The following is a 115,343-nucleotide window of genomic DNA, read 5'->3' on the forward strand; positions in this document are numbered from 1 at the left end:
CCTCATCTGCACATGCCCGCCCATGTCAGAATACGAAGAAGCCGCAGAGTAATACACAAACAAAAACCCGCCGGACTACCGGCGGGTTTTTTGATCTCGTACAGATCAGAGCTTTATGCGGAACGCTGCAAAGCCATCTGCACCTTCTCCCGCATCTTCGATGACAACGCCTTTAACATCATTCATGTAATCCCGCGCTTTTGGCCCGGTTTCAAACAATACGGTCGTGTCGGTGAGCGGCGCAAATGACCAGTTGGCATCTGCTTTAGGATCAATTGTACCCTGCTCGACAATATAGCGGACGATGACATCCCGGTTGGTGTCCGGAGCCTCAAAAACAACTGTGTCACCCTTTGCGCCGGGGAAAGAGCCCCCGCCCGATGCTCGGTAGTTATTGGTGGCGATAATGAACTCCATGTCATCCGTGACCGGTGCACCATTAAAGGCAAGGTTCACGATCCGGGCTGCATCTGGATTAAGTTCTTCGCCTTTTGGACCAAAGCGGGACGGCTGTGAAAGGTCGATCTGATAGGTCACACCGTCCATCACATCGAAATTATATGATGGGAATTCCGGGTTCAGCAGGATCGCGTCTTCAGAACCTACCTCAACCTGATTGAACATGCCCGCCGAACGTTCAAGCCAGCCTCGAACCTGCGCCCCGTTTACCCGTACGGCACGAACTGTGTTTGGGTAAAGATAAAGATCGGCCACGTTCTTGATCGCAACGTCACCGACGGGAACATCAGTGTAGTATTCCGGGCCGCCACGGCCGCCAGCCTTGAATGGCGCCGCTGCCGAAAGGATTGGCAGACCCTCGTGCTCGGTGCCTTTCATCATCTCTTCGACATACCATTTCTGCGCGATCGAAACGATCTGCACAGACGGATCATCGGCAACCAATGCGAAATAGCTGTGCAATGGGGCCGAAGTCTTACCCACAGCGCGGCGGACGTAGGCCAGCGTTTCGTCGTGATCTTTCGCCACCGAGTCGAGAACCTTTTGATCATCTCCGACCAGCGCAGTTATTGACCGATCTTCGTTGCGTTTGGAGATCGGCCGTGCCTCGGAAGTGGTGGTGACCACACGCCAGACGTTACCATCTCGTTCCAGCAACAGATCAAGCAGGCCAAGATGCGATCCCCAGAATCCACCCATGACGGCGGGCTTACCCATCAAAGTTCCGGTTTCCACGTCAATACCGGGACGGTCCGCAAATGTTGGAGATGGGAAGACCAAATGGTTGTGCCCGGTGACCAAGGCATCGATACCGTCAACACCGGCAAGAACGACCGAGGCATTCTCCATTCCTTCCGAATGATCGGCCTCACCTATACCTGAATGCGAAAGTGCTATGATCAGATCACAGCCTTGCTCTTTCATCTCGGGTACGTAAGCCTGCGCTGTCTCGACGATATCGCGGGCTTCGACATTGCCTTCAAGGTGTTTACGATCCCAATTCATGACCTGCGGCGGAGTGAAACCGATGACGCCGATCTTGATCGGATGTTTGGAGCCGTCCCCCATTTCAATCTCGCGATCAAGAATGGCATAGGGCTTCACCAGAGTTTCGTCATCGCGCGGGCTGGCCCCTTTTTTCTTGGCAATATTGGCCAGAACCACTGGGAAGTCGGCCCCGGCAAGCGCTTTATCAAGAAACTCCAGACCATAGTTGAACTCGTGGTTGCCCAAGGTGGCGGCATCATAGCCGACCGTGTTGAATGCAGTGATAATCGGGTGGCTGTCACCCGCCTTCATTCCACGCTCATAGGCTATATAGTCACCCATCGGATTGCCCTGCAGAAAGTCGCCATTGTCAACAAGAAGCGAGTTAGTCGCCTCTGATCGGATGCCGTTGATAATAGATGCCGTGCGTGACAGGCCCACGGTGTCCCGTGGTTTATCTGCATAGTAATCATAAGGGAAAACATGCACATGGATGTCTGTTGTTTCCATGATCCTTAGATGAGCCTGATTGTTGGCAGCAGACGCAGAGAACGGATGCAGAGTAATCGCAGCTGCACTGGCTGTCGTTGTGGCAAGAAACTTACGGCGAGAGAGCTTACTGCTGGAAAAGGGCATATCACACCTTTCTGGAAATATGTTCGAAACGCTTTGTAGATGGCGATTGTAACAAAGATGAATAAAGATCACCTAAGCCGATCAAGCATCGAACTATGGTTAATATTGACGATACTGTGCCGACAAACCCTAAGAGCGTAAAGCTCATCAAGGTCTCAATTTGGAATTTATTTTGTGGCATTAGCCAGACCAAAACTGATGAAGCGCAGGCAGGTATCCGGCAAATCGACGAACACCCCAGAATTACAAGTGCTTAGCGATCAGCGCATAATCGATTTGACGCGAAACGGGTTCAAGCTTTCGCTGAACTGTTCAATAAACTCCAATGTTATCAAAGATGGCTGTTTCAATATGGGGCGTACTAAAGAAAGTGTATGAGGTAACACCGGTACGAATGGCCTGTAGCACAGTCCAAGATGGGCATATTGAACCGCATCAAGTTCGCTCACTACTGAGACACCCGCACCTCTTAAGGCGAGTTCACAGGCAGCTGTAAATTGCCTGACCTCAATGTGAGAGTTCAGTGAGATATTTGCGCTTTGAAACGCTTTCGAAAGGCGCGCAAAAAAGTCGCTATCACGGCGGGTGTGAATGACTTTCTCGTTCTCAAGCTCTTTGGGTGTAACTTCGGAAACGCTTTCCAGCTCGTGACCGCTTGGAAATACACAAACCGTGCGTAAGTGCACATCTGTATTTTGCACGGCCGGGTGGCTGATAAAACTGTCGGTGATCCCAAAATCATATTGTTCACCGATCATCCATTCAAGAATGCGCTCGGGCCGATCCGGCTCGATTGTCATGGTGACGCCTGGGCGGTCTTTCAGAAATTCGGCGACAACTTGTGGCAGGTGGCTGGTTGCAAATCCGGGCAGGCAAGCAACGCGAATATGTCCCGCCTTTCGTTGCGTGATATCCTGGCTGACGTCGGTGATCTGCTTCATCAGCTCCAGAACACGCTCTACGCTGGGCTGCAAATACCGAACTTCCTGCGTCGGCACTAACCGCCCCTCGCGGCGATCAAAAAGCTGAAACCCAAGTGACTTCTCCAGATCAGATATTAATCGGCTCACAGCTGGCTGACTGACCCCAAGATCAGTGGCTGCAGAAGTGATCGATCCATTGGTCGTCACTGCCATAAGGGCTTCAAGCTGTCTGATTCTCAGGGTTTGTCGCATGTTTGAACCAGTATTTCCCAGTTTTTCGTTCACGAATATAATGCCGTATTATTTTTTTTATCAATACTAAGGTCTTGAATTATATTTCTGTAACGCTAACGTCGTGAAATCGTCATGTGTGCCGTTTACCCGTAGCGGTCGGTATTCAACGAAGCATCGAACCTGATGCATGGGAGGAATCATGAAAAAGAGATTTTTCGGCGCTCTCGCCGTAGCAACTGCCTTGTCCCCTGTAGCGGCAATGGCTCAAACCGAAGTCCAGTTCTGGCACGCCTTTACCGGCCGTCTTGGTGATCTGGTGAAAGCCCAGGTTGAAGAATTCAACGCGAGCCAGGACGAGTTTGTCGTGGTTGAAAGCCACAAAGGTAATTACTCGGAAACGCTGAATGCAGGTATCGCCGCGTTCCGCGCTGGCGAACAGCCCCACATTCTGATGGTATTCGAAGTTGGCACCGCAACAATGATGTCCGCTGAAGGCGCCATCAAACCAGTCTATGAAGTGATGGCCGAAAGTGGCGCGTCATTTGATCCCGACGCGTATATCGGCGCTGTAAAAGGGTATTATACCACTACCGATGGCGACATGTTGTCATTGCCCTTCAACTCTTCCACACCCGTTCTTTGGGTCAATCGCGATGCGATGGAGGCAGCAGGAGTCGATCCTGATACCGATCTTTCCACTTGGGAAAAAGTTGGCGAGGTTCTTGATCAATTAAAGGCAGGCGGTGAAGAATGTCCGCTTGTCACTGCTTGGCAAAGCTGGGTTCACTTGGAAAACATGTCAGCCTATCACGATGTACCATTTGCATCGAAAGATAATGGTTTCGCCGGTCTGGACACCGAATTGATGCTGAATGGCCCGGTGCAAGTGGCCCACCTAAGCGCAATGGGTGATTGGGCCAAGGACGGTAAATTCATCTACACCGGTCGAAGAAACGAAGGTGGAGCCAACTTCCGGGCCGGAGAATGCGCCTTGTTCACAGAAAGCTCGGCGGGCTACGCGGGCATCAGCTCGGAAGCTGAGTTCGATTTTGACGTACGGCCCCTACCCTATTGGGAAGGTGTCACAGCCGAACCTCAGAACACCATTATCGGTGGTGCCTCCCTGTGGGTGATGGAAGGGCACGACCCCGAAGCCTACAAAGGAGTTGGAGAGTTCCTGAGCTTCCTGTCATCGTCAGATGTACAGGCCAATTGGCACCAGAATACCGGCTATCTTCCGATTACTGCTGAAGCGGGAGATGCAACCCGCGCGGCAGGATTCTATGAAGACAATCCCGGCACAGATATCGCGGTTATCCAGATGACTGCGAAAGAACCAACCGCAAACTCAAAAGGTCTGCGTTTGGGGTCATTCGACCAGATTCGCGGAATCATTGACGAAGAGCTCGAGGCCATCTGGTCTGGTGACAAAACGGCTCAGGAAGCGATGGACAGCGCCAAGGAACGTGGCGACGCGTTGTTGCGCCGGTTTGAATCAGCCAATCAATAAAAATGATATCATGCGGGCCTTTAACGGCCCGCATTTCTTTTTTGGTGGGACACTAAATTGGAAAAACGCGTCACCTTTCGGGGCTGGTTGCTGCCTCTGCTTCTGATCGCACCTCAGGTGATCGTCTCTGCCATATTTTTCTTCTATCCAGCGGCGCAGGCAATCTGGCAGTCGCTGTTTATTCCTGACCCGTTTGGGCTGTCATCTCAATTCGTCGGGCTCGGTAACTTTGAATTCCTTCTCAGCGACAAATTCTATCGTGCATCCTTCTTAACAACGGCGATCTTCTCGACGCTTGTCACCTTGTGCTCGATGATTCCGGCACTTTTTCTTGCAGTCATTGCCGACAGGTTGATCAAAGGCTCGGGTGTTTACCGTACCTTGTTGATCTGGCCCTACGCAGTCGCACCTGCTGTTGCTGGTGTGCTTTGGCTTTTCATGTTCAACACACGCGTCGGAGTTGTTTCCTGGTATCTTGGCCAACTCGGCTATGATTGGAACCACGTTCTGAATGACGCCGAAGCAATGGGGCTGGTCGTTGTCGCATCCGCGTGGGGGCGCATCAGTTATAACTTTTTGTTTTTCTTTGCGGCGCTGCAATCCGTGCCAAAGTCTGTCATCGAGGCAGCCGCAATCGATGGAGCGCATTTCTGGCGCCGGTTCTTCACAATTGTTTTGCCACTGCTGTCGCCTACGGCCTTCTTTTTGCTGGTGGTCAACGTCGTCTATGCGTTTTTCGAGACATTCGGTGTTATCCACACAATCACCGGAGGTGGTCCGCAACAAGCCACAACGATCCTGGTCTACAAGGTGTTTTCCGATGGGTTCGTCGGGCAAGATCTTGGGTCTTCGTCGGCACAATCCGTCATCCTGTTGATCGTGGTTGGTTTGCTAACGGTGATCCAGTTCAAATACGTCGAAAAAAGGGTGCATTACTGATGGCGGCCCAGCAACACGGAATGGTCGAGAAACGAGGCGCGGGTATCTGGCTAACCCACGCCTTTATGGTCCTGGGCGTCCTGATCATATTCTTTCCGATCTGGCTGGCTTTTGTTGCCTCAACAGTATCCCAGCCTGAAATCGTCTCGCCCCCTATGCCGATCTGGCCGGGTGATCAATTTTGGGAGAACTACCGAGCAGCCCTTTTTGCCGGAGTAAACGTGCCTGTCGCTACCATGCTGTTCAACAGTCTGGTGATGGCAATCGGTATTGCCGTTGGCAAGATTGTGATCTCACTTCTGTCGGCCTTTGCAATCGTCTACTTCCGCTTCCCGGGACGAACGACCTTCTTCTGGCTGATCTTTCTGACACTGATGTTACCTGTCGAAGTGCGGATTGTTCCAACATTCGAAGTTGTGGCCGGTTTTGGCATGCTAAACAGCTATTACGGGCTGATTTTCCCATTGATCGCCTCAGCCACTGCCACTTTCCTGTTCCGGCAGTTCTTTCTGACAATCCCGGATGAACTTGCTGAAGCGGCACGGGTAGATGGTGCGCGGCCGATGCGATTTTTCGTCGACATTGTAGTGCCGATGAGCAGAACCAACATCGCGGCCTTGTTCGTAATCCTCTTCATCTATGGCTGGAACCAATACTTATGGCCGTTGCTCATCACCACGGATCCCGAGATGAATACCATTGTGATGGGCATCAAACAGATGTTCCCATCCGGCGATGATGTGGCCGAATGGCCCGTCATCATGGCAACTTCGATACTGGCCATGATCCCGCCGGTTATTGTGGTGGTATCGATGCAAAAACTGTTTGTTCGCGGCCTTGTCGATAGCGAGAAGTAAGAAATGGCAACTGTAACCCTAGAAAACGTCAAAAAGAGCTTTGGCCCCACAGACGTCATTCATGGTATCGACATTGATATCGCAGACGGAGAATTCATCGTTATCGTCGGGCCTTCAGGATGCGGCAAATCCACGCTTTTGCGCATGGTGGCAGGTCTTGAAACCGTGACTTCGGGTGAAATCCGCATCGGAGACGAGCGGGCAAATGACAAAGAACCGATGGATCGGGATATCGCGATGGTATTCCAAAACTATGCGCTATACCCGCATATGTCTGTACGCCAGAACATGGGATATGGACTAAAAATTGCCGGGTTACCTAAGGCGGAGATCGATCAAAAGGTGACCGAAGCAGCAAAGCTGTTGCAATTGGAACCTTTGCTAGACCGAAAGCCCAGACAGTTGTCGGGCGGGCAGCGGCAGCGGGTTGCAATGGGGCGCGCCATCGTTCGTGAACCAGCCGTGTTCCTTTTTGATGAACCGCTTTCGAACCTTGATGCGAAACTACGCGTTCAAATGCGCCTAGAGATCCGCGAGCTTCAGGAAAAGCTGGGGATTACGTCCCTGTATGTCACACATGATCAGGTCGAAGCCATGACGATGGCAGACAGAATGATCGTAATGAACGGCGGGATCGCCGAGCAAATTGGTACACCTCTGGACGTCTATGAATCCCCAAAAACCCTGTTTGCGGCTCAATTCATCGGCAGTCCCGCGATGAATATCTTTGACGCGCGGCGTGTAGGTGGAGTGATCAAAATTGAAGACGTGGAAATTGGTCCATCTCAAGGCCCAGATACCTCGGTAAAACTGGGAATCCGGCCAGAACACCTGTCAATGGATGAAAATGGCCCGCTGGAAGCCGCAATTCAGATGGCTGAACCTTTGGGCGCAAATACGCTGCTACACGGTCGCCTGACAGGCAGCCATAATGTGATCACAGCAAGCCTCCCCGGCGTACACCCAATCGAAGGGCGGCATCCTGCGGTAAAGTTCTCGGTCGCCCCCGAGCAAATGCACCTGTTTGATCCGGATACCGGTAAGCGACTTGAGGATTGATGGCCCTCTGGGCGGTTTTATGGTCGTTGATCACTCAATATGTCGGTGCACAAAGCACCCCTAACCCAGATATCGAAGCGCAAGCTTGCGTGTTGTATCAATGAATCTCTGATTTCGGAGTTCAGAGCCTTCTTCCGACAGTTTGTCGACTACCCAACCCACGTAGGTCGCCGCACGCAGCAATAAAAAGAGATCAAGCGCGCTGTCATCCAGGGGTCGTTCAGACCGGTAACCCTCGAGCAAAGCCTCTTGCAATTCAGGATAGTCTGGCTCCTGCAAATTCTTGAGTAATGTCGTAGCCAGATCAAACAGGCGAAACCCAAAGCCACTGTCGTCAAAATCAATGAGTTGAAGACGATCTCCATCAACCAGAATGTTTTCGCGCACCAAATCCGCATGGATCAGACCGTAGTCCAACGTATCTTCCAGTTGGGTCAATTCGGTCGCCATCTTTCCGCGCAAAGCCTCAAACAATACGCGGTCCTCGGCAGACAAAGTCGGGTTTTCCCAGAATCTGCCCCACAACGGGTTACTCCCCAGCAGACCATTCCGATCCCAGGAACATCTGTCAAAATCGTCAGGCAACACCCACCTGTCCGAAACGTGATGCAACCGTGCCATTTCACGCCCGATGCCTAGGAATAGTGAGGTTCGGTCTTTTGTCTCCAGCGGCTGACCCGTTGCGCCCATTGGCGCACCGTTCAGCCAGGACAAAACGTCAATTTGGACCCCATCAGCGATATGCAGAAAATCTCCTGACGCCGAGGCAATCGGTGCTGGCACATGTAAACCGCCGCGCGATACCGCATCCATCCACTGAAGTTCCGATCGCAATTCCTCATTGGTACGATACCCCGCTCGATGCAATCGCAGCACATAAGAGGAACCATTGATATCGACGCGGAAGACCTGATTTTCGCGGGCCGCGATCAAATGGTAAGATGCACCCTGCATCCCCCACAGCTCCAACGCCTGATTAACTGCCAAATTCATGCGTTTAGCGGAGTTTTGGCCAGAACTTCATCCAGCGTATCAAACAAAAGATCTGCGTTCTCGATCGAGAACGGCATCGGTGGACGTATCTTCAGTGTGTTCTTGTGACGCCCCAGCTTTGAGTGAATGACGCCCCGTTCCCGCATGCCATTGATTACTCGATCTGTGAATGCACTGGCGGGTTGCTTCGTTTCCCGATCCAGTACCATCTCGGCGCCGAAAATCAGACCTGAACCGCGTACATCACCAATGAACTCATGCTTTTTCGCTAATCGAGTTATCCTCATACGAGCGTGCGCGCCGACTTTTTTGGCGTTTTCAAGCAGGTGCTTGTCCTCGATTTCTTCCAATACGGCAATGGCTGCAGCGCAAGAGACCGGGTTGCCCCCGAACGTATTGAAATAGCGATAACCTTTTCTGAATGTTCCCAGGATTTCCGAGTTGGTGACAACCCCTCCGATCGGATGGCCATTCCCCATCGGTTTACCCAATGTCATGACATCCGGCACCACGCCCATCTTCTGATGCGCCCACATATGCGTGCCTGTACGACCAAACCCGGATTGAACTTCGTCGCAAATCAGCAGTCCACCCGCCTTACACACAACCTCGGCAGTAGGCTTCAGCCAACCGTCCGGATTATCCGGGAAACCTTCGTTCAGAAAATACGGGCAGACAACCAATGCGGCAAACCCGATACCTGATTTTTCAAGCTCGGCAATCTGCTCAGCTACAGATTCTGCAAATCTCATCCCCTCGGGATCAGGGTTGCGATAGCTGTCTGGCGCAGCGACAAAACGAAAAAATTGACCAAGGCCAAATCCAACCGTCGGAACGTTTGATTTGCTAAGCTGGCTGACGAGTGAGGTATTGCCATGATAAGTCGCATCCGTTGCGATGATTCCACGCTTGCCGGTCATACTTTCGGCCATTCGCAGGGCAATATCGTTGGCCTCGGAACCAGTGCAGGTCAGAATGGCGGTATCCAGATGGTCATCCACGGTGCTGGTCAGCTTTTCGACATAGTCGAGAATGCCGTCATGAAGATATCGCGTATGAGTGTTCAGCGTGCTGGCCTGACGACAAATCGCATCGACCACGCGCGGGTTGCAATGCCCAACATGTGGCACATTGTTGTAGCAATCCAGATACTTGCGCCCGTCGGCGTCCCACAGCCAAACACCCTCGCCCTTCACGATGTGAACTGGGTTGTCATAAAATGTAGAGACATTCGGACCCAGCAGTCGGGCGCGATCTGCGATCAACTCAGCGTTCGATCTGGTCAATTGTTACCCTCCAGATGAGGTTACACTTTGCGCACAACGCCCTCAGCGACCCATTCGTCGAACTGTGCGAGAACGGCATCCGCAAAGGCCTGATCATTGATGTGCGCGTCAATCTCGGTTGTATTTACGACCGCAGGCATGACATTACGTGCCTCGTCAATAAGGGCGGCAAGACCCTCGGGATCGTGGGCCTCCTGACCCTCGCGATCCCATTCCTCAACTCCACCAACCGGTAGGAAGAAATGGGTCGGACCAGTGGCCTGTTCTAGACGTTTTGCCATCTCCCGGATTCCGTTGCGACGTTCATCCGCGTTGAACACAGCACTCTTTATCAGGCGGTTATGCTCGTGGAACGGGCGGTCGGAAAACTGCGGGGGGATGTCTTGCCAACCCGCAAAATCCAGCAAGTCCAGCGCGCCCGGAGCAACCATTTGCGGAATTCCGGCCCGGCCCGCATTGGTCAGGCGATCTTCGCCTGATGAGACCAGCGAGCCCGCCAACATATTGGCAAATTCCTGCATGCAGAAATCCATCACGCACGCAAAGGCGCCTTCTCCCGCGAGCTTTTCGAACGCCATACCCCCCATCCCAGTCGAATGAAAAACGGCCACATCAAAACCGCGGGCTTCCAGCTCCGGTTTCAGGATCTTCATGTAGCGCAAACAGCTTGAACCCAGTGACGTCATACCCACCACCGGGCGTTCGGACTTTGGTGGCTCAACAGCACGCGCTGCACCAAGTACAGCCCCCGCAGCCTGCGAAAGAGAGGAACGACAGATCGCGTTCATCCCGTACAGGCCTCCGGCCCACAAGATCATCTGGATGTCTGGTGCTAAGCGATGTGGTGGGATCAATGGGGAAAAGCTGACGGTCGACACAATGTATTTAGGCACTCCCATGGGGATCGCTTGCGCACAATCGAGCGCCAAATCGGTTCCCATTGTGCCACCGGTTGCCAACATGGCATCAAAGCGCCCTTTGGACAGGGCGTCGCGAACGACTTTGGCGGCCCCTTCTGACATAACGCGAAAAGCCTTGTTTTCATCGCCCAACGCGATCACGTCTTCGATGGTCATATCGCATGCTGCAGCAACATCATGTTTGGAAATGTCCGTGGGTTGGGACGGGTCGCCCAATACGGAAACATCCATCGTCAGAACATTTCCCCCCTGCGCTACGATGCATTCCTCTAGATACCGCATCTCTGGGTCTTTGGTGTCGTAGGTCCCGATCAACAAAATGGTTTTGTCACCCATGGGGGCTCTCCTTTGAAGTTCCGGGATCAGAGTTGAATCCACGCTGTTTTCAAATCGCTGTATTTCTCCAGCGCATGAAGGGATTTGTCGTGGCCATTGCCGGATTGCTTCACCCCACCCAAGGGAACAGTGAGATCCGAACCGCCATATGTGTTGATATGCACCACACCCGAGCGGATGCCTGCCACCATCCGGTGCGCACGGCTGAGGTTAGATGTCCAGACGCCAGCGGACAGTCCATATTCTGTACTGTTGGCCAGTTGAATCGCCTCTTCCTCTGTTTCAAACGGGGTCACGGCCAGAACTGGGCCGAACACCTCGTTTCGAAACAGAGTGTCTGTCGAGCGGACTCCCGTCATAACGGTCGGGGCCATATAGTAACCACCAGTGTCCTTTAGAATTTGGTCACCACCAAGTTGTAGTTCAGCACCTTCCACCTGCGCCTTTTTGACAAATTCAAGGTTCGCATCCAATTCGGACAGGGAGTGCACCGCTCCAATGTGGTTGTTCAGGTCTAGAGGATCCCCGACCTGCATCGCTTCGGTGTTCTCGACTAACTCTGCGACAAAACCGTCATGAATATCTGCCTGAACAAGCAAACGTGACGCCGCAACGCAAATCTGACCTGAGTTCCGGAATATCCCCGCGGCCGACACTTTCGCCGCCTGCGCAAGATCAGTTGCATCATTGAATACGATGTTCGGGGATTTTCCACCAAGTTCAAGGTAGCAACGTTTGAGGTTTGAACGCGCCGAATACTCAAGCAGCTTACGCCCCGTTGCGCCCGAACCCGTAAATACAAGAATGTCCACATCCATCGACAGCGCCAGGGTCTCGCCCACGACCTGACCCGAACCTGTGACGACGTTGAAAACGCCATCTGGAATACCCGCCTCGACCGCCAGTTCAGCCAGTTTCAACAGCGTCAAAGATGCGCTTTCCGCAGGCTTCAGAACTACCGAATTCCCCGCCGCCAAGGCCGGGGCCAGCTTCCACGCTCCGATCATCATCGGCATGTTCCAAGGCACAATCGCCCCGACGACACCGACCGGCGCATGGTGGATCAGCCCAAGGACATTTCCGGCAGTGGGTGCGATCTGGCCATAGACCTTGTCTATTGCCTCGGCGTAGTAACGGAAAGTTCCAGCCGCAGACATGGGTTCGGCCTTCATGGCCATCGTTATTTCGGTGCCATTGTCACGCACTCCCAGAACCGCAAGCTCCAGCGCATGTTTCTCGATCAGATCGGCAAGCTTCAGAAGGATTTTCTTACGCTCAGATGGTGCGCGCCGTGCCCAACGACCATCTTCAAAAGCCGCCCGCGCGGAAGCGATGGCCGCATCCATATCAAAAGGTGTACCCTCGGCAATCTGCGTCAGAACCTGACCATCTATCGGCGACAGAACGTCGCGTGTTCTGCCTTCATTCGAAGGGACAGAACTCCCATTGATAAAATGGTTTCGGGGCGTCAACACCTTGCCGCGAAGAGCGTCGATTTCTGACTGGATCATTAAAGGATTACCCTTGTTGGTTTGGGTGGTCGGCATCAACAGGCTCAGCCGTAGGCTCGGGCCGCAACTTGTTTCTGAACTCGAAATACAGAGTGCGGAAATGAAGGATCAGGATCAGCAGTATCAGGCCAAACAAGATCGCTGCGATTGGCCGGTCGACAAAGTCGAGTGGGGTTTTCACCCGCGCCATGGCGCTACGAAGTTTCACCTCCATGATACCACCAAGAACCATTCCAAGAATGATTGGCACAATCGGCAAATCCAACCGTTTCAGAATAAGGCCAAAGACACCAAAACCCGCCGCAAGCGCACAATCTGTTATCGAGTTCCTCAGCGAATAAACACCAACAAAAGACAACACCAATATCACGATCCCCAGAAAGCGAGTTGGTATCTGGATAATCTTGAGAAGCAGGTTTGTCGAAAACAGCAGGAACACCAGAACGATAACATTCAACAAGATCAACGCCATATACAGCGCCATCACAAAGTCCATCTGAGATTCAAACAGCTGAGGGCCAGGAATGACGTTGTGGACATAAAACACCGACAGCATCATCGCCGTCAGCGCTTCACCCGGAATGCCCAACGCAAGCAGCGGGATCATCGCAGCACCCGGCACTGCGTTATTGGCCGCCTCGGATGCCACCAGTCCCTCGGGTGATCCATTGCCAAACTTATCGGGATCATTCGAGGATTTCTGAGCATAGGTGTATGACAAAAACTGCGAGGTGAATTCGCCAGTGCCTGGCACCATACCCATGAGAACACCAATGCTTGAAGACACCGTCGCGACGCGCTTGACGCCCAAAAGCTCTTTCAGGCCCGCAAAAATGCTGCCGCTGACATGCGCTTTACCGGGTGCATGGTTCTTTTCCAGAAGCAACAGCAACGCCTGACTGATCGCAAACAGGCCTAAAACCACAACGATCAAGTCGATACCTGAAGCAAGCCAACTTTGGTCAAATGTGAACCGACGCGTGTACTTGACCGGTTCCAAACCCACAGTGTTCAGAAAAATACCAAAGGCGGCCAGCATTCCCGCAGCAAATATTTGTCCGCGGTGGGCAAGCACCACCAAAATAGTTCCCAGCAAAGCGGCTAGAAAAATTTCGCGGCTACCGAAATGCGGTGCAATCAAAGCCAGCACCGGCGACAGGATCATCAGACAGATGATCGAGAAGACCCCACCAAAGAACGAGGCCGAGTATGCCAGTGAGAGCGCCCGGTGCCCCTGCCCGCGTCTAGTCATGGGGTAACCGTCATAAGTCGTCAGCGCGTTCACGGCCGTGCCTGGCGTGTTGATCAAAATCGCCGGGATTGCGCCGCCATACATGGACGACCCGTATATTCCGAGCAGCAATGTCAGACCGACAATCGGCTCAAAAGCAAATGTTGCTGGCAATAGAATTGCGATTGCAACGGGCGCACCAACTCCGGGAAGAGCACCTATTATGACCCCGCCGATTGACCCGATCAGCAGCGCAATAATTACCTGCCATTGCGCCAGGATCGAAAGACCAGAAAATAGAGTTTCCATTTCGAACCTCAGAGATATGTCAGCGCAAAGGCGCGAACGCTGTCGGGCAGATATTCATAAACAGCACCAGCAGGGATTTTGACCTGTAGGAAGGCTCGGAATACGACAGTGACAAAAACGCCGAACAAAGCCGCGATGCAGACTGTTCTCGCGTCCCGAAACCCAGTTCGTAACGCCAGAAAAACAGCAAACAAAACGGTCGACGGCAGGTATCCCAAAATGGGAACCAGCATCACGTAAACCAAAAAATATGCGACATATTCAAACGATCGCAGCCAGAACCCGACTTCTGTCCAGCGACCAAGAAGACGGGGGGACATGGCTGAGCTCAGCCAGTGAAGGAACCCAAAGATGACCATCGCCCAGAGCGAGATCATTGGCCAGAGGTTGGGCTGGGCAAACCATTTGGTCCGCTTTACGGCTTTGGTCTGCTCGCCCAATTGCGTCAGAAGAAAAACCGAAAAGCCAAGGAAGAGCACTGCGAATACAACATCACCAGGTCGGCGATACCGTTTGAACATGTCCTGTAAGGTCTTCGCGATCATCTAAACCTCTCCCCTGATTGAAAAAGGCCCGGCAGATTTGATGCTGCCGGGCCAGTCTCATGTTATTCGCCCAGAATCTCTTCGATTTTGGCGAACGAGGCTTTGTCTTGTTCGATCTGTGCGTTGGAGGTATCTGGATCCTGCCAGTAGATCAGCGCACCCGTTTCCTCGGCAAGCTGCTTGGCCTTATCGGAACTCAGGGCCTTTTGCGCGGCTGCGGTGATCTTTTCACGTGCATCGGCTGGAGTGTCTTTGTGCACGAATAGACCGTTCCAAAGTGCCAAAGGCAGATCAGGGTTAAGTTCAACAACGGTTGGCGTGTCAGGAACCAGCGATATCCGCTCTCCTCCGATGCTGGCCAGGACGTTCACCTGATCCAAGCAGGGAAGTATGAGTTGAAGCGTGGTGTTGATCACATCCACGTCGCCCGAAGCCAATGTGTTGCAGTCCAGTGCGTCGAAAGCGGCTTCGCTCGCGAAATCAAACCCGCTGCTGACAGCAGCTGCAAATGTTACCTGTGTGGGTGGCAGCACAGAGCCGAAATGCCCCAATGCAACGTCGTTTTCCTTACCGTGCTCTACCAATTCCGCCCAAGTCGAAAAGGGCGCATCCTTGCTGGATGCGATCACAAATGGGTAGGTCAGGAAAATGCCAATCGGGTCAAAGGGATTGGGGTTCAGCTCGGGAATACCAATGTCAGGGCCGATCACCGGTACACCTATGACGAAAGAGCCCACTGTATATCCATCCGCCGGAGCTGTAGCCACTTCAACCGCGCCGGGAAACGGGCCTCCGCCACCGCCGGGCTTGTTAACCACTGCTGCGGGAACACCGTACATCGCCTGAAATTCGTCGGCGATGAGGCGGGTAAGCACATCCTCAAGGTCACCCGGTGGCCATGGCACAACAAAAGAAACGGGTTTTTCAGGATATTCAGCCAAAACAGCGCTGGCACTTAGGGCCATTGCTGCGGCAGTAGCCATGAATTTTTTCATTACGTCCTCCCAAGCGGTTCATATTTTGAAACACAGTATCAATTTTTTTATTGCTGTGTTAAGCTTTATTGTTGCTGTGTTAAGCTCTTTCTGTCAAGATAATTGTGAAACAAAGGACTGGATCATGGGGACTGCACTGAAAGTACTGAAACTTTTGGATAGCTTTTCTCTGCAACAACCTGAGCTTGGGTTGTCGCAGATTGCTCGGATGAATCAGATCAACAAGGCGACTGCACTGCGGTATCTGACGAATCTGGCGGACTACGGCATGGTCGAACAGGACCCACAATCCAAACTGTATTCGATCGGAACCGCCCCCCTTCGTTTGGCCAATCTACGAGAGGCCGCCAAACCACGGCTGACAGCGGCCCGAAAAATTATGAAGGCGCAGGTGCTGAAAGTGCATGAAACGATGCACATGTCACTTTTGAAATCCGATCTACTGCAAACCACTTTGGTTGAAGAAACACAGGCTCATTCCGTTCGCATAAGTATCGGCGCCTCTGAAATTTTGCCTTTGCATGCGACCGCCTCGGGCATCGTTTCACTGGCGTTTGGCCCCAGAAATCTATTGCAACACGTACTGGATGGGTCGCTACCAATCTATTCCGAACACACCCTGACAAACCCCGATCGCCTGATGGATCTGGTCAATGAAACACGGCAGAAAGGGTGGTGCGAAAGTGTGAGCGGCTATGAAACAGGCGTACACGGGTTCGCCGCACCGATCTTCGGCGAGGAACAAACCGCGATTGGAGCCATCGCCTGCGTCATTCCGCAGCCTCGGGTCACATCGGACCTGCGGAGTGCCGTGCTCGACGCACTGAGCATTGCCTCAAAGGAGATCACATCAGTCTATGGCGGACAGTTTCCTGCCACCTACCGCCTGAATCAGTTGCAGACCAGTTGATACCGACACGACGACAGAGAGAGCCATGAAAGACTCAAACTTCCTGAAAGAAAACAACGCGCGATATTTCTGGCATCCGATGGCCCATCCGGCGGACAGTCAAAAAAACCCTCCCACTATTCTAAGTGGCGGTGAAGGGGTCAGCATCGTGGATGTTGATGGCCACCGGGCACTGGATGCAGTCGGTGGTCTGTGGAACGTGAATCTGGGCTATTCCTGCGAACCAGTAAAGCAGGCGATTGCGGACCAGTTGAACGCCCTACCCTACTATTCCACGTTTCGTGGGACCAGCAACGACAAGGCAATCGAACTATCCTATGAGCTTGCGCAGTTCTTTGAACCTGATGGCCTGACACGCTCGTTTTTCACGTCGGGCGGTTCGGACTCGGTAGAGATCGCCCTGAAAATGGCCCGCCAATACCACAAAATTCGCGGTGAGGCCGGCCGCACCAAGTTCATCAGTCTGAAGCAGGGTTATCACGGCACGCACTTTGCAGCTGCGTCGGTCAATGGTAATCAAAAGTTTCGCGCAGCCTACGAGCCCATGTTGCCGGGATGTTTTCACGTCCCCGCGCCTTGGACCTATCGCAACCCGTTTGATGAGACCGATCCAGAACGGCTAGCGCAGCTTTGCGTAAAAGCGTTAGAAGCCGAAATCGCATTTCAGGGTGCGAATACCGTTGCGGCGTTCATTATGGAACCCGTTCTCGGCGCAGGGGGAGTGATCCCACCACATCACAGCTTCATGCCCATGGTGCGCGAGGTTTGCTCAAAACACGGGATTTTGTTGATTTCGGACGAGATCATCACCGCCTTTGGTCGAACAGGCAGCGAAAGCGGTGCGCGGCATTGGGGCGTGAAACCAGACATCATGACCACGGCTAAGGCGATTACCAATGGCTATTTTCCCTTCGGTGCAGCGTTGATTTCTGGCGAAGTGGCCGAGGTGTTTGAAACCGACACCACTGGTCTGGCATCGGTTGATCAGGGGTATACATATTCGGGCCATCCAGTCGGCGCAGCGGCAGCACTTGCCGCACTGTCCGAAATTAACCGCCTTCGGGTCTGGGAAAACGCCGCCGCCCGCGGAGACGAACTCTTTTCCGGATTGCAAAAGCTGACTGAAAAATATGACGTCATCGGTGACGTGCGTGGGGGTGAGGGCCTCATGTGTGCGCTGGAATTGGTCTCAGACCGCGAAACAAAGGCACCGATCGCGAAACACTTGCCTCTGCAGGTACAAAAAACAGCCTATGAAGACGGTGTAATGGTTCGTGTGTCCGGCAATAACATCATCCTGTCACCACCTCTGGTGATCACTTCGGAAGATGTGGCCAAAATCCTCTCGGCGCTTGATACCGGACTGGCCAGTCTCTGACTTGTCTACTGACCTCGTTTTTTCCCAGGACGGGGTCAAACTTTAACCTCTTGCAGCTCCTCGAGAAGATCCAGAAGTTGATCTAGCTTTTCACGCCCCAGCTGCGCTTCGATATTGTTCGATATTGCAAGCGATGTGGCGAGATTGTTCTCTAATATCATTCGACCCGCGTCGGTGATCTGCACCATAGTCCGGCGCTTGTCCTCGTTGTCTTGACGGCGCGTAATCTGCCCGTCTGTCTCCATCGTCCGTAGAATTCGGGTCACACTGGGTAAAAGCAGGCAAGCCTCATGTGCAATAGTGCTTTGCTCCACCTCTCCCAACTCATCCAGTACGCGCAGAATTCGCCATTTCTGTTCAGTCAGGCGAATACCCTGCAGCATATCCCGGATGGGTGCCATAACAGTTTCACGCGCGCGCAAAAGCGCAATTGGAAGAGATCGGGCGGTACTTTTGGTATGAGACTGAGTATTCATATGACCTTCTTAATCGCCAATTCTTGGTTTGCAAAGTTTAACAAGGCAAGTTCCTGCGACCGTGCCCGTTATTGTAGATTTATCTGTAACTAGCGCCCGCCGCTTCGGAGAATTTCCAGCAAGCCCTTTCAAGCGAAATGTTCCAACTGCGGCCAGTTAAGGCCACGATTTGGACACTATTATGGCTATTATCTTTTATTGTTGATGTTACGATCCGCTATTGGGAGCTATCTGAACCATGGTGCCAGCCGAAAACTCGGTCGCTATCGTTATGCCTTGCCTGAACGAGGCGGCAACGATTTCTTCCTGTGTAATCAGAGCGCAACAAGCCTTGCAGATACTCGCTGAGCGATACCAGATATCAGGCGAAGTAATCGTTGCAGACAATGGCAGCACGGACGGCAGTCAAGCCCTAGCTGAAAAGGCCGGTGCCCGGGTCGTAAACATTCAAGAACGCGGTTATGGCGCTGCCCTTATTGGTGGTTTTGCCGCAAGCGACGCCACTTATCTGGTGATGGGCGACAGCGATTGTTCCTATGATTTCGTCGAAGCGGTTCCGATGATCGAAAAGTTAATGAATGGTGCCGAATTATGCATGGGCAACCGGTTTCGTGGCGAAATCAAGCCAGGCGCAATGCCCTGGAAGAACCGTTATATCGGCAACCCGGCCTTGTCGGGCATTCTTAGAATTTTGTTTCGCACTGGTATCGGTGACGCCCATTGTGGCATCCGCGCCATCCGGCGAGAGGCATTGGAGCGGCTCAACCTATCTTCAACCGGCATGGAGTTTGCTTCCGAAATGCTGCTGAAATCTGTGCTGCGGAAGCTGAATATAGCCGAGGTTCCTGTAACCTTGTCCCCTGACGGACGCGGTAGGGCACCACATTTGAATCCGTGGAGAGATGGGCTTCGGCACCTGATATACATGTTCTTGCTCAGCCCAACCTGGCTGTTTCTGGTGCCTGCACTGGTCCTGTTCCTCGCAGGATTTGCAATCACCGTTCTACTGCAACTTAGCGGAGATCAGGAAATGGCGCTGATCGGTGGCTTCAGGATCGGCGATCACTGGGCCGTCGCGGCGAGTGCAGCCATGGTCCTGGCCTTTCAGACGGTGGTGCTGTGGCTGGCGGCACTGATGTGCAGCTATCGGGATGGGCTACGACTGCCAACAGAACGCGCTCGGGTCTTGTTGGGATATTCGCGCTTGCAATATTGGATTCTGGCCGGGCTTGTCCTGACATTTGGCGGCTTGATCTGGGCAGCCACTATCACCTCTGGCTGGATTGCCTCGGACTTTGCGGCATTGAACGAGATGCGCACTTTGATCGCTGCGTTCACGATGATTGTTATTGGGGTGCAAACGTTTTTTTCCGGGTTCTTGCTGTCTATGATTGCGGGCAATCGCTCGCGTCATTCAGCGGTTCTACCCGAACGAGGGAATGTCTCTGCCAATCCCGATCTAATGGCGTTGAACCAACCAACATGATTTTCGGTTGATCTGCCTATTCCATTGGATCTGATGGTTACTGCCAACGCGCGGCATCCGATCGCAGCGTATCAGCCTCACACCGTTACAAGCTGCCCACGTCGGAGTTCGAGGGTCTCGGGCGCCAACGAGAGGCGGAACGCAGGGGCATGACTAACCAATAGAATTGCCTGAGGTAATCCCTGCAAAATTTCCAGAAGCTGTGCTTCATTCTTGGCATCAAGCGCGTTGGTCGGCTCGTCCAATAGTAACGCCTCAGGCTCCATCGCGAGTACGGTAGCAAGCGTCACCAACCGTTTTTCACCACCTGATAATTTATGCGTGATACGGTCACGCAGATGCATCAGATCCAGATCGCTCAGCACTTTGTCAACGGTGGCAAGCGCGTCGGTCGTGCTGCGCCCAAGATTGAGCGGGCCAAAAGCAATATCTTCTGCCACGGTCGGGCAAAACAACTGGTCGTCAGGGTCTTGGAACACCAGTCCTATGCGGCGGCGAACCTCGTGAAAGTCGGCCTCGACACACCTATCCTTACCAAAGATGTTCACGCGCCCAGAAGAGGGCGCTTGAAGGCCAAGGACAATGCGAAAAAGTGTGGATTTTCCTGATCCATTTGGACCTGCAATCGACAACCGTTGACCGGGCTCAAGCCGCAGCGCAACCCCGTCCAGAATCGGGGCCTGACCCGGGTAAGAAAAGCAAATGTCTTCGAGATTAAGGATCGTCATTGAAAATCCAGAATAAGAAGGCTGACACAAATCGCACACATCATCGTGGCAAACCAATAATCCCGTCGGGTCAGGTTAAATTCCTGCAACAACAGAAGCCGGCCCGAAAACCCTCGGCACTTCATCGCATCCAGAATGCGCTCGGAACGTTCAATGGCGCGGATCAGCATCATACCGACCAGATAACCAAAGCTGCGATAGGTGTGCCAGTTGGTTCCCGGCCGGAAACCTCTGACCTTCATCGCGCCGCGCAGACGCAGGTACTCTTCGCGCAGCACCTCGATATAGCGGATCGTGAACATCAACAGATGCACAAGCACCTCCGGGCAGCGAAGTTTGTGCAATGCATGACCTAATGTGACAGGCTCCATCGACCCTACCAGGACCATCAGCGCCAATATCACGGCGTTTGCCGTCAGCGCGATCTCAATGGCTTTCCAGAACCCCTGCCAGCTTGCCGCAAATCCAAAGAGGGTGAACATGGTGTCTCCGGGCATGGAGAATGGCAAAAGCACCAACATGAAGATGATAAAGCTGTCCATCATCGCCATACGTTTAAGAGTTCGGCGAACGGGCAACCGTGACATCAGCAACAGCCCGATCGAAAATGAAAGCGCGATCAACAATGAGGGGGTTGAACTTAGTGCAACGGTGACGGCGGCAAAGAGACATGTTATCGCGATGCGCATCCGCGGATCCAAATCCGCGATCACCCCGTAGGGCTCAATCCCACCTGCCTCGGCCAGAGTTTTGGCCTGGGGTTCCAGCGCATGTGCCATCAGGCGGCCAACTTGCGACGTGCGGCGAAATAGAACCCGACACCAAAGAGACCAACGATATACCCGATGCCCCCCAAAATACTTTGCATATCGTTATGTTCGCGATAGGCGGCAATTTCTCGGCGCAAGGGGCGGGTTTCGTCGCGCACCACTTTAGCAATCGCGGCGCGTTCTTGATCGGACAGAGACGCAACCATCACGGTTCCAACGCTTGCAACAGTCGTCGGCTGAGCACCGATCTCCGCAACCTCAACGGCAACTCCCATGATTTCGGCCACCTCGTTTGCGGACATGGTCACTTCAGCCACATGGCCCGCGCCGAGATCGGCCTTGAAGGTATGCGCAACAGGTTTTGTGGGGATATACAAAAAGAATCCGTCTCCATCGGTAACGGTGTGACCTAGTTCAGCACCATCGGGGCCGTAGACGAAAACTTCCTGGTCGCTTGCCATATCGCCATTGGAGAGCCCCAGCTCACCCTCGATCGCTTCGCCAGCGGGGAAAACCCCCGCGATGACCTTGTGTGCGAGGGCCGAAATCGGTGTGAGCATCAGCGTGGCAATAACAACCAGTTGTTTCATGTTAAAACCGCCTTTTTGAACAGTTCCGGTTTCACCTTGCGCGCCAACATCACGGCAAACCCCGTAAGCATGGCTTCAATGCCCATAACCGGTATATGGGCGAAAAACACCAGCTTGGCCGCAGGCAGGAACGCGTCACCGGACATCGCCAGCGAAATGGCAACAAACGCGGTTGTGGCTGCGATTGAGAACGCCCCCCCGATACCGCCCCAAATCGCCCCCTGAATGGCCGAGCCTCGGGCGATGAGGCGGCCAAAGATCATCCAGGTCAGTACCGCCGGAAGGGCAATATTCAGCGTATTTATCCCAAGCACAGTCAATCCGCCAAATCCAAAGAATACAGCCTGTAACAGCAGCCCTACAAACAAAGCCGGAAAGGCGGCCCAACCGAGCAAAAGCCCGGCCAGGCCATTCAGGATCAGATGCACAGAAGATGGGCCAATCGGCACATGAATCAGCGAAGCAACGAAGAAACTGGCTGACAGAACACCCGCTGTGGGAATGCGATCCAGATCCAGCGACCTCAACCCCATTGCAATCCCGCCTGCAGCAGCGATCGCACCGCCGATTACGACAGGGTTCGAAAGAGCACCATCTACAATGTGCATAAGGGTTTACTCCAGATCCCAGGCGCGGATCCAGATCACGGCATCCTGGCTCAGCTCTTTACCTTCATGCTCGGTTTTCGGACCAGAGCCCAAAGCGGCGAAACCCCAGTAACCGGCTTTGGGTACACCAAAACTGAAATAGCCATTCTCGTCCGAAATCGCTACCAGCGCACCACCTGGCAGCGGTGACACCGTCGGTGCAGCGGCGCCCGTGCCTTTGAGGTCAGGGGCGGCGGCGATGTATTCGATCTCAATCTCGACCCCTGCAACTGGTTTGCCATCGCTCAGCACGCGACCCGTGAAAGTTGAGCCAGCAATGATGTTGTAGGGCTTGTTAAGCGGCAGGATTTCTGTTGCCAGACCTTGCGGCTGATCCCAGTCGGTGGGCAGTTCATTTCGGTTCAGATAGGCCTTGGTGATCTGCTGGATATAAATATCCTCAGATTCTTCGTAGTAAGGCGTAGGAACGGTCACCACCACATAGTCGCCCGAACGCTTCACCGGGACCGAGCCTTTGAACGCCTTGGCGCTGTTGTCTGGGCCGTCAAATGTGGTTTCTTCCAATGTGGCCAGCAGATCGGTTTTATTGCCGTTGTGGATCACATAAAATTCTTCCGGTTTTTCAAGCGTCATCACATGACCAGCTTCAAACGGGTGCCAGAATATCAGCTTTACCGGCACATCACCGGGTCGCTCGATCATCGTGTTTTCTGTGTATTCCATTAGGAAATGAGCGCTCGCAAACGCAGGCATCACTGCAGCAGCTGCTGCTGCCAAAAGCAATTTCTTCAAAACTCAGTCCTTCTCAGGTCGCGCCTTCCCCGGCACATATTTGGTTTTGACTTGGGGAAGGCCCGCGTCCGTTCGTCGACCGAGACAAACGGATAAGGCGCACACCCCGTCGCCGACAATGAGCACCCTTTCCGAGGGCGCGTGTTCGGCAGGTCTCCTGACTTGCGGGTCAAAGCGCTATGCTGGCCTTCCCGGGATATCCCAGTGGCATTGTCAGCCGCGCTCGCCGCTTACAGTTGCGGGGGCAGTTGCAGATTTGGCGCGAAGAGCACCGCACTACATTCCCTATTGCTTCCAGGGGAATCCCCCGGAACCGAACATGGCGTGTTCATGCCAGAACATGCAAAGCACGGTCAACAATCGTTTCCGTCACTAAGCGGGCCATTTGCGAAATTAGAGTACCCACATTCGCTCGACCAGCATCGGATCGATCCTGACAGCTTCTTCACAGCCGTATTACAGCCATCTTATCTTGCGTCATGTCATGCATGGTGTAGCCGATACCGCCGGTGTTGTACCCTGATTGACGGCGACCCGCGAATGGCATCCAGTCGACCCGAAAAGCAGTATGATCGTTCACCATGACGGCCGTGGCGTCCAAATACCGCACGGCATGCATTGCTGTATCCAGGGATTTGGTAAAGACCGACGCCTGAAATGCAAAAGGAAGAGCGTTTGCAGCTTCGTATGCAGCACTAAGATCATCATATTCATAAACACAAACGACCGGCCCGAAGATTTCGGAGGTGGACACGCTCGCATCAGCGGGTGGGTTTAGAAGGACAGTCGGAGCATAGGTCGTTCGGCCCAGCCGTTTACCCCCTGTCATTACGCGGGCACCTCCCGCAACCGCTTCGTCTACCCATTGTTCTACTCGATCAACTTCACCCGGACGGATCAGTGGCCCACATTCCACGCTGGCGTCACGGGCATCACCCACCTTCAGCGCTGAGGCGGCTTCTGCCAACTTTCGAGCGACCGTTTCCGCCATCCCTGATGGAGCAAAAACACGCTGAACCGAGACACAAACTTGACCGGAATGATAAAATCCACCCTTGGTCAACAAGGGGATCATGGCATCAATGTCGGCTGTCTCATCGATGATAACTGGCGCCGCTCCGCCGTGCTCCAACGCGCATCGCGTCCCCGGCGCCAGCTTCGAGCGCAGCATCCAACCGACACGTGCCGATCCGATGAAAGAAAAGAATCCGACACGCGCGTCCGTGATCATCCGTTCAGCTACATCATTTTGGCAAATCGTCAGATGGCACCACTCCTTTGGTAGGCCAGCCTCGTACAGGATGTCGACAAATGCTTCGCATGACAGTGGTGTATCAAGTGCCGGTTTGACGAGGACCGGGCATCCAGTGGCCACAGCCGGCGCCACCTGATGTACGATCAAGTTCAACGGATGGTTAAACGCGCTTGCGGCAACCACTACGCCGATAGGTTCACGCTGTGTAAAGGCAATCCGACCCGATCCTGCCGCCGTCAGATCCATCGGTATTTCCCGACCCGCCATCTGACCGATCTCATGGATACACAGCTCGACACCATCAATGGCACGCGTCACTTCGATGCGCGCGTCAATCAAGGGTTTGCCACCTTCGCTGGCGATTAGCATCGCAAGGTCTTCCGCGCGGCCGGACATGATCCGAGCTGTATTCTTCAGAACCTCAATCCGCCTGTAAGCAGGCAACCAAGTGCCTCGATCACGGTGCAGACCGTGTGCCACATTCAGCATGACATTGATATCGTTCCAGCTTTTAACCTCGACACTGCCGATTTTCTCAAGATCAAACGGGTTCAGAACTTCAACAACATTACTCATATCAGACAGACCTTCGCCGCAAGCTCATCAATGAGAACGCGTTGGTTTTCACTGTAATCGACCGGCAAGTTGATCAGATGCACACCACCTGCTTCAAACGCTTTTTCAAAGGTAGGCACCAGATCTTCTGTCCTTTCGACCCGATGACCCGTAGCACCATAGCTGTTAGCGTATTGCACAAAATCAGGATTCTTAAATTCCAATCCCCAATCATCAAACCCCGCATGCGACTGCTTCCAACGGATCATTCCGTACGAGCTGTCATTCAGAACAGTAACAACAAGATTGAGGCCAAGACGAACGGCGGTTTCAATCTCCTGGCTGTTCATCATGAACCCTCCGTCACCGCAAATGGCCATAACCCTACGCTCAGGATATAGCTTCGCTGCCATCATGGCCGAAGGTAGGCCTGCCCCCATGGTCGCAAGCGCGTTGTCCAGCAGAACCGTGTTGGGTTGATAGGCCTGGTAGTTTCTGGCGTACCAAATTTTGTAGATACCGTTGTCCAAAGCGATGATATCGCAGTCCCCCATGACTTTACGTGTGTCAGCTACAAACCGCTGGGGGATGACCGGAAAGCGCGGATCATCAGCGCCTTCTGATGTGTGTAGATCGGTCTCGTTTTTGACCCGCTGGAAGTAACTTCGGTCAAATTCCAAAGGTCCTTGCAGGAACTCCCCCAATTTGGAGATGGATTGCGCCAGATCACCAACCACTTCAACTTGAGGGAAATAAACTTGATCAACCTGCGCGGCCTTGTAGTTAACATGGATCACTTTGGTGCCGCCCTCTTCCATAAAGAACGGTGGTTTTTCCACAACATCGTGACCCACATTGATGATCAGATCAGCGCGTTCGATGGCGCAGTGCAGATAATCACCATCCGACAGAGCGGCTGTGCCCAAAAACAGTTCGGACCGCTCATCCACGACACCCTTACCCATCTGAGTATTGAAAAATGGGATCTGGGTATCGTTCACGAACTTGCTCAATGCGCTGCGGGCGTGTTTTCGGTTCGCCCCGGCCCCCAAAAGCAAAAGCGGCATCCTGGCAGCACGGATCATCTCAGCCGCTTCGGTCAGAACTGCATCACCGGCCACGGCATAGTGACGCTGATGCGGTTCAAGAACATGCTCAGAAGTCTCTTCGGCTGCAATGTCTTCCGGAAGTTCCAACAAAACCGCGCCGGGGCGCTCCTCTTGCGCGACACGAAAGGCTTCGCGGATCAATGAGGGGATTGTGTTGCCGTGTACGATCTGTTTGGACATTTTGCAGATCGGATCGAATAGCCCAACAATATCGACAATCTGAAACTGGCCCTGTTTCGACTTCTTGATTGGTTTCTGCCCCGTGATCATGATCAGCGGCATACCACCCAGATGAGCATAGGCCGCTGGTGTAGCAAAGTTCGTTGCCCCCGGCCCCAGCGTCGCCATGCAGACTCCGGCCTTACCCGTCAGACGACCGTAGGTCGCAGCCATGAATGCCGCGCCCTGTTCGTGACGCGTTAGAACCAACTCTATTTTTGAGGTTCTTAGAGATTCCAGAACATCCAGGTTCTCTTCTCCCGGAACAGCAAAGATGTACTCAACACCCTCCGCCTCAAGCGCTGCGACCAGCAGATCAGAAGCTTTGTTAATTGGCGATACGATTTGGTCATTATTAGACATGTAATCTCCTGATTTCACGACAGATCGGTGAGCTTGGGGTGGCCACGAAACTAAATGTACCACCATTTTGAATGAGGTTCAGGTCCATCGATTAGCCACCTGCTTGCAATCGCTGTCGCTTGGGAAAAAGCTTGTCCTCGGAATTGGGTTCCGCGCTTATCGACCGACAATCGCAGCTGAGTGGCCTTTCGCTCCCTGCTCCACTGTCAGCAATGGGTAATGCGCAAAATGAACCGCACCAATGGGGCGCAAATCACGCGTCGACCCGAGCGGAACAGTTGAAGTAGCATTTTCGTAGGCGCACCCAATCCCTGACTGCTCTGACCAATTGAGGGGCGTTTCCGCACGATCCTGAACAAAGAAATATTGCCAAAATAACCCGCAAAAACGCTCAAAAACGTGACAACACCGGGCAACCACGGGAAAATTACGCCTCATGGCCCTGTCGAATTGGGTGATTACCCCGACGTGCATCACAACGACCCATAGAACCGCAAGACCAAAGAGAGAACTGGATTGCTGCAACATGTTTGTTTGGCTCGTTCTTGGTTCGACTTAGGCCCAGCCTAGGTGTGCTGCAATCAAGTCGATGGCTAAATATTCAAACTAGATTGGAACTGGAACGGCCATAATCCAGCACAGGGCTCATCACGTATTGGTGAAGTGATATCAACGCGGTAACAAAATGAGTGCGGGGACAGAACAGCCGTAATCCGTCAGTCTCGAAACGCCCTGTCCTTTACGCGGATGACTGGCTTCGTCAGATACTCCAGCACTGTTTTTGGTTCGGGCAGCATATCAACTTGAGCAACCATTCCCGGTATCACGTCCAGATTCTGCCCATCCGCGTCCGTCAACGCTCCACTCATCCGTATCGCCACGACATAAACCGACGTATCTCCATCCGGGGCAAGTACCGTATCCGCGCCGATGCGCGTTACCCGCCCGTCCAGGGCACCATAGCGTGAAGCGTCATATGCCGTAATACGCACCTTTACCTCCAGATCAGATCGAATAAAGGCAATGTCATCCGGCCCGACAAAGGCCTCGACTGTGACGGTTTCGGCAAACGGTACATTTCAACTGCGGTCTGACCCTGCTGGACCACTCCGCCCAAAGTCGAAATCAAAACCTGATTGACAATGCTGCGTGTCGGTGCGCGAATTTCGGCACGTGCGAGACGGGTCTGAAAGGCTGGAATACGGGTTTCAGGCGAAGCCAGTTTGTGAGCCTCCCCAACTGAAATGGTCCACCGCTATGTTTAAGAAATAGAGGACCAAGAATGGCAAACAAGCGACCGAAGCCGGAAGAGATTATCTAAACCGGCCAGAAATGATGTTCTCCTTCAGAGTCCCTGAGAACGGCCAGCAATCCTGCAACACAGCGCCAATATTGCGGGTCTTATCCGCCGGATCCACGGCACGCGCATCCAGACCATCCTGCATGACCGCCCCGGTATCAGGTTCATACAAATCCAAGATCAAGCGCGCCAGAGTGCTTTCCCAGACCCAATCGGGCCCTATATCGCGACTTTTTCGCCCGGTTTGATCGCTAAATCGATATCCTTAAGAATCGAACCCAACGCATCATCGTAAGCAAAACTGACACCCTTGAAGTCAATCTGACCTTCGATCCTGCGCCGAGACAAATAGCGTCGGCCAGGCTGACGCTCGACCTATTGCACCATAATCGCAACGATCTGGTGATAAACCACGCGCGCTTGGTTCAGACGCGTCAGTACCTGCGCCAACTGGGACAGAGGTGACAAGGTTTTGCCCGTCAAGATCACGCAAGCGATCAGTGCTCCCATGGAGAACACCCCGTCCCGGATCAGGAACACACCGAAAAACACAATCGTGACCTGCGTGATCTGTTGAACCAGAAAGGTAAGGCTCACCGTTCCCTATGACAGCAAACGCGTCCTGCCGGAACTATCTGCCTGCGCGCGTACCGTCTCCTCCCAGCGAGCGCGCATGACCGGTTCGGCACCGGTCGTCTTGAGCGTTTCCATCCCCGTCAGCGTTTCCATCAGAACTGATTGTTTGGTCTGACTATCAAAACTAGATTCACGCGCATATCGGCTGAGGAATGGGTGCGCCAAAAGCCCCGATAGCAACTAATCGGCACAGCAATTGCCGAAACCAGCGCGAGAGTACCGCCGATGGCCCAGATCACACCGATAAATACAAATAGGAAGGGTAAATCGACCAAAGCAACCAGAGAGGCTGAGGTGAAAAAGTCACGTACCACCTCAAAGTCCCGCAGGATCGAGCCCATTCGCCCATTCTGACCCTACGTGACTTCATCTTGAGCGTCATCAACTGATTGAACAGCCGTTCGGCGATCTTCCTATCCGCCCGTTTCCCTGCTGTGTCAATGAAACGCGACCGCAGATTTTGGATAAGAAAGTCAAACAGCAGCGCATAGCCAACACCAGCAACCAAGGCCAATAAATTCGGCAGGATGCGATCATAGACAACCATCGTGAACAGAGAGGTCGCTGGTCCAAGTACGCTGGTTACCACGGCGGCCAGCATTATCTGAAAGTAAACCCCGCTCAGGTCGCTGAACGCAGGCCAGAACCGATGCCCCTCCCCTGTTGCGCTGAACGGTCCTCCTCCTTGCGGCGCGATATCGTGGCGCGCAGAACCCAGAGCACACTACTCAGACGCGGATCCTGCCGCCGCCAGATCTGCCTCGGACAAACCAAGGCCTAGATGTTCCTTTAATAGCCGGAGATGATTGATCAGCGGGTCGGAGGTGGCTGAATTCATCGGGACTGTCACAAGTTCGGATCGGTAGGCTGAGCGACACCCAAAGCGTCCAGGATGTCACCGGTGACCGCCAGCACAGCATATTCGGCGCGACGCGCTTGAGCTTCAAGTTGAATTACCCGCACCTGTGCAAGGTTCAGTTCGCGCAATGCATCCAATATCTGAACCAATGTGCTGCGCCCAATATTAAACTGACCCCGTGCAGCATCTAGCGCCTGCTCATTGATCTCGACCGCGCGTCGGGCTGTCGCTAGCCGCCGTTGGATTGAATTGGTCTCTTCCAGCGCCCGAGACAGATTACGCTGCAACTCGCGGCGCAACTCCTCTTCATCGGCTTCGCTTTGTTGAAGATTCGCGCGCGCCGTTTTCACGTTGGCCCGTGCGGAACCACCTTGGTAAATCGGAACTGTCACGCCCAATCGAGCCTGCGCCCCATCGTCAATGAACCCCTGATCGAAATCAGTCTCAAGGATCGCGGACAGGGTCGGCCGAGTCGCCCGTTCCGCAACGATTACTTCTTGCTGGCGCACCTGGCTAACGGCAACCTGAGTCCGTAAACGTGGGCTGCGCTCAACCATCTCCTGCGCCGAAGACCCAGCCAAAGCCGGTGCCGGTGGGATCGTCGGAATAACACCGGGACGGGTCCCAAAAACTTCTACCCAGTTTGCGGTTGCCAGTTCCACTTCTGTCTGCGCTTGTGCCAGTTCTGTCTCGGCATTGGACCTGCGCCCTTGCCCGGCCAGCAGATCTGCAACAGATCCAGCCCCCGCATCAAAGCGTGACTGGAGGTCGTCAACCAATACATCCGTGCGGTCCAGATTCTGCCGAGCCTGCTGTTCGAGGCGACGATTGCGGTCCAGATTGACTATGGTTTCGATGGCCTCGAAACTTAATGCGTTCAGCTCTGACAACTCACTTAACCATGTCTGCCGGGCTTCGATCTGGCGCAATCCTACGCGACTGTTGACTTTGCCCCCATCATAAATGATCTGGCTCAACCGCAGGATTGGAACCGGATCACCGCCAGACGTCAAAGACGTCTCGGCCTCTATCTGCGGCAGAAATGCCCCCTGCTCTGCGTCGATTCGAGACTTCGATGCCAGAAGGTTCGCGGTGCCTGCGGCTGTCGTGGGTGAGGTCGCGACCGAAGTTCGTACCAGCTCGGCAAAATCAGTACGTGCAACGCTTCCCTTCAGATTGTTCCTACCTGATGCGGGTGCTTCCACCGGTTTTGCAGTCGGATCAAAGGACTGCGTCCCCTGAATATCTTCAGTGCAACCTGCCAAAACTATCGTGGTTATCAAAACCGACAACCAAGCCTTCATGGTGCCAATGCTCCTGGTATTAATTATGCGCCAGACAACAAATCATCGGTCAATATTCTTAACAAAGTGCTATTCAAAGTTCTCGTTAAAAGGGTATTTTGACGGACAAACAACCTTATGCTTTGCACGCATATTTAGATTAAAGCGTGACAACAACTGCGCACGTCCCGCCCCTAATGCACCATCTGCACGCAGCCAAAGACCGCTTCCTTCGACCTGCAATGCATTGTCGACTGCATCGGCCAGTTCTACATCCGTGATCGCAATGCCCAGCCAGATATCATCAATTCAAGCTTCAAATCACGGTTGACGTCATCTACCTGCGCCACAATCGACCTGTCGAAACCGCCACCCGCATCCAGAAAATCGGTGCTCGAGCCCAGTATGAACCTTTGACTCTTTTCTAAGTCGATACCGATCCCAATAAACGCAGGCTAACCTTAGTAGCTGTAGACGCCTTCAAAAAGCAAAATACGATCGCCTGGATCGGTCAAAACTGAATTGTTTGTTGCACGGGGCATCATAATGTTCGGAGCTCGCAACTCATAATTCGCCTCAAGCACGGCGCCAAATTCCGATCCCAGATTGTCTGTACGATAAGATAATATCACAAGTTTTGGCTCGGCGCGGAACAACGCCTGATACAGGGCAGATTCTTCGCCTGCAGATTTCGTGTTGTTGACAGCTTGTGCATCAAGCCAGAGGCGCGGCTCCATGCGACGACTGGGAATCATGCCAATGCCGTCAAAATAGGTGTCCTCTTGCGCAAGTAGTTCTTCTGCTCGCTGAATAAGCGCAAATTGGTCACGGTTATCGTGGGCCAAATATTGAACATTTCGCAGCGTGCTCAGCACAGCAACAATTACCAGAATGCCAATAACACGCGAATACCACATTTCTGATCGCAGCATCAATCGGACGACGGCGTCGGCACAATAGAAAGCCAGAAACGGCAGCACCATGACGAAAACGTACGGCCATGTTTGATTATGAAAAAAGACCAATGCAGAAAGCACTAACGTAAAGGTAAAATATACCCGTGCAGCACTATCACATTTGGCAAATCGAGAGGCCGCAACAAAAAGCCCAAATATCACCAAACCATATTGCAGAGAATTTCGCTTTAGCGTTTGCCAGACGAACGCATCAAGTCCTTCGTAATAACTGCCCCCGTTGAACGCGAGTTCCGCTGGCCCAAAGAAAAGCACGGCAAGAACCTGTGGCATCGCGGCGCCCCCTAACAGGACTCCGTAAACTGCTATTGCGGCTGCCCACCCCAGTAAGAGCATTACCCCACGCTTCACCGCTCGGGCGACTGAGCGCATGATGAGCGCATCAATAGTCAATGCGGCCCCCAACGCAAAATTGAAGTAGACTGATTTTTGGGTCGTTACAAATGCAAGCCCACTTAGCAAACCAGCAATCAGAAGAGACTTGGCGCGGTCAGTTTCAGACCGAATGACAACCAGAATTGCCATAATCGAAAATAGCGTAGCAAGCGGTTCTGAACGCAGGCGGAATCCGCGTTCGATGAAATTACTGAAGCTCAGCAAGAGTGCAACGGCTAACAAAGCCGTAACACGTTCCGCCCCCAAAGTACGGGTGCATAGGTAGACGCACCAAGCGGTCGCTATTGCCAGGCAAGCTGTCGTCAATCGGCCTGCTATCAGCATTGAGGTGGCATCCCATCCGATCAGATGAGAGAATTCATAGAACAGAGCATATCCGACCGCCTTTTTCGGCCAGATCGTCTCGAACGTTCCGTCGAACAGATAAACGGGTTGGGTAAAATGCCAAAACTCATCCATCACAAAACGAGTATTAACCGACAGCACAACGAGAAAGGCAATCTTTAATAAAATAAAGGCTTTGAGTGCAAACGATAACCGTTCAGAGCGGTTCAGGTTTTGTGGCAAGATCTTTGTACGCACCGTCATTCTGTGCACTCTCACATAAAACGCTACTGGCTTGTTTCACCGCGCGTGATCTCAAGATATGCTACTGGATTTAACCAACCTCTCACGCGATGTGAAAAACAATCCAATTCAAAAATAACTCGGTGCCGTGATGTCAAAGCAAACCTCGCGTCTGCCTCAAATGCGCAATCTATAGGCGCTCTGAATGGACTCATCTCATGTTCCTCTTTTCATCGCCAGCTTAAGCCGGGGCACGAGCCTGTTCACGATCTGTGAGCGGGTGAGAAACTCGCGCCATTCAAGCGGTCCAAGTGAGATTATTGCCTTTAACGCTGAACCACATCCACGCAATCTGCGATGGTGCAGGCTGGCCAAACAAATGTTAAAAGCATTGGCCGTATCAGCGCGTTTACGGGCAATCTTTCTGAGATCGTCTGGCAGATGCACAAGATGCCGTTCCATTGGGATCTTCAATTGTCGCTTGAACGATTGCAGGTCTCGCGACCCGGTCATGGTCTGGGAAGCTGCATGAATACGAAACGATGCAGCGCAGGTGGGATCCCAAGCCAATCCATTCTGTGCGAGGCTCAACCAAAGGTCCCAGTCGGCAGTATACCAAAGGTCTTCATCAAGACCGCCTTTTCGCATTGCCGCATCCCGCCTGAACATGACGGCAGGCAACGCAACGGTATTTTGAACAATCAAGTACGAAAGTGCCTCTTCGAATGAAAGAACGCGCTGAGCACCTCCGAACGGAGGACACATATGGCCGACTGTATTGCCCTTAAGATCAATAAGATTCGCACCATGAACCCATATATCGACATTCGGGTACCGTGAGGACATTTCTTTCAGCAATGCCGCACGACCAGGCGACCAGATATCATCCTGATGCAACATTGTGATAAGGGATGAAACTGCTTCTCGCAGTCCAAGATTTGTGTTCTCGGTCCACGATTTTGCATCAGGATTGTCGATGATCCGGATTGGAAGACGTGACCGCGCAGCCTCGAGAAGTTCGCGGCTATTATCCGTTGAACCTTGATTGACGGCGACAATCTCAAGCCCTTCGCATTGACCATCTAGCGACGACAGTGCAGCGTCCAGAGTGTCCCCGCCATTATAGATTGGCATAACTACGGTAAGCCATGTCTGCGTCATGGGGTACAGCACCATTGAGTATGTATTCCGATCATGAAGGCAATCGTGATCAGCGAAGACTCTGGTCTCAAAGGATTATCTGTCGCAACTGATGTTGCGATTGGGCGACCTAGCTGTCGGGAATTATGCGCGTATATCAACCTAGGTCATCTCCTCTACTTCAGGCGGTGTGAGCAGCAATTTCTAAAGCCGGCTCCATCTGATCGCCTGTGGCGCTAGTTGCTGCCGCTCTTCGAACAGGGCTCTTTTTGCCAAGTCAGATCTGATGCAATTGGGTTTATCATTCTTTTTTACTCTCTTGCGCTATGAATTCCAAAACAAGAACAGATTGTTTCCGATTCATCAGGCTATTGTGGCTAGATTGGGGCATCACGCGTACTGATTTGTGGTTCTCCCAAATGACCAAATAGGCCGCGATAGTTTGATCCACATCATTGAGTAAAAAACCAATTGGACAACTACTCAGTCCGGAGATCCCAGCATGATAGGGAATTGGTGCTTTGAACCCACCTGACAGAATACGGAATTTTTACGATCAAAGATCCTGATGCCGCCTAAATCCCGCCGCAGCAAGGAAGGGGTAGCACAACAAGAATCCGCTGACGGTTACGATCCTCAAAGATACCGCAGCTTCGGCCGCAGTCGCCGTGTCAATCCCCTGAAGGAATAGAGCGCTAGCCCATGTCACCTCAGTCACTCCCAATCCTGCAGGTAAAAACGGGATCGACGAAACAAGTAGTATCAAAGGGAAGGCGACGAAAAGCGGCATGGGATCGAGCCCCGGCAAAAACATCACCATCAGACCAACATTCAAACCCGCTATCAGCAGATACCTCAAAAGGCTCAACCCCATAAGTTTATGTAGAACCACGGATCTTTGGTCAGCAGCTTGGTTCAAACCATCAGCGAGCGACGTCAAAGCCGCGCCCTCTCCTATCATCATACGAATTCGATGAACCACCAGTGCACTCCCACGCAGGACAGGCTTTAGCGCAGCGACAACAACCCCGAGAAGTACGATCAAAGAGAATGTCGCAAAAGCCGCACCCAACGCAACAAACACAAGGCCGGCCAATACCGCAATTCCCAGCGTCAAAAGCTCTAACGATTGCTCAAATAGAGAGGTACCCGCAGCGGCGCGTGCGCGAATGCCGCTTTTGCTCGCAACCCACGCGCGGACAATCGGGACGCTAATCTGTATCGAAATTATCTGACCCAAAAGCGCACCGGTCGCCGTTGCGGAGGTGGCCGTTCCCAAGGATATTGTCTGAATATCCAATGTTTCTGAAAGCACGATCCGCCACTTCGTTGCCGCGGCCACAACAATGGTGCTTTGCGTCAACATAATCAGCGCGTAAATGGGCCAGGGTACGCTGCCCAGCACCTCAGAAATACCCGACAGAGTTGCTCCACTTTTTTGTATGAGCACAACCAGCAGCGCCAATCCTGCAATGAGCCCTGCCAGTGTCCAACGGAGGCGTTTATTGCGAGTTAGTGTTTTTGTCCCATCAGACAAAGCAATTAACCCCGTATATCAGGTTAATGTCCGGAATTGCGGCCCGCATGGGCCACCACTTGGTACGGCGTTCTGGGAAGTGAAACTTAATAATCTGATGCAGGTTATAGATCGCATTTACATGCTCGACTGACATGTAATAATCGTAAGGCAGACCCGCTGCATAACCGCGTTTTCGCGGCCCTAACGTTCGCCCAATTCTCCACGCAAGTCCGGGGTCACAGGGGAGGATCAGCGATAGTACCCCGCCCGGACGGATAACGCGAACCCACTCCTCCAACGCACTTACCGGATCAGGAATGTGCTCCAAAACATGGGTCGCGATCACGCGATCAATACTATCGTCTTCAAATTGCAGCCTGGCACCTGAAAGCTGCTTGATCTCGACGCGTGGGTCCCAACTACGCTTGGTTAACCAATCGATTACTTTTGGATCATGGTCTGAAGCGATGTATCGCTCGAAACCATGTTGAACGCAGCCGAAATGTGCCATCGTGCCAACGCCAAGCTCAAGAACCGTCCCGTAGTGATCATCAAGGCCGGCATTTTTCTCAACCAAGTTATGCGTCGAACGTAAAATACGCGCACTTAAGCTTGAGCCGTAATTCGAGGCGTCATAGTTCGCCAGCCAATTTTCTTCATAGTTCGACCAATCCGGTTTCTCTACAAAGTTTTTCATCTCGTTGGCCTCCTGCATTTTACGCAAGCCTATATGTTGCTGGAGAAGTAATACCTTGCTTCCAAGGCTTCAGACGTTGCGAACAGGGAAAATGACAACAGTAATATCAGCAGCACATTCTCAGCCATTCTGTATTTTCTTGCCCTGCCATCGATAGTTCCACGCGATTGGAAAAGACAGGCCAGAAGTAAGATGGGTAGCAAAAAGTAACGGCCCTGGACACCCAATATAGCTGAGGCGGGATGGGGCGTCCAAGTTACTAGAAGTGAAAAGAAAACTATGAAAAACCCACCAAATGCAGATGAAATCAAGGCAAATGAAGACAGCCCATCATCTATTCTTCCCTGAAGTATCGCAAACATCAGGATCAACAGGACAATAAGAAATAATGTAGTGTAGGTCTGAGGAGAGAATGGCACATCCAGCCACCCCAAAATTCCTAAAAATGTATGAAGGTAGTAAAGAGTTCTTTGTCCGTCCGAAAGCGTGGCCCAAAGAGTGTCCGCGAACTGCCAGGGATTGAGCACATAATATTCCAAGATCTGGGTCGTGGTCGCACCTAAATCTACGCGCATATCCTTAGTTATGGATAATGCAAATCCATACCAGGAAATGATCGCGATACATAAAACCATGAATAGGGAAATGGCAGGAATGCTCCGAAAGCGAACCCCGAACGTCAGGGGTAACAACACAAGTGGCGCCATGTGCAAACGGCACCCTGCAAGTAAGAAAATCAGGGCCGATAATCCAAGCATCCTTTGAATACTTGGCCGAGTGCTTCTTTTCATTATGTCGAGGTATAGCGCGATTATCAGAAGCACCATCGCCGTGGATATGAAGTCAATGCTGGCTGATGCAGCCTGAAACAGCGTCATCGGGAGGAATAATAGTGCGATCACCAAGGCCGAAGGCACCATAATTCGAAATGCCGCAAGCAAAATCAACGACCCCGCGCCAAGAGTAAAAAGTCGCGCAAGTTTATAGCTGGCATCGACACTTTGACCCAGGAACTCTCCACACGCGAGAGCCAGTGCTTGGGGTAAATAAATAAGAGGGAAATAATACCCTGTTCCAGGCAGTGTTTCGTAGGCGCGCTTGCCGCTCCAATCTATGTCTTTCGCAGAATTCAGTTGCGCTGAAGTGACCTTGACTTCCGGGTGATGCGGCAAGGATTTGAACTGCGCCATATAGTCGAGCAACCCAGTGTCCACATTCCCGCCTGATGCCCGACCCTCGTCAGTGCTTAACAGGAACTGACCTTTCGAGAGCAAATAGGCGCGTTCGACGTGATCGAATTCGTCGGGGGATTGGAAAGGCGGTGTTAGCAGGCCTATCCACAATGCGGCACAGAACACTGACAAGACCGCAAGCAAACTCCGATCGTACGTCATGTTATTTATCGTCTTTCTTTGCGCCACTGCCGACAAGCATCGGTATGCGCCGGGTGATCCGTAGACGTTGAATTGGGACCTTTGGTTCAGATGCAATGTCATAACTTGCAAAAAACAGGAGCATCTGGAATCCAAGGACAATCGGTAATGCCGAAAGCATTACGGTTCCGGTCGTGGCTGGCACACCGGTCGCAACAGACTCTGACCATGCCACCGCACCAAAAATGACCCCAAACCCCAAGAGAAGGACTCCGAACAGGAGGTTCAACGACGCAAGAGAGAAATCGCGCAGAAAATACATGTAGATAACGCGCTTTAGTGTGGCAACCAAATGGCGCCAAAGAAATTCAAACATGACACGTCCGACGCGAAGCCCGCTGACTTCGTCGGCATAGACAGCTCGCATAGGAATATCGATCACGACAGCCCGAAGATCACCGAGGCGAATGAGCATGTCACTTTCAAAGAAATATCGCTGGGATACTTTGTCGAGATCAATTGAGGCGAGCGTACGGGCATGTATCGCGGTAAATCCATTGGTTGGATCAAATATGCTCCAGTACCCGCTTGATAGCTTCGTTATAAAGCTAAGGAACGCGTTGCCGAACAGCCTGACCCAGGGCATTTCCCTCACCGCAGTACCCGAATAGAACCGGTTACCTTTTACATAGTCCGCTTCCCCAACTGCGATCGGTTGTGCAAACTGAGAGATCAATTCAGGGGCCATTTGACCGTCCCCATCAACCTTCACGACTATTTCGGCATCTGCATCCAATGCTGCCCGATATCCCGTGATGACAGCTCCACCCACACCAGTGTTTGTCTTATGCCTTAAAACCGTCAGGCGGGGATCCTTTATTGTTTTTTCAATGAAACCACCTGAATCTTCGGGGCAGGCATCATCGACTGCAAAAATATGCTCTACTTCTGGACCGATACGCGCGATCACATCTTCAATGTGGCGCTTGACCTTGAAACAGGGAATAACGACTGCAATGCGCATATTTGATCCCCCGATTGAACCTCGGGTCCACTCCTAGCCTCACAAACTGTAATTATGTCAGTGATGAATTCCGCGCAAAACGACCAAAAGCGATAATAAACGCACGTTGCATAAAAGCCCCACACGCGCGATCTGGAATGCTCCGCTGAACTCCTGGTTGGAAACAAAATTCAATCAGCGCATGACAGTTCGTAAAGAGTTTTTTGGCGATTATTCCGGCACTGCAAACCGACTACGAGTGCGATTTGCGAATGCCACTAATGACAACATCACCGGGACCTCGACAAGCACCCCAACGACGGTTGCCAGCGCCGCACCCGAATTCAAACCAAACAAACTGATGGCAACCGCGACCGCAAGTTCAAAGAAATTCGAGGTTCCGATCATGGCGCAAGGAGCAGCAATTCGATGCGGAACTTTCAACGCATAGGCCGTACCATAAGCCAAGAAAAATATGCTGTAACTCTGAACCAATATGGGCACAGCGATCAGCGCAATTACAAATGGCCGGGCCAAAATCGTTTGCCCCTGCAGGCCAAACAAAATGACGACTGTGGTGATCAAACCTATAACCGACCAGGGCTTTACACGCGTCGAAAATGTATCGATTGCATCTTGCGACCCAAGCCACCTGCGCGTGATCAACCCGGCTATCAAGGGCAGGACTACATAGAGTACCGTTGCCAGGACAAGCGTTTGCCACGGAACCGAAATCTCTGTGACGCCCAATAAAAATGCTACTATTGGCGCGAACGCGACAACCATGATCAGATCATTCACCGAGACCTGCACCAATGTGTACGTTGCGTCCCCTTTTGTAAGTTGCGACCAGACGAAAACCATTGCAGTGCACGGAGCAGCCCCAAGCAGAATCAGGCCCGCAGTGTATTGAGCCGCGTCTTCAGGTTGTATCCATGGGGCGAAGACGAACTCAAAGAACAAAACAGCGAGGATCGCCATGGTGAAAGGCTTTACCAGCCAATTCACGACAAGGGTGATGATCAGGCCCTGAGGCTGACGCGCAACGCCCGCGACAGCACTAAAGTCAACGCCAACCATCATTGGATAGACCATTGCCCAGATCAACAACGCCACAACCAGATTAACGCTCGCCACCTCTGCCGATGCGATAACCTCGACCAGCCCGGGCACTGTCTGGCCAATTAATACACCCCCGATCATGGCAAGCGCGATCCAGACGCTCAGGTAGCGTTCAAAGATACTCATAAGATTGCCTCATTGGTCGGTGCTGTAAGTTTACAGGATATGAGTGCAGAAAGGCCGATCATGATTGCTGCGGTGCCCAGCACAAATGGAAGCCCGCCCAATTGATAGGTGACCCCTGACAGAACGGTACCGATCAATCGGCCCGCGGCATTGGCCATATAGTAAAAGCCTATATCCATCGTGACCCTTTCAGATTTGGTGAATGCCAGGATCAGATAGGAATGAAGCGAAGAGTTGATCGCGAATATCGCCCCGAAGAACAGCAAGCCAATTACCAAAGTGACAGTCAGCCATACCGGCGCCCCTGTAGACAGCAGGGCTGCGACAGTCAGAATTGCTGGGATGCAGAACAATACAGCAGCCCAGTCACGTGCGGCGCGTATTAAATCTCGTTCAGAGCGCTCAGACGCGCGCAGGATTTTTGGCGCACCGGCCTGAACCGCACCGTATAATATCACCCAGATGGCCATAAACGTGCCGATCATAAAGAAGGCAGCGCGGTTCGCTTCCTCAGTGCCATCGGAAAGCACGGCATAGAAATAGATTGGAATGCCGACGACAAACCAAACGTCCCGCGCGCCGAACAAAAAGACCCGTGCCGCCGAAAGCCAGTTTACATTGGCCGAATTCGAAAAGACCTCAGAGAACTTGGCGCCCTTTCGCCCATTGGGAAGACCGACTGGCATGAAGGCAAGAATAGCACCCAAAACCACAGCCAGTATGATCGCCATAAGTAAAACGGCCCAATTGAAACCCAAAGTCGCCAACAGCGCCGCCCCAAACAAGAATCCAATACCTTTCACGGCATTCTTTGATCCTGTCAGGATAGCAACCCATCGGAATAGACCGCCACCTTCGGTTGGAGCAAGCAGTTTGACTGCCGATTTTGACGACATCTTTGCCAAGTCCTTGGCGATCCCACTTGCCCCCTGAACAATCATCACAAATGCCACCGAGACACTCATGGCCCATTGCGGGTCAAGTTGCGTCAGCGCAAACAATGCCACGATCTGCAGCGCCAGACCTGCATAGAGAGTTGCCGCGAGCCCAAACCGGGCTGCAATCCAACCCGCAGCGAGGTTGGTCACCATTCCAGCGATCTCGTACAAAACAAACAGGTAAGCCAACTGCACCGGTGAGAAGCCCAGAGTATGAAAGTGCAACAACACCAGCATCCTGAGCGCGCCATCGGTCAGCATAAACGCCCAATAGGCGGCCGTTACGGCGATGTAGGCCGGCAGACCATCGGGTCTTTGCGTCACAATGATGCCCCGACCATCAAGGCAACATCGACCAGGCGATGCGCATATCCGAATTCATTGTCATACCACGCATAGATTTTCACCTGAGTGCCATTCACCACCATGGTTGAAGGCGCATCAACGATCGAAGAGCGTTGGTCGTTTGTATAATCTGCCGACACCAAGGGTCGCGTTTCATAACCTAGAATACCGCTGAGTTGCCCTTCAGCGGCAGCCTTGAACAAGCCATTGACCTCCTCAATGGTTGTTTCTCGTTCAACCTCGAAAACACAATCTGTCAGCGACGCATTCAGCAATGGAACACGCACGGCATGGCCATTCAATCGACCCTTTAGTTCCGGATAGATCAGCGTAATTGCCGTTGCTGATCCAGTTGTGGTTGGGATCAACGAATTCAATGCCGAGCGCGCACGACGCAGGTCCTTGGCTGGACGATCTACCATTGTCTGCGTGTTGGTCACGTCATGAATCGTGGTCATCGACCCGTGCCGGATTCCAAGGTTTTCATGAATGACTTTTACGACCGGAGCGAGACAATTGGTCGTGCAGGATGCTGCAGTCACAATGTGATGCATTTTGGGGTCATATGTATCTTCGTTGACACCATATACAATGTTAGAGGCCGGACCGTCCTTGACCGGTGCAGAGACAACCACCTTCTTAACACCGGCTTCAAAATACGGGGCCAACTTGACCTCGGTCTTGAAGGCGCCCGTGCAATCGATCACCACGTCGATGCCATCCAGCGGCAGTTTTGTCAGGTCGTTTGTTCCGACGAACGGTATGCGCGTTCCATTGATGGTGATGCTTTCGTCATCATGATCGAAAGAACCAGCCCAACGGCCGTGCACAGAATCAAACTCTAACAAGTGCGCGTGCATTGCGGCGTTACCCACCGCGTCGTTGATCCATGCGACACGTGCCCCTCGTTCCAAAAGCGGCTTCAGGGCAAGCTTTCCCATCCGGCCCAGACCATTCACTGCATAAGTTGTCATGTTGTACTCTCAGCGGCAGATTTGCCGATTTCATCGATGGCGGATTGCAAGGCGAGGCGATCAAGGCTTTCGACCGGCAACGCGGAAAAGACCTCAATCCGACGTTTAAGTGCACCATAGGCGTTTTGAAACGCGAGGCTCTTCTCCGCATGGGTACCCTCGGCCTTGACCGGATCCGCCATGCCCCAATGACCGCTGATCGGTTGGCCATCCCAAGCCGGGCATTCCTCGTTTGCCGCCTGATTGCAAACCGTAAAAACGAAATCGAGGTCTGGTGCATTCGACCCTGAGAATTCTGCTATGTTCTTTGAACGTAAAGCCGAGATATCGTGGCCTTTGTCTTTCAGCACCTGAAGTGCAAAAGGGTTCAATTCAGAGGAAGGCTTGATCCCTGCCGAGAATACATTGAACCGATCCCCGGCAATTTCACGAAGCAGAGATTCCGCAAAGATAGAGCGGGCTGAGTTTCCTACGCAGAGGAACAGCACGTTGAATTTCCGATCATCCTCGACGTCAATTCCCAAATCGAAGGGCATGCACAAATCAGGTCGTCCGAGGCAGCAATCCAAGAACAAGTAGTCGAGCATTTCCCGCACAGAATGCATATCAATTGAATAAAGCAAAGAGGTTCCAACCCTCTGCTGATTTATGATCTGAGCGTTCTGCAGTGCACTAAGATAGCTCGACATGGTGCTGGGCTTGATATCGAGCGCCGAACCCAGCTCTCCAGCCGGTACCCGATCCGGATATCGCCGCATAAGCATCCGAAACACCGCTAGCCGATGTGGATGGCCCAATGTGTTAAGTTGGCTTGAGATAAATGATTCCATATTTCATGAAATAATGAAATTATATCTAGAGTGCAAATACTTTCTATGAGTCAGGACTTCCAATGCAAGACAGACATGCTAACCAAAGGAACAGTGTGCACCAACCAAGGCTCTGAACAGAATGATTGCAAATCTGATGATGTATCAGCGCCCGCAGCTGGCAGCGGCCCATGATCGTTATTGGCAGCTGATACTTCGGAACTTGAATGAAGTAGGTATAGATGGCCCCGAACATCTCTCTCAGAACGCAGAAGAGTTTTTTGTCTGGAAAAACCCGAATTTGGTATTAAGCCAGACTTGCGGCATGCCGTATCGCATCTGGCTGCATGACTTGGTCGAGCTGGTCGGCACACCGGACTACGGGCTTGATGGCTGCCCCCCAGGATATTATCGTAGTGCACTTGTCGTGCGTTCCGATGATGCCCGACAGGACATCGTAGAATTCAGCGAGTCAATCTTTGCGTTTAATCAGACATTCTCGCAGTCAGGTTACGCTGCTCCGTACTGGCATCTACGCAAGCACGGTTTTTGGTTTCAAAATCGTCTACACACGGAACAGCATGTCAAATCAGCTCAAGCGGTCGCCTCAGGACGTGCGGACATCGCATCGCTAGACGCTATGTCCTGGAAACTGATGGAGAAGCATGATGCGTTCGCGCAGGAATTGCGGGTTTTGGATTGGACCGCGCCGACACCTGGATTGCCGCTTATTACCGCGAATGGAAATGACGCAGATTCCATATTTAGTGCAGTGAAATCTGCGATCGAACTCCTTGATCCGCTCGATCGGGGCCTTCTCGGATTGTGTGGTATCGTCCGAATTCCAAAAGACAAATACACCGAGATACCCAACCCACCTTGATTTGAGCGTTTATCGAAGCTTCGGATCAAAGATTGGAAGGCAATCTGATTCAACCCGCGAGCTTGTAGCGATGAATCAACTCAAACCGCCCATCTTTGCGTTCACCACACAACGCGATCTGATCAACAACAAACGGAACCGGCAGTTCAGGCAGAGACTTCAATATCATTTCTGTCCAGACCGGTATATCTAGCTTGGGCAACCGTGCGGTAAGGGTCATGTGGAAACGGAATTCGTCCATCACATACGGGTAACCCCATTGGATCAGTAGGGCATTCTGACGGGCGCTCATCCCCGGTCGCCGCCGCCGTTCAAGTTCTGCCACAGGCAAAGGCGCTCGGAATTCATCCAAGTCTTGGACGCAAGCTGCAGCGACCTGTTGCAACGCCTTAGATTCACCGCGTGGAATCAGCGCCAAAAAGCGGCCAAGTCTGGTCAGTTCCAAACCATCGCATATCGCTGGAGCAAGTCCCGACGCCAACTCAGCCACGCGCATGTGCAATTCCTCGGCTGTGCTGTCACCGGCCAACCGAAATGGCGGTTTCAACGTTCCGTGAAAGCCATATTTGCGCGGCGTCATCGTGATTCCATCCAAACCGGGAAAATCGAACAAAGGCGCTTCACACGCGCTGATAATGTCCCAACCCAGCCAGGATGCCCCGAAACGGGCCAACGGGCCGTGGGGGGGAACATAGTAGATCGCAAAACGAGTATACGACATGAACTCCTCTTATCCTGCATCCTCTGTGATAGCGATGTGTCAGGCATTTCGTGGCTTGCCAAGGTGCGGTTGGCTTTGCCTGATCAGGTTTTAACCGGGGCTGTGACCACCGAACAGGGCGTGGTTGCGGATACTCAAGAATGGGAACACCACCTTCGCGCTGACCTCAACACTGTATTCTATGCACTGCACATTGGGTCTATGAACCGCGCCCTCACCCCCTTTGCTCGACATCTGGAGCGATCGCAAAAGCGCTGTTTAACGGCAGGTAACCTTGACTAATCGCAGGTAGAAAAGGGTTGTCTCTAGGGCTTTAAGAATTTCGCCCACCTTCTCATTTACCATTCCCTGCAATCTTGAAAATTAGAGGGAATGCACCGGGATTCGAGATGGCCTAAAGGATTTTCATGTAATATGCGGCAATCCGGCGCTTGAACTCCGTCAATCTAATGTATACGAAAGTATACTATACTGATCCAGCGACAATTATGCCGCCGCGAATATCGCCCCATAGCATGCCAGAGATGCGGAAAAATAACATGAGCCTCTACAACGACTACTTGACCGAGATCGAAGACCGCAAGCAACAGGGGCTCAGCCCCAAGCCCATCGATGACGGTGCACTGACCCGCGAAGTTATCGACCATATCAGAGACACCGGCAGTTCGCACCGCGATGACTGCCTGCACCACTTTATCTATAACACCCTGCCCGGCACCACGAGCGCCGCGGGTGAAAAAGCGCGCTTTTTGAAAGAAATCATTCTGGGCACTGTCGAGGTTGAGGAAATCAAGGCAGCTTTCGCCTATGAGCTATTGAGCCACATGAAAGGCGGCCCGTCGGTCGAAGTGTTGCTTGATCTTGCACTGGGCACCAACGAAGCGACAGCACGCGATGCGGCTGAGGTGCTCAAGACCCAGGTCTTTCTTTACGAGGCCGATACAGATCGCATCAAGTCGGCCTATGAGGCAGGCAATGCCATAGCTTCAGATCTTCTGGACAGCTACGCCAAGGCAGAGTTCTTTACCAAGCTTCCTGAGGTCGACGAAGAAATCAAAGTTGTTACCTATGTGGCGGCCGAAGGCGATATCTCAACCGACCTTCTAAGCCCAGGCAATCAGGCACATTCCCGCGCTGATCGCGAGCTGCACGGCAAATGTCTGATTTCGGAAGACGCTCAAAAAGAAATTGAGGCACTGAAACTTAAGCATCCAGATGCACGTGTCATGCTAGTCGCTGAAAAAGGCACGATGGGCGTCGGATCATCGCGCATGTCTGGGGTTAACAACGTCGCCCTTTGGACCGGCAAGCAGGCAAGCCCGTATGTTCCGTTTGTCAACGTCGCACCCGTCGTGGCGGGAACGAATGGCATCTCTCCCATTTTCCTGACCACGGTAGGCGTGACCGGTGGGATCGGTGTGGACCTTAAGAACTGGGTCAGAAAGACGGACGAAGACGGCAAGACGATCCTGAACAATGACGGCAACCCGGTGCTGGAACAGAATTACTCGGTTGCGACCGGAACCGTTCTGACAATCAACACAAAGCAAAAGAAACTATTTAGCGAAGATGGCAGCGATGAACTGGTCGATATGGCCGGATCATTCACACCGCAAAAGATGGAGTTCATGAAGGCTGGTGGGTCTTATGCCATCGTGTTCGGCAAAAAACTGCAGACTTTCGCCGCTGAAACTCTGGGGATCGAAGCACCGCAGGTCTTTGCGCCTTCGAAGGAAATCAGCGTCGAGGATCAAGGTCTGACCGCAGTTGAAAAAATCTTTAACGCAAACTCACTGGGTGTAGCGCCCGACAAGGTACTGCACGCAGGGTCTGACGTGCGGGTGCGCGTCAACATCGTTGGCAGTCAGGACACAACCGGACCAATGACGGCACAAGAGCTTGAGGCCATGGCCGCTACGGTCCTTTCTCCTTCGGTCGACGGGGCCTATCAGTCGGGATGTCACACGGCTTCTGTCTGGGATGCCAAAGCGCAGGCCAATACGCCCAAATTGATGGCTTTCATGCACAAATTTGGTTTGATTACCGGTCGTGATCCAAAGGGCGTCTATCACGCGATGACAGACGTTATCCACAAGGTTCTCAACGACATTACTGTTGACGATTGGGCAATCATCATTGGTGGTGACAGTCATACCCGGATGTCCAAAGGTGTCGCTTTTGGCGCGGACTCTGGCACCGTGGCGCTAGCTCTGGCGACAGGTGAAGCCACCATGCCAATCCCTGAATCCGTAAAAGTGACCTTTAAGGGCAAGATGGCTGATCACATGGACTTTCGCGACGTGGTTCATGCAACACAGGCGCAGATGCTGGCACAGCACGGTGACAATGTGTTCCAGGGTCGGATTATCGAAGTGCATATTGGAACGCTGTTGGCGGACCAGGCCTTTACCTTCACCGACTGGACTGCGGAAATGAAAGCCAAAGCTTCAATCTGCATATCCAACGACGAGACCCTGATCGAGTCACTGGAGATTGCCAAATCGCGCATCAAGATCATGATCGAAAAGGGCATGGAGAATGATGCCCGGATGCTCAACAGCTTGATCGAGGTCGCGGACAAGCGCATCGAGCAGATCAGGTCGGGTGAGAAACCCGCGTTGACACCCGATGAAAATGCCAAATACGCTGCCGAGGTCATTGTCGATCTGGATGAAATCGTTGAACCAATGATCGCGGACCCAGACGTCAACAATGCGGATGTCTCAAAGCGTTATACCCACGACACCATCCGCCCGATTTCATTCTATCGCGCAGAAAAGAAAGTGGACCTTGGGTTTGTTGGGTCATGCATGGTGCACAAGGGTGATATCAAGATCGTCGCTCAGATGTTGCGCAATCTCGAGGCTGATCAGGGCGATGTCACATTTAAGGCTCCGCTGGTAGTGGCCGCTCCGACCTACAATATTGTTGATGAATTGAAGGAAGAGGGCGACTGGGAAATTCTGCAGAAGTACTGCGGATTCGAGTTCGACGATGCTGCGCCTAAGGTTCAGGCCCGTACCGAATACGAAAACATCCTTTATCTTGAACGTCCGGGCTGCAACCTTTGCATGGGCAATCAGGAAAAAGCAGCCAAAGGGGATACGGTTCTAGCCACATCGACACGCCTGTTCCAAGGCCGGGTGGTTGCGGATTCCGAAACCAAAAAGGGTGAATCCTTGTTGGGCTCAACTCCTGTTGTTGTCCTATCGGCAATTCTGGGACGTACACCAACGCTGGATGAATACAAAACAGCGGTTGAAGGCATCGATCTGACCAAGTTCGCACCTCCAATCCAGAAGCCCTTGGCTGGTCTGTCCGTACATTTCTAGATCGGCAATCAACATCGGAAAGACGGTGGAAGATACAGGGGCGTTGACCTTTGTAGATGCGGTGCAATTTGCGCCGCATCACTTGGTCGACGTTAAAGAACTGGGCTATGATTTTCTGGCCTTCTCCTCGTACAAGTTTTTCAGACCGCATTTGGGTATCGTCTGGGAACTTCTGGCATTATTGACTTCGCTTTTCCCCTACAAGGGGCGGTGCGTGTCGGATGCAAACCCGAACCGATATGCGATGGGCACGCCTCAATACGACGTGCTGGTGGGCCTGTCGGCGACTGTACGCTGTTTTGAGGAAATCGGTTGAGCCATTGGAGCCAGCGGCGGAGATAAGGATCGCAAGGGTTGACCATGGATGATCGTCGGATCAGAACAGTGGCGATCTGGGTTCACTGCCCTGCGGCAAGGCTCGGTTAACTGACTACACCATGTCAGTATATTTCCGTTCAGTCGGCTTGGGCCTTGAGGGCATCGCCATGGCTTTTGGCATCTGTAAGCTTCCTCAGGCGCAAGGACTGAGCAACAGGGAGAGATGAGATGAAAATCAAGCCTTTTGGCGTTGAGATCTGGATGAATGAATTCGAAAACCATTGCGAGTTCAATCTGGCCGAAACCTGTGTTGCATCTCTGACAATCGAGCAGCTTTTAGAATTGTCTGGCAAGAACTCCGACGTTCTAGATGACCTCAAACCAATGAAACTGACCTATGGCGCGATCGAAGGGTCTGACCGATTGCGTGATGCGATTGCGACGCTTTATGAACGGCAAGAGCGCCACAATATTGTCGTCACACACGGGGCGATTGGGGCCAATGCACTGGTCCATGAAACGCTGGTTGAACCGGGCGACCACGTGATCTCGGTCCGGCCAACCTATCAACAGCATTATTCGATCCCTGAGAGTTATGGCGCCACAGTTGATATCCTTCAGCTGAGGCCGGAAAACGGCTTTTTGCCCGATCTCGATGAATTCGCCAATTTGATCCGACCAGACACGAAGTTGATCGCAATCAACAATCCCAACAATCCGACCGGCGCATTGATGGATGCAGGCTACCTGGAGCAATTCATTGAGATTGCCCGGCGCAGTCAGGCCTATGTGCTGTGTGACGAGGTGTATCGTGGCACCAGCCAAACCGGTGACGGTTTCTGCCCCGCGATAGCGGACCTCTATGAACGAGGTATCAGCGTGGCTGGTATGTCCAAGACCTTTTCGCTGGCAGGATTGAGACTGGGTTGGATCGCAGCGGCAACGGAGGTGCTGAAGGCGGTCTCCATCCATCGCGATTACAACACGATCAGCGTTGGAATGCTTGACGATTATTTCGCCGCCCTCGCGCTGGAAAACAAATCCCGCATTCTGGAGCGCAGCCACCGCATTACCCGCGGAAACCTTAAAATCCTTGATGATTGGGTATCTAATGAACCCAGGATTTCTTATGTCAAGCCGCAGGCGGGCACCACCGCGTTGCTTAAGTACGATTTCGATATGTCGTCTCGCGAATTCTGTGTCTCATTGCTGGAAGAAACTGGGGTGATGTTCACACCTGGCTCAGTTCTGCATATGGAGGGTTGGTTACGTATCGGTTACGCCAACAACCCTGAAATTCTCAAGACCGGTCTTGAAAAGGTCAGCGGCTATCTGAGGCGGCTCGAAGAGAGAGGCGTTCCCTTCGCCACAGAAACCATCAATTGAACGGGTCAACCCAAGAAAAACTCTGGAATGCCATCCAGATCCACCCACGTTTTCTGTCTGCATTTACTTTGTTAAGTTAACCAGACAGTTCTTTAAAGAACCGTGCAGAAGGCCTCGTTCAAAGCCCCGTACGTTTTTCGAACAGCCCCGGGCCCGTATGTAGTCGCCACATTGAATTTGTCGCGTTGTCTTTTGCATCAGTATCATTACGGTGATCGTATTTCTTAATTTGTTCGCACCTTTTTGCCCAACTGTTTGCTTTCAAAGTGTTCTTGGAGGAACCCAACAATGAATACCAAACTGAAACAAAAGCGCGGTCTAGCAGCCTCTGCTGTAATTCTGAGTGCGCTATTGAACAGTACTGCCTTCGCCCAACAGACCACAGACACGGTCGCACCCGAAGCAGCCACCGCCGGTGCACTGGACAAACTGTCAGAGCGCGCTGAAGCCGCCTTGGGAAAGCGCGATGCCGGGCAGCCCGTTGTCGCTTCAGACTGGATGGTCTCGGCAGCGAACCCGTTGGCTGTGGAGGCTGGCGCTCGCGTTTTGTCAGAAGGCGGAACTGCAGCGGACGCCATGGTCGCCGTACAATCTGTACTTGGATTGGTAGAACCTCAGTCTTCGGGGCTAGGCGGTGGTGCATTTCTTGTCTGGTTTGATGCCGAAACTGGTGAATTGACCACATTGGATGGCCGCGAAACCGCTCCTATTGAAGTGAACCCACGCCTGTTTCAGGATGCCGAAGGCGAAAAACGGGGGTTCTATGACGCGGCCATCGGTGGCATCTCGGTCGGCGTGCCAGGCACCCCTGCCCTTATGGAAGACGCGCATCGCCGCTGGGGCAGCGCAAACTGGCCCTCTTTGTTTGAGGATGCAATAGACTTGGCCGAAAACGGGTTCACAGTTACACCCCGCCTTGCAGGTATGATCGAGTGGGATGTTGAGCGACTCAGTCAAGTGCCGTCAACAGCGGCATATTTCATGCCCGATGGCGTAGGGCTGCAGGTTGGTGATCATCTGCAGAACCAGGCCTACGGGCAAACTCTACGTAGTTTTGCAGTCGAAGGGGCCGATGCATTTTATACCGGCGAAATTGCCGAGGATATTGTGGCAACAGTGCGTGGAGCCGTACGCAACCCAGGTGTTCTTAGCATGCCGGATATGGCCAACTACCGTGTGGTGGAAAGACCTGCGGTCTGCGCGACATATCGGAGCTTTGAGGTCTGCGGTATGGGACCGCCATCATCGGGTGGCCTAAGTGTCGGGCAAATCCTTGGCCATTTGCAACCTTATGATATTGCCGCAATGGGCCCCGAAAGCCCAGAGGCATGGCGTCTGATCGGGGATTCCTCGCGGCTCGCTTTTGCTGATCGTGGGCGGTATATCGCAGACAGTGATTTTGTTCCAGTTCCGGTTGGCGGCCTGCTGGACGAAACCTACCTGAAAGACCGTGCATCGTTACTAGAAGGCCCAGCGGCGCTGGATACCGTCTCACCTGGACAACCCGAGTTCGACCACGCGCTGCTTTGGGCCGACAATATCGATATGTCGATGCCCTCCACATCTCATATTTCAATCGTAGATCGCTATGGAAATGTGTTGTCGATGACCACGACCATCGAAACAGGTTTTGGTTCACATTTGATGACCAAGGGCGGCTTTCTGCTGAACAACGAATTGACCGATTTCTCGTTTGCCACACATAGTGATGGTGTCCCGATTGCAAATGCAGTTGCGCCGGGAAAACGACCAAGATCATCAATGGCACCGACGATTGTAATGCAGGACGGAGAGCCGGTTCTAGCGGTTGGATCTCCGGGCGGGTCACGGATCATCGGTTATGTGGCACAGGCTATTATTTCCGTATTGGACTGGGACATGGATGTCCAAAGCGCCGCAGCCGCTCCTCATCTGATCAATCGGTTTGGCACATATGATCTCGAAGAAGGGACGGATGCCGAATCCCTGGCTCCGGCGCTGGAAGAAATGGGATTTGAAACCAACAGCCGCGCACTGACCAGTGGATTGCATATGATCAAAATCAGTCCTACCGGATTGGAGGGCGGCGCAGATCCGCGTCGCGAGGGCATCGCATTGGGCGAGTAATCGCACCTATAATGCAGAGACGGAAAGGCGGCTGATCAACAGCCGCCTTATTAAATCGGACTATCGACTGTCAAAAACACATCCCTGCGGCGGCACTCAATCGGTAGGCGGCGCCTTAAAAACCGGTCGGTTTGGGTCGCCCCCTTGATCAGCGCAACATTCGTCCTGAAGAAATTCGATCACTTCCCACAGGCGATTATATTGCGGCACACAACGGAGAATACGCCCTTCACGCTCTTGCGTTATCAAACCCGCGCTAACCAAGCTTGCGATATGATGGGTCATGGATGAATGCGGAATGTCCAGATCTTCCCTGAGAACCCCCACCGGTAGACCTTGGTATCCTGATTTCACCAACCTTTTGAATATCTTAATTCTGTGGCTGTGGCCGAGCTCTTTCAGCACTTTGGCAGCATCATCTATCTGCATTCTCACCTCACGATCTCAATATTACGATATTACCCGTAATACCTTGACACAAGTTTGAATTGCTATTATTTCGATTTTACTAGTAATATAGTAGAGTATGACATCATGTCCCAATCAACCCTGACTGCTGTGCAGGAAACACTCAGTATGTTCACCTTCCTCGCGGTTGAACTGACATTGCTTTTTCTGATCATCAGCTATGGCGTCGGCCTGCTGCAGGCATATGTCTCGCCAGCGCGCATTCAAGCCATCCTCAGTTCACGCAATGGTCGTGGCTATGTAATTTCAGCTATGTTGGGTGCAGTAACCCCATTCTGCTCATGCTCCACCATCCCATTTCTGAAAGGACTGCTCAGAGCACGGGCCGGATTTGGGCCGATGATGGTCTTTTTATTCTCCAGCCCTTTGTTGAACCCTATCATCATCGGTTTGTTCGCTGTCACGTTCGGCCTCAAAGTGACCCTGGTCTATTTTGTAATCGCCCTCGGCGTTTCGATATTCGCCGGTTTCGCACTCGAAAAACTTGGCTTTGAACGCTTTGTAGAGCCCGCCGCATATGAGGCCCCACCTCCATCGGCTGGATGTGGGGCAAGCCGATCGGCCGAGATTAAACCCAACAGCCACTGGGTGCGGGTATGGAAAAGCACCTGGAAAGATTTCAAAACCGTACTGCCCTATTTGTTAGTCGGTATATTAATCGGATCCATGATTTACGGTTTCCTGCCCACCGATCTGATCACGAAGTATGCCGGGAACGATAATCTGCTAGCGATCCCGATATCCGCCGTAATTGGCATCCCGCTTTACATTCGTGCAGAAGCGGTCATCCCGCTGAGCGCCGCCCTTGCTGCCAAAGGCATGTCTTTGGGTGCTGTAATGGCGCTGATCATCGGTAGCGCGGGGGCAAGCCTAACCGAAGTCATCCTGCTACGTTCTATCTTCAAACTGCCCATGATCGCGGCTTTTCTATTTATCATTCTGTCCATGGCGATGATTGCAGGTTTCTTCTACGCTTTCACACCATTGGGCAGCTAGACTTTCGAAAAGTGGACTATTCGAGGCAGTACAGGCAACTCCTACCGGCTGGCCCAAATAAGCCGCTAATGCAAGATCTTACCCTCTGAGCCACCTGCCCAATGAAGGGTTTCAGCTCAACGGCAAGAGGGTAATATTTTGGCGCAAAGCTCTAATTAGAAGGCGGACCAATTGAAAAAGGATCTTTTCTATAGCTTATCGGGACGCAATCCAACTTAACTTAGACTGCGGTCTGAAGTTCCTGCCAGCGGTGACAGGAAACGGAATGGCCGGCTTCGCATATCTCCATCTCAGGCTCTTTCTGTTTACACAGGTCTGTCGCAAAGGGGCATCGTGTGTGGAACTGACATCCTGTCGGGCGGTTCGTCGGCGATGGGATCTCACCCTCCAACCGCTGCACTTTTCCTTTGTCATCGGGGTCCAGAGAAGGGATCGCCGAGAACAACGCCTTCGTATAAGGATGCCGAGGTGCCTCGAACAACTGCCGCGTCGGGGCACTTTCCATAATCTGACCAAGATACATTACCGCAACATGATCGCAGGTGTGTGCGACCACGGACAGGTCGTGGCTGATAAACAGGTAAGTCAGGCCCATTTCATCTTGCAACGACTTAAGCAAATTCAAAATATCGGCCTGAATCGACACGTCCAAAGCCGCGACACTTTCATCTGCAATAACAAACCGAGGTCTGGAAACTAGGGCACGTGCGATCGAAATACGCTGACGCTGTCCGCCGGAAAACGCATGTGGGAAACGGCGCAGGTGTTCGATATTGAGCCGACACATCGCGGCCACTTCGCGAACCCGCTCGTCCACCTCATCGCGCGACTTGCAGAGCCCCATAACTTCAAGAGGTTCAGCGATAATGTCGCGCACCGTCATGCGTGGCGACAACGCTGCGTAGGGATCCTGAAAAATCAACTGTGCCCTTCGACGGTATTCTTTAAGATCTGCTCCGGCCAGATCTCCAAGGTCATAGTTTACTTCGCCATCATCATAATGTGCTGAACCGCCTGTGATCGGTACCGCGTTCAACAAGGCACGACCAAATGTCGTTTTTCCAGACCCGCTTTCACCGACCACCCCAAAGAACGAACCCTTTGGAATGTCGAGAGTAACATGATTAACCGCTTTCAGGACCCGCCTATTGAAGAGTTGGCCACCCACCGGGAAACCAACCGAAAGATCGCGTGCTTGGATTAGGTATTCAGAACTCATTCACTTATCCTTCAGCGCACAAGTGACACGCGGTGCGGTGATTTTCGCCCGTATCAGACCATTGCGGCACAACAGTGCGACAAATGTCGCCGATCACTTTGCCGCAACGGGTGTGAAAGACACATCCCGCAGGCCGTTCCAGAGGTGACGGAATATCTCCTGGGATCGGCATGAGCGGTTTCTCCAGGTCATCCAACTGCGGCAGGGCATCGATCAGACCTTTGGTATAGGGGTGATATGGGTTCCGAATAACTTCGCGCACCGGTCCCTGCTCAATCATCTTGCCCAGATACATCACCGCCACTTTATCAGCGGTTTGTGCAACGACGCCAAGATCATGAGTGATAAAGATAATCCCCATGCCGAACTCAGCCACGAGGTCTTTCATCAGGTCTATTACTTGCGCCTGAATGGTTACATCCAACGCCGTCGTGGGCTCATCCGCAATCAGCAGCTTGGGTTTGGTTGATAGGGCCATGGCTATCATCGCCCGTTGCCGCATACCGCCGGACATCTCAAACGCATATTGCCCAAACCGAGTGGATGCGTCAGAGATACCGACCCGGTCCAGCATTTCAATTGATAGCTCTTTAGCCTGTTTCTTGGACAAGTCAGTGTGGATCAACAACTGCTCAACCATCTGGCTGCCGACTGTCATCGCCGGCGCAAAACTGGCCATGGGTTCCTGAAAGATCATCGAGATCGACCCACCCCGTACAATTTCCATATCGCGGGGGCGTTTCAGGCTCATGACATCCACTGGGCCGCTATCAAGATGCAAGGTAATCCGACTTTCCGGAGAATAGACCGCATTTCCCGGATTAAGCTTCATCAGAGATTTCGCAGTCACGGACTTTCCAGAACCACTTTCCCCTACAAGGCCCATGACTTCGCCGGGCGCCAGCGAGAAAGACACATCATCTACCGCTGTGATCAAACCTTCGTCGGTCTTAAATTGCAGCGTAAGATTTTCGACGTCGATCAGGCTCATTTGCGGGTCTCCGAATATGGATCAGCGGCATCACGCAATCCATCACCAACGAAGACGAAAGCCATGACAAGAGCGATGAAGAAAAAGACCGGAATAAAATACCAATGGTAGTTCAATAAAACGTCCGCCTTGGTCACGTTCTGGAGCATTACTCCCAATGAATTGACCGGATCCTTAAGCCCTAGCCCAATAAAACTGAGAGCCGTCTCCGACAGAACAACATACGGAAACGAGATCACCAGATCGACGATGATATAGCTGGTAAAGCTGGGAAGGAGATGTCGCCGAATAACGTGCCCTGCAGATGCTCCGCAAAGTTGAGCCGCCAAAACATATTCCTGATTACGCTCGGTCAGCAGATGAGTTCGCACCCTTCGCGCCAGCGTCGGCCACCCGACCAATCCCAGTATCAGTGTAATAACGAAAAATCTGGTCTCGGCTGACCACTCGGGCGGAATAAAGGCCGCAATAGCCATAAAGAGCGGGATCGAAGGCACCGTCCTGACCGCGTCGGTAATCATCTGGATCACGCTGTCAATCGCGCCACCGTAGTAGCCAGCAATCCCCCCGATCATCAGCGCAAGAACGAATGAGATCACTACTCCCAAAGTTCCCACCTGAAGCGACGTCCAGACAGCATGAAGCGTACGCGAGAAGATATCTTTGCCCGCACTATCAGTTCCGAATAGATGAACGTATCCTTGCTCCATACCGAACAAATGGATGTTGCCAGGGATAAATCCGAATAGCCTGTAGCTATCTCCCTTTACGAAGAACTCCATATAGCGGCGTTCATCCTCGTTGACCTTCTCAACCCAACGAAAATTTGTCGCCAATGATCGTTCGCGTGTCACAGTGTGCAGGAACGGACGTATGGAACAGCCATTCTTGTCGCAGAATTTCGGGATCTGAGGGGCCCCATTCAAATAATCCTTATCCCGCCCCGCTATTGTCGGATCATAGGGTGACAGAAATGGTGCAAAAAGACCTGAAAGGATCAATACAACCAGCACTGTAGCGGCAATCATGGCCGCCCGTTGTTTTTTGAATCTGGCCCAGATCAGTTGGCGCTGTGAAGCCGTAAAGTAAGCTTCTTTTGCCTTCTGATCGTCAATTTTCGTGGACGTTTTTGCAGACATGGGCGTTACCTCAGAATGCTCTTGCGCACGCGCGGGTCAATTACAGCCAACAGGATGTCGGTCGCGAAGTTCAGCGTGACGATGGCAGCTGTCAGCAAGAATATGATCGCACCAGCCAACTGCTGGTCATTCGACCGTGCCAGCGCCTCAAGCAGTAGAGATCCAGCTTCGGTGAGTGTCAGGATCAGGGCCACAATGGGCAGTTCATTGAAGATACGGTTCAGGTCGAACCCAAGCGAGTTGACGATCGGCCCCAGCGCATGGCGTGCGGGATAGCGCCATAAGAGTCGGCGGCCATATATCCCGCGCGCGGCGGCGGCGGTCACGTAAAGCTTACCGATCTCGTCCGACATCAGTGCACGAACGGTTTGCAGAGCAAATGCGGTTGCCGACCATCCCAGAATGAAAATCGGCAGCCAGGCATGCTTCAAAAGATCCACAAACTTGGCCCATGACCAGGGCGCTTCACGATATTCAGGACTGAACAGGCCGGTCAGTGTTTCCCCAAAATACACGGTGGAAAACAACATCACCATCAACGCCAGCAGAAAGTTCGGCATTGCCAGACCCAAATAGCTGACGAGCCGCAGGGAATTGTTGAGGAAAGCGTTCCTTGACGCCGCCGAGATAATGCCAACCGGAATTGCGATCATATATGCCAGTGTCAAAGAGCCCAAGCAGATCCACAAAGAGATCCAAAACTTGTCACCTAGAAGTTGCGCGATATTGACGCGCAAAATGCAGCTATCCCCGAAATCACCGCGGAAAGCGCCGCTTAACCAAGTAGCCCAACGTACCAGAAAAGGACGATCAAGCCCCAGCCTTACCCTCTCAGCCTCGATATCAGCCAGCGTAATGGCCGAGCCCTGCGTGTTTTTGTAGGCGAGATAGCGTTCAGCACAATCACCCGGTACAAGCTCCATCAGTGTAAAAACGATGAGCGAGACCAACACGAGAGTAACCACAGCCATCACTGCGCGCGTGGCGGCAAAGCGAGCGAATTGGAGCATTTCTTAGTTCCTGGCTAGCATGTGGAAAGGGGCGCTGACGCCCCTAACCGTTGTCTTAGATTGAAACGCCTATCACTCCGACAGCCACCACTGGGCAGGGCGGTACGGATAGGTTCTATAGAACTCGTAGGACTGCGTTTTGAATTCAGTGAAGTTCTGCAGGTTGTTCGAATGATAGATCGGGGCCGGAGCATTTACTGTACCAATAAACAGCATCTCCCCAGTCATGATCTCGACCATCTTCTGCGCAGCGGCGACCGAGGCGTCTGATCCGGGCGCACTGGATTGGTAGGTGTCCAATGCCGCTTTTAGATCAGCAACCCAAGCTGGTGGTTCCACACCATTTTCCCCATTTGAACTGATGTATTCCGCCCACAGCATACCGGTACGCACGTCGAAATACCCGTCAAACGGCGGCACCCAGATTTCACCATCGCCAAGAACCGAACCGGCTGGCTGGCTTTTGAGCCACATGCCCATGTCCAGAGTGTTTGCCGATTGCGCGGCACGAAACTCATCCGAGGTAACCTCTTTGATTGCCGTGTTGACGCCCACATCTTTCCAGTTCTGTGCGATCAGTTCCACCAGTTGAGCCGATGCGGATTGCGTCGAGAACTGCCAGTCCAGCACAAACGGATCACCGTTTGGCAGATCGCGGAAACCGTCTCCGTTCTGATCAACAAGGCCAACTTCATCCAGAAGAGCATTTGCACGTTCCTGATCAAAGTTGATCTCGTAGTTCGACCACTTTTCGTCGATGAAATCCGGACGTGGAGAAAAACCAATATACTGTGTTGGTTCACCAAGACCGAATGCGGTTACCTCATTTAGCTGATTGCGATCCATCGCAACCGACATCGCTGTTCTAAAACGAATGTCATTGAAGATCGCTCTTTTAGCTTCATCCTCAGCAGTAACGTTGAACGTCAGCACCGGGTAGCCAATTGCCGGTTTCACTTCTAGAGTGTAGTTCCCGCTTTCCTGACCTTCCAACAGAACCGGAGCAGATGTCAGGTTTACGCCCTGCGACTTGTAATCCACCTCGCCGTTCAACAGTTTAAGGTTCCGTACCTCTTCATCTGGAACATAGGTCTCATCCATCTCAGAGATATAGGGCAGCTGGTTTCCTGCCGTATCCACCTGGAAGAAATATGGGTTCGCAACGTAGTGGCGCCCCTCTGTGCTTTCCTTGACCAGAATGTGGCTTTCCAATGTTGGCATCGCATCCTTGGGCAGACCTGCGAGTTTGTCTCCCGCAGTCAGCATCGGAGATGGCGTGTCCATCCAGTCGGAATTACCGTAATAAGCTTTAATCAGCTCATAACCGTTCTCATATCCAAGTGCTTGTGCATTGGCGTCCGCATTTGCATCCAGAGCCGGATGGAACTGTTCAAAGAAATGCTTTGGCTGGAAGGGCTGAACATACGTGAATGAGAACGTCTCGGTCAGACCCGGCTTCGGCGCTGCCAGCGTAAAACGAACGGTAGTATCGTCCAGCGCCTCAACCTTCATCGGTTCACCACCTGCCAGCGCGTAGTCCTTCGCTTCGGCTATAACGTTGGTGTCCATCATCAGGTTATCATACCAAAAGACAACATCTGCCGATGTAAATGGCGCGCCATCCGACCATTTGTGACCTGAACGCAGATGAACCGTCAGCTCGGTGAATGCGTCATTCCATTCCCAGGACTTCGCAACATTGGGCACCAAGGTTTGCAAGTCGTCGGAATAACGGAACAGATTGACGTGGCGCACAGACAAGAAGTCGGATGTACCGCTTTCCGTAGCGTTGGACAGCGCGTCCAGCTGGCCGCCATACTGACCAATGCTGTCGTAGGGCACGATAACCAGTGGATCAGCTGGCAAACGATCCGCAACTGCTGGTAGAGCTTCGTTGCCTCGGATCATGCCGTTGAGATCTGCGATAGATGGGTTTTCCGAAAATCCAAGCGTACAATTTCCTGCGGACTGGAATTCAGACAGATCAAATTGCTGAGGATATGCCCCATCCGTCAGGCCTTGCATATCTGCCACCGTCGCAGTCGGACAATTTGCCCAGGCAGCACTTCCAAGAGTCGCAAATGCGGCTCCGGACATCAAAAGCTTCTTCATGATAACCTCCCTAAAGATAGCTCTGTTTCTTAGTTTTCTTCATCTATGGCGGCATTGGCATCAGCTGCACTTGCGCCATTGCTGGTTCCACCCCTTTCAGAAGCGACGTGGACCCTGACCCCAGCCTCATGCAAAGCCGAACCAAAGTTGGCGGGTGGGGTAATATCTGTGACCAGATCAGTCACTTGATCAAACCGACAAGCGATATTGGCCGCTCGCGCTCCAAATTTTGTGTTGTCCGTTGCGACAATCGTACGGGCGGTGTTGTGCAAAAGCGCGCGTGTCAGCTCGGCCTCCAGCAGATTCGAGGTCAGCACTCCGCCTTTCAGCGACAAGGCATCGGCACCACAGATAATAGCGTCATAGCTATACTGACACGCCAGTTGCTCGGCGGCACGCCCAAAGCTTCCGCGTTCTGAACGGATGACTTCGCCTCCGGCTAGAATGGCTCGCGTACCGTTGTGATCTGCCAAAGATGCGATAACCGACAGCGAATTGCTCACTACCAAAAGGTCCTTATGATCGCGGAGCTGTTCTGCAACATGCGTCATGGTCGAGCCTACCGAGACGAATATCACCATTCCGTCTTCGATGATCTGGCTGACCCGATTTGCAATAAGGGTCTTCTCTTTCGCATTATGTTCAAGCGCCCCAGAGAACATTGGCGTATCCTGCGCCCGCGACAGATACGTCCCTCCGTGAACACGTTCGACCATGTTTTCGCGTGCGAGCGCTTTGACAAGACGGCGAACGGTTTCTTCGGACACATCCATGACCTGGGCGATTTGGGTGTTGCGTGCAGAGCCGCCCAACCGTGCCAACACGTCGAGAAGCTCCCGCCCTCGATGTGGTATGTTTCCACTATCATCGTTCATTTTTTAACTTCGCCATAATTCCATTTATAAATCCACAAAAAAAGTAATAGTTTTGTGACAATTTTGGTTTTTCACAAAAATATATATCTGATTCAAACATAAACGGTCACGCCATCAACTGCCCAACGGGCGAGGCATTGCGGCACAAAATGATTGTTGTATTACTTCCTGACAGCTCAGGACGCCAAAGCGATCAATGCCACGCCGACTGCCATAATGATTGCAGCCATGATTCGACGGACCGGGTGACCTTCACCAAGCAGCAAATACCCAATCAGAGCTGCAAATATCACGGACGTTTCCCGCAGAGCCGAAACGGCACCAAGAGGCGCGAAGTTTTTTGCATAGAGGACAAGACCGTAGGCTGTCATCGAAACGATCCCACCCGTGAGCCCGATAACCCATGTCTTAGCAGGTAACTTCAACATCGCCCTGCCACGCCTGATACCAACATAAGCCGCTATGAAAACATGCAACAGAGAGTGCCAAGCCCAATACCCAAGCGTATTTTCGGACAGGCGCACTCCGACACCATCGACAAGCGAATAGGCTGAAATACACACACCGGTTCCAAGGGCGAATCCCAATGCCGCTCGGCCAACGCCCTGTCGTAACGCCGCCCAACTGGATAGCTGAATAGCCCCCGCGATCAGCGCTATGCCCAACCACGCTTGTGCGGGTAGCACCTCACCCACAAAAATCATTGCCCAAAGCGAAACCAATGCAGGCACGATGCCGCGCGCAATCGGGTAAACCACGCTGAGATCGCCATGTTTATATGCCTGACCGAGCATATAAAAATACCCGAAGTGGATCACCGTTGATCCCAACAAATACGGCCAGCTTTCAATGGCTGGAAAAGGCAGATAGGTCACCAAGATCAGGCCCGGGAAAACATGCCCAAGCGCGACCAGCCCCAACGTCACTGTTCGGTCACCGGCTGCCTTAACGATCGTATTCCAAGCGGCATGCAAAACTGCCGCCGCAAGGATAATTATGATGATACCCGTACTCAAATGACGTGTATCAAATCAGCGCATTAAACAGGTGGCGCAAATTTTCGCGCGTCAGTTCCACTGGATTGCCACCACAAGACGGGTCAGAGATCGCCCCTTCCACAAGCGCATCCATCTTGTCTGCAGTTACGCCCATCTCGGACAACTTTCGTGGAATATCAAAACCGTCATTGAAGTCCTGCACAAAGCTCTGAAAGCCCTCAAATCCCCCATCAATACCCAGATAACCGGCCGCCAGATTAAAGCGATCACGAATGACGTCCGCATTGAACTTGAGAACCTCTGGCATGCACACAGCATTTGTGGTGCCGTGGTGAGTGTTAAAGATCGCGCCGATCGGGTGACTCAAGGCGTGAATAGCACCTAGTCCCTTCTGAAAGGCCGTGGCCCCCATGGCTGCAGCACTCATCATATGGGCCCGTGCCTCAAGGTCCGTACCGTCTGCATAGGCCCGCGGCAAATTGTTGATGACAAGGCGCATGCCTTCCAGTGCAATACCCTGACTCATCGGATGGTAATGTGGCGAGGAGTACGCTTCAACACAATGAGCAAAGGCGTCAAGACCGGTGCCAGCCGTAATGAACTTGGGCATGCCAACGGTCAATTCCGGATCACAAATCACAACCGAGGGTAAAACTTTCGGGTGGAAGATGATTTTTTTTACGTGGGTTTGTGAATTCGTGATGATGCTCGCACGGCCAACTTCAGAACCCGTACCCGCAGTGGTTGGTACCGCAATGATGGGCGCAATTACATCGGCATCCGCACGTGTCCACCAATCGCCCACATCTTCAAAATCCCAGATCGGACGCGTTTGATTGGCGTGGAATGCCACCATCTTACCGAGATCGAGACCGGACCCACCGCCAAATGCAATGACCCCATCATGGCCACCCTCTTTGTAGGCTTCTACACCCGCCGCCAGATTCAACTCTGATGGGTTCGGATCCACATCAGAAAACAAACCGCGACCAAGACCTTCCGCTTCCAGGATATCGAGCGCGCGTACCGTGATCGGCAGATTGGCCAGACCTTTATCCGTCACCAATAACGGGCGTTTTATTCCGAGATCCTTGCAGGCACCCGCCAACTCAGAAATGCGCCCAACGCCAAATTTGATCGCGGTCGGGTAAGACCAGTTTCCCGTGATGCTCATTCTCTCACCTATTCAAGTCAAAGGGTGCATGCACCCAACATGTATGTCTGCGTTGCCACAGAGATTATTTGGTCACCTTTTTCAGGTGATAGCTCTTTGGTCGGGTTAAGTTGTGATAACCAATGACCGACAATCCGCCGCCACGTCCGGTGTTTTTACAACCCGTCCAGCAAAGCCCGGGATCAAGATAATCTGCCCGGTTCAAGAATACCGTGCCTGTCTCGATCCGATCACCTATATGGGCAGCCCGGTCGACGTCCTGCGTCCAAAGACTTGCTGTCAGCCCAAATTCGCTGTCATTCATCAAAGCAACGGCTTCATCGTCTGAAGACACTTTCATGATGCCAACAACTGGGCCAAAACTCTCGTCACGCATGACGCGCATATCATGATTGACGTTTGTCAAAATCTGCGGCGTCAGATACGCGCCACCATCATCTTCGGCAAACAGATCGATATGCGCGACAGCTCCATCTGCCAGAGCCTCTGATATCTGCGCCCGGACTTCTGCAGCAAATCGCAAATTAGCCATTGGCCCGATCGTCGTCTCAGCATCTAAGGGATTGCCAAGCTTGTATCCCTTTACAATCTCGACGGCCTTCTCAACAAATTGATCATAGAGACTTTCATGTACATAGATACGTTCGATGCCGCAACAGCATTGGCCCGAGTTGAACATCGCGCCATCGATCAGGGTATCAACCGCAGCGTCCAGATCGGCATCCTCCATCACATAGCCCGGATCTTTTCCTCCTAGCTCGGTCCCGACCCCAGTAAAGGTTCCTGCGGCAGCTCTCTCCATGGCAATACCACCACCGACAGAACCTGTGAAGTTTACAAAATCAAACACATTGCCTGCGATCAGATCATTGGTCACTTCATGGGTTAGGAAAACATTCCGGAATACGTCTTCCGGCACGCCCGCAGAATGAAATGCTTGCGCCATACGTTCCCCGACAATCAGTGTCTGAGTTGCGTGTTTCAGCAAAACCGCATTGCCCGCAATCAGTGCCGGAGCCACCGTGTTGATCGCAGTCATGAACGGATAATTCCAAGGAGCTACAACAAAAACCACACCGTGAGGAACACGCTTGATATAGCGTTTGAAGGTCGCATCCTCGCCCACTTCGATATCAGCAAGGCTTTCCGAGGCAATAGATGCCATGTGGCTGGCGCGTTCATTGAAGCCACCAAACTCGCCACCATAGCGCACCGGGCGGCCCATCATTTTTGCGATTTCAGGAACGATTTCATCATTCATTGCCCCGACAGCGGCAACCCCTGCCATAACCAAATCGATCCGCTCTTGTAGCGGGCGCGAAGCCCAAACTGCCTGTGCGCCTCGGGCTCGCTCTGCCGCAGCAAAGGCCTCATCCCGTGACAGAGCCACACGTTCTGCAAATACCGACCCGTCAATCGGTGAGATACATTTCAAAACCTGATCCATGCCAGTTCTCCAGATACAGGGATTCCACCCCGTCTATTCAAAGAAAGTCCCATAAACCCAACGAGCGATGTTCCGAGGGCAATACGGAGCTATGCCCGCTCAAATCCGCGCGCGATCTCGTAGTCAGTCACAACACGTTCAAATTCTTCGATCTCCACCTCAGCAGCGCGCACATAGTGGTCGATGGCTTCGTCGCCTAAAGCCGCGCGAAGCATCGTAGATGCGTGTAACGCGTCACGCGCTTCGCGAAGATTACCCGGAATCATCCCGGATTCTCCCTGATATACGTCACCTTTGGTTGGAGCTTGAAGCTCTAGGCCCTGTTCAATACCTGCAATACCTGCGGCAAGCATGCCTGCCATGGCAAGATAGGGATTCATATCAGAGCCGGGGATCCGGCACTCAATACGAATAGCTTTTGTACCATCGCCACAAAGTCGGTATCCGGCAGTACGATTATCCACCGACCAAATGATGCGGGTCGGTGCAAAAGTACCCTTCATGAAACGTTTGTAGCTATTGATGTAGGGCGCCATGAAGTAGGTGTAGTCGGGTGCATACTTCAACAAACCGGCGGTATAGGCCTTCATTACCTCAGACATGCCCAAGCTGTCGCTTGGATCATAGAATGCATTTGAACCTTCTTTCCAAAGCGATTGATGAACGTGAGACGAACTGCCTACCTTGTCATGGTGCCATTTTGGCAGAAATGTCGCTGCATGGCCTTGCTGCCACGCGATTTCTTTGACGGCGTGTTTTGCGATTGTGTGATAAGCCGCCGTGTCCAATGCTGAGGCATACTTGATATTCAGCTCTTCCTGACCGGTCTCTGCTTCACCTTTCGAATTTTCCACCGGAATCCCAGCATTCCACAGATGATTGCGGATCGGGCGCATCACATGTTCTTCTTTGGTGGTTTGGAATATGTGATAATCTTCGTTGTAACCCGATATCGGCGCCAGATCCCGAAACCCGCTTTTGCGGATTTCATCAAAGTTCTTTTCGAAGAGGAAAAACTCGAGCTCGGTCGCCATCTTCGCATCATATCCAAGCGCATTCAGGCGTTTTACCTGTGATTTAAGCATCGCACGCGGGGAATGAGGGACCTCCTCATGGGTGTGGTGATCAAGAATGTCACACAGCACGAGTGCCGTACCTTCCAGCCACGGTACCGGCCGTAGCGTGGTCAGATCAGGTTTCATAACATAGTCGCCATAGCCCCGCTCCCAGGAAGTCGAAGCGTAGCCATCCGGCGTTCCCATCTCCAGATCAGTTGCCAGCAGGTAATTGCAACAGTGCGTTTCCTCATAAGCACCCACAACAAAATGCGCCGCGTGGAAACGTTTCCCCATCAAACGTCCCTGCATATCTGCAAAACAGACCAAAACAGTATCGATTGCGCCGTCTTGCACCTTCGCTTGAAGGTCCTCAAAAGTCATCGTTCCGCCCATGACAACTCCTCCAAATGAGCGATTTCCTTTATGGCAGGTTGAAGAAGCGTCAATAGCTCTTCCGTGATCTCCGCCACATCCTCCGGAGAGCGCATCAGATCATTGCGCACTTCGATCATGACATTCGCCAATCCACGGGACTGGGCATGCAATCTGAGCGAATGTGTAACCCCATCGCCGGGTCCGTAAGGTTCATTCCGTTCTATCCGACGATGCGAAAGCAAAGTTTTCCGCGCCAGCATCGCGTCGGCCAGGCGACTGTCTTCATCATGCAACAGCCCGATTTCGACCGCACGCTTTGCGCCGTAATATGTCGGCGTAAAACTGTGTATCGTTACAACCACCGGATCGTTGTTGCGGGCTTCCAAAACGCCTGACACGGCCGCACAGAATGGTCCATAGACAGACTGTATTCTTGCATCGCGCTGTGACTGGTTCAGATTCTGATTTCCCGGAACCTCAATCAGCTCGGACCTTTCCGGTATCGCACTTGGCGCATCCGGTGGACGGTTACAGTCGTAAACCAACCGCGAAACCCGCAATAGTATGGCGGGCGCATCCAAGGCGACACTCAAGGCCAATGTAACTTCACGTGCACCAGGATCCCAAACCGCGTGGCTCAACCTGTCTTTTTCGGCAAGGCCCAATTCGTCATAGGCTTCGGGTATTGTGGAACTTGCATGCTCGCACAACAGCACGACACGACCCTTGCCATTCGGATTCAATATCTCAACTGGGTCGATCATGCACCTGCCACCTCCCTGTGCAGATTTGCACCAAGGCTGAACTTTGTGCCACGACGCACCACATGAACGACAAAAACCATCAGCATCGCCGCGCGCACAAATTCAAATAGAAATCTGCCATTTACCATCTAGCGTCCCTGAGTCATGGCCAATAGCTCGGCATGCAATGCAGGCGTCGCTGCTGATATCACACGACCATCCGAATTCAGATAAAGCGGATTACCATTCCAATCAGTAATCACACCACCGGCAGCTTCGATGACAGCCGCAACCGGAAGAAAATCGTAAGGTTGCAGGTCATAGTCAATAACCGCATCAACGTGCCCCATCGCAACCAGGGCATGGGGATAGCAATCGTAGGCGAACCTTCGGGTTTGCCCGGAATGCATCAAATCTCCGAACAAATCAGGGTGATCACGGTAAATCTTATCTCCTTCATTCACGAAGAATACTGCGTGGCGCAAACTCTCTGTTTCACTGACTGAAACCGACTGGCCATTTAGCATGGCCCCTTGCCCCTTGATACCCAGCAGACATTCATTCAGTGCGGGCATTCCAATCACGCCAAGCAAAGGTTCACCCTTAACTAGCAAACCCAACAAGAAGCCAAACAAAGGATGGCCTGACAGAAACGAACGGGTGCCGTCAATCGGATCGATGATCCAGACATGATCACGATTCAACCCCTCGGCACCCTGTTCCTCACCAAATATTCCATCTTCTGGAAAGTGCTCAGCCAGATAGGCACGCACGATGGTTTCGACGCCTTTATCTGCCTGAGTCACAGGGCTTTCATCGGTTTTGAATTCAACGCCCAGACGGCCACGAAAATAACCCCGAGCTGCGTCAGCGGCCAAAGCTGCAATTTGCGTCGCATGCTCTGCATGTGTTTTCCCGTCCGTAGTCGATCTAACCATTTCTGAAGGGCTCAACATTCAATACGATCCATCTGCAATTACTGCTTTGATACCCCAGGCATCCAGTGATTGCGCGAGTGCCTTACTAGGCACTTTATCGGTCACAATATGACTAATCTGGCGCGGGGCGGGTCCTACAAAGGGCGCAGATTCGCTGAGTTTGCCGTGGTCGAATGCAATCAGAATCTGGTCGGCACATTCCGCCACGATCTGCGCAAGCTCTGCCTCTGCATTGCTGTGATACAAAAAGCCTCGGCGTGGTGAAACGGCATCCGCACTGAGAATCGCCATGTCATATACCAGTCGCTGGGCCTGTCTGTGGGTTACGTGACCAAAGGCACCACGCTCATTGGCCTGCATTTCTCCGCCAAGAATATGCACCCGGTTACCATTCACGTTGACCAGTGTCTGGGCCACTCCAATCGAATTGGTCGCAATTGTCAGGTTTTGATGCCGTCGCAGTTCTTCCGCGACAAATGCAGTGGTCGATCCAACATCAAGAAAAAGGGTCATGCCGTCAGAGACTCGCGTGCTAACGACATTGGCAATCAGCCGCTTTTCTGTCGGGCGCTGAGTAATGCGCCGAAAAAAGCTGGGGTCGTTCTGTGTGCCCACCAAATAAGCACCACCACGCACGCGGGCCACCATTGCGGTTTTGGAAAGGGACTTGATTGTTCTCCGTACTGTTTCCTCGGAAACGTCGAGCGCTTTCGCCAGATCTGTGTTCCGCGCAGAGCCACCCAGGCGCCTTAGCGCTTCAAGAAGCTCAATTTCTCGATGTGTCTGCGACATCCGCTTTCCACAATATCCCTCGCATCTTCCACGTTATCCCACAATTTTTTACAAACGCAACAATTCTTGCGTCCATATGTTGATTTATGATGTTTAATGTGGATTTTGACGGGGCGTGCAGCGCATTCTTTGCTCGGCACAAGCAAGTTAGAATCACAACATCTAGATTCCTGACATCAACTAAGCCGTCGGTCAATTCATCTGGAGCGTCAAACGATGCACGACAAAAGAAACGTCCTTTTTATTATCACCGACCAGATGCGGGCTGATTGTGTGTTTGGTGCGCTGGCGAACCACGTTGATCTACCCCATTTGCGGGCGCTGATGAAAGACAGCGTCACCTTCACACGTCATTTCTCGGTTACAAATCCATGCGGGCCTTCGCGAGCATCGCTGCTGACGGGGCAATATGCGATGAACCACCGCTCAGTTCGAAACGGCACGCCTCTTCGCCACGACACGCCTTCGATCGCATCAGAGATGCGCAAGGCAGGCTATCTTCCTATGCTTTTTGGATATACCGACACCTCGCAGGACCCGCGCGTATTTGACGCCAATGATCCGGCACTGCGTTCTTACGAGTTTCACCTGCCAGGTTTTCAGGAAATGCTGGAAATGCGCATGGAGATGTCTTTTCCCTGGCGATCACACCTTAAGAACAAAGGATATGTTTTCGACGACTATTTTGATGTTTTTAAACCCGTCTCGCCAACCGGGGACGCCCCGAAACTGAATGATCCTGCGCTCTATGCTGCAGAAGACAGTGACACGGCATTTCTGACTGACCGGTTTCTGGAAACCATGCCGGCTTATGCAGATCAGGACAAAGGATGGTTCGCCCATCTTACTTATCTACGACCACACCCGCCGCTGGTCGCGCCAACCCCTTACAACCAAATGTATGATCCGGCCAAACTGCCGAATCCAACGCGCCATGCTTCAGCACAAGCAGAAGACGCGCTCCATCCGTTCTTCGCACCTGCCAGAGCTAACAGTGCTGTTGAAGGATTTGTTGAAGGCTTCCCCGAACTCGAGCCAACTGACGAGGTCGTCGCGACCCTTCGGTCTATCTATCTGGGCCTCGCAACCGAAGTTGATCACCACATCGGTCGTGTCGTGCAGTTTCTGAAAGACAGCGGCCAATACGACAACACATTGTTGGTAGTCACAGCCGATCATGGCGAGATGCTGGGTGACCATCATAGTTGGGGTAAGATGTCGGTCTATGACGCGGCATACCATACACCCCTGATTGTCAGGATGCCGGGCGGTGTCGAAGGCGCACAGATCTCGAAGCCAACGGAGAGCATCGATATTGTCCCAACGATCCTCGATTGGGTTGGGCAACCAGCTCATGACGCAATGAATGGTATGACTTTGATGCCGCTCCTTGAGGGGAACCAACCCGAGAAATGGCGCAAATATTCTTTCTCTGAGCTCGATTTTGCGGACCCAATCGCGCCAACCCTTTGGCAGAAGACGCTTGGCACGGACATCTCGGACAGCTGTCTTGGAATTCTGCGCGACGATCGGTTCACGCTTGTCCAATTCGGAGCCGACCTACCACCCCTGCTTTTTGACCACAAAGGCAAAGGCGAAATGGAAAACGTCGCAGAACGACCTGAGTTTTCGCAGGTCCTTACCCGAATGACGCAAGAGATGTTACGGCATCGCATGCGTCACATGGACAAAACCTTGTCCAATTGGATGATCACTTCGGACGGCCCCCTCCATCCCTCGCAGCTGGCATCACAAGTGGGAAAAAGCGGGAAAGCATATTAATTTGACGCGTGGAGCTCAAATGGTAGTAGAGTCAGTAATCTGGCGTGAATTCTTGTATTAGATCAGTCATCGTTTACAGGAATTGCAGCCTTAATGCTGATCTTGCTCAGACCTGGCGCAACAAAAATCATTCTGGAACAACATGAATGCAGAGCTTTCCCCAAGGTTTCTGCTCACTCTGCCCTTTGACGGAACTGTCTTTGATCTCAGCGATTTTTGTGGTCAAAAAAGTTTCAATGGAGCCAATCTATCAGAATAGCTTGCGGGCGAACCAAACCATACAAACTCCAATTGTAAATTTTCAATCTATTGCGCTAACCTAACTGCATGAGCCCGCTCCATCCGGCCAAGTCAACTAGCATTTTTTTCATAATGACGTTCTTGAACGTCTTGTTTTTTGCGACGCAGGTATATGCCCAAGAGCGTGTGGCATTATTAATCGGCAATTCAAACTATGAAGCCCCAGAAATGTCATTGCGCAATCCGGCAAATGACGTCGCAGCCTTGAGCGCTGCACTGGAGGAGCTTGGATTTGCCGTCACCCAAGCCACGGATCAGAACGCAGAAGCCATGCAAAGGGCAGTAGAGCAATTCGGCGTCGCGGCGAAGGGTGCTGAGATGGCGGTCTTCTTCTACGCCGGACACGGTGTCCAGATCGGAGGAGAAAATCATCTGATTGGCACAGACTTTGCAGGCAACGATCTATCGGCGCTCAGGCAAAGCTCGATGACCCTAGATTTGGTGCGCGATGTGATGTCCAGGGCCGGACCAGATATCGGGATCTTGCTCTTGGACGCTTGTCGCAACAACCCGTTCACTGAAAGTGGGATGGTCGAAAATGGGCTGGTCAGAATTCGTGGCGGAGCCGGTTTGCTGATCGCTTATGCCACTGACCCCGGCAATGTGGCCTATGATGGATTGGAAGAAAACAGCGTTTTCACTTCAGGTCTTCTCGATCACATTGCGACACCCAATCTGGACGTGCGGCTGATGTTGGGTCGCGTGCGCCAACAGGTCGTTCTTGAGACAGATGGACGCCAAATTCCCTGGGTCGAAGAATCCGTTCTGGATGAGTATAGCTTTGCGCCGGTTCTGGCTGGCAGTGCCCCCAAAGACGAATACACCATTGATCTGGAACATTGGCGGCGCATCGCTTCCAGTTCGAATGCACAGGATTTCGAGGGATACCTAGAGGCCCACCCGGAGGGATTGTTTGCTTCATTTGCGCGCGAAAGGATAGCCGCTCCCCTACCGGAACCTGCAGCTTCACTGGCGCCGATCAACGCCTCGCTAACCGAAGCCGATCCCAACAAAATTGCCTCGGCATTGGTAGCTCTGGGGTATTTGAATGACCCCCAGACGCGCGACCTGGGTCCAGCATTGGACAATTATCGTAGCCAATTGCCAGAACGCGAAACTGCCTCGGCTGACCGCCTGCTTCAAGACGCGGCGCAAGTGTCGATTTTTCTGGCCACCACCACGCTGCAAAGACTACGCACCGATATTGTGGCCTTGCGCAGCCTGGAACGCACGCTTGGTATCGCCGAAGATGCATTGCGGCAAATCGAGGATATTGCCCGTACCGACGCAAACGCCTTGCCCATTTTGCAACAGGCGCGCAACGACATTTATGATATCTATCGATCGCGCGGAATCATCTTGCGCCGTCTGGACCAAAGCCGAAGCTACTACGAAGAAGTTCTAAATCGCGCTGTCATCTTCTTCCCTCCTGGCATTGATGCGTCAATAATAAGCAAAGCATCAGCACCGCGGGATCTGAACATCGCCGATGCGCGAATGACAAACGACGCAGCTCTTTTTTTGCGGCACGTTTCGCAGGCAGAAGATAGTAGAAAAGGAAGTTACCAATGGCTGACCGATCTCATCCCTCCCGAATAGGTGCTGCACTTGTTGCGGTATCTCTTGCCCTCTCGGCTTGCGGGGATAGCAGTCAGACCTCGGCCCCTGCGACTGGCTCCACGGGAGCAACACAGGCTGAGGCCGATCTAGCGAAACAAGCCGCGGCGATGCAGAAAACAATCCTGCAAGGTGCCATCGCAGGTGGTGTAACCGGTGGCGCAATCGGATTTGGCCTTGGCGGTAGTGACGATATTGGGACAGGTATTTCAGTTGGCCTCGGGGCGGGTGCCCTAGCCGGAACCTACGTCGCCTTCGTTCAGCGTAACTATGCTGGTCGCGAGGCACGTCTGCGGCAAATCAAAAAAGATCTGGATCGCAATGCCAGTGAAATGCAAACGACGCTGAACGTTATGAACCAGGTTCTTGCGGCGCAAAGAGCCGAACTTGACGCGCTGAGCGCCAGCGTAGCAGCGGGCACAGCCGATCAGGCGGAGGTCACAAAAGAACTTTCCGAGGCAAATGGCAATCTTGCTCAGATGGAGCTTGCAATCGACGGAGCGACCAAACGTCAGGCTGAATTCAATGAGGCCCGGAACCTGACGATTAAACGTGGTCAGACCGCCTCACCGATTGACGGAGATTTAGCCGCCCTTTCGAACCAGATCACGCAAATGCGCGGGATCGCAAACGATCTGGCATCTTCGCTATGACGAAAGGCACAGCAACTCGTTTCGCCGCCCTGCCCTGCCTATTGCTGGCCGGATGTCAGACCACGACCGATCCGGCGGACGGCGGTTTCTTTGCCGGAGTCTCAGGTATCACAACCGGAGCCTATGATGATCGCATCGCTGCTGCCGAGGGGGATGTGGCCACCGCAGAGGCGCGCAACGAAGCCCTCGCCGCGCAAATCCGGAATTCTGAATCCGAATTGGCACAGTTGAAGTTGAATATTCTTCAACAGCGCGATGCAATCGGAGGGGGCGACGCCGCAACGGCTGCCCGCATCGACCGTGTGCTGAATGACACGCCTACCGGTGCAACCCCGGATGCAAAACTGGCAGCATTACAAAAGAGCATCGCTGAAGCCCGCGCCCTGAGCGCCGATCTTGCCAAACTGTCGGGTTGATCCGCCTCAGCGCATTAACCCTGGCACCCACCAAGAGCCCAGCGGCGGAGATTGACCTTTAGGCCACCGCCATAGGGGTGTTGTTTGGTAACATTCCCGGCCTCGGGGCGATTCACGTAGGTCTGTGCCTGATCGCAAAGGGCTTCGGGTGTCCATTGATGGCAATTGGAGCAGTTCTGATCTTTCCACAACTCGTCCGGCAACCCCTCGATTGGCGGAAATTGTGGCGTGCCCACCACCAGTTGATTGATGGTTTGCCCGCGTACATACGCGTTTCCAAAATCAAGCAGTGAGTCCAGTGTAACCAGCACATCTGCTGACGCATCAACCCCGCCTTGGGGCTCTGACACGTCGGAATCGGGCGCGGTCTTACGTGTCACGGATTCCTGTCCATACCTCAGGGCCGCCAGACGGTCCTCCGCTTTGCTCGAAAACGCGCCTTCGGGAAAGCTCTGCAAATACACTTCGTAGGCATGAACGGTATCGTCGGCCAGAGCGAGCTCATACATCAGGCGTTCTGTTTCATTAGCCTCGGCAACTTCCTCCTGCTGCTCTGGCGCATTCGCTCCGAGCAGCGGGGATGTCCCAAAGGACTCCGCCATAACCGTCTGCAATAAACTGCTAGCCTCCTCGGCACGCGAACTATTGGGATACGCCCGCATGAAGAGCATGATCTGAACAGGGTCGCGTGTGGTAATCGCTTCCTGCCACAGGTCATCTTCACTTTGATTATTGGCGATTTGCGTTTGGACCTGCGGTGAGAATGCAAAGTCCTGTGTCAAAGACGATGTATCCCAAGGGGTTTGCAGGCCGCGCGTTTCTTGCAGTACGTCAACGCGAACTTTTTTGAACAACTGTTCGATGGCCATGCCCGGTGTTTCGATATGTTCTGCCAGACTGAGTGTGAACGGGCTGTTGCCTTTTTCGCCGTCCAGTGCAACCCCACCGGGATCGGTGGCATAGGCAAGAAAAGTGCCAGTCGGGGCCTTCATCTCGGCCAGGCCATTGTCATCCATGTTCGAAAGACTTTCGAATGGATTGTTCCGACAAGCGTCAAGAATGACGATATTGGTCTTGTTATGTGCTGATGCCATCTGATGCAGGACAGAACGTGCTTCCACTGCCATCAGATCCAGATCAGCCGGATCACTGAGTGAGATATCGACCGGCAGCAGGTAATTCGAACCAAATGACTGTACGCCATGTCCGGCATAGTAAAAGAGCCCGACCGCATCTTCACCACTTTGACGCAGGTCGCGGCCAAACTGGGAAATCGCCCTTTTCATCTCAATCTGATTACTGTCCGTCAGATTTCGGACATCAAAGCCAAGGTCAGTTAGCTTTTCCGAAATCAGCTTTGCGTCATTGACCGGATTGTCCAACGGCGAGACTGAACCATAGGCAGAATTCCCAATCACAAGCGCAATACGCGACTCAGCCCCTGCCTGAGCGGCCCATGATATCGATATCATCGCAATCAGAACGTAATAAATGCGAAACACGCCAGATCCTTTGCCACCATCATCCTAGCATATCCGTGACGCCGAGACATCAAGCCAGCTAGAAATTGGTTATATGTGTCTTTTGGCTTTATTATGGCCACGGACTGACATATTCCGATTTGAGTATCAAGCATAGGAAGAGGTTCACACATGCTACGCTCAACCTTGATGCGAGTTCTTATTGCCTTCGCGCTCTTGGTACTTTCGAATGCCGCATCGGCACAGAGCGCTGATCCATTTGAGCACGGCTGGACGCTTGATGCCGAAACCTCCGAATTGCAGTTTTTGTCCGTTAAGAAAAACTCAGTGGCTGAAAACAGTGGATTTGCAACACTCACAGGTGTGATCAACCCGGATGGTGCCGCAGAGATCAGAGTTCTGATGGACAGCGTCGACACCAACATTGATCTGCGCAATGTGCGCATGCGATTTCTGTTTTTTGAGACCTTCAATTACCCTGAGGCTGTCATCACAGCGCAGCTTCCACCTGAAAAGTTGGTTGACCTGCATCAGGCACGTCACAAAATCATTGACCTGCCCTATACCTTGTCGCTGCACGGCGTAACAAAGGATGGTGTCGCGCAGGTTGCGATCACATTGGTCGACAATGACCGTGTCGCTGTGGCAAATACTACACCGATTGCAATCGCGCTGCCCGATTTCAACCTCGAAGAAGGGCGGGGCAAACTGCAAGAGGCCGCAGGCGTTGACATCCTGCCCTTCGGTTTCGTCAGCTTTGGCTTCGTGTTCGACCGGGCGCAAGCGGGCACCCCTCCGCAACTTGTCGCGGCATCGACGACCCCCGGGGCCGCAGCGCTTGAAACCAAAGGCAATCTTGACCGCGAAGCCTGTGAAGGCCGCATGGAGATTCTTTCGCGTACAGGCAACATCTACTTCAATTCGGGCAGCGCCCGATTGTCAGATGCGTCCATCCCGCTGCTGACCAACCTGCACAATATCGTTGATCGCTGCCCTGAGCTGACGATCGAGATCGGAGGCCATACAGACAGTGACGGCTCGGATTCAGCCAATCGGGTGCTCAGCGAACGTCGCGCGCAGGCCGTCAACACCTATCTGGTCAATCAGGGTATCGCACCCGAACGTCTTGTAACCGTCGGCTATGGTGAAAGCCGTCCTGTGACTTCAAACGATACGGCCGAAGGCAAAAGGCGCAATCGTCGGATCGAATTTGTGCCGGTGAATTAACCACAATTGAAGAACAAGGGCTCAATCCCCAGCCAGAATAATCGGATTGAACCCGCCGCTGCGCCATTGTCGCAGGGCTGAAATGAAATTCGGTCCTGGCACACCGTCGATGGTACTGGAGTAGTAGCCGGCTTTTTGCAGCAGTTTTTGCACTTCCATCAAAGTGTCCCGTGTCCACTGATCCGAAGCCAGTGACAACTGGTTCACAATCGTGCCGTTATCTTCTGCCGCACCCCGCAGCAACATGCGGGCTGCTTCGACGGGGTCTTGTGCAACGCCACGCCCCTCATCCAACAAGATCGCCGCCGCCAGATACCCCTGATATTCACCATCGCGCGCGGCTTTCTCAAAGTAGTTCAGTGCCTCTGTTGGCTCTCCGTAAACCCCATCCTGCGCCAGCACACCAAGGTTGAAGGTTGCTTTGGCTGATCCACCTTCGGCGGCTTGCTGCAATAGCGCGATCGCGCGCGCCTCGTCCTTAGGCACGATATTCCCTTCGAATAGTGTCACGGCCAAATTGATCATGGCGTCAAAACTGCCGCCTTCTGCCGCGCGTTCGTAGAGAGACAGCGCCATGTCCTGATCCTGTGGCACACCTGTTCCGCTTTCATGCAGCTGAGCCAGCGAAACCATCGCCCGCAAGTCACCTGCCTCAGCCGCCTGCTTGTAAAGCGTAACGGCGCGATCCACATCCCCTGCAGCAATGGTTGCCCGCGCCAACAAGGCTACGTAGTGCGACAGATCAGGCGTCTGCGCAGTGGCAGCACTGCAGGCCTGTATAGCCGTCAATGCGTTTTCCTGAAGGCGGCTGAATGGCACCCCAGGGATGCTGGCCGTTCGGTCTCGGGGATGGGTCGCAAGACGTTCACATATACCGCCCGGGGTACTGTCTTCGGGGCGCGGAATTGATGAAATTAAGCGCTGCGCCTGACCGGCATGAGCACCGTTGGGGTATTGCTCCAGATAGAATTCGAGCAGCGGGCGCATGCGGCTGCGCTGTGCAAGTTTCCAAAGACGCTCGGCTTGCTCGTCTTCCTCTTCGACGGTCACCGCGCGGGTCAGCGTTTGCGCCTGCCCTGCCCGGTCCAGAAATGCCACAACTTCGTTCACATGTGCGCCTTGCGGGTAGCGATCTATGTAAAGCTGCATGAGCGAGGCATCCTGCGCATTAGCCGCAACCTGCCACAGCAACGTCTCTTCAGAGGCAGTAACGGGGCTGTTGTCAAAACGGAACTGCCGCGTCAAAGACGAGTTGTCCCAAGGAATTTGACGTCCCCCCGTTGAAGCCAGAACATCCTTACGGACCGAAATCATCAAATCCGAGATGTCCTGTCCGGGCGTGTAGATATGGCTCAGCAACGCTTCGGTGAAAAAACTGTTTCGACCGGTGCCGTCATAGGCCACGTTGTCGGGTTGGGTCGCGTAAGCAAACATGAAATCCGCGGCACTGCCAACACGTGCCAGCCCGTCACCGCCAACCTCAATTCCGGTGCCTTCAAAAGGATTGTCGCGACAGGCATCAAGAAAAACCAGTCGAATGCCGTCTGACCGTTCCATTCGGTTAACGAATTCGTCCATCTGAATCGTCTGTTCCGGAATGTCATCCGGTTCCGTGATCTGAGCATCAACTGGGACCAGATAATTGCGCCCGCCCACTTGAAACCCATGGCCTGCATAAAAAAGCAGCGACACATCGGAGTCCGCCGCAGTTGCACCGTAAGACTCTGCGAGTGACAGCATTTCATCATGCGTCAGATCGGTGCCCAGAAACACCTCAAACCCGAGCCCTTCAAGCGCGATGGCCAGATCGGACGCATCGTTGATCGGGTTGTCCAGCGGGCTCACCCACAAGTAGTCCGAGTTGCCGATGACTAGCGCAACACGTTTGTCAGCCAGGGCCATTGAAGCACCGAACATCAACAGTAGAAGCGCCGCGAGGCAACGTTTCAGGTACACTGGCTAAGTTCTCCGACGTCTTAGAGACCGATGGCGCGCGTCAGTCCGATTTCCGCCTGACCAACAGCCGCCACTATCGTTTCTACCTGCTGGTTCTGGATGATGGCAAGTTCGGGATCGCTTGCTCTTATCAACGTGATAGCTTTTCGGATCTCCCTCTGAGCCTGACGAATTTGACGCCGTGCCTGCTGGACAGCTTCGCGTCGAATCGCGTTGCGTTCCTCGGCAGTCGTGGCAAGCGACAGACGGCGGCTGGCTTCTTCGCCAGTTTCGCGGATACCGGCACTGGCACCGCGGATGATATCCCCAACCGAATCCAGTCCCGGCGGTAGGCCCTTAACGATCCCATCTAGATCGGCAGCATACTCATCCATCGCTTGGGCCAGACAGGCAAGATATTCGCTAACGCTTTCACCACTACTGGCACAGGATGCAATCTCTTCGTCAAATTCCTGCGACACATTTTCGACTGTCCCCAACGCGGCTTCTGCCTCAGCGACAGTTGTCACGGCTGTGCCTCCGCCACCTCCGCCGGTGATTGTAGTGTCGACGGTCGGCGTAACCTCAATTGTAGGCGTCGGAGGAACTGTAATAATCGTGCCGTTTGTAATGACGGCCGCCCCCGGCAAAGCGGCAATCGTAAAGACCTGCCCGCCGCTGCTGGTCACTGAACTTCTGCCCAATGTAAAAGTCGTCGCCCCAGGCGAAGTGCTGGCGAAATTCAACGGACTGAAAACGCTGGAAGTATTCAGCGTATCGGATGCCGGACCAAACCGATAAAGCGATGGCCCACCATAGACCGTACCCGTCGTGGAGGCGCTAGATGTCTCGCCGGCCGGGACGGCAACATCGTCAGGAATGGCGAAGAGCACGGGCGAAGTTGTGTAATTTGCAGGGTTTGTGCTGCCGGTTCCCGGTGCCCACACGGTGGTGAAATCCCATCCCTGAGAAGAGGCGCGTCTGTAAAAGCTCTCGGTGTCCTGCAGCTGCGATGTGCTCAGTGCAGTGCCACCGTCACTGGTGCTAACCCCCGTAGATTGGCTATCCCAGAATGAAGCCGTGACCGAGGCTGAGGGATCGTTAAAGACGACCAGACCGCCGAAGGTTGTCGACGCCAACCCGCCAGAGGTTATGTCGCCAGTCGCAAATGTGCGTTCGATCGTACCGACAGTTCCAAAATCAGGGTCTGTTTCGTTGTCGACCACAAGGCCACCGATGGTTACGGTATCATCAATATTGACGGCCGTAATGTCTGATGTGGAGTATGAATCTCGGATAATACCCCTGTTAAACGTCACCAAACCCGCGCCAATAGCGTCTCCACCACCCGTTTGACTGGACAAAATGACGGGGCCGGAACTGTTAGACCTTTCGATAATCCCGACATTGTCACCGACTAGTCCTGCCGCGGATAAGAATGTACTGGACGCGTCGATAGGAAAGATGGATTCGACTCTAGCTGTACTAAAACTGTCTTCGACTGTACCGGTGTTCGTAACAACCAAACCTGCCGCCACAGATCCGCCACCTGCGCCTTCAGCAGTAACCGATCCATCGACTGAGACCCCGCTTATCAAACCGTCGTTGAACACAGCCAAAACAGCCGCGTTTTCGCCATCTATATCTGCATCGGTTACGGACAAGTTGGAAACTGATCCCGATGTTTCGATAATTCCGAACATGGCAGTGCTACCGCCCCGATCAATATTTAACCCATCAATCGCAAACCGATTTCCATCCAATGACCCCGAGAAAGTATCGATTGGGTCAAATCCTCCGGACCAGCCGGATGTGACAGACGCATCGATGTTGTTCACCAATTCAAAGCTGTCAGCATCCAGCCCCGTGCTGTCTATTCCTTGCAGGCCATATACATCCGTCAACTGATAGGGGCTGGCGGCAGTTCCGCTACCACCCAGCGCCCTCAGGAATGTGGCCCCGTCCGTGATCGAGAAATCGCCTGCCGAAAAGGACGGAATCGCGCCGCCGTTCTGATCCCATGAGCCGCTTTCCAGAGTGAACGACGCAACATCGATTGCACCGCCAGAGCCGGTTACAACGTCACCAACCGCATCGATCGTTAATCCGCCATCAGGCGCTGTAATAGCGGCGTTGATATCAATATCGTTGTCCGCACGTAGGGTAAGGTTGGAAGAGCTAGCCCAGACAACAGCCTCTTCAACAGTGATGTCCCCCGCTTGGCCGTCAGGTCCACCCAAATCCACTGGCGGGCCGCTGCCGGGGATAAGCTCTCCGGTTCCGGCAGTGGTGATGATAACATCACCAAGGTCGAGGTTGGCAACGATCGTCGCCGGGTCGACTGTCCCGAGAGCGCCGCTCGAATTGATAAAAATATTAGACGGGTCAAGCAGCAACGTCCCATGAGAACCGCTGGGCGCGCGCGTATCGGTCAGTCCTCGGTAGCTGAGCTCGATTTTACCAGAAACCTCGACAAATCCGCCATCACCCGCCTGTTCGCCCCCGCGGGCTGAGTTGAAGCCTGAGAAGATCGTAGAATAGTCAGACCAAACGATGATGCGTCCGCCATTGCCCTCATCACCACCATCGGCGGTTAGGGTAGAGCTTGCGTCCACACTGGTTGTCTGTGCTGTCTGCAGCGTGCCGCCACCCTGATAGTCTCCGCCCACTAAGATTGTGCCGCCATCACCACCACCAGCCCCATCAGCGCTCAGCGTGGCACCGGCTAATGCAATCGCTTCGCCCGTGATCGTGATTGTTCCACCATCTTGCGCACGAACCCTTGGGCGCAACGAGGTTTCAACAATCGTCTCGCGAGCCGAAGTGTCGATTGTTCCGCTGATACGAACCGCTCCACCGCTACCACCTAAAACAACTGCGCCGGAAACGCCTCCGACGGATTTCGCCTCAATCACTCCAGACATGTTAATCACCTGCCGCGCGGCATCGCGCGCGCTGGCTGCTTTCAGATGAACCAGACCACCCTCGGCCTCGATCCGCCCCGAATTGGTGACCAAGGCCTCCATCGTGGCATCATCGCTATCCGATGGAACCGCTACCTGCAAAAACCCATCGCCCGAGACGTCAAGGGTTACCTGTTCACCAGCACCCAAACCGACCTTGCCCAATGGCACCCTGATCAAGCCCGAGTTAGATACCTTGCCGCCGATCAGCGCCGCATAGCCACCGGGAACGATGGAGATCGTTCCGGCATTCTCAACCGAAGCTGAATTTCCGTTACCTTCGAAACGATATCTCCCGTTCAGGAAATCATCATCCGAGATAGCGAGGGTCGAGGCTACAAATCCGCCTGTATTTACATGACCGTTCGGCCCGATGAAAATGCCATTGGGGTTGACGAGAAACACCTGCCCGTTCGCATTCAGCTGCCCGTGGATTTGGCTAGTGGTATCACCCGTCACCCGGTTCAGGATGGCGCTCTGCTGTCTGGGCTGATGAATATTAACCGTCGAACCTGAACCGACCGAAAATCCGTCCCAGTTGACAATAGCGGTGTCTGAACTTTGAGTTATGTCCAGTCGTGTGCTGCTGGGCTGCGAAATTGTCGCACTGCCTGCGGCCACGGAACCACCTGTCGGCAAGGACTGCGCCATAGCAGTCGTGCCCCAAAGCAGTGCCGTGGCTGAAACTATCGCAGTCCGAAGTATATTGTCGGTGCGCTCAGAATCTCCGGCTCGCAACGATACTGAAGCGGTTTCCATCAGCTCCCAGGTCATCGCGTTCACCTCTCCCATACTCAACTCGTAACGAACCCGACTTATAGGTCGAGTTTTCAATGATAAACAAATCAGCGCCGATCCCATAGGAATAGGCCGTGGTGGTGCTTTGCTCAAATATCGTTGGCTGTTCTAATCCCAGTTCCCCATAAGCACCAAAGATATAGGGCTTCAACAGCAGCGGAACTCCGGCGAGTTCAATCTGTTGAGATCGACCTACTTCGGACCGCACGACCCAACCATCATCACCACGTAGCGAGCCCGCGTCAAACGTTGACAGCTCGCTCGTGCTGGCGACGCTGAACTGCTCTGATGTAACCAGCGGATCACCAAAACTAGATTGAATGCGGCCGCTTAGATTCAACGACCAATTGGCATTTATCGGGCGCTGATATTGACCGGCCAAAACGAGTTTGGTGAATTCGGCACTGGCACCCTGCCGAGACAAAGGTGCTTCATCAGGCCCGACCGATGTGCTGGCTCCAAATGCATCTAACCCACGAGACAGGATAGCACTGCCGCGCAAGAATGCCCCATTATCATAGTTTCGCGTAACATCTAATGTTGCGCGCAAGACGCTTGTATCGTCGTCGTATACCGGGACTGAATCTGATCCGATCAGCAAATCTTGAGAATCGCTGATACGGTCAAAGATCAGCTGCGATGTCAGATTTAGCTGCCTCGATCGAATCCAAGGATAATACAGCCTCAGAGACAACCTCTCGAATTCGCTTTCATTCGGAACAAGGTCTGTTTCGGGGCGCGCCTTACTGGATGTTACTTCTGCATTAAACGTCAGACCATCATAGCCAATCGGGAATACGGTACCTGCCGCGACTATTCGGTATTCAGGGTCACTCGAGAAAAACCGCGTAGGTGACCCGCCCACATTGAAGTAGAAGGTCTCTCCAAGATCGAGAAAACCGTTCATCTCAAGCCCCAGGCTCAGGTTCACGGGACCAAGCTCATCCGATAACGTGTTGTCGAACCCAAATGAGCCGGTAATTTCTTTGAATTCTCCGTCCAGTGTTAGAATCGTTCCGCCACTGGCGTCCCCGGCTGATAGGGTCGATGCCAGCCGAACTCCAAATGTATCACCCGCTAGCAATAGTGCCCGTTCAATCTCTTGCAGCCTGATACCGCGTTTGCCGATCAGTGGTTCAGTGATCGCCACCACCCGGTCGCGAACTTGTTCGGGAACCTTCCGGGCATCGATACGCTCGACAAACCCATCAACCACAACAATGCGAAGGGTTCCACCGTCGCGCAGAGTCTGCTGCGGCAAAACCACACGACTTAGGACAAACCCGGCATTGGCGTACGCGCTTTCCAGACGGTTGGTCGCCGCAAAGATTTCGGACGCCGCGACGCGCTTGCCCGACAACCGCTCAACAAAGGCGGTATTTGCACTCTCCATCTGTGGCAGAGCACCTTCGATATCGACCCGCCCAACCGTCACGAATAACCGGTCCGCACCCTCCGGGATCGGAGCACCCGGATCCCGCGCCACAGTCACTGGCCCAGTGCTTTGCTGATTTTGTGGCTGAAACGTCGAAGGCGCAATGTTGGACGCGCTTTGCGCCCAGACGCTATCCGCAAGAATGTTCAAGCTGCCGGCGGCAAGTGAAAATATCACACTGATATTTTGGAGGCGCTGAAACTTCCTAGGCAGTAGCTTCGACATCGGTGACCTTTGGTGAAGGCGAGAAACAGTACTCAGAAAAACCCAGCGTATACGCCAAAGCAAGATTGTATTTACCATTTACGAAAACTCGTTGGAATTACTGTTCTGGGTATCACGTTTAGTGGCTTTGAAGTCCGTGTCTAACTTCACATAACGCGCAACTACAGCAGACCTTGTTCCAGCCACTCTTCTATTTTGTCTCGACTGACTTCGAAATGCATGGAATCCTCGCGCCCCCATGCAGCCCCCCAGACCCAGCCTTCCTGGCGGAAAAAATCGGCAAGGATAGTGAGGCCAAGTTGAGTTTTTCCATCGCCCAAAGTGTCCAGCACACCGTCGATGTTCAGATCAACAGCCAGTCCATAAGCATGCGCCGAGGCTGAGGATGTCGCTCCTCGAATTCGGCGGACACACAAAGACCCTGCCGTATTAATACGGGCAAATAAATCAGGATCGGTTCGTCGGATATTGTCGAATACAGTGCGCAGGGAATCGATTGCAGGTTTCAGCATCCGCACACGAACAGGCCCCACTTCTTCAAGGATCAGCAGACTTTCCAGACGCGGATTAGTCATTGACTGGCAACTGTCTGTTAAGTCCTCGCGCGGCAGACCAAAAGTCTCTTTCAAGAATGTTGAATTTGCCAGCTGAAGTTGCTGATTCACCTTCTTACGATTGGCTATCAGAACAACCTGAGCATAGGCATCGATGATGTCGTTTGGTGTGGTGCTGTCATAGCCATAATCATCGGCACCGTCGGCACCTTGTTGCAACAAAGGTCCACCGCTTTGCGATCGAGAGATTTCCAGAGATAACTGCTCAATCTGATTGCGCATGTCTTCGACTTGCTGGCTCAGCATTTCAATCTCGATCCGGGCGCCTGAGTCGATTGCGGGCCCCTCAAAATCACTTTCAATAGGGACTATTATAGGGAAGACATACCAGATGATCGGGGCAAGGATTATCGCCACACCAAGGATTATCGCTGGAACGGTGCGCATCTGCTGTGTTTTCCTGTGTCTCACTGCCTTTATGCATCAACCTAGAAGTCGACGGACAGGATGTCACGCCTTTGCCCGAAATTGTTAATCTCATATGTGACTTTCTTCATTGTCGCTGCTCAGAGGCAGGGGTACTCTTTGTCTCAAATATGGAAGGACCTCAGTAATGACTGCATTTTCATCGACGAAAACTATCGGGGCTTCGGCTTTTGCATTTGTGTGTGCGACACAATTTTCACTGGCGCAGTCAAATGAGCTGACAGCCGACGAAATCACCGACGCATTCAACAAACAAAAAACACGCGGGCTCGTGATCGTGCCCTCAAATTCCGGCACCGAAACTGCGCAGGACACCGCTGAAACCACTGTTGCTGCAGCGCCCGCCGAGTATCAACCCGTCGCAACGGAAGATCAGGTCAACATTCAGGTTCGTTTCGATTTCGCCTCGGCCGCACTGCGGGACGATGAAAAACCGAAATTGGCCTCGCTCTGTCAGGCGATGAAGAACGTCGACGTGAATGTCTTTCAGATTATCGGACACACCGACAGCGCAGGATCTGCGGAGTACAATCAAAATCTGTCTCTGTTGCGCGCAAAAGAGGTCAAACGCTTTCTTGTAAACGATTGCGGCATCTCGGACCAACGCCTGGAAGTGCTCGGCGTCGGTGAAGCACAACCTCTGAATAAGGATAACCCGCGTGCAGATGAAAATCGCCGCGTTGAATTTCAGGCTCTCGGCTGATTTAGTCTCCTCTGATAACAACTAAATTCGAGGGCGGCATGACTGAATCCCGCGCAGGTGACCTGTTTCAGCCGGGCGATCTGGTGAACAATACCTATCGGATCGAAGCGATCCTTGGGCGGGGTGGAACGTCGGACGTTTACCGGGCACGCTCCGAGATTTCGGGGCGCCTTGCCGCACTCAAGGTATTGAAGGCCGAATTCTCCAGTAACGACGATTATCTTGTCCTTCTGACCCGGGAAGAAGAAATTCGCGACATCCGCCACGACGCGGTTGTGCGGTATTCTGAAAACAACCGCACCGCCGACGGACATGTCTATCTGGTGATGGATTACGTTGACGGACCCGGACTGGACCGGAAGCTGGCCGAGGGTCCGATGTCTGCGCCTGAAATTCTCACTGTGTGCAAACGGGTGTGCGAGGGATTGGAGGCCGCCCATGCCCGCAATATCGTCCATCGCGATCTGAGCCCGGATAACATCATCCTACGTGACGGCGATCCTGCACAAGCGGTGATTATCGATTTCGGTATTGCCAAGGACACCAATCCTGGCGCGGAGACCATCGTGGGTGGTGAATTTGCCGGCAAATATGCCTATGCAGCGCCCGAGCAGTTGTCGGGTAAAACCGATCAACGCACAGATATCTACTCTTTGGGCGCGTTGCTACTTGCAAACTTCCGGGGTGAAAAAGCAAACTCAGGACGCAACCTGCTGGAAGTTGTCGAAAGCAAGAAGGAGCCGCTGGACACTACAAATGTGCCTGAGCCTCTGAAATCCATCCTCGACAAGATGACCGCCCCGGATCCAAATGACCGATTTAAATCGGCCGGTGATGTACTAAGGGCGCTTGCCTCTGCACGATCAGAACCAGTTGAGAGGGCAATCCCTGACACTGATGAAGATGCCACTATAATTGTTCCTAAAAGTAGCGCTCCCGCACCTGCGATGGCCGCGCCTGAATCCACGCCTACTCAGGAAGTGCAGACGCCGAAGCCCTCTCAGCCTGCAACCGCAAAAAAGTCACGGACAGGGCTTATGGCGACTTTGGGCGTTGTTATCGTCGGAGGGGCCGGAATTGGCGGCTATCTAAGCGGCACCTTCGATGGACTGTTGGGCCCGTCATACCCCGCCGTCGCGCCCTACACATTGGTAGCGGACAAACGCGATGGGCAGCCCCCGCGTGCGGTCGGGTTCGTACCATCGGAAGAAACTCGGGATGCTATGACACGCGAGATTACCGGAGATGGCGGTACGGTCGATTTGACATTGGCATCGGGCGACATTTCAGAAACCTGGGGAAGCGCCGTCAGCGATGTCGTAGACGCGGTAATGGACCTGGAAGAATGGCGTCTGGTCGTGAACGGCAATGACGCCCAGTTGACCGGACAGACCACGAACAAGGCCCTGCACACAGAGTTGGAGCAGCTTTTTTCCGCAGGATTACCTGCTGGGCTGCAGGGAACAGTTGATCTGGAACTTGAATCTCTATTCGTTACAGCGGCAGAGATCAGACCAATTTTGGCAGGCTTGGCCGATTGTGGCACGTTGCAATTGGTTGACCCGCCCACAACCGGATACGGGCTTGAAACCCCGGTTCGGGTGAGCGGCACACTGGCGTCTCAGGACAGCTTAATCGGGCTTGAAACCGCTTTGACGGCGCTTGTTGGCACGCGACCCGTGGATTTGGATCAGATTGCGCTCTTGAATCCTACCCTGTGTCTGATCGAGAACTATCTTCCAACTGCACCGACAAGCGATATTTCGATCGCATTCTATAATGGTGAACAGGGTAACGCGCCAAATCCCAATGGTGATTTTATCGTCGGCCAGAACCCGGTGATCGACGTCAAACTGCCAGATGATGCGCAGGACGGATTTCTGTCTGTTTCAGTTCTTGATGTCTCGGGAAACGTATTCCACCTGCTGCCCAATGTGACGCGCCAGGAAAACGGCATTCCGGCCTTAAGGGAAGGGCAAACAGGACCCATGTCAGTACGCGTTGCTTATTCGATACCAGAGAGCCAGGAAAACGGAGGCATTGCTTTCGAGGTTGATGATTCCACCTTGGGCAAAAGCAAAGTCATCGTGTTGCATAGTGACAAACAGTTATTCGACACCCTGCGACCAACCACCGAATCCGCAGCAGGATATGCCGAAGCGCTGCGCGAGCAAGATCGCAACGTCGATACGCAGATCCTGTCGCTGGACAGCCGTATTCTGACTACCCTGGAACAATAACCTGGCCTCGAACTGCAAGCCATTGGTCATTAGCGACGCCTGAAGGCATCATTTGCCTTCAGGGAACGTCGACAACAATCACCGAGATATTATCTGCGCCACCCCCATCCAGAGCGATTTGGATCAACTGATCTGCCACTGTCTCAATCGGCATTTCGGACAGTGCTTTTTCGAGCATCGGAAAAGTAGCATATTTGCTTAATCCGTCAGAGCATATCAGGAACCGGTCCCCCGGTTGAACTTCGCCACGGATCTTGTCCAATTCCAGCTCATCCCCAACTCCCACCGCACGGTTGATGGCGTTGGATTGAGGGTGTTGCTCAGCCTCGTCCCAGCTCATCTGACCGGCCAAAACGAGATCAGCGACCACGGAATGGTCGGTGGTCAGCATCTGAATTTGATTGTTCCGCAACAAATAAATTCGGCTGTCTCCGGCCCACAGCCCAACAAAATGGCTATTTGCCAACATCATGCAGGCAACAGTCGTGCCGATGGTTCCGCCACCGCGTGCCTCGGCCTCGGCGCGGATCGCCAAATGGGCCTGCCGAAGCACATCGCGCAATGTGACCATCCGGTCTGACGGTGGCAGACTGGGGGGGATAGCCGCAACCATATCCGCAACAAGCCGACTGGCGTAATCACCCGCCTCGTGACCGCCCATCCCATCCGCAACCAGCCACAAGTTTTCCTCGGGCAGTGCAAGCACCGCATCTTCATTGAGTTTACGCTTGAGGCCAACATGGCTGCGGGCGCTGTACCGAACGCGGTGACTTGAATTCATATTGGCCTTGCCTCGGTCCAGACTGCAGCGTGAAGGTTGAACAAGCCTTGCATGTTTGCCCCTTCCGGTAAACCTTCGCAGACCATCATTCGAGGCACACCACCGATTTCAGTGCTCCAAATTGTTGGCATCCGAAAACGATCAGATACTAATCCCGAAGCAAGATCGGGCAGCAGGCCGTCGGATACTTCTCCGCGCGTCAGTACCAAGGTGTTGCCTTGTGCACGAACCGGGGCTGTTGGCTCCTGCACTGGAACGATCAAAGCCTCAAGCTCCTTAGCCAACTTGTCACGGGTCATGTCGTCCTCGAGCGCAGCCAATGCGAGATCTTCGAGCTGACCGTAAATCTTTGCAGCCCGAAAATGAGATAGAATAGCAGATCCCTCGTTCGAAATCGCTGCAACCAATGTCAGGGGAAAGCGTCGCCCTACTCTGTCCACGGAAGGCATCAGAACGCCCAGCATTTTCTGCGGACCTGCCAAGCCTGGGGCAAGGCAGAAGCGCCAGATCGGGGCCGACATGTAATGCGAATCCCAAGCAGGCCCCAGCGACTCGGACGCGGCAAGCATGCTGCGCTGTATCCAGGTATCCCAGGGTTGGACAAACTCGGGTACTACCCCGAGCCGAAAGAAATCTCCGACCGAGGGCATCTTCCCGAATGCGCCAAATCCAGCCTTCGGCATCAGAAAGACTTGGGGCAGCTGAATTTCTGCAGCGCCGGCAAGGCAAAGGGGTTGATGACCGATCCTGATTGCAGCTGGAAAATCGCGATGCGACCGCCAACGTTGAAGATTACCTTCTTGCGGTCTGACACGTTTGTGCGCCGCACCTCGGCTGCGTCAAGTAAGCGGAACCAGGCCCACGGTCCGTCCTTGGACAAGACGCTTTCAATGTTGCGCTTTTCCGGTTCAAAGCTAACGCGCGCCAGCCCAACCTGACCCGGCCAGGCAATGGCCATCGGTGACGGAAGTCCGCCACGATGACGGAACTCCAGCGTCTGACCGTCAATCTCCAGCTTCACGCCCTTGGCCTTGGGGTCCAGCGCCTCGGGCATGATCTGAAACTGTATCCGCGGTTGGGGGCCGGCTGAAAAAAACGCTTCTCGGATCTCGGCTGCATTCTGAAACTGGGTCAGTACTGCCTGACTGATCCCCAGATCGGCCTCATTTACACTGGTTTTCCAAGACCACGGCCGGGTACGCATATCCACATGCTTCGCGAGGTTTTCGTTGAAGAACGTATCAATCAAACCTTGCGGGCCAAACAGCTTGCTGAAATCACCCATGGCAACATCCGCGCCCGATCTGCGGTTGAACGGATAACGATCGGTCACGACCTGTTCGCAGAACGGCAGTACATTAGCCTGCCAGCGCGCATTAATAGATGCGCGCGTGCTGTCCGACGTGATTCCCGATGAGCCATCGATGATCTGCAATGCCCAGCGTTCCATCGGGCCAGGAATACGCGCCGCTTCCTGCTGGAACTGCTGCAATGCCTGACCGGATTCCGCGCCAGTGACACCACTGAAGGACATCTTGTTCAGTTCTTGATACACACCGGTCAGCGATCCCATCAGAAGATCAAGCTGCGAGGGTTGTCCCTGTTGCTGTTCCACCAACTGATGCAACCAAGAGAACCTATCTTCGACATATTGGCCCGGTTCTTGCACCGGCTCTGATGAAGTTGCACCGCTGGACTTGGCCAGCGCTTCCAGCAGGATTTGTGTCTGGACGGAGGTTGCGGATTGCACTTCCAGGCTGGCGGCATTTGACAACCCTTCGTTCAACGCATCCGTATTGGGCAGGGCTGAACGGCTTTCTGTCAGTTTCGTCTCGTCAGAAATCGAATTTAGGATGTTCACGATAGGCGACGTCGGGCCTGACAGTACGTTGGTCACCTCAACTGCATGGCTCAGGCTTTCCATAGGAACGATGTCGATATCGCCTAGCATGGCGTCATAGCGCGCGATGTAGTCGTTGTAGTACAGGTCCAGAACATCTCGACTAAGCGCCGCAAGGGCCAGTTCGGTTTGCTCGGCTTCTCCGCGAGGACCCAGAACCCAGCTTTCCTTTTGTACCCGTTTGGCCACTCCGACCGCTTCGCCCAAAAATACGTCGTTGAAACCTTTGTAGGTGAAGATCCCCTCGATTCCGTCATTTAACGGCTTCCCAGATGACCGGACCAGAACGCGACCAACGGCAGGGCCGCCAACTTCGGTAATGCGCCACTCCGGCAAGGCCGTTGCAGTTGGGCTGGATATGATCCCATTATACACCCGCTGCGCCAAGGGCAGCTCCGATAGAATACCTTGGATCTGTTCCACCATCGGCCCATTCAAGGCAACGGCCTGCATCGGCTGACTCAGCAAAGCTTCAAGGTGATCATTCAGGTCGGCGCGAAATTCCTCACGAGAGGGGCCAGGGAACGAAACCGTCCAATCGATATTCATCCATTCATTGACGAGGTTCGGGTTCATCGGACCCTGCAAGCCCAACATCAGGTAAACCTTGAGCGCTTCATATAGAACATCGGGATTGTTGATATTCGCGCTCATCTGCTCTTCCAGACGCAGCAGCAAGCGCGGTAGGAACCGTTGGTTCAATGCGGCGCGATAGGTCTGCGCCGCCTGCGTACCAATCACGTCACCCTGATACAGACCATATGTCAGGCGCGATTCCGGGTCCGGATCTGACAGTGTCGGATTCGCAGGCAGATCGCGCAACGTATTCAAAGCCTGTACGACAGGTACCAGATCGGTATCTCCCACCGGGCTGGGTGGAAGCGTTGCTGCAGCGGCCTGATAGGCGGACACACCTTCCTGCGCCTCGGCAATCAGCTCGGAATTTCCCGAGAAGCTGCGCACAAGCAAAGCGCCGACCGTAACGGCCGCCATAACTGTCGCGGCGACCGAAACCCATTTGGTAATCCTGTACCGGCGTTCAACCTTATCATCTGCACTGACCAGACCTGCTTCACGGAAAATCACCTGATCAAACAATCTGGTCAGGAAGTACGAGCGCCCTGAACCCTGCCCCGTACCAATGGCCTGACGCCCGATCCCGAAGGTCCGGGCCATCCCCAGCATCAGCCGGTCAATCGGTGTGCCTTCCTGCGTTCCAGACGTGAAATACACTCCGCGCAGCATGTGGCGATGCTGATAGCGGCTGTCCTGAAAAACCTCGGTTAGAAATTCATGCGCAACCTTCCGGAAGGATGCCACCTGCATCGGGAAACCGGCAACCAGAGCGCGGCGCTGTGGGTCGGTTTCGGTCTGCATCCGTTCCAGCGATTGGGCGTTCAGGCGGCCCAGCAGCAAGGCGAACTCTTCATCGAAGGCAGCAACAGGAGATTGCTCGGATCGAGACTTGTCCAATGGCAGCGTGAAGCCCCACACCTGTTCACGATCTTCCTTGCCCAGATTGTCGTAGAATTCGGCGAAACCGGCAATCAGATCAGCTTTGGTAAACAGGATATAGACCGGAAAGCGGACACCCAACTTCTCGCGCAGCTCCTCAAGCCGACGGCGCACGGCTTTCGCGTGCTCTTTCTGAGTGATTTCATCCTGCAGAGACAGATCAGAAAGCGAAATCGCAATCATCGCGCCATTAATGGGCTGGCGTTTACGATATTTCTTGAGCAACCCAAGAAAACCGATCCAGGCCGCATTGTCGACTTCAGCGTCACTTTCTTGCGTTGTGTACCGCCCCGCAGTGTCGATAAGAACAGCATTTTCAGTGAACCACCAATCGCAATTGCGCGTTCCGCCGACGCCACCAATCGCTGTTTTTCCCATTTCATCGGCCAGTGGAAAGTTCAGGCCAGAATTCACGATCGCCGTGGTCTTGCCTGCGCCTGGCGGGCCAATCATCACATACCATGGCAATTCGTTTAGATGGCGTCGTCCGTTCTTGGATTTACGCAGCGCCGCCATTGCCGTTTTCAACTTGCCACGCAGCTCGGAAATCTCGCTGTCGATCATATCGCCGCCATCACTGACGGCTTCGGTGATTTCTTCTGTTAGGTTCTTTTCGCGTCTGCGGCGGACAAAGAATACCGTCAGCGCGATAGCCAAAAAGATGGCAAATATGACGCCACACCAGATCAGGCGCGCCGCCACACCATCCAACGGGCGCCATTCATCCGATCCGATCAAAGGCCCGAAGAAATACAAGCTCAGCGACAGAGCAGTCGCGGTAAAGAACATAACCGTGTAGATGGATAGGAAAACAAACTTCAGAAATCTGAGGACAATCATGGGGTTTCCTCCTGAACCAACAGGACTTCGATCCGACGGTTGGTCGCGCGACCTTCTCGAGTCGAATTGTCGGCAATTGGTTCACTGTCGGCCCGACCTTCAGCGCTAAGCCGTTTGGGATCGGACAAATCGGCGGCCATCTGGTTCATGACGGATTTGGCCCGAGCCAGTGAAAGGGCCAGATTGGACGGAAACCGAGAGGACCGTATCGGCACGTTGTCCGAATGCCCAGCCACGATCACGGAACCCGGTTCGTCGTTCAGCGCTACCGCAACCCGGCGCACCGGCTCGCGGAATTTATCCTGCAGATGATCCGAACCAGAGCCAAACATGCCCGAGCCTTTGATGCGAATGACCAGTGTGTTGCCCTTCTCAAATACCTCGACCAATCCTTCGTCGATCTCGGGCTTCAGGAATTCCACGACCTTTTCCACCTGTGCCTGAGGTGGAGGCGGTGGAGGTGGAGGTGCACGACGCTGCAATTCGGTCACAGGACCCGCATCAATTACCGACATCTGTCCTACAAGATTTTCTGTTTTATTAGACAGCGCGTAGGACAGCCCACCAAACTCGATCATCAGCAAAAGGGCCGTTACGCCAAGCGCGATCCAAACCGGTTTCCACATGCTGAGCGCCCGATATGGCTTGTCTTCGCCTTCCCAATGTGGAGCTAGGTCACGTTCAACCGGGCCGCGCTGAGCCCGGATGATCCGCGCAAGACCTTGCCTAATCTGCAAATGCTTGTCCGGACCTCCCTGTTCCACCCGCAAGCGGCCTTCAAAGCCAAGTGACAGGCACATATAGACGAACTCTAGCAATTCGATGTTGTTCGCAGGCTCTTGTTCCAGCCGCGCCAGAAGATCATAGAACCGATCGCCACCAACCGTCTCGCGGTGGAAGGTCCCGACCAGAGACTGTGTGGCCCAGCTGGATTGCCCGCCCCAAGGTGTATTCAACACCACATCGTCCAAAGTGGCGCAGAGCGCATAGCGTGCGATCTTTACTGACTGGGCTGGGATACCCGCCTGCAATGCCGCGTTCTCGAAACTGCGCACTTCAGCTACCACGCTTTGGCGAAGCTTGTCGGGGTCCATGTGTTGCGCGCGGTTGCGAATTCGACTGATGAGCGAAAACAAAGGCGAGGCACAGGCATTCAGGCGGTTCATGCCGGTGGTTGCCACCTGCCCTGTTCCACCCTGCAACGTGCGCGGTTGCGAAGCCTGCGAAGGTGGCACGCCAATTTCTGCCCCGCCCGCCGCTGGCTGCTGAGGTGGAGTCTCCATCGGGTAACCTGCCGGTTGCTGAGACGGGGCAGGCTGCTGCTGCGTACCGCCGGGCTGACGCCGCCCACCCGGGTTAGGTCGGATCACCGTCTTGTCTGTGTCGTCCGGTTCGGCAAAAGGATCGTTGTCGGACATCGTTTACCTGCTTCCTCAAGGCCCCCGCATCTTACTGTGACCCACGCGGGCATCCCCATCAAATTGTTTCTTGGCAACCACTAAAGGCCTCGTCTTTCAAACGAACGCTTACTGATTGCGGATTGCCCAAAGCTCCATCTGCAGACCTGGGTACTGTCCCGACACGTGCACCGCGATCCCACCCGAGGTAGTCATTTTGCTCCAATACGGGCTGGCGGCGTCCAGTTCGAAGTACACCACCCCCGAATGATACGGAATTTGGCGCGGAGCAACGGGGAGCGGGCGCAGCGTGATTCCCGGTAAGGCCGAGTTCACCAACTGACGGATTTCCTCGACTGGCCCGGTCTTGGCCTGGCCCGCAAAATGCCTCCGTACATCCTCGGCTGGGATATCGGCATTGACGGCCAGAACAAACCCGGCATTTCCGATCAACTTGCGGTCTGCAATTACCCCTACGCTTATGCCGTACTTCCGTGGCTCCAGCGGGATCGAGATCGCCGTCTGCTCCAAAACTGAGCTCAGGTACTGGCGCAGAACGCGGATCACTGGTGCAAAAGACTCGGTCAGATTGTCATGCTGATAGGCTGGAAACTGCACGGCTTCCTTTTCGGCACTCATAAAGGTCGCAAGCTCTCCGGCCAGCGCGGCACAGACGCGATAAACATGTTCAGGATGCACATTTTCGATATTTGCGAAATGGCGAACAAGAGGCAAGTTTCGGTTTATCACCATCAACAACAAGAAATCCGATATCTCGGCAGCACCCTTGGCAGGACCGCCTTCAGACAATCTTCCGGCCAAGGCCTGCATCCTGTGTGACAGCATACCCTCAAGCTCGTTCATGAACCCCGCCAGTGCCGGAGCCGCACGAACATCCATAACCGAGGGGATAAAGCCACGGTCCATTATGATTTCTTTGTCCGGACGCACTTCGATGATCCGGGCAATCGGAATGGCAAGCTTGTCGGCCAAATCGTCAACAGCCAGTGCAAACTGCAGGCGCAGCTTGCCAACACCAAGGGTCACCGGCTTTTTTTGCTGGCTCATCACATCCGTGATTTCCTGCTCTGCCGGACGCAGACGGCTAACCGACTGTTCAGCCCCGCTCAGGTCTACTTCGGACGCGCCTTGCCGCCTTTGCGGAACCGTCAAATATACCACGCAATCCTTGATCGACTCGGGCACTTCCAGCGCCGGTGGATGATCTTCGGCCTGCGGGACGCGAAACACCTGCCCATCCGATGTCAGACCCGCGCAAGACTTGAGCGCGATCTGACCGACCTTGAGTACTTCGTCATCAATCTCAAGCGCACTCATACCCCAGGCATAGGGCGTCATTCTACGCGCCAGCCCGGCCACCAGAGCCTCAGTATATCTGTCGGCCTGCTGGAAATGATGGGGCTGCAGAAACAACCCTTCGGTCCATAGCACCTTGCTGTCCCAGGACAATGGCTGCCCTCCCTTGTTATCGCGCCCAAGCTGGACGTTACTTCAGCTTCTCCAGCTGTTCCTTATAGGCACGTGCGAACTCGCGGCTGAATAGATCGTGGAAATCATTCTCTGCCTGATCCGAAATCTCCGCGTACATCTTCTCATAGACTTCCCAATATTGGGTCTTCTTACCCTTAAAAAGTGACCCAAGTTTGCCAGACCCTTCAATTTTTCCGGCCAAAACTTCGGGATCAAGACGAGACAGCACGCCTTTCAATGCCGCCTCCATGCCAGTCACCATGGCGATCTCATGCGCCTTGATGTCATTCAGCGCCTCCTCGGTCGCTTCTTCCGAAGCCAGATAGCCTTTGACACGAGGTTTCACGAGCGCTTCGATTGCCTGCTCCGGGCTGATCGAAAACTTCAACGGGTTATTCCGACCTGCGCTGATCATCGTCTGATCGATCCGGAATTCAGACTTGATCGAGGTGCGCGTCATCAGGATCTCGCGCAGACCAACAATCATCGTTCGCAGCACACGGCCCAACCGGCCCATCGTTGCGGGCAGATCAGCATCGTCAATACGTAGATCATCCACCTCAAGCGCCTCAAGCAAAGCGCGTGCCGCCGCCTGATCCCCAGTCGCGACAGGCATAGCGGCCTGTACGTCCACTTTTGCTTGCTCCGGCGCAGGTTCGGAAGATGCAGCTTCGGGTTTGGGGATCGGTGGTGGTGCAGCAGCCTGCCCACCCGGTGTCGGTTTAGTTGGCGGCGGAGCCGGGTTTTGTGGTGCTCCCCCGAAAGGGTCTGTGGGTGACGCGCCTTGTGGCGAAAGCAGGTCATCATCCCAATCATCCGGGATCAGATTTGCGCCACTGCTTGGAGCCGAAAACGCATCCGAGGCTGACGGATTGTGCATCGGATCGCTGGCCCCCATTTCCTGATGCGCATCTTTTGGTTTCGCAAAAAATGGGTCGTCATCATCCAAAGGCGGCAACAGCTCATCCATCGGGTCAGGCGTCGAAATTTGGCCCGGCCCTTTCGGCGCGTCACCCCCCAACAAATCATCAAGGAAATCCCCGCCCGGCCCCGAATCGTCCAGCAGAGCCAACGGGTCAGGCGCATTTTGCGACTGCCCCGGCGAGACTCGATCCTGTTGCATCGGCTGAGGAATCATCTCTTCGAACGACGGCAGGTCGGCGCCGATTTCGACCACCATTTCATACCCACCTGCCGTCAGCACATCGCCATTGTTCAGCGGTGTGGGCGTCCGGCCCAGGGCAATCTTAGAGTAGTTGAGAAAAGTGCCGTTGGTCGACAAGTCCACAATCACGACGTTGCCATTGTGATCTTCGATGACAAAATGGTTCTTGCTGAGTGTTCGCTCAGGGTCGGGGAGGACAAGGTCATTGGCCGGTCCACGCCCCACGGTCAAAGAACCCCCCTGCATCGACACCGGGCGCCCGTCGCCCGGCACTATGCCGGTGGATTGAAATTTTAGTGTGACCGTCATTCGTTTGTCTTCATCCTCCAACCAGAACGGTGGGGCAGCAAGGCGGCAGGATCGGACCACCGCAGGCGCAAGTATCCATCACCCGCGCCGCCGGAAGCTTGCCAATCAACACCGTCGCCGATCCTTTCAATATAGGATGCGGAAATGCAGGTGTCGCCAAATCTGTCACACGTGCCGCTGGCAGTTTTGAAACCAGAACGGTCGGACAACAAGGTGGCATGATCGGCATCGGTACCGGCGCAGGAGGAGGAGGCGCTGGCGGCGGTGCCGGCAGCGTGCATGCGTGCAGATCAGTTACACGGGCCTGTGGAAATCCCATGTTTATTCCTCCGTCCCTGGACCGGCACCGTTGCGGTCCAGATTACCATTCCCACCCCGAGCAATATCGACGCCACGATCAATCAGCAACTGTAGGTAAGCATCAAAATCGCCTTCGTGATTGTCCATCGCAACAACATTCATTGCAAAGGCCACGATTTCCGCCGCCCCGAGCGGGGCTGGCATAGTCGCTAAATCGCCGGTTCCCAGCGTACCATCTGAATAGAGCACGCCAATGGCACAATTCACGGTTTCGTCATCCGGATCGGCCAGATCAATGGTTTCCCCCGCTTTTTGCCGGTTTTCGGGCGTTGGGCGAAACACCCATTCCTCGGATGCAGCTAACGCGCGGGTATTGTTGTCCGGCGCTTTGCCGATGTAATCGCGCGCGGCCAGGCAAGACCACCACACGCGCTCACGTGGCGGCAGCGCAACACCCAACAGACGCAGTACATCAATGTAGGCTTCCTTTTTATCCAATTCAGCCAGAACAACATCCAATGCAGCGCTAGCCGGGGCATCAAGTTCAACACTGAGCCGCGCGTTGGCGTCGGCCAACATCCGGGCGGCGGGCACCTGCGGGACCTTGACCATATCTGCAAATCGTTCACTCATCGGTCAGCCCCCTAGTTGATCATCGTCAGGCCGCCCTTGAGGGTCAGCATGGCATCGCCGTTTACAGTCGTCATCGGGCTCTTTGCATCCAGTTTGGCATTCGCCTGAACCTTGATCATCGTACTCTTGATTGTAATGCTTGTCGGATCCAGCTTGATCGATGACCCGCCCACTTTCAGTTCAATCGACTGCATCGCGGTCATCGTGATCTTACCGGATTTCGCAGCGACCTGAATGTTGCCGGTATTCACGGTGGTTGTCTTGTTACCCGTCTTTACGGTTTCAGCGACATTGCCGGTTACCGTCCGGGTGGATTTGCCCTCAATAGTCTCGGTCTGGTCGGTCTTGATGCCGATGGTCTGGCTGCCCGTTTCGATCGTAAAGGTGTGATCCCCTTTCTTGATCGTTTCGTCAACGTTCTGCTTAACCACCTGGCTCAGGCAACCATCACCGCCATTCCCGCCCGTGTCCAACTCATCGTAGCCAATGGTGATTGTCGACTTGTTCTTGACCAGCTTTTCATGATCCTTCTGCGCCTGAAAACGCACCAGCTCCGCGTCCTTTTTATCCTCAAACATCAGTTCGTTGAACGTATTGGTGGCGCCACCTTTGGTAGACCGCGTCTTGATCCCAGATTGAGTTTGATTATCCGGCAGCTTGTACGGCGGCATGGTTTCTGCGTTATACAGCATACCGGTACAAATCGGACGGTCCGGATCGCCCTCTTCGAACTGAATGACAACCTCCTGTCCGATCCGCGGTATATGGACCATACCCCAGTTCTTACCTGACCACGGGGTCACCACACGAACCCAGCATGTGGTTTTTTCGTCCTTTTTACCCTCGCGGTCCCAGTGAAACTGAACTTTGATGCGACCGTATTTATCAGTCCAGATCTCCTCTCCGGATTTGCCGGTCACAATGGCAGTATGCAGACCCGATATCTCGGGCCAGGGAATGGTACAAAGGGATTTGAATTCGGTCTTGGCGGGCTGAGCCTCGAACTCGACCATGAACATTTCGCTGTTGTCTTCTGGAAACTCCAGCGCGCCGGTGTCCAGATCTTTATCCTTCTTCTCAAATCCGTATCCTTCGGTGGTCTGAAGGAAATACTTGGCGCTTGTAATCAAATACTCCCCGTTCTGGTCTTTGTCGGGATGGTCTTTGAGCGTGAATTTCCGGCCCGTTTCCAGCGATCGAACCGAAGCCCGTGCCCGGCGTCGAGAAAACAATGCATCCTGTGCGGTCATACGCACTTTTGCTCTGGTATTACCCAGCCCAGTTTCCTTGTAATGCCCGGGCGTGTCGTACAACTCCAAGTCTTCTTTGAAGGAATGGCCCGGCTTTGTGCCCGTTTTCGAACGGGCGTCCAAAGATGCCGAGGGCTTTTCAAAATCAAAATCCCCGAGCGACACGACACCCGATCTGATCGATTCAGATGCAGCCCATTCTGTAATAAAGTCCCCCAGACGCTGTTCATAATCGTCACCGCCACGAAACTCTACCTTGGGCGCTCCTGTTATTGGCGTATGCGCAGAAGGGCTATCGCACAGAACCAGCTTTTCGTTTTTACCGTCGGCGTCCGAACAATCGAAGTAATAGTAAATCCCTTCTTCCTGCATCAAACGCGAAATGAAATCAAAATCGGTTTCTCGGTATTGAACGCAGTATTCGCGCTTGGGGTGTGTGTTGGTCAGGCTCTTTTTGTAATCCGAGATATTGTGATCTTCTTTAAAAATCTTCTCAAAAATCTCGACGACCGACATATCCTGAAAAATTCGACTATTGGTTCTCTGTGTCAGCAACCAGAACCACGGGCGCAGCTCGGCCAAGAACTGCACCAACCCGTCTCGCAGGGCCAGACGCTCTACCCGGACGATGGTACCGGTGAATTTGCGTTTTGCCCCGTCCTCTGCGGCCAGGTGAATCGTCATCACCTTTCCCAACAGCTTGTCCAGTTCAATCGTCGTCTTCTCCGACATGAATTCGACCTGAATCTCGGTTAGTGTTCCCAACTCCTCGGTCACGATGGCGCGCCTGAGGACCAGATCGTCTTTGTCGTCACTACCCTTGTATGGATATGAACCGGTGATCCGAAGGGGCCACTCTTTACTTTGAAGACTTTCCGCCATTTACCATTCCTTCCAAATCATGTTCGACACGCCGTTACAGATCGGCCAGCAGAGCCGCCAGTTCCGGGTCCATTTCATCTTCATCCCCGTCATCCCCGGCATCATCATCAAATGCCGAGAGAAAATCATCCAGACCGCCAGAGTCTTCGTCCTCAAGATCCAAGTCGAACTCATCGTCATCCAGATCCGAGTTGTCGTCATCGTCAAGGTCCAGATCTGGATCGGCATCATCGTCCAGACCCAGATCATCCAGATCAAACTCGTCGTCTGAGGTCACCTCTTCCGCTTCGGGCTCAACCGGCACATCAGGTGATGGCGCTGGGGCCGGGACGCCTGACCACGGCCCTAGCAGCTCCTGACCAGCGACCGAATTGAACGATCCCAGCCTGATCTCATCCCGCCCTTTGACAGACAGCAGGGGCATATAACCGCGCTGAACCGAATGTTCGTGGTTGTCCAAACTGATATTGCGCTCGGTGCAGGGCAGAGCCACTTGATCTCCATAGCGGTCGTTTACGAAATGATAAGGCATTCCACCAAGGCTCATGACTGAACCCAAATTCATCGCCTTGCCATTCTGCTTGAAAGACCGTGCAAGTAGGATCGTCACCAGCACCGCTGGATTGGCCCAGAGCATTCCGCGCAATCCTTCAGCCTCGGTGAATTCCTCGAATTCAAACTCATAGATTGGTTCGGACTTGGCCCCGTATGGCCGACGTAGCAGAAAGCGTGGCGATGCAAGCCCTACGTGCCCGGCTTCAGGCATCATGCGAAACGTGTCCCAAGCCTTGACCACCAATGGGTGGCGGTCGTCTTTCTTGATGTCCAGATAGGCGGGTGTAATAGCGCTGATAAAGGGCGCATCCACATGTGCAGCAACCCGGCCCACGCGCCCGAGAAGTTCTGCATGAGGCGGCGTCTCCTCGAAAGTATAAAGACCGATCAGCGCAGAATATCCCCCGCGTCCGTTCTCCTCGTCCAGGGGTTCTTCGGTCAGCAAACGCACAAGCCCGGTTTGGGCCAGATCCTCCTCGGCGGCCAGATCGGCGGCGATTTCTTCAGCGGATACATCGTAGAGGATCACATCCAGCGTATCGTCATCTTCGACGCTGCGGGCGATCAAATCCAGACTGCGCCATTGCGCCTCGACTGACTGAAATTCGGGATGATGCAGAACCAGCCGCATCGCCGTACTCAGCGCGTCATCTACCGCAGTCTGCATAGCGGCGACGTCGGGACTGGGTAGTTTGTGGATATGCGGCCCAACCACGCGCTTCAACAGATCGTCCACCGGAGAGGGTTGCGCCAATTCACCGCCGGTATCACCGATCAGCTTCTGAAAATCGCTCAGTTTCAGATCAGCTCGTACGGTGTTGCCACCCGAAGACTTGCGCGGTGGAACCACAGCCTGGCCAAATTCCTCTCCCCATGCGGTCAGCTGTTTTGCCGCGTGATCCGCCGTTGCTCCGGAACTCAATTGGCCTTTCAGGCCCGCCAGACCCTCAAAAAGCTCAACATTTTCGTACAGCTCATCGGGATGCAGGTCGTCGAGCTCATTCAGTTTCACCTCAATCCCTGCGCCATCCTTCCCGATGGGCAGCACAAGTGTGGTGGCGAAGCCGGCGATCACATCCTCAATCGTATCCGGATCCAGCAGGATCGGTTTGCGCGCGGCCAAAGCGTCCCCCGTCTCGATCTGGCCCCTCGCAGAACGGCCCGAGAAATCGCCAAAAACTGCTATACGAAAACGGCTACGCTTCAAGCGTTCAGGATCGGGCCTGTCGGCGCTCATCCGCCCAAAAGCGAGCATCGGTTCCCCATCCGGTTTGGCCCCTTCCGAAGCGACCTCGTTATCGGTGCCCTCGGATTCGTCATCGTTCGACAGCAGATCGTCCAAATCAAAGTCATCTGCGTCATCGGACATAGTCTCTTCTTCATCCGAGTCTTCCAGCAAACTGTCCAAATCAAGATCGTCCAGATTAGTCTCGGCACTTTCGGATCCTGATGCGTCATCGGAGGAGTCATCCTCGTTGAACAGATCGTCCAAATCCAAATCGTCGAGGTCTTCCTCGGATATTTCCGCCGCGTCATCATCCTCAGACGCATCGCTGCTTAGCAGATCGTCCAGATCGAGGTCATCCAGCTCATCAGGCACAGGATCTTCTTCATCCGTGTCGTCCAGCAGACTGTCTATATCCAAATCGTCCTGATCGGTCTCGGTGTCTTCAGCTTCTTCTGCTTCGCCGGTCGTGTCGTCATCGCCAAGCAGGCTGTCCAGATCCAAGTCGTCGAGGTCCGCCTCAGAAGTATCCCCAGCGTCTTCTCCTTCGGTCGCGTCGCTGTCTAGCAGATCGTCGAGATCGAGGTCGTCGGTATCGCCTTCTGATACGGGACTGTTATCGTCTGACGAGTCATCTTCGAAAATATCATCGAGGTCCAAATCGTCCCCGTCTGCTTCCTCCGCAGTAGCCTCGGAACCCTCATCATCCAAGGCCAGGTCTCCGAGCAGATCGACCAGTTCAACCTCATCCGAGGTCTCCTCCTCGGTCGCGCTGTCTGACAAATCGCCTAGTAAAGCATCCAGATCGTCACCGTCATCCGCACTTTCCTCGGGAACGTTCTCTGCCAGATCGCCGAGAACATCATCTAAATCTTCTGCGTCATCCGCGCTATCGAGATCCGGAATTGCTGCAAGGATATCATCCGCTTCATCATCCAGATCCATGTCCTCTGGTGCCATGTCGGCAATATCGCCCAAAAGATCATTGATGCTGCTGTCTTCAGTGTCCTCCTCGGGCGCAGCGTCGGCAAGGTCGGATAGTATGTCATCACTCTCGTCGTCGTCATCGGCCTCTTCAATGACCGGTAGCGAGGCCAACGCGTCTGCTGAGGAGGTATCCTCCAGCGCTTCGTCATCCGGTGCCAAATCCGCGAGGTCGCTCAGCAGGCCATCTACAGTGCTGTCATCCAGGGCATCATCTGGCGCAACATCAGCGAGATCGGACAGGATGTCACTGCTGTCGTCAATGTCCTCGGCTTCGACAACATCAGGCAGCGACGCCAGAGCATCGCTGGCTAAACTATCCTTCGCGGTGTCCTCAACCGGCGCCATTTCGGCAAGTTCACCAAGCAGATCATCAACACCACTGTCTTCAGACTCGACCTCCGGCTCTGTTTCGGCAAGGTCAGACAGGATTTCGGAATAATCGGTTTCGGTTGCTTCTTCTGTCTCTGGGAGGGACGATAGCGCCTCTTCTAGGGAATTGTCCTCGGCAACAGCATCTGAGGCCTGATCTGCGAGGTCGGACAAAATACCTGTTGCCTCATCTTGCGCCTCGTCTTCTGCCATGTCTGGAACTGAAGACAAGACTTCTTCGACCGAAGTATCTTCTACGGGCTCTTCGGGGGTTGCACCTGCCAGATCAGACAGCACGTCAGCGGTCATGTCGGTTTCGTCGTCGCTTGCAATCGCTTCCGGTAATGAAGCCAAAGCATCGTCCAGGGACGTATCCTCAGGCGGGTCTTCGGGAGCATTGACAGATAGGTTCGATAAGACGTCTGACGTCTCATCCGGATGTTCGACGACCTCGGTTTGGGGCAGCGTCGCCAATGCCTCGGCCACTGAGTGATCCTCGGGAGCGTCCTCGGGGGCCAACTCCCGCAATGCATCCAGTGTCGACGCTGGGTCAGGATCTTCAACCGGGCCGCTTGCCAGCGTCGCCAACAGTCCAGGATCGGCCAGAATCTTTTCGATCAACGCCTCGGCTCCGGCCTTGCCGTCCATATAGGCCATGAGCGTGGCTAGCTGAGTGCGCGCGTCCAGTAGTTTCTGCAGCGGTTCAATCTTGGCCGCGATCTGGGCCGGGTTGAAATCACCCATCTTCTCAAATGTCAGGTCCACCGACAGATTGCCATCACCGGTCAGAGTATTGGGCACAGAAAACGCAACACGAGGAGCCATCGCCTTCATGCGTTCATCGAAATTGTCGACGTCGATCTCGAGAAATTTACGGTCAGAAATCGAGACGGCTTCTGCCTTAGACTTCCCGGACAGATCACTCAGAACTCCCATCACGAACGGTAGCTGAACCTTTTTCTCGGCCCCGTACAATTCGACATCGTATTCGATCTGAACCCGCGGCGCCCTATTGCGTGCAATGAACTTCTGAGAACTGTCAGCCATCGCCCTGCCCTTTCAACTCCGCAACCTCGCGACGCAACGCTTTCACTTCGACAAGCAGTTCCTTAACACGATCATCAACAATGTCCGTTTCGCTGCGCACCAGTTCCCGAAGATGCGAAAACTCTTCGACTGACTCGTCTTCGACCGCTGACTGCATCGTATTGACCAGTAAACCAATGAACAGGTTCAACACTGAGAACGCAGTTATGACGATAAATGGGACAAAGAATAACCACGCAGTTGGATATGTTTCCATCACGGGACGCACGATGCCCATCGACCAGCTTTCCAGCGTCATGATCTGGAACAGCGAATACAAGGACCGGCCCAGCGTGCCGAACCATTCGGGAAAATCGGGGCCATACATCAGCGTAGCCATGACAGCAAAGACATAGAACACGATCGAAATCATGATGATCACTGCGCCCATGCCCGGCAACGCATCAAGCAACGCCTGTACCACAGCGCGCATCTGCGGAATGACTGACAAAAGGCGCATAGCGCGAATGACCCGCAGCCCTCGCAAGGCTGAAAGGCCATCGCGATTGGGCAACAGGCCTAGTGTCACGACCACAAGATCAAAGATGTTCCATGCATTTCTGAAGAAACTCAGCCGGTAAGCATAAAATTTCAGCAGCAACTCGGCTACAAAAATACCAAGGACGATGCTGTCAAACGTGGTCAGGAGATGGCCAACACTGGCCTGTATGGACGCCGAAGTCGACAATCCCAGCGTGATCGCATTGAAAATGATCACGCCAAGAATGGTGTTGGTCACAGCCTTGCGTTCAACAAATGCACGCACGGTGTCGCGGAGCGTTTCGCTCTTCTCGATACCGGTATCCAACATGGCCTCCTGTCGTCTAGCATCTGTTGGGCGCACAAGTGGCGCGCCCAACGTGTCAGGGTTCGATCAACCTACAGCGTCGCTGATATTGTCGATCATACCTTTCACGGTCTTGATGTTGGTGAACATGTTCTTGGCTTCCGTCGCGATGGTTTTCTTGTCCAACGCCTTGATCTTGTCGATGATCGCGGTGTCATCCACTTTCAGACCATTGCCTTCCATCAACGCGTTCATATCATTTAGAAAATTCTCGCGATCTTCCAGCTTCTTTGAAAGTTCACTGGCCGAGCGTTTGACGTTCATACATTCAGCGCCCAACTTGATCCCTTCTTTGAGGGTCTTGGAGCCTCTGGCCGCCTTCATCAATTTGTCTGCCGAAGCGCCCAGATCATCCACTTTATGACGTGTCTTCGTCGTATGCTCGCGGTATTTCTCGCGCGCTTTCTTTGCGTCCTCTGCCTTGCCTTTCACCGCTTTCGCTGCGAAGTCCAGCATATTCTTGGCGATAGTCTTGGGGTCTTTGCCCTTTGTAACTTCCTCACCCATCGCAATAGCTTTGGCGGTGAATTTCTTAATCGCCTCCAACGGCTTTTTCGGCGAAATACCGGATGTATCCGTGATACCCTGTCGCTCGGCCGCCTGCATGATGACAGATTCACGCAACTTCATGTAATTCTGGATTGCCTTATACAGATCCTTGCGCAGCTTTTCCTCACCCTTGAGCTGTTGCTGAAGCTCCTTGCCCAGAGAATACACTTGCTTGGCAATGGTCTTGTAGGCCATCGCATCTGCGCCCGAAGATGCCACCAACCTCGCGACTGCGCCACTGATCTTGATGACGCCCATGGTTACTTTCACCGTGGTTTTTATGCGTGCCTCTTTCAGCAGCTTGTCTTTGTTCGCTTCGTCTTTCAGCTTCTTTTCGATCGCCACCTTGGCCGCACCTTCGGCGGAGGCCATGGCATTCTTGATCGACTGATTGACGCCCTGGATCAGCTTTTCCGCCTCGTCCTGGGATTTTTTCCCAGGCGTCTTCATCAACTCCCCGACTTTTTTGTCGAGCCGGACAGCCTCTTGAGTGATCGTCTTTTCGTAATCCTCCAGCACCTTCATGCCGGCATCTTCCAGACGTTTCAGCGCGGTTGAGGGTACCGGCGCGGGCTTTTTCAGCTTACCCGATTTCGTGATCTCGAATTCTACATCAACCCGGTATTTCGGGATTTCGATGTATTCAAGCTTTGGCTTCGACCGGATCAGATCGACGACGTAAAACTTGTGCTTCGTAACTGTAGTCTTTGCCATCTTGGGACTCCTCCACTGGCGATATTCTATTGAGTTATGATCCGTCCGAATGGCGGCCTTTGTCAGTCAAACCCATAAGTGAATTCGCCGTCTGTGACCTCGATCACCACTTTTGAAACTTCGTGCCCTTCCATCATACGACGAAGAAACTCAGCCGAGATATCAGGCAGCATCGTATTGGTCACAATCGCGTCGATCATGCGACCTCCGCTGTCCAATTCCTGGCAACGGTTGACGATCTCTTCGACCACTGAGTCAGAGTATTCAAAGGGCACGCCATGAGCGTCCTGAACACGTTTTTTGATCCGGCCCAGTTGCAGTTTGGTGATCTCGCCCAACATTTCGGGGCTCAGCGGGTAGTAGGGGATCGTGACCAAACGTCCCAAAAGCGCGGGCGGGAAAACCTTGAGCAGCGGATCACGGAGCGCTTTGGCCATCCCCTCGGGGTCGGGCATCAAGTCGGGGTCCGCACACATATCCATGATCATCTCGGTCCCGACATTCGAAGTCAGCAGAATCAAAGTATTCTTGAAATCAATTACGCGACCCTCGCCATCTTCCATCACGCCCTTGTCGAAGACCTGAAAGAAAATTTCGTGTACATCAGGATGCGCCTTTTCGACCTCATCCAACAGAACTACCGAATACGGTTTGCGTCTTACCGCTTCGGTCAGCACACCGCCTTCGCCGTAGCCGACATAACCCGGAGGTGCTCCTTTCAAACTGCTGACGGTATGAGCTTCCTGATATTCGGACATGTTGATCGTAATGACGTTCTGTTCGCCACCGTACAAAACCTCGGCCAGTGCTAGTGCAGTTTCCGTTTTGCCAACACCACTGGTGCCAGCGAGCATGAACACCCCGATCGGTTTGTTCGGATTGTCCAGTCCGGCACGGCTGGTTTGAACCCGCTTGGCGATCATCTTCATCGCGTGGTCCTGACCGATCACACGCTTGGCCAGCCGTTCTTCGAGATTCAGGATGGTCTCGATTTCGTCTTTGACCATGCGGCCGACAGGGATACCTGTCCAGTCACCGACGACGCTGGCCACCGCCTGATGATCCACGATGGGCAGAATCAGCGGGCTATCACCTTGTAACACTTCCAGTTCTGCATTCTTGGCCTTCAATTCGGCCAGCAGTGCCTCCCGGTCGATGGGTTGCGTATCCGGGGCTTCATCGGTCGCGGCTTCACCCTCGGCTGTTCCAGTTCCCTCAACCTCCTGACCACCCTCGCGCAGCTTGGCACGCAGGTCGAGAATTTCTTCGACCACCTTTTTCTCGGCGTCCCAACGTCCAGTCAATTCTGCCAGTCGCGCTTCCTCAGCCACTTTCGCGGCATTCACCGCTTCGCGCCGCTCGGCTACGTCATACCCTGCTGTCTCATCCCGCTCGATGATCTCCAACTCAGTCGTCAATGCCTCGATTCGCCTTTGGCTGTCGTCGACTTCCGCCGGAACCGCGTGCTGGGATACCGCAACGCGGGCACAGGCGGTGTCCAGTAGGCTGACTGATTTGTCGGGTAACTGACGCGCGGGGATGTAGCGAGCCGATAGCGTCACCGCCGCCTCGATCCCTTCGTCCAGAACTTGCACACGATGGTGTTTCTCCAGCATCGAGGCGATACCGCGCATCATCAGGACAGCTTTTGGAATATCTGGCTCTTCAACATGCACGACTTGGAAACGGCGGGTCAGGGCCGGGTCTTTCTCGATGTATTTCTTGTATTCAGCCCATGTAGTCGCGCCGATTGTACGCAATGTACCACGCGCGAGCGCTGGTTTCAGTAGGTTGGCCGCATCTCCTGTACCTGCGGCTCCACCAGCACCAACCAATGTATGCGTTTCATCAACAAACATTACGATCGGCGTCGGGCTGGCCTGCACCTCGTCAATCACCTGACGCAGGCGGTTTTCGAACTCTCCCTTCATCGAGGCCCCGGCCTGTAAGAGACCCACATCCAACACCAGTAAGCGCACATCCTTCAATGCAGGTGGCACGTCACCACGGGCAATCCGCAGCGCAAACCCTTCAACCACAGCCGTTTTACCGACGCCAGCCTCACCAGTTAAAATCGGGTTGTTCTGACGGCGGCGCATTAACACATCTACGATCTGGCGGATTTCCTCATCGCGACCCACAATCGGATCGATCTCGCCGTTGCGCGCCTGTTCGGTCAGGTCAGTGCAGAACTGCTCCAACGCCTCACCTTTACCCATCGCGCCGGGTGCCATCGCACTGCTGGCCTCACCAGGTTCGGCCCCGCCCCCAACATTGGAACCATCCTGTGCGCCCAACGTATCCTCAGGAGAACCATCTGTGGCCGCGGCAAAGCTGTCGGCCAGATCATCTGCGCCTATCTTCGCAAGCTCGGGCGACATACTGCCCAGAATATTGCGCAATGCGGGCGTCTTGAGCATGCCCAAAATCAGATAACCCGTGCGTACTTTGCTATCGGAGTACAAAAGCGACCCCCAGACCCAGCCGCGTTCCATCGCATCCATTAAGTGGTCGGAGAGGTCCGAGATCGAGGACGCCCCGCGCGGCAGCATATCCAGACTGCGGGTCAGTTCCGACGCGATCTTGCCCGGATCCAGATCATAGTGCTGGATGATCCGGTGAATGTCGCTGTCTTGGCCATTGAGGATTTGATGCAACCAATGCTGGATCTCGACATAAGGATTGCCCCGCATCTTGCAAAATACAGTGGCCCCTTCGATCGCTTGATAGCCCAGCTTGTTTAGCTTGCCGAAAAGCGAAACACGGCTGATTTCCGTCATATTCAATACCTCTCGTTGGGGGCCAGTTCTTTGGCCTCGAATTCTTGTGTCGTGTAGCCGGGGTACAGGATCAGATCATCTGCATCCGGCTGGGTTGTGTCCGCTTCATCGCGGCTTTTAATCCAGCTTGTGTGACCCAGCTGCGTCGTGCCGCCCAGCGATGCGCGGGGCACTTCGTCACCGGCCAGAACCAGATTGATCTCCCAATCCAGAGTGTCGCCGACATAGGTGCGTAGGATCGCCTCTAACCGCTGCTGCGACAGGCCGCCGGGAAGCAGGCGTTTGTAGTCTTCTAGTGAAACCGGCCCTATCCGGATTCGAAATTTGGCCGACCGAGACCAAACCCGGCTCCCGATGCTGGTTGACTGTCCCAGACGAGCGGGCCCACCCAGTTGCCAGGTATCATCGGGCTCAAGTTCCAACCAGGATCCTACAAATTGTTGGATGTGTGCCTCGACGCCGAAATAGTCGGACAGTATCGCGATCAGACCTTCAGCTGTCTTGGTGCCCGATCCCAGATGCCCGGCGAAAAATCGGCGTAGAATGTCCGACATCGCATCGCGATCTACGAACGACTGCCCTTTAAAACCGGCCAAAGCAGCCACCCGCTGTTCGAACGGATCATCCCCACGATCAAAGCTGGGGGCCGGTTCGGCTGCTGACCATGCGCGGTACAGCAAGCTCATCATTCGGTGCGTCAGCATGTCGGCAAAAGCGACAAAAGTAGGATCGCGGTGATTACGTTGCCGGTCGCGGGCGAATTCCGTCAAGTGCAACGGCAAAGGGCCTTGCGGGCCGAAGAATCCAAAGAATAGGTTGTTCAGCTTGCCGGGAGCGTTTTCTGACGCCGGTTCAAAACGGGTTAGAGTATTGGGAGGAAAGGCCAGCGACACATCCTGTCCCAACCGCACTTTGTCTTCGCGCGGACGGCGGGATTCGCCCAACCTCGGTGCATCGGAATAATGCGCCTCGATCACCCGAAGCGCCTGAAAGACATGATGCCTTTCAGGGTCTGCCGCCAGCGCGGCAAGCAGGCTCAAATGATCCTGCCCAGGCCGGCTGCTGGTCGCCATCTGGCAATCTCTCCTCGTCTTTCGGTTTTCAGAACGGTTTCCGTGAAACTGTTGATCGTCGTATATTTACGGAAGAACCGTTCAAGCACGGCACCCAGAACATATACGCTGGTGCCTTCGTAAAAGCTTTCATCAAACCCCAACGTGATCTCCAGACCGCGCACGGCTGTGCTGAGCACTTCGTCGCTCATCCGACGCACGATTGGGCGACTGGTAACAGACGCCACGCCCTCCAACTGTTTTTCGGTCACCCTATTTCCCAGAGGAGCATAGATCCCCAACAACTCGCGCAGCGCGCCTGCACCGCCTTCCGCGCCATCACCAGAGATCGAAAGATAGTTCAGGCTCAAATGGCTGATTAATTTCCAGGCTGCATCCCCCTGAGCCAACGTCGCATGAGGTCGAGTTGGGGTTACGGGTGTGCGTACCGATTTAACTGGTCCACCTTCTGGCAGATGGAACACATCTGTTCCTCCCGCCGCAAGCAGCATAGGAAGATCCCGGTTCGAGCACAGCGCCTCAACCGCCAATTGGTCAAGCGATCCGGGGTAAGGTGCCTGAGCCCGATCCACCAGCGTCAGATATACTTCAGAGCCCAGATAAGATGTGCGAACTCCGCGCAACCGTTCTTTTTCGTTCCGTTGCCGCATCCGACGCTTGACCGTGTAATAGGCAGATTGGTTATCGCCCGCAGCTGTCAGATCAGTGTCGCTGTAGAATGGGCGGAAAGGAATGTCCCCTTCTTCATCGGACTGAATCCCAGTCACGCGATCAATCGAAAATATCTCATAATCCAAACCAGCTGTCCGGTTCGGCACAACATGGTGCTCGGTGTCCATTTGCGTGATATGAACCCGGTCACATCGGCGGTGAAACAGATTGACAGCCGGAACCGTGTTAAGCGCAAACGCCGCAGGCGTAACCGCCGGAGCGACATCGCGCATCCCGTCCTGCAGCAGGATATAGATATCAACATCACTGCCCGCCGACTGTTTCAAAGCCTGTTGCAAGCCGGTCAATTCGACAAACAGGAAACGTTCGGGCATTGCGAAATATTCCTGCAACAGACGATAGCCGTCAAAAGACTGGCGCGGCGTCGGCAGCAAAGCTTCTTCAGGCTCAAACCCTTTGGGGATAACATTTGCCTGGTTCAGGCGAACGGTCCAGTCTGCTCGCCGATCTGTCGACCGCCCGGTCAGGCCCACGCATTGAGTCGCCAGCAATTCATGAAGCGCCCATGCCTTGCCGCTCTGGGTGTCCAGATGCAGCACAAGATCGTCCAAACCCAGTTCTGTCATAGGTTCGCCGTCGGTGCGTCTCAAACGCAACCGGATGCCAGCCCGGGCGTCAGTTTCCTTGGCCACACCTGCTGCGACCAGTTCACCGCGCCCGTCAATGTATTCGGCTTCGGTAATCTCAATCGGCCACAGCGTCATGTCGGCCGAGGTCCTGAATTCACACGCGGTCTGCTCCCCTTCCGCCAAGTATGAACGCAACGTCGCACCACGTGGAATCGTATAGCCCTCTTTGAGGGCCGCATTGCCAACGTCCGGTTCAAACTGCGCAATCATCATGGATGGAGTCGGGGCCAGATAATGTGGATAGACTATTTCCAGAAGGTTCGACGTGAATGTCGGGAACTGCATTTCCAGTTCCAACTGCACGCGCGCCGCCAGAAAAGCGCTCCCCTCTAGCAGGCGTTCTACATAGGGATCGACAACTTCGATCCCTTCCATCCCCAGACGGGACGCGATCTTGGGATAAGCGGCAGCGAACTCTGCCCCCATTTCGCGAAGAAAGGCCAGTTCAGTTTCGTAGTGTTTGAGCAGGCGGGTATCCATCGCACTAACTCCGCTCGATCGCGACTTCGCCGGTCGTAGTATCAACGCGACTGCGCAGGTAGAGCTCCAAAGGCATCGGCTGAGCCCACATTACAGCGCGAATATCGTATTCTACATGCATTTCGCCCGATCCTTTTTCGGACCGCAAATCAACCGAGACCGAGCCCTTCATAATACGAGGTTCGAATACCTCGATCGAATCCGCGATAGAGCGTTGGATTCGCTGGGCTTGTCGCAGTGTTGAAAACGACCCCGAGCTTTCGCGGATGCCGTAATTCAGAACAGATTTCGACGCGTAGGGATAAGTATCTTCGTCAATCAGATCGGATTGATCTGTGGTATTGAGCAACAAGGACAGATCACGCTGAATGATTTCTCTCAGGCGGCCCACGTCGATCACGCGAGAGTCGCGCCCTTCCTTTTTCTGATCCGGCGCGTCGTCCGTCAGCCGATCCAGAAGCGAAGGCTGCAAGCGTTCGGCAAGGGTCTTCTCAGCCATCTCCTGCCGTTTCCCCGGCCCCGGCGGCCACGTTCAGTACCAATTCGCGCACATCCAACAAAGCAATATCGGATTTGTCCGTGGTCAGTATGCGCTGACCCAGGCCGGTAAAGGTATCAGATCCCGCATCGACCCAACTTGTCGCACGCGCCAACCGAGCCGCATCGTCTCCGTGTTCTGTCGTTCCCGGGTATCGGGTAGGGATCAACGCCGCAATTTCTCCACCACTGGCAACAGTCAAAGTGCAGGCCGTCCAGACGGCGTCACGCAGGTCGCTGGGTGGTTCGATTTCAAGTCGAGCAATCTGAGCAAACGGAAGCCAGAAATAGCGCCCGTTCACAATAACCTCCAGCACCGGACCCAGACGCATGTCGGCATCCGCGATCCATTCGAACGTTTCGCCATTCACGGTACCTGACGTTGCGGGGGCCGCGTCGAAGGCTTTCGCTCGCATCTCGGCAGCCTGTTCAAGGTTCCCACCCGCGGTCAGCTTCTGGGCTTCGATCAGATGCGCCAGCCATTCTTCGGGCTCGCCAAAGATCATCGGAGTTTTCTCGGCCGCAAAGACCTTTTCGCGATACACTTCGCAAATGATGGCCTCGCGATAGGTCTTGGCCATCATTGTGGCCGCCTCATCCATTTCCGCGCTCAGCTTCAGCTGAGTGATCGCGCGTTTCCAATCTCCCATGACGCAAAGTAATTGAAACAGGAAAATTCGTAGCTTTGCATCGGCTGGATTTGCGCGGATTTTATCTTGCAGCGCAGTTAGCGTGGCAGTCAGATCGCCTGTTCTTAGATGTTCTTCCGGCGTCATGAAGCCCTCGCGTCGTCAGGATGTTAAAAAAGGAAACAGCCTTGGCGGAAAACATACCGCCAAAGCCAATTTTTTTCTCCAAAAATCAGCTGACGTCGCCGGTTTCCAGATTCCACTTGAACTCGTTGCAGTCGCTGAGTTTGCCGGTTTTGAAATCGGCGATCTTGTACTTGATCGAGATGCCGCGATACGCAACGGTCCACTGTTCTGATGGGATCGATTCTTCGCCCCCACTAACCGAATAGCTGTCGACGATAGCGTCGCGCAGGGTGAAGATCAGATATGGCTCCATACCTTTCTTCTCATCGTCACCCGACCGGCACAGATGAATCGTCATCTCGCCGTTGGACTTGCCCGAAGCAACATAGGTCATGAGCTTGGCCGAGGCTTTGCTGAGCTCGGTGCTCAGCGTGACTTTGCCGAAATTTGCATTCGCATAACCACGCTGGGTGGTGCCCATGTCGCCCATATCCAGGGTGCGCGCGACCTCCCAGCTGATCTCTTTACAAGCGATCCAATCGGTATGTTGTTTTTCCCTGGCCTCACCGGGGAAGTCCATCTTGATGAATACGTTTTCCATTTTACCTTCCTTCAAGGGCTAATGATGACACTGAGATATTCGAGGTTTGAAATGGCGGCAGTGAAGCACTTCACCCGCCGCCACTTTTTTTTCGGTTTAACCGGCTTTTTCCGACGGAAGTTTCGAAACTAGGCGCAGAGACACCGATAGCCCCTCAAGCTGGTAGTGTGGGCGTAAGAAAAACTTGGACGTGTAGTATCCGGGGTTCCCTTCTACGTCCTCAACAACAACCTCGGCGGAAGCCAGCGGTTTGCGCGCCTTCTCAGCTTCAGCAGAAATATCAGCGTTGAAGTCAACATACTGGTTGATCCAGTCCTGCAACCAGGATTCCATATCCTGACGGCTTTTGAACGAACCAACTTTGTCCCGCACCATGCATTTTAGGTAGTGAGCAAACCGGCAGGTCGCAAACAGATATGGCAGACGAGCAGCCAGATTGGCGTTCGCAGTCGCGTCAGCATCGTCATACTCGGCGGGTTTATGCAGCGATTGCGCACCGATGAAGGTGGCAGCGTCGCTGTTTTTGCGGTGGATCAACGGCATCATGCCATTCTTGGCCAGTTCCGCTTCGCGCCGGTCCGAAATCGCAATCTCGGTTGGGCATTTCATGTCAACGCCACCGTCGTCGGTCGGGAAGGTGTGCGCTGGCAGGCCCTCAACGGTACCGCCGCTTTCCACACCGCGGATCCGCGAGCACCAACCATATTCCTTGAAAGACCGATTGATGTTTACCGCCATGCCATAGGCCGCATTCACCCAGCTATAGCTGTCGCTATTCGCACCAGTGGTGTCTTCCTCAAAGGCGAACTCCTCGACCGGTTCGGTTTTGGAACCATAAGGCAGACGCCCCAAGAAGCGCGGCATGGCCAGGCCCACATATTTGGAATCTTCACTTTCACGCAGAGACCGCCAAGCAGCATATTCCGGGGTCTGGAAGATCTTGGTCAGGTCGCGCGGGTTAGCCAATTCTGACCAGCTGTCCATCTGGAACAGGCTAGGCTTGGCACCGGTGATAAGCGGCGCATGGGCAGCAGCGGCAATCTTCGACATTTCACCCAACAGTTCGATATCCTGCGGGCTGTGATCGAAATGATAGTCTGCAACCAATGAGCCATAAGGCTCACCACCAAACTGGCCAAACTCTTCTTCGTAGAGCTTCTTGAAGATCGGCGACTGATCCCACGCGGTTCCTTTGAACTTGCGCAAAGTTTTGTGCATGTCCTTTTTCGAGATGTTCATCACGCGGATTTTCAGCATCTCGTCGGTTTCGGTGTTGTTCACCAGATAGTGCAGACCACGCCACGCGCTTTCCATCTGCTGGAAATCGGCATGGTGCAAAATCAGGTTAACCTGTTCGGTCAGCTTCTTGTCGATCTCAGCAATGATGCCTTCGATCGAGCGCAGCGCATCGTCCGAAATAAGGCCGGTATTGGCCAGGGCCTGTTCGGCAAGTGTTTTCACTGCGCTTTCAACGGCAGTCTTGGCCTGGTCCGATTTCGGGCGAAATTCCTTGGTCAGCAGAGCTTCGAACTCGGATGATCCAAATGCGGTTGCGCCTTCGGCGGCTTCTACCTTGGCTTCTTCATCGGCCATCTTTTACTCCTCCTCAGCAGCGTCGTTGCCCGGCTTGGGCTGGGCTGCCAGTGTCTTTAGCAGGCTGGGATCCTGCATAATTTTTGAGATCAGATCCTCGGCCCCGGTTTTACCATCCATATAGGTCATGAGGTTGGACAATTGTGTGCGCGCATCCAGCAGCTCTTTCAGCGGTTCGACCTTGGCCGCGATCGCGGCCGGGCTGAAATCATCCATGCTTTCAAAGGTAATATCTACTGCCAGATTGCCTTCACCTGTCAGGGTGTTGGGCACCGTGAACGCAGCGCGCGGCGCCATCGATTTCATCCGGTCGTCGAAATTGTCTACATCAATTTCCAGGAATTTCCGGTCTGCAACGGCGGGCTGCTCGACCTCGGATTTGCCAGCCAAATCGCTCATGACGCCCATGACAAACGGCAGCTGTACTTTCTTCTCGGCTCCA

The 115,343-nt window shown here is 53.6% G+C and carries 92 protein-coding genes, 1 pseudogene and 1 riboswitch (1 of these 94 running past the window's edge); of the genes and pseudogenes, 20 read left to right on the plus strand and 73 right to left on the minus strand.

Annotation, left to right across the window (positions count from 1 at the left end):
- Positions 1-105: 105 nt before the first annotated feature.
- Both ACR0JR_RS17180 and ACR0JR_RS17185 read right to left on the minus strand, forming a co-directional pair.
- On the minus strand, positions 106-2,082 hold the full coding sequence (locus ACR0JR_RS17180) for a bifunctional 2',3'-cyclic-nucleotide 2'-phosphodiesterase/3'-nucleotidase (RefSeq protein WP_480457160.1): 1,977 nt from the start codon (positions 2,080-2,082) through the stop codon (positions 106-108).
- 260 nt (positions 2,083-2,342) lie between these two features.
- Positions 2,343-3,257 (minus strand): LysR substrate-binding domain-containing protein, encoded by a 915-nt coding sequence (locus ACR0JR_RS17185; protein WP_480457161.1) that lies wholly within the window; start codon positions 3,255-3,257, stop codon positions 2,343-2,345.
- A gap of 181 nt (positions 3,258-3,438) precedes the next feature.
- Between ACR0JR_RS17185 and ugpB the strand changes: the two genes are divergently transcribed.
- From ugpB to ACR0JR_RS17205, 4 genes are read left to right on the plus strand one after another with little or no spacing between them, the layout of a single operon-like run.
- Positions 3,439-4,749 carry a sn-glycerol-3-phosphate ABC transporter substrate-binding protein UgpB gene (gene ugpB, locus ACR0JR_RS17190; RefSeq protein ID WP_010443485.1) on the plus strand — a complete coding sequence of 437 codons (1,311 nt, stop codon included), beginning with the start codon at positions 3,439-3,441 and terminating at the stop codon, positions 4,747-4,749.
- A 57-nt stretch (positions 4,750-4,806) separates the two neighbouring features.
- On the plus strand, positions 4,807-5,688 hold the full coding sequence (gene ugpA, locus ACR0JR_RS17195) for a sn-glycerol-3-phosphate ABC transporter permease UgpA (RefSeq protein WP_010443484.1): 882 nt from the start codon (positions 4,807-4,809) through the stop codon (positions 5,686-5,688).
- A 20-nt stretch (positions 5,689-5,708) separates the two neighbouring features.
- On the plus strand, positions 5,709-6,545 hold the full coding sequence (gene ugpE, locus ACR0JR_RS17200) for a sn-glycerol-3-phosphate ABC transporter permease UgpE (RefSeq protein ID WP_010443483.1): 837 nt from the start codon (positions 5,709-5,711) through the stop codon (positions 6,543-6,545).
- Between the two features lie 3 nt (positions 6,546-6,548).
- The gene (locus tag ACR0JR_RS17205; RefSeq protein WP_480457162.1) at positions 6,549-7,604 is read left to right on the plus strand and encodes a sn-glycerol-3-phosphate import ATP-binding protein UgpC; all 1,056 of its coding nucleotides are present in this window, start codon (positions 6,549-6,551) and stop codon (positions 7,602-7,604) included.
- A 60-nt stretch (positions 7,605-7,664) separates the two neighbouring features.
- Here ACR0JR_RS17205 and ACR0JR_RS17210 read toward each other — a convergent pair whose 3' ends face one another.
- From ACR0JR_RS17210 to ACR0JR_RS17240, 7 genes are all read right to left on the minus strand, one after another.
- Positions 7,665-8,597: a phosphotransferase enzyme family protein gene (locus ACR0JR_RS17210; protein WP_480457163.1), complete on the minus strand. Its 933-nt coding sequence runs from the start codon at positions 8,595-8,597 to the stop codon at positions 7,665-7,667.
- Complete coding sequence (locus tag ACR0JR_RS17215) at positions 8,594-9,883, minus strand: aspartate aminotransferase family protein (protein ID WP_480457164.1); 1,290 nt, start codon at positions 9,881-9,883, stop codon at positions 8,594-8,596. The genes ACR0JR_RS17210 and ACR0JR_RS17215 overlap by 4 nt, the downstream gene beginning before the upstream one ends.
- 20 nt (positions 9,884-9,903) lie before the next feature.
- On the minus strand, positions 9,904-11,139 hold the full coding sequence (locus ACR0JR_RS17220; RefSeq protein WP_319544467.1) for a Tm-1-like ATP-binding domain-containing protein: 1,236 nt from the start codon (positions 11,137-11,139) through the stop codon (positions 9,904-9,906).
- 26 nt (positions 11,140-11,165) lie between these two features.
- Complete coding sequence (locus ACR0JR_RS17225) at positions 11,166-12,650, minus strand: aldehyde dehydrogenase (RefSeq protein WP_480457239.1); 1,485 nt, start codon at positions 12,648-12,650, stop codon at positions 11,166-11,168.
- A gap of 7 nt (positions 12,651-12,657) precedes the next feature.
- Complete coding sequence (locus ACR0JR_RS17230; protein WP_480457165.1) at positions 12,658-14,190, minus strand: tripartite tricarboxylate transporter permease; 1,533 nt, start codon at positions 14,188-14,190, stop codon at positions 12,658-12,660.
- Positions 14,191-14,198: 8 nt separating this feature from the next.
- The gene (locus ACR0JR_RS17235; RefSeq protein ID WP_480457166.1) at positions 14,199-14,735 is read right to left on the minus strand and encodes a tripartite tricarboxylate transporter TctB family protein; all 537 of its coding nucleotides are present in this window, start codon (positions 14,733-14,735) and stop codon (positions 14,199-14,201) included.
- Positions 14,736-14,797: 62 nt separating this feature from the next.
- On the minus strand, positions 14,798-15,730 hold the full coding sequence (locus ACR0JR_RS17240) for a tripartite tricarboxylate transporter substrate binding protein (RefSeq protein ID WP_480457167.1): 933 nt from the start codon (positions 15,728-15,730) through the stop codon (positions 14,798-14,800).
- A gap of 124 nt (positions 15,731-15,854) precedes the next feature.
- On the opposite strand from ACR0JR_RS17240, the gene ACR0JR_RS17245 reads away from it, so the two are divergent.
- Together ACR0JR_RS17245 and ACR0JR_RS17250 are read left to right on the plus strand one after the other, a co-directional pair.
- Positions 15,855-16,640, plus strand: coding sequence for an IclR family transcriptional regulator (locus ACR0JR_RS17245; RefSeq protein ID WP_170543858.1), 786 nt, complete (start codon positions 15,855-15,857; stop codon positions 16,638-16,640).
- Between the two features lie 25 nt (positions 16,641-16,665).
- A complete protein-coding gene (locus tag ACR0JR_RS17250) occupies positions 16,666-18,018 on the plus strand; it encodes an aminotransferase class III-fold pyridoxal phosphate-dependent enzyme (RefSeq protein WP_480457168.1) in 1,353 nt (450 codons plus the stop codon).
- 35 nt (positions 18,019-18,053) lie between these two features.
- Here ACR0JR_RS17250 and hpaR read toward each other — a convergent pair whose 3' ends face one another.
- The gene (gene hpaR / locus ACR0JR_RS17255) at positions 18,054-18,494 is read right to left on the minus strand and encodes a homoprotocatechuate degradation operon regulator HpaR (RefSeq protein WP_170543853.1); all 441 of its coding nucleotides are present in this window, start codon (positions 18,492-18,494) and stop codon (positions 18,054-18,056) included.
- A gap of 238 nt (positions 18,495-18,732) precedes the next feature.
- On the opposite strand from hpaR, the gene ACR0JR_RS17260 reads away from it, so the two are divergent.
- Entirely contained in the window at positions 18,733-19,980 is a 1,248-nt protein-coding gene (locus tag ACR0JR_RS17260) for a glycosyltransferase family 2 protein (protein WP_480457169.1), read from the plus strand.
- Between the two features lie 77 nt (positions 19,981-20,057).
- On the opposite strand, the gene ACR0JR_RS17265 is transcribed toward ACR0JR_RS17260, so the two are convergent.
- The 22 genes and pseudogenes from ACR0JR_RS17265 to ACR0JR_RS17370 form a co-directional block, all read right to left on the minus strand.
- A complete protein-coding gene (locus ACR0JR_RS17265) occupies positions 20,058-20,708 on the minus strand; it encodes an energy-coupling factor ABC transporter ATP-binding protein (protein ID WP_480457170.1) in 651 nt (216 codons plus the stop codon).
- Positions 20,705-21,487: a cobalt ECF transporter T component CbiQ gene (gene cbiQ, locus ACR0JR_RS17270; RefSeq protein WP_480457171.1), complete on the minus strand. Its 783-nt coding sequence runs from the start codon at positions 21,485-21,487 to the stop codon at positions 20,705-20,707. The genes ACR0JR_RS17265 and cbiQ overlap by 4 nt, the downstream gene beginning before the upstream one ends.
- On the minus strand, positions 21,487-22,068 hold the full coding sequence (locus ACR0JR_RS17275) for a cobalt ABC transporter permease (RefSeq protein ID WP_480457172.1): 582 nt from the start codon (positions 22,066-22,068) through the stop codon (positions 21,487-21,489). The genes cbiQ and ACR0JR_RS17275 overlap by 1 nt, the downstream gene beginning before the upstream one ends.
- On the minus strand, positions 22,065-22,676 hold the full coding sequence (gene cbiM / locus ACR0JR_RS17280; protein ID WP_010443467.1) for a cobalt transporter CbiM: 612 nt from the start codon (positions 22,674-22,676) through the stop codon (positions 22,065-22,067). Before cbiM ends, ACR0JR_RS17275 begins: the two co-directional genes overlap by 4 nt.
- Positions 22,677-22,682: 6 nt before the next feature.
- Positions 22,683-23,468, minus strand: coding sequence for a DUF4198 domain-containing protein (locus tag ACR0JR_RS17285; RefSeq protein ID WP_480457173.1), 786 nt, complete (start codon positions 23,466-23,468; stop codon positions 22,683-22,685).
- Between the two features lie 130 nt (positions 23,469-23,598).
- Positions 23,599-23,801, minus strand: a riboswitch (cobalamin riboswitch).
- 112 nt (positions 23,802-23,913) lie between these two features.
- On the minus strand, positions 23,914-25,299 hold the full coding sequence (locus ACR0JR_RS17290; protein ID WP_319544457.1) for an aldehyde dehydrogenase family protein: 1,386 nt from the start codon (positions 25,297-25,299) through the stop codon (positions 23,914-23,916).
- Positions 25,296-26,969 carry an acetolactate synthase large subunit gene (locus tag ACR0JR_RS17295; protein ID WP_480457174.1) on the minus strand — a complete coding sequence of 558 codons (1,674 nt, stop codon included), beginning with the start codon at positions 26,967-26,969 and terminating at the stop codon, positions 25,296-25,298. Before ACR0JR_RS17295 ends, ACR0JR_RS17290 begins: the two co-directional genes overlap by 4 nt.
- Before the next feature lie 716 nt (positions 26,970-27,685).
- Positions 27,686-28,012: pseudogene (locus ACR0JR_RS17300) on the minus strand (beta-barrel domain-containing protein); the annotation flags it as partial.
- A gap of 270 nt (positions 28,013-28,282) precedes the next feature.
- On the minus strand, positions 28,283-28,453 hold the full coding sequence (locus ACR0JR_RS17305; protein ID WP_010443461.1) for a P-loop NTPase family protein: 171 nt from the start codon (positions 28,451-28,453) through the stop codon (positions 28,283-28,285).
- 191 nt (positions 28,454-28,644) lie between these two features.
- Positions 28,645-28,866 (minus strand): hypothetical protein, encoded by a 222-nt coding sequence (locus tag ACR0JR_RS17310; protein ID WP_480457175.1) that lies wholly within the window; start codon positions 28,864-28,866, stop codon positions 28,645-28,647.
- A 274-nt stretch (positions 28,867-29,140) separates the two neighbouring features.
- Positions 29,141-29,506: a hypothetical protein gene (locus ACR0JR_RS17315; protein ID WP_480457176.1), complete on the minus strand. Its 366-nt coding sequence runs from the start codon at positions 29,504-29,506 to the stop codon at positions 29,141-29,143.
- Positions 29,507-29,751: 245 nt separating this feature from the next.
- On the minus strand, positions 29,752-31,068 hold the full coding sequence (locus tag ACR0JR_RS17320) for a TolC family protein (protein WP_480457177.1): 1,317 nt from the start codon (positions 31,066-31,068) through the stop codon (positions 29,752-29,754).
- 440 nt (positions 31,069-31,508) lie between these two features.
- The gene (locus ACR0JR_RS17325; protein ID WP_480457178.1) at positions 31,509-33,005 is read right to left on the minus strand and encodes a DUF7056 domain-containing protein; all 1,497 of its coding nucleotides are present in this window, start codon (positions 33,003-33,005) and stop codon (positions 31,509-31,511) included.
- Positions 33,006-33,200: 195 nt separating this feature from the next.
- Complete coding sequence (locus tag ACR0JR_RS17330; RefSeq protein ID WP_480457179.1) at positions 33,201-34,145, minus strand: glycosyltransferase family 2 protein; 945 nt, start codon at positions 34,143-34,145, stop codon at positions 33,201-33,203.
- Between the two features lie 535 nt (positions 34,146-34,680).
- Entirely contained in the window at positions 34,681-35,661 is a 981-nt protein-coding gene (locus ACR0JR_RS17335; protein WP_480457180.1) for a lysylphosphatidylglycerol synthase domain-containing protein, read from the minus strand.
- A complete protein-coding gene (locus tag ACR0JR_RS17340) occupies positions 35,654-36,340 on the minus strand; it encodes a class I SAM-dependent methyltransferase (RefSeq protein WP_010443452.1) in 687 nt (228 codons plus the stop codon). The genes ACR0JR_RS17335 and ACR0JR_RS17340 overlap by 8 nt, the downstream gene beginning before the upstream one ends.
- A 29-nt stretch (positions 36,341-36,369) precedes the next feature.
- A complete protein-coding gene (locus ACR0JR_RS17345) occupies positions 36,370-37,734 on the minus strand; it encodes a DUF2142 domain-containing protein (protein WP_480457181.1) in 1,365 nt (454 codons plus the stop codon).
- Position 37,735: 1 nt separating this feature from the next.
- Positions 37,736-38,737, minus strand: a complete 1,002-nt coding sequence (locus ACR0JR_RS17350) for a glycosyltransferase family 2 protein (protein WP_480457182.1) — start codon at positions 38,735-38,737, stop codon at positions 37,736-37,738.
- A 210-nt stretch (positions 38,738-38,947) separates the two neighbouring features.
- Positions 38,948-39,964 carry an ACR3 family arsenite efflux transporter gene (arsB, locus tag ACR0JR_RS17355; protein WP_480457183.1) on the minus strand — a complete coding sequence of 339 codons (1,017 nt, stop codon included), beginning with the start codon at positions 39,962-39,964 and terminating at the stop codon, positions 38,948-38,950.
- Positions 39,961-41,226, minus strand: coding sequence for an organoarsenical effux MFS transporter ArsJ (gene arsJ / locus ACR0JR_RS17360; RefSeq protein WP_480457184.1), 1,266 nt, complete (start codon positions 41,224-41,226; stop codon positions 39,961-39,963). The genes arsB and arsJ overlap by 4 nt, the downstream gene beginning before the upstream one ends.
- Positions 41,223-42,221 carry an ArsJ-associated glyceraldehyde-3-phosphate dehydrogenase gene (locus ACR0JR_RS17365; RefSeq protein WP_480457185.1) on the minus strand — a complete coding sequence of 333 codons (999 nt, stop codon included), beginning with the start codon at positions 42,219-42,221 and terminating at the stop codon, positions 41,223-41,225. Before ACR0JR_RS17365 ends, arsJ begins: the two co-directional genes overlap by 4 nt.
- Complete coding sequence (locus ACR0JR_RS17370; protein ID WP_480457186.1) at positions 42,218-43,051, minus strand: arsenate reductase/protein-tyrosine-phosphatase family protein; 834 nt, start codon at positions 43,049-43,051, stop codon at positions 42,218-42,220. The genes ACR0JR_RS17365 and ACR0JR_RS17370 overlap by 4 nt, the downstream gene beginning before the upstream one ends.
- Before the next feature lie 121 nt (positions 43,052-43,172).
- On the opposite strand from ACR0JR_RS17370, the gene ACR0JR_RS17375 reads away from it, so the two are divergent.
- Positions 43,173-43,913: a phosphate/phosphite/phosphonate ABC transporter substrate-binding protein gene (locus ACR0JR_RS17375; protein WP_260027156.1), complete on the plus strand. Its 741-nt coding sequence runs from the start codon at positions 43,173-43,175 to the stop codon at positions 43,911-43,913.
- A gap of 49 nt (positions 43,914-43,962) precedes the next feature.
- Here the strand turns inward: ACR0JR_RS17375 and ACR0JR_RS17380 are convergent, their stop codons facing one another.
- Entirely contained in the window at positions 43,963-44,634 is a 672-nt protein-coding gene (locus ACR0JR_RS17380; RefSeq protein WP_480457187.1) for a DUF1045 domain-containing protein, read from the minus strand.
- A gap of 539 nt (positions 44,635-45,173) precedes the next feature.
- On the opposite strand from ACR0JR_RS17380, the gene ACR0JR_RS17385 reads away from it, so the two are divergent.
- From ACR0JR_RS17385 to ggt, 4 genes are all read left to right on the plus strand, one after another.
- Entirely contained in the window at positions 45,174-47,966 is a 2,793-nt protein-coding gene (locus ACR0JR_RS17385; protein ID WP_480457188.1) for a bifunctional aconitate hydratase 2/2-methylisocitrate dehydratase, read from the plus strand.
- Between the two features lie 13 nt (positions 47,967-47,979).
- A complete protein-coding gene (locus ACR0JR_RS17390; protein WP_480457240.1) occupies positions 47,980-48,282 on the plus strand; it encodes an aminotransferase class V-fold PLP-dependent enzyme in 303 nt (100 codons plus the stop codon).
- 230 nt (positions 48,283-48,512) lie between these two features.
- Positions 48,513-49,670, plus strand: a complete 1,158-nt coding sequence (locus tag ACR0JR_RS17395; RefSeq protein ID WP_480457189.1) for an aminotransferase — start codon at positions 48,513-48,515, stop codon at positions 49,668-49,670.
- Positions 49,671-49,958: 288 nt separating this feature from the next.
- Positions 49,959-51,776 carry a gamma-glutamyltransferase gene (gene ggt, locus ACR0JR_RS17400; protein WP_319544439.1) on the plus strand — a complete coding sequence of 606 codons (1,818 nt, stop codon included), beginning with the start codon at positions 49,959-49,961 and terminating at the stop codon, positions 51,774-51,776.
- Between the two features lie 96 nt (positions 51,777-51,872).
- Here ggt and ACR0JR_RS17405 read toward each other — a convergent pair whose 3' ends face one another.
- The gene (locus tag ACR0JR_RS17405; protein WP_480457190.1) at positions 51,873-52,205 is read right to left on the minus strand and encodes an ArsR/SmtB family transcription factor; all 333 of its coding nucleotides are present in this window, start codon (positions 52,203-52,205) and stop codon (positions 51,873-51,875) included.
- A 105-nt stretch (positions 52,206-52,310) separates the two neighbouring features.
- Here ACR0JR_RS17405 and ACR0JR_RS17410 point away from each other — a divergent pair, with 105 nt between their 5' ends.
- Positions 52,311-53,240: a permease gene (locus tag ACR0JR_RS17410; protein ID WP_480457191.1), complete on the plus strand. Its 930-nt coding sequence runs from the start codon at positions 52,311-52,313 to the stop codon at positions 53,238-53,240.
- A gap of 220 nt (positions 53,241-53,460) precedes the next feature.
- Here the strand turns inward: ACR0JR_RS17410 and ACR0JR_RS17415 are convergent, their stop codons facing one another.
- From ACR0JR_RS17415 to ACR0JR_RS17480, 14 genes are all read right to left on the minus strand, one after another.
- On the minus strand, positions 53,461-54,459 hold the full coding sequence (locus tag ACR0JR_RS17415) for an ABC transporter ATP-binding protein (protein WP_480457192.1): 999 nt from the start codon (positions 54,457-54,459) through the stop codon (positions 53,461-53,463).
- A 4-nt stretch (positions 54,460-54,463) separates the two neighbouring features.
- A complete protein-coding gene (locus ACR0JR_RS17420; RefSeq protein ID WP_010443437.1) occupies positions 54,464-55,450 on the minus strand; it encodes an ABC transporter ATP-binding protein in 987 nt (328 codons plus the stop codon).
- Positions 55,447-56,589, minus strand: coding sequence for an ABC transporter permease (locus tag ACR0JR_RS17425; RefSeq protein WP_010443436.1), 1,143 nt, complete (start codon positions 56,587-56,589; stop codon positions 55,447-55,449). Before ACR0JR_RS17425 ends, ACR0JR_RS17420 begins: the two co-directional genes overlap by 4 nt.
- A 5-nt stretch (positions 56,590-56,594) precedes the next feature.
- Positions 56,595-57,599 carry an ABC transporter permease gene (locus ACR0JR_RS17430; RefSeq protein ID WP_010443435.1) on the minus strand — a complete coding sequence of 335 codons (1,005 nt, stop codon included), beginning with the start codon at positions 57,597-57,599 and terminating at the stop codon, positions 56,595-56,597.
- A 72-nt stretch (positions 57,600-57,671) separates the two neighbouring features.
- Complete coding sequence (locus tag ACR0JR_RS17435; RefSeq protein WP_480457193.1) at positions 57,672-59,711, minus strand: ABC transporter substrate-binding protein; 2,040 nt, start codon at positions 59,709-59,711, stop codon at positions 57,672-57,674.
- Positions 59,712-59,740: 29 nt separating this feature from the next.
- Entirely contained in the window at positions 59,741-60,586 is an 846-nt protein-coding gene (locus ACR0JR_RS17440) for a DeoR/GlpR family DNA-binding transcription regulator (RefSeq protein ID WP_480457194.1), read from the minus strand.
- A 176-nt stretch (positions 60,587-60,762) separates the two neighbouring features.
- Positions 60,763-61,602: an EamA family transporter gene (locus tag ACR0JR_RS17445; protein ID WP_170703658.1), complete on the minus strand. Its 840-nt coding sequence runs from the start codon at positions 61,600-61,602 to the stop codon at positions 60,763-60,765.
- 10 nt (positions 61,603-61,612) lie between these two features.
- A complete protein-coding gene (locus ACR0JR_RS17450) occupies positions 61,613-62,758 on the minus strand; it encodes an iron-containing alcohol dehydrogenase (RefSeq protein WP_480457195.1) in 1,146 nt (381 codons plus the stop codon).
- A gap of 64 nt (positions 62,759-62,822) precedes the next feature.
- Positions 62,823-64,205: an aldehyde dehydrogenase family protein gene (locus ACR0JR_RS17455; RefSeq protein ID WP_480457196.1), complete on the minus strand. Its 1,383-nt coding sequence runs from the start codon at positions 64,203-64,205 to the stop codon at positions 62,823-62,825.
- A gap of 89 nt (positions 64,206-64,294) precedes the next feature.
- Entirely contained in the window at positions 64,295-65,656 is a 1,362-nt protein-coding gene (locus ACR0JR_RS17460) for a glutamine synthetase family protein (RefSeq protein WP_480457197.1), read from the minus strand.
- Positions 65,641-66,402 (minus strand): N-formylglutamate amidohydrolase, encoded by a 762-nt coding sequence (locus ACR0JR_RS17465; RefSeq protein ID WP_480457198.1) that lies wholly within the window; start codon positions 66,400-66,402, stop codon positions 65,641-65,643. The genes ACR0JR_RS17460 and ACR0JR_RS17465 overlap by 16 nt, the downstream gene beginning before the upstream one ends.
- On the minus strand, positions 66,399-66,530 hold the full coding sequence (locus ACR0JR_RS17470; protein WP_480457199.1) for a hypothetical protein: 132 nt from the start codon (positions 66,528-66,530) through the stop codon (positions 66,399-66,401). The genes ACR0JR_RS17465 and ACR0JR_RS17470 overlap by 4 nt, the downstream gene beginning before the upstream one ends.
- Positions 66,531-67,319 carry an inositol monophosphatase family protein gene (locus ACR0JR_RS17475; RefSeq protein ID WP_480457200.1) on the minus strand — a complete coding sequence of 263 codons (789 nt, stop codon included), beginning with the start codon at positions 67,317-67,319 and terminating at the stop codon, positions 66,531-66,533.
- Positions 67,320-67,337: 18 nt separating this feature from the next.
- Positions 67,338-68,111, minus strand: coding sequence for a DeoR/GlpR family DNA-binding transcription regulator (locus tag ACR0JR_RS17480; protein WP_480457201.1), 774 nt, complete (start codon positions 68,109-68,111; stop codon positions 67,338-67,340).
- A gap of 216 nt (positions 68,112-68,327) precedes the next feature.
- On the opposite strand from ACR0JR_RS17480, the gene ACR0JR_RS17485 reads away from it, so the two are divergent.
- The 4 genes from ACR0JR_RS17485 to ACR0JR_RS17500 all read left to right on the plus strand — a co-directional run bounded on the left by ACR0JR_RS17485 (position 68,328) and on the right by ACR0JR_RS17500 (position 72,879).
- A complete protein-coding gene (locus tag ACR0JR_RS17485; protein WP_480457202.1) occupies positions 68,328-69,893 on the plus strand; it encodes a sulfatase-like hydrolase/transferase in 1,566 nt (521 codons plus the stop codon).
- 372 nt (positions 69,894-70,265) lie between these two features.
- Positions 70,266-71,792, plus strand: a complete 1,527-nt coding sequence (locus ACR0JR_RS17490; protein ID WP_170781960.1) for a caspase family protein — start codon at positions 70,266-70,268, stop codon at positions 71,790-71,792.
- Positions 71,762-72,463 (plus strand): hypothetical protein, encoded by a 702-nt coding sequence (locus ACR0JR_RS17495; protein WP_480457203.1) that lies wholly within the window; start codon positions 71,762-71,764, stop codon positions 72,461-72,463. The genes ACR0JR_RS17490 and ACR0JR_RS17495 overlap by 31 nt, the downstream gene beginning before the upstream one ends.
- Positions 72,460-72,879 (plus strand): hypothetical protein, encoded by a 420-nt coding sequence (locus ACR0JR_RS17500; RefSeq protein ID WP_170775559.1) that lies wholly within the window; start codon positions 72,460-72,462, stop codon positions 72,877-72,879. Before ACR0JR_RS17495 ends, ACR0JR_RS17500 begins: the two co-directional genes overlap by 4 nt.
- Positions 72,880-72,893: 14 nt before the next feature.
- Here the strand turns inward: ACR0JR_RS17500 and ACR0JR_RS17505 are convergent, their stop codons facing one another.
- Positions 72,894-74,381: a caspase family protein gene (locus tag ACR0JR_RS17505; RefSeq protein ID WP_480457204.1), complete on the minus strand. Its 1,488-nt coding sequence runs from the start codon at positions 74,379-74,381 to the stop codon at positions 72,894-72,896.
- A gap of 150 nt (positions 74,382-74,531) precedes the next feature.
- Here ACR0JR_RS17505 and ACR0JR_RS17510 point away from each other — a divergent pair, with 150 nt between their 5' ends.
- Positions 74,532-75,587 carry an OmpA family protein gene (locus ACR0JR_RS17510; RefSeq protein WP_480457205.1) on the plus strand — a complete coding sequence of 352 codons (1,056 nt, stop codon included), beginning with the start codon at positions 74,532-74,534 and terminating at the stop codon, positions 75,585-75,587.
- 21 nt (positions 75,588-75,608) lie between these two features.
- On the opposite strand, the gene ACR0JR_RS17515 is transcribed toward ACR0JR_RS17510, so the two are convergent.
- The 4 genes from ACR0JR_RS17515 to ACR0JR_RS17530 form a co-directional block, all read right to left on the minus strand.
- Positions 75,609-77,543 carry a caspase family protein gene (locus ACR0JR_RS17515; protein WP_480457206.1) on the minus strand — a complete coding sequence of 645 codons (1,935 nt, stop codon included), beginning with the start codon at positions 77,541-77,543 and terminating at the stop codon, positions 75,609-75,611.
- Between the two features lie 20 nt (positions 77,544-77,563).
- Positions 77,564-81,259, minus strand: a complete 3,696-nt coding sequence (locus ACR0JR_RS17520) for a two-partner secretion domain-containing protein (protein ID WP_480457207.1) — start codon at positions 81,257-81,259, stop codon at positions 77,564-77,566.
- Positions 81,204-82,895, minus strand: a complete 1,692-nt coding sequence (locus tag ACR0JR_RS17525; RefSeq protein ID WP_480457208.1) for a ShlB/FhaC/HecB family hemolysin secretion/activation protein — start codon at positions 82,893-82,895, stop codon at positions 81,204-81,206. Before ACR0JR_RS17525 ends, ACR0JR_RS17520 begins: the two co-directional genes overlap by 56 nt.
- 209 nt (positions 82,896-83,104) lie before the next feature.
- Positions 83,105-83,944, minus strand: a complete 840-nt coding sequence (locus tag ACR0JR_RS17530; RefSeq protein WP_170471976.1) for a M15 family metallopeptidase — start codon at positions 83,942-83,944, stop codon at positions 83,105-83,107.
- A gap of 166 nt (positions 83,945-84,110) precedes the next feature.
- On the opposite strand from ACR0JR_RS17530, the gene ACR0JR_RS17535 reads away from it, so the two are divergent.
- A complete protein-coding gene (locus tag ACR0JR_RS17535) occupies positions 84,111-84,686 on the plus strand; it encodes an OmpA family protein (protein WP_480457209.1) in 576 nt (191 codons plus the stop codon).
- 38 nt (positions 84,687-84,724) lie between these two features.
- Complete coding sequence (locus tag ACR0JR_RS17540) at positions 84,725-86,926, plus strand: serine/threonine protein kinase (protein ID WP_480457210.1); 2,202 nt, start codon at positions 84,725-84,727, stop codon at positions 86,924-86,926.
- A 58-nt stretch (positions 86,927-86,984) separates the two neighbouring features.
- Here ACR0JR_RS17540 and ACR0JR_RS17545 read toward each other — a convergent pair whose 3' ends face one another.
- The 20 genes from ACR0JR_RS17545 to tssB (ACR0JR_RS17640) form a co-directional block, all read right to left on the minus strand.
- On the minus strand, positions 86,985-87,707 hold the full coding sequence (locus ACR0JR_RS17545) for a PP2C family protein-serine/threonine phosphatase (RefSeq protein WP_480457211.1): 723 nt from the start codon (positions 87,705-87,707) through the stop codon (positions 86,985-86,987).
- Positions 87,704-88,390 (minus strand): type VI secretion system-associated protein TagF, encoded by a 687-nt coding sequence (gene tagF / locus ACR0JR_RS17550; RefSeq protein ID WP_480457212.1) that lies wholly within the window; start codon positions 88,388-88,390, stop codon positions 87,704-87,706. The genes ACR0JR_RS17545 and tagF overlap by 4 nt, the downstream gene beginning before the upstream one ends.
- Positions 88,390-91,962, minus strand: coding sequence for a type VI secretion system membrane subunit TssM (gene tssM / locus ACR0JR_RS17555; protein WP_480457213.1), 3,573 nt, complete (start codon positions 91,960-91,962; stop codon positions 88,390-88,392). Before tssM ends, tagF begins: the two co-directional genes overlap by 1 nt.
- Positions 91,959-93,380, minus strand: a complete 1,422-nt coding sequence (icmH, locus tag ACR0JR_RS17560) for a type IVB secretion system protein IcmH/DotU (protein ID WP_480457214.1) — start codon at positions 93,378-93,380, stop codon at positions 91,959-91,961. Before icmH ends, tssM begins: the two co-directional genes overlap by 4 nt.
- A gap of 108 nt (positions 93,381-93,488) precedes the next feature.
- Positions 93,489-94,829 carry a type VI secretion system baseplate subunit TssK gene (gene tssK, locus ACR0JR_RS17565; protein WP_010443409.1) on the minus strand — a complete coding sequence of 447 codons (1,341 nt, stop codon included), beginning with the start codon at positions 94,827-94,829 and terminating at the stop codon, positions 93,489-93,491.
- A gap of 37 nt (positions 94,830-94,866) precedes the next feature.
- On the minus strand, positions 94,867-96,324 hold the full coding sequence (gene tagH, locus ACR0JR_RS17570; RefSeq protein ID WP_480457215.1) for a type VI secretion system-associated FHA domain protein TagH: 1,458 nt from the start codon (positions 96,322-96,324) through the stop codon (positions 94,867-94,869).
- A 10-nt stretch (positions 96,325-96,334) separates the two neighbouring features.
- Positions 96,335-96,643 carry a PAAR domain-containing protein gene (locus ACR0JR_RS17575; RefSeq protein WP_010443407.1) on the minus strand — a complete coding sequence of 103 codons (309 nt, stop codon included), beginning with the start codon at positions 96,641-96,643 and terminating at the stop codon, positions 96,335-96,337.
- A gap of 2 nt (positions 96,644-96,645) precedes the next feature.
- Entirely contained in the window at positions 96,646-97,257 is a 612-nt protein-coding gene (locus ACR0JR_RS17580; RefSeq protein ID WP_480457216.1) for a DUF6931 family protein, read from the minus strand.
- 11 nt (positions 97,258-97,268) lie between these two features.
- Positions 97,269-99,389, minus strand: coding sequence for a type VI secretion system Vgr family protein (locus ACR0JR_RS17585; protein ID WP_480457217.1), 2,121 nt, complete (start codon positions 99,387-99,389; stop codon positions 97,269-97,271).
- A 34-nt stretch (positions 99,390-99,423) separates the two neighbouring features.
- Positions 99,424-103,572, minus strand: a complete 4,149-nt coding sequence (tssB, locus tag ACR0JR_RS17590) for a type VI secretion system contractile sheath small subunit (protein ID WP_480457218.1) — start codon at positions 103,570-103,572, stop codon at positions 99,424-99,426.
- Positions 103,565-104,422 carry an ion transporter gene (locus tag ACR0JR_RS17595; protein WP_480457219.1) on the minus strand — a complete coding sequence of 286 codons (858 nt, stop codon included), beginning with the start codon at positions 104,420-104,422 and terminating at the stop codon, positions 103,565-103,567. The genes tssB (ACR0JR_RS17590) and ACR0JR_RS17595 overlap by 8 nt, the downstream gene beginning before the upstream one ends.
- Positions 104,423-104,485: 63 nt before the next feature.
- Positions 104,486-105,721, minus strand: a complete 1,236-nt coding sequence (locus ACR0JR_RS17600; RefSeq protein WP_010443402.1) for a hypothetical protein — start codon at positions 105,719-105,721, stop codon at positions 104,486-104,488.
- Between the two features lie 62 nt (positions 105,722-105,783).
- The gene (gene tssH / locus ACR0JR_RS17605) at positions 105,784-108,501 is read right to left on the minus strand and encodes a type VI secretion system ATPase TssH (RefSeq protein ID WP_480457220.1); all 2,718 of its coding nucleotides are present in this window, start codon (positions 108,499-108,501) and stop codon (positions 105,784-105,786) included.
- A gap of 2 nt (positions 108,502-108,503) precedes the next feature.
- Positions 108,504-109,574: a type VI secretion system baseplate subunit TssG gene (gene tssG / locus ACR0JR_RS17610; RefSeq protein ID WP_170775585.1), complete on the minus strand. Its 1,071-nt coding sequence runs from the start codon at positions 109,572-109,574 to the stop codon at positions 108,504-108,506.
- Positions 109,538-111,415, minus strand: a complete 1,878-nt coding sequence (gene tssF / locus ACR0JR_RS17615) for a type VI secretion system baseplate subunit TssF (RefSeq protein ID WP_480457221.1) — start codon at positions 111,413-111,415, stop codon at positions 109,538-109,540. The genes tssG and tssF overlap by 37 nt, the downstream gene beginning before the upstream one ends.
- 4 nt (positions 111,416-111,419) lie before the next feature.
- A complete protein-coding gene (gene tssE / locus ACR0JR_RS17620; RefSeq protein WP_480457222.1) occupies positions 111,420-111,914 on the minus strand; it encodes a type VI secretion system baseplate subunit TssE in 495 nt (164 codons plus the stop codon).
- Entirely contained in the window at positions 111,907-112,728 is an 822-nt protein-coding gene (locus ACR0JR_RS17625; protein WP_480457223.1) for a type VI secretion system accessory protein TagJ, read from the minus strand. Before ACR0JR_RS17625 ends, tssE begins: the two co-directional genes overlap by 8 nt.
- Before the next feature lie 85 nt (positions 112,729-112,813).
- Positions 112,814-113,308, minus strand: coding sequence for an Hcp family type VI secretion system effector (locus ACR0JR_RS17630; RefSeq protein WP_010443396.1), 495 nt, complete (start codon positions 113,306-113,308; stop codon positions 112,814-112,816).
- A 96-nt stretch (positions 113,309-113,404) separates the two neighbouring features.
- A complete protein-coding gene (gene tssC, locus ACR0JR_RS17635; protein WP_010443395.1) occupies positions 113,405-114,901 on the minus strand; it encodes a type VI secretion system contractile sheath large subunit in 1,497 nt (498 codons plus the stop codon).
- Between the two features lie 3 nt (positions 114,902-114,904).
- On the minus strand, positions 114,905-115,343 hold the 3' portion of the coding sequence (tssB, locus tag ACR0JR_RS17640) for a type VI secretion system contractile sheath small subunit (RefSeq protein WP_010443394.1). Its footprint extends 77 nt past the window's final position; 439 of the gene's 516 nt are visible here — the last part of the coding sequence; its start codon lies off the right edge, out of view — the gene reads right to left on this strand; its stop codon occupies positions 114,905-114,907.

This window comes from Ruegeria sp. AA3, assembly GCF_056542905.1.

Coding starts and splice junctions, on each gene's coding strand:
- ACR0JR_RS17180 (WP_480457160.1), bottom strand. CDS start 2,082: ATGCCCTTTTCCAGCAGTAAGCTCTCTCGCCGTAAGTTTCTTGCCACA.
- ACR0JR_RS17185 (WP_480457161.1), bottom strand. CDS start 3,257: ATGCGACAAACCCTGAGAATCAGACAGCTTGAAGCCCTTATGGCAGTG.
- ugpB (WP_010443485.1), top strand. CDS start 3,439: ATGAAAAAGAGATTTTTCGGCGCTCTCGCCGTAGCAACTGCCTTGTCC.
- ugpE (WP_010443483.1), top strand. CDS start 5,709: ATGGTCGAGAAACGAGGCGCGGGTATCTGGCTAACCCACGCCTTTATG.
- ACR0JR_RS17205 (WP_480457162.1), top strand. CDS start 6,549: ATGGCAACTGTAACCCTAGAAAACGTCAAAAAGAGCTTTGGCCCCACA.
- ACR0JR_RS17210 (WP_480457163.1), bottom strand. CDS start 8,597: ATGAATTTGGCAGTTAATCAGGCGTTGGAGCTGTGGGGGATGCAGGGT.
- ACR0JR_RS17220 (WP_319544467.1), bottom strand. CDS start 11,139: ATGGGTGACAAAACCATTTTGTTGATCGGGACCTACGACACCAAAGAC.
- ACR0JR_RS17225 (WP_480457239.1), bottom strand. CDS start 12,650: ATGATCCAGTCAGAAATCGACGCTCTTCGCGGCAAGGTGTTGACGCCC.
- ACR0JR_RS17230 (WP_480457165.1), bottom strand. CDS start 14,190: ATGGAAACTCTATTTTCTGGTCTTTCGATCCTGGCGCAATGGCAGGTA.
- ACR0JR_RS17235 (WP_480457166.1), bottom strand. CDS start 14,735: ATGATCGCGAAGACCTTACAGGACATGTTCAAACGGTATCGCCGACCT.
- ACR0JR_RS17240 (WP_480457167.1), bottom strand. CDS start 15,730: ATGAAAAAATTCATGGCTACTGCCGCAGCAATGGCCCTAAGTGCCAGC.
- ACR0JR_RS17245 (WP_170543858.1), top strand. CDS start 15,855: ATGGGGACTGCACTGAAAGTACTGAAACTTTTGGATAGCTTTTCTCTG.
- ACR0JR_RS17250 (WP_480457168.1), top strand. CDS start 16,666: ATGAAAGACTCAAACTTCCTGAAAGAAAACAACGCGCGATATTTCTGG.
- hpaR (WP_170543853.1), bottom strand. CDS start 18,494: ATGAATACTCAGTCTCATACCAAAAGTACCGCCCGATCTCTTCCAATT.
- ACR0JR_RS17260 (WP_480457169.1), top strand. CDS start 18,733: ATGGTGCCAGCCGAAAACTCGGTCGCTATCGTTATGCCTTGCCTGAAC.
- ACR0JR_RS17265 (WP_480457170.1), bottom strand. CDS start 20,708: ATGACGATCCTTAATCTCGAAGACATTTGCTTTTCTTACCCGGGTCAG.
- cbiQ (WP_480457171.1), bottom strand. CDS start 21,487: ATGGCACATGCGCTGGAACCCCAGGCCAAAACTCTGGCCGAGGCAGGT.
- ACR0JR_RS17275 (WP_480457172.1), bottom strand. CDS start 22,068: ATGAAACAACTGGTTGTTATTGCCACGCTGATGCTCACACCGATTTCG.
- cbiM (WP_010443467.1), bottom strand. CDS start 22,676: ATGCACATTGTAGATGGTGCTCTTTCGAACCCTGTCGTAATCGGCGGT.
- ACR0JR_RS17290 (WP_319544457.1), bottom strand. CDS start 25,299: ATGAGTAATGTTGTTGAAGTTCTGAACCCGTTTGATCTTGAGAAAATC.
- ACR0JR_RS17295 (WP_480457174.1), bottom strand. CDS start 26,969: ATGTCTAATAATGACCAAATCGTATCGCCAATTAACAAAGCTTCTGAT.
- ACR0JR_RS17315 (WP_480457176.1), bottom strand. CDS start 29,506: ATGCTGGCCGCCGTGGTAACCAGCGTACTTGGACCAGCGACCTCTCTG.
- ACR0JR_RS17320 (WP_480457177.1), bottom strand. CDS start 31,068: ATGAAGGCTTGGTTGTCGGTTTTGATAACCACGATAGTTTTGGCAGGT.
- ACR0JR_RS17325 (WP_480457178.1), bottom strand. CDS start 33,005: ATGACGGTGCGTACAAAGATCTTGCCACAAAACCTGAACCGCTCTGAA.
- ACR0JR_RS17330 (WP_480457179.1), bottom strand. CDS start 34,145: ATGACGCAGACATGGCTTACCGTAGTTATGCCAATCTATAATGGCGGG.
- ACR0JR_RS17340 (WP_010443452.1), bottom strand. CDS start 36,340: ATGAAAAACTTTGTAGAGAAACCGGATTGGTCGAACTATGAAGAAAAT.
- ACR0JR_RS17345 (WP_480457181.1), bottom strand. CDS start 37,734: ATGACGTACGATCGGAGTTTGCTTGCGGTCTTGTCAGTGTTCTGTGCC.
- ACR0JR_RS17350 (WP_480457182.1), bottom strand. CDS start 38,737: ATGCGCATTGCAGTCGTTATTCCCTGTTTCAAGGTCAAGCGCCACATT.
- arsB (WP_480457183.1), bottom strand. CDS start 39,964: ATGAGTATCTTTGAACGCTACCTGAGCGTCTGGATCGCGCTTGCCATG.
- ACR0JR_RS17365 (WP_480457185.1), bottom strand. CDS start 42,221: ATGACAACTTATGCAGTGAATGGTCTGGGCCGGATGGGAAAGCTTGCC.
- ACR0JR_RS17370 (WP_480457186.1), bottom strand. CDS start 43,051: ATGGAATCATTTATCTCAAGCCAACTTAACACATTGGGCCATCCACAT.
- ACR0JR_RS17375 (WP_260027156.1), top strand. CDS start 43,173: ATGATTGCAAATCTGATGATGTATCAGCGCCCGCAGCTGGCAGCGGCC.
- ACR0JR_RS17380 (WP_480457187.1), bottom strand. CDS start 44,634: ATGTCGTATACTCGTTTTGCGATCTACTATGTTCCCCCCCACGGCCCG.
- ACR0JR_RS17385 (WP_480457188.1), top strand. CDS start 45,174: ATGAGCCTCTACAACGACTACTTGACCGAGATCGAAGACCGCAAGCAA.
- ACR0JR_RS17395 (WP_480457189.1), top strand. CDS start 48,513: ATGAAAATCAAGCCTTTTGGCGTTGAGATCTGGATGAATGAATTCGAA.
- ggt (WP_319544439.1), top strand. CDS start 49,959: ATGAATACCAAACTGAAACAAAAGCGCGGTCTAGCAGCCTCTGCTGTA.
- ACR0JR_RS17405 (WP_480457190.1), bottom strand. CDS start 52,205: ATGCAGATAGATGATGCTGCCAAAGTGCTGAAAGAGCTCGGCCACAGC.
- ACR0JR_RS17410 (WP_480457191.1), top strand. CDS start 52,311: ATGTCCCAATCAACCCTGACTGCTGTGCAGGAAACACTCAGTATGTTC.
- ACR0JR_RS17415 (WP_480457192.1), bottom strand. CDS start 54,459: ATGAGTTCTGAATACCTAATCCAAGCACGCGATCTTTCGGTTGGTTTC.
- ACR0JR_RS17420 (WP_010443437.1), bottom strand. CDS start 55,450: ATGAGCCTGATCGACGTCGAAAATCTTACGCTGCAATTTAAGACCGAC.
- ACR0JR_RS17425 (WP_010443436.1), bottom strand. CDS start 56,589: ATGTCTGCAAAAACGTCCACGAAAATTGACGATCAGAAGGCAAAAGAA.
- ACR0JR_RS17430 (WP_010443435.1), bottom strand. CDS start 57,599: ATGCTCCAATTCGCTCGCTTTGCCGCCACGCGCGCAGTGATGGCTGTG.
- ACR0JR_RS17435 (WP_480457193.1), bottom strand. CDS start 59,711: ATGAAGAAGCTTTTGATGTCCGGAGCCGCATTTGCGACTCTTGGAAGT.
- ACR0JR_RS17440 (WP_480457194.1), bottom strand. CDS start 60,586: ATGAACGATGATAGTGGAAACATACCACATCGAGGGCGGGAGCTTCTC.
- ACR0JR_RS17450 (WP_480457195.1), bottom strand. CDS start 62,758: ATGAGCATCACGGGAAACTGGTCTTACCCGACCGCGATCAAATTTGGC.
- ACR0JR_RS17455 (WP_480457196.1), bottom strand. CDS start 64,205: ATGGATCAGGTTTTGAAATGTATCTCACCGATTGACGGGTCGGTATTT.
- ACR0JR_RS17460 (WP_480457197.1), bottom strand. CDS start 65,656: ATGGGCGGAACGATGACTTTTGAGGACCTTCAAGCGAAGGTGCAAGAC.
- ACR0JR_RS17465 (WP_480457198.1), bottom strand. CDS start 66,402: ATGATCGACCCAGTTGAGATATTGAATCCGAATGGCAAGGGTCGTGTC.
- ACR0JR_RS17470 (WP_480457199.1), bottom strand. CDS start 66,530: ATGGTAAATGGCAGATTTCTATTTGAATTTGTGCGCGCGGCGATGCTG.
- ACR0JR_RS17475 (WP_480457200.1), bottom strand. CDS start 67,319: ATGGTTAGATCGACTACGGACGGGAAAACACATGCAGAGCATGCGACG.
- ACR0JR_RS17480 (WP_480457201.1), bottom strand. CDS start 68,111: ATGTCGCAGACACATCGAGAAATTGAGCTTCTTGAAGCGCTAAGGCGC.
- ACR0JR_RS17485 (WP_480457202.1), top strand. CDS start 68,328: ATGCACGACAAAAGAAACGTCCTTTTTATTATCACCGACCAGATGCGG.
- ACR0JR_RS17490 (WP_170781960.1), top strand. CDS start 70,266: ATGACGTTCTTGAACGTCTTGTTTTTTGCGACGCAGGTATATGCCCAA.
- ACR0JR_RS17495 (WP_480457203.1), top strand. CDS start 71,762: ATGGCTGACCGATCTCATCCCTCCCGAATAGGTGCTGCACTTGTTGCG.
- ACR0JR_RS17500 (WP_170775559.1), top strand. CDS start 72,460: ATGACGAAAGGCACAGCAACTCGTTTCGCCGCCCTGCCCTGCCTATTG.
- ACR0JR_RS17510 (WP_480457205.1), top strand. CDS start 74,532: ATGCTACGCTCAACCTTGATGCGAGTTCTTATTGCCTTCGCGCTCTTG.
- ACR0JR_RS17520 (WP_480457207.1), bottom strand. CDS start 81,259: ATGACCTGGGAGCTGATGGAAACCGCTTCAGTATCGTTGCGAGCCGGA.
- ACR0JR_RS17530 (WP_170471976.1), bottom strand. CDS start 83,944: ATGCGCACCGTTCCAGCGATAATCCTTGGTGTGGCGATAATCCTTGCC.
- ACR0JR_RS17535 (WP_480457209.1), top strand. CDS start 84,111: ATGACTGCATTTTCATCGACGAAAACTATCGGGGCTTCGGCTTTTGCA.
- ACR0JR_RS17540 (WP_480457210.1), top strand. CDS start 84,725: ATGACTGAATCCCGCGCAGGTGACCTGTTTCAGCCGGGCGATCTGGTG.
- ACR0JR_RS17545 (WP_480457211.1), bottom strand. CDS start 87,707: ATGAATTCAAGTCACCGCGTTCGGTACAGCGCCCGCAGCCATGTTGGC.
- tagF (WP_480457212.1), bottom strand. CDS start 88,390: ATGCCGAAGGCTGGATTTGGCGCATTCGGGAAGATGCCCTCGGTCGGA.
- tssM (WP_480457213.1), bottom strand. CDS start 91,962: ATGATTGTCCTCAGATTTCTGAAGTTTGTTTTCCTATCCATCTACACG.
- icmH (WP_480457214.1), bottom strand. CDS start 93,380: ATGTCCGACAACGATCCTTTTGCCGAACCGGACGACACAGACAAGACG.
- tagH (WP_480457215.1), bottom strand. CDS start 96,324: ATGACGGTCACACTAAAATTTCAATCCACCGGCATAGTGCCGGGCGAC.
- ACR0JR_RS17575 (WP_010443407.1), bottom strand. CDS start 96,643: ATGGGATTTCCACAGGCCCGTGTAACTGATCTGCACGCATGCACGCTG.
- ACR0JR_RS17580 (WP_480457216.1), bottom strand. CDS start 97,257: ATGAGTGAACGATTTGCAGATATGGTCAAGGTCCCGCAGGTGCCCGCC.
- ACR0JR_RS17585 (WP_480457217.1), bottom strand. CDS start 99,389: ATGGCGGAAAGTCTTCAAAGTAAAGAGTGGCCCCTTCGGATCACCGGT.
- tssB (WP_480457218.1), bottom strand. CDS start 103,572: ATGGCTGACAGTTCTCAGAAGTTCATTGCACGCAATAGGGCGCCGCGG.
- ACR0JR_RS17595 (WP_480457219.1), bottom strand. CDS start 104,422: ATGTTGGATACCGGTATCGAGAAGAGCGAAACGCTCCGCGACACCGTG.
- ACR0JR_RS17600 (WP_010443402.1), bottom strand. CDS start 105,721: ATGGCAAAGACTACAGTTACGAAGCACAAGTTTTACGTCGTCGATCTG.
- tssH (WP_480457220.1), bottom strand. CDS start 108,501: ATGACGGAAATCAGCCGTGTTTCGCTTTTCGGCAAGCTAAACAAGCTG.
- tssG (WP_170775585.1), bottom strand. CDS start 109,574: ATGGCGACCAGCAGCCGGCCTGGGCAGGATCATTTGAGCCTGCTTGCC.
- tssF (WP_480457221.1), bottom strand. CDS start 111,415: ATGGATACCCGCCTGCTCAAACACTACGAAACTGAACTGGCCTTTCTT.
- tssE (WP_480457222.1), bottom strand. CDS start 111,914: ATGGCTGAGAAGACCCTTGCCGAACGCTTGCAGCCTTCGCTTCTGGAT.
- ACR0JR_RS17625 (WP_480457223.1), bottom strand. CDS start 112,728: ATGACGCCGGAAGAACATCTAAGAACAGGCGATCTGACTGCCACGCTA.
- ACR0JR_RS17630 (WP_010443396.1), bottom strand. CDS start 113,308: ATGGAAAACGTATTCATCAAGATGGACTTCCCCGGTGAGGCCAGGGAA.
- tssC (WP_010443395.1), bottom strand. CDS start 114,901: ATGGCCGATGAAGAAGCCAAGGTAGAAGCCGCCGAAGGCGCAACCGCA.